This is a genomic window from Rhizobium sp. 01N424, from assembly GCF_056399485.1.
Map to the genome: position 1 here is coordinate 557,389 of NZ_JBFTRK010000002.1, position 111,672 is coordinate 669,060.

114 protein-coding genes, 2 tRNA genes and 1 pseudogene (2 of these 117 cut by a window edge) are annotated in these 111,672 nt (G+C 61.8%); 49 read left to right on the plus strand and 68 right to left on the minus strand.

The window, feature by feature from the left end; genetic code table 11:
- Both AC1DNK_RS08470 and AC1DNK_RS08475 read left to right on the plus strand, forming a co-directional pair.
- Positions 1-1,259, plus strand: partial view of a DEAD/DEAH box helicase gene (locus AC1DNK_RS08470; protein WP_477940450.1) — the 3' portion only. 391 nt of this gene lie to the left of the window's left edge; only the last 1,259 of its 1,650 coding nucleotides appear in the window; its start codon lies beyond the left edge, outside the window; it ends in the stop codon at positions 1,257-1,259.
- A 261-nt stretch (positions 1,260-1,520) separates the two neighbouring features.
- A complete protein-coding gene (locus tag AC1DNK_RS08475) occupies positions 1,521-3,305 on the plus strand; it encodes a B12-binding domain-containing radical SAM protein (RefSeq protein ID WP_477940451.1) in 1,785 nt (594 codons plus the stop codon).
- On the opposite strand, the gene AC1DNK_RS08480 is transcribed toward AC1DNK_RS08475, so the two are convergent.
- Both AC1DNK_RS08480 and iolG read right to left on the minus strand, forming a co-directional pair.
- Complete coding sequence (locus AC1DNK_RS08480) at positions 3,306-4,196, minus strand: DMT family transporter (RefSeq protein WP_310294155.1); 891 nt, start codon at positions 4,194-4,196, stop codon at positions 3,306-3,308.
- A 171-nt stretch (positions 4,197-4,367) separates the two neighbouring features.
- Positions 4,368-5,360 carry an inositol 2-dehydrogenase gene (gene iolG, locus AC1DNK_RS08485; RefSeq protein ID WP_477940454.1) on the minus strand — a complete coding sequence of 331 codons (993 nt, stop codon included), beginning with the start codon at positions 5,358-5,360 and terminating at the stop codon, positions 4,368-4,370.
- 154 nt (positions 5,361-5,514) lie between these two features.
- Between iolG and AC1DNK_RS08490 the strand changes: the two genes are divergently transcribed.
- Entirely contained in the window at positions 5,515-5,760 is a 246-nt protein-coding gene (locus AC1DNK_RS08490; RefSeq protein WP_112516088.1) for an MFS transporter, read from the plus strand.
- Here the strand turns inward: AC1DNK_RS08490 and AC1DNK_RS08495 are convergent, their stop codons facing one another.
- Both AC1DNK_RS08495 and AC1DNK_RS08500 read right to left on the minus strand, forming a co-directional pair.
- Positions 5,761-6,264, minus strand: coding sequence for a hypothetical protein (locus AC1DNK_RS08495; protein ID WP_477940456.1), 504 nt, complete (start codon positions 6,262-6,264; stop codon positions 5,761-5,763).
- 60 nt (positions 6,265-6,324) lie between these two features.
- Positions 6,325-7,329, minus strand: a complete 1,005-nt coding sequence (locus AC1DNK_RS08500; protein WP_477940458.1) for a LysR family transcriptional regulator — start codon at positions 7,327-7,329, stop codon at positions 6,325-6,327.
- A 273-nt stretch (positions 7,330-7,602) separates the two neighbouring features.
- On the opposite strand from AC1DNK_RS08500, the gene chvE reads away from it, so the two are divergent.
- The 8 genes from chvE (at position 7,603) to AC1DNK_RS08540 (ending at position 16,686) form a co-directional block, all read left to right on the plus strand.
- A complete protein-coding gene (chvE, locus tag AC1DNK_RS08505) occupies positions 7,603-8,667 on the plus strand; it encodes a multiple monosaccharide ABC transporter substrate-binding protein (protein ID WP_112390245.1) in 1,065 nt (354 codons plus the stop codon).
- Positions 8,668-8,763: 96 nt separating this feature from the next.
- Positions 8,764-10,302 carry a multiple monosaccharide ABC transporter ATP-binding protein gene (mmsA, locus tag AC1DNK_RS08510; protein ID WP_477940460.1) on the plus strand — a complete coding sequence of 513 codons (1,539 nt, stop codon included), beginning with the start codon at positions 8,764-8,766 and terminating at the stop codon, positions 10,300-10,302.
- A complete protein-coding gene (gene mmsB, locus AC1DNK_RS08515; protein WP_112390243.1) occupies positions 10,299-11,510 on the plus strand; it encodes a multiple monosaccharide ABC transporter permease in 1,212 nt (403 codons plus the stop codon). The genes mmsA and mmsB overlap by 4 nt, the downstream gene beginning before the upstream one ends.
- Positions 11,511-11,629: 119 nt before the next feature.
- Positions 11,630-12,625: an AraD1 family protein gene (gene araD1 / locus AC1DNK_RS08520; RefSeq protein ID WP_477940461.1), complete on the plus strand. Its 996-nt coding sequence runs from the start codon at positions 11,630-11,632 to the stop codon at positions 12,623-12,625.
- Between the two features lie 69 nt (positions 12,626-12,694).
- Positions 12,695-14,128, plus strand: coding sequence for an aldehyde dehydrogenase family protein (locus tag AC1DNK_RS08525; RefSeq protein ID WP_112537981.1), 1,434 nt, complete (start codon positions 12,695-12,697; stop codon positions 14,126-14,128).
- A 60-nt stretch (positions 14,129-14,188) separates the two neighbouring features.
- A complete protein-coding gene (araD, locus tag AC1DNK_RS08530) occupies positions 14,189-15,928 on the plus strand; it encodes an L-arabinonate dehydratase (RefSeq protein ID WP_477940463.1) in 1,740 nt (579 codons plus the stop codon).
- Between the two features lie 111 nt (positions 15,929-16,039).
- The gene (locus AC1DNK_RS08535) at positions 16,040-16,279 is read left to right on the plus strand and encodes a type II toxin-antitoxin system Phd/YefM family antitoxin (protein WP_477940465.1); all 240 of its coding nucleotides are present in this window, start codon (positions 16,040-16,042) and stop codon (positions 16,277-16,279) included.
- Positions 16,276-16,686, plus strand: a complete 411-nt coding sequence (locus tag AC1DNK_RS08540; protein ID WP_477940468.1) for a type II toxin-antitoxin system VapC family toxin — start codon at positions 16,276-16,278, stop codon at positions 16,684-16,686. Before AC1DNK_RS08535 ends, AC1DNK_RS08540 begins: the two co-directional genes overlap by 4 nt.
- Before the next feature lie 15 nt (positions 16,687-16,701).
- Here AC1DNK_RS08540 and AC1DNK_RS08545 read toward each other — a convergent pair whose 3' ends face one another.
- From AC1DNK_RS08545 to AC1DNK_RS08560, 4 genes are all read right to left on the minus strand, one after another.
- Positions 16,702-17,532 carry a transglutaminase family protein gene (locus AC1DNK_RS08545; protein WP_477940469.1) on the minus strand — a complete coding sequence of 277 codons (831 nt, stop codon included), beginning with the start codon at positions 17,530-17,532 and terminating at the stop codon, positions 16,702-16,704.
- A gap of 11 nt (positions 17,533-17,543) precedes the next feature.
- Positions 17,544-18,488, minus strand: coding sequence for an alpha-E domain-containing protein (locus tag AC1DNK_RS08550; protein ID WP_112515558.1), 945 nt, complete (start codon positions 18,486-18,488; stop codon positions 17,544-17,546).
- Positions 18,488-19,897, minus strand: coding sequence for a circularly permuted type 2 ATP-grasp protein (locus AC1DNK_RS08555; protein ID WP_112390234.1), 1,410 nt, complete (start codon positions 19,895-19,897; stop codon positions 18,488-18,490). Before AC1DNK_RS08555 ends, AC1DNK_RS08550 begins: the two co-directional genes overlap by 1 nt.
- Before the next feature lie 255 nt (positions 19,898-20,152).
- The gene (locus AC1DNK_RS08560; RefSeq protein ID WP_112515555.1) at positions 20,153-21,388 is read right to left on the minus strand and encodes an ROK family transcriptional regulator; all 1,236 of its coding nucleotides are present in this window, start codon (positions 21,386-21,388) and stop codon (positions 20,153-20,155) included.
- Positions 21,389-21,614: 226 nt separating this feature from the next.
- On the opposite strand from AC1DNK_RS08560, the gene xylF reads away from it, so the two are divergent.
- The 5 genes from xylF (at position 21,615) to AC1DNK_RS08585 (ending at position 26,686) form a co-directional block, all read left to right on the plus strand.
- Positions 21,615-22,655: a D-xylose ABC transporter substrate-binding protein gene (xylF, locus tag AC1DNK_RS08565; protein WP_112390232.1), complete on the plus strand. Its 1,041-nt coding sequence runs from the start codon at positions 21,615-21,617 to the stop codon at positions 22,653-22,655.
- Between the two features lie 253 nt (positions 22,656-22,908).
- A complete protein-coding gene (locus tag AC1DNK_RS08570) occupies positions 22,909-24,219 on the plus strand; it encodes a sugar ABC transporter permease (protein WP_112390231.1) in 1,311 nt (436 codons plus the stop codon).
- 14 nt (positions 24,220-24,233) lie between these two features.
- Entirely contained in the window at positions 24,234-25,016 is a 783-nt protein-coding gene (locus AC1DNK_RS08575) for an ATP-binding cassette domain-containing protein (RefSeq protein ID WP_112390230.1), read from the plus strand.
- 170 nt (positions 25,017-25,186) lie between these two features.
- Positions 25,187-25,263: transfer RNA gene (locus AC1DNK_RS08580), tRNA-Arg, on the plus strand.
- Positions 25,264-25,375: 112 nt separating this feature from the next.
- Entirely contained in the window at positions 25,376-26,686 is a 1,311-nt protein-coding gene (locus AC1DNK_RS08585) for a hypothetical protein (protein WP_477940471.1), read from the plus strand.
- Between the two features lie 82 nt (positions 26,687-26,768).
- Here the strand turns inward: AC1DNK_RS08585 and AC1DNK_RS08590 are convergent, their stop codons facing one another.
- A complete protein-coding gene (locus AC1DNK_RS08590; RefSeq protein WP_112518557.1) occupies positions 26,769-26,984 on the minus strand; it encodes a DUF6719 family protein in 216 nt (71 codons plus the stop codon).
- Between the two features lie 260 nt (positions 26,985-27,244).
- Between AC1DNK_RS08590 and AC1DNK_RS08595 the strand changes: the two genes are divergently transcribed.
- The gene (locus tag AC1DNK_RS08595) at positions 27,245-28,354 is read left to right on the plus strand and encodes a helix-turn-helix transcriptional regulator (RefSeq protein WP_477940473.1); all 1,110 of its coding nucleotides are present in this window, start codon (positions 27,245-27,247) and stop codon (positions 28,352-28,354) included.
- A gap of 33 nt (positions 28,355-28,387) precedes the next feature.
- On the opposite strand, the gene AC1DNK_RS08600 is transcribed toward AC1DNK_RS08595, so the two are convergent.
- Together AC1DNK_RS08600 and AC1DNK_RS08605 are read right to left on the minus strand one after the other, a co-directional pair.
- Positions 28,388-28,570 (minus strand): hypothetical protein, encoded by a 183-nt coding sequence (locus tag AC1DNK_RS08600; protein ID WP_162702694.1) that lies wholly within the window; start codon positions 28,568-28,570, stop codon positions 28,388-28,390.
- Between the two features lie 103 nt (positions 28,571-28,673).
- On the minus strand, positions 28,674-29,066 hold the full coding sequence (locus tag AC1DNK_RS08605; RefSeq protein ID WP_112518560.1) for a FliM/FliN family flagellar motor switch protein: 393 nt from the start codon (positions 29,064-29,066) through the stop codon (positions 28,674-28,676).
- Between the two features lie 182 nt (positions 29,067-29,248).
- Between AC1DNK_RS08605 and AC1DNK_RS08610 the strand changes: the two genes are divergently transcribed.
- On the plus strand, positions 29,249-29,890 hold the full coding sequence (locus tag AC1DNK_RS08610) for a hypothetical protein (protein WP_477940476.1): 642 nt from the start codon (positions 29,249-29,251) through the stop codon (positions 29,888-29,890).
- 55 nt (positions 29,891-29,945) lie between these two features.
- On the opposite strand, the gene AC1DNK_RS08615 is transcribed toward AC1DNK_RS08610, so the two are convergent.
- From AC1DNK_RS08615 to AC1DNK_RS08640, 6 genes are all read right to left on the minus strand, one after another.
- On the minus strand, positions 29,946-30,155 hold the full coding sequence (locus AC1DNK_RS08615; protein WP_112390223.1) for a hypothetical protein: 210 nt from the start codon (positions 30,153-30,155) through the stop codon (positions 29,946-29,948).
- A 42-nt stretch (positions 30,156-30,197) separates the two neighbouring features.
- Positions 30,198-30,440, minus strand: coding sequence for a 30S ribosomal protein S21 (gene rpsU, locus AC1DNK_RS08620; RefSeq protein WP_112518562.1), 243 nt, complete (start codon positions 30,438-30,440; stop codon positions 30,198-30,200).
- 27 nt (positions 30,441-30,467) lie between these two features.
- On the minus strand, positions 30,468-30,752 hold the full coding sequence (locus tag AC1DNK_RS08625) for a cold-shock protein (RefSeq protein WP_112390221.1): 285 nt from the start codon (positions 30,750-30,752) through the stop codon (positions 30,468-30,470).
- A 110-nt stretch (positions 30,753-30,862) separates the two neighbouring features.
- A complete protein-coding gene (locus AC1DNK_RS08630) occupies positions 30,863-31,072 on the minus strand; it encodes a cold-shock protein (RefSeq protein ID WP_112390220.1) in 210 nt (69 codons plus the stop codon).
- A gap of 352 nt (positions 31,073-31,424) precedes the next feature.
- Positions 31,425-32,201 (minus strand): class I SAM-dependent methyltransferase, encoded by a 777-nt coding sequence (locus AC1DNK_RS08635; protein WP_477940478.1) that lies wholly within the window; start codon positions 32,199-32,201, stop codon positions 31,425-31,427.
- A 10-nt stretch (positions 32,202-32,211) separates the two neighbouring features.
- On the minus strand, positions 32,212-32,346 hold the full coding sequence (locus tag AC1DNK_RS08640) for a hypothetical protein (protein ID WP_477940480.1): 135 nt from the start codon (positions 32,344-32,346) through the stop codon (positions 32,212-32,214).
- 20 nt (positions 32,347-32,366) lie between these two features.
- On the opposite strand from AC1DNK_RS08640, the gene AC1DNK_RS08645 reads away from it, so the two are divergent.
- The 5 genes from AC1DNK_RS08645 to AC1DNK_RS08665 all read left to right on the plus strand — a co-directional run bounded on the left by AC1DNK_RS08645 (position 32,367) and on the right by AC1DNK_RS08665 (position 37,161).
- Entirely contained in the window at positions 32,367-33,260 is an 894-nt protein-coding gene (locus AC1DNK_RS08645) for a LysR substrate-binding domain-containing protein (protein WP_477940481.1), read from the plus strand.
- Between the two features lie 15 nt (positions 33,261-33,275).
- Positions 33,276-33,869: a hypothetical protein gene (locus AC1DNK_RS08650; protein ID WP_112518564.1), complete on the plus strand. Its 594-nt coding sequence runs from the start codon at positions 33,276-33,278 to the stop codon at positions 33,867-33,869.
- Entirely contained in the window at positions 33,862-34,647 is a 786-nt protein-coding gene (locus tag AC1DNK_RS08655; protein ID WP_112518565.1) for a class II aldolase/adducin family protein, read from the plus strand. The genes AC1DNK_RS08650 and AC1DNK_RS08655 overlap by 8 nt, the downstream gene beginning before the upstream one ends.
- A gap of 34 nt (positions 34,648-34,681) precedes the next feature.
- Positions 34,682-35,698, plus strand: coding sequence for an amidohydrolase family protein (locus AC1DNK_RS08660; RefSeq protein ID WP_477940483.1), 1,017 nt, complete (start codon positions 34,682-34,684; stop codon positions 35,696-35,698).
- A 92-nt stretch (positions 35,699-35,790) separates the two neighbouring features.
- Entirely contained in the window at positions 35,791-37,161 is a 1,371-nt protein-coding gene (locus tag AC1DNK_RS08665; RefSeq protein WP_477940920.1) for an MFS transporter, read from the plus strand.
- Between the two features lie 2 nt (positions 37,162-37,163).
- Here AC1DNK_RS08665 and AC1DNK_RS08670 read toward each other — a convergent pair whose 3' ends face one another.
- The gene (locus AC1DNK_RS08670; protein WP_477940485.1) at positions 37,164-38,069 is read right to left on the minus strand and encodes an AraC family transcriptional regulator; all 906 of its coding nucleotides are present in this window, start codon (positions 38,067-38,069) and stop codon (positions 37,164-37,166) included.
- Positions 38,070-38,158: 89 nt separating this feature from the next.
- Between AC1DNK_RS08670 and AC1DNK_RS08675 the strand changes: the two genes are divergently transcribed.
- Positions 38,159-38,983 (plus strand): SDR family oxidoreductase, encoded by an 825-nt coding sequence (locus AC1DNK_RS08675; RefSeq protein WP_477940486.1) that lies wholly within the window; start codon positions 38,159-38,161, stop codon positions 38,981-38,983.
- Between the two features lie 51 nt (positions 38,984-39,034).
- Here AC1DNK_RS08675 and AC1DNK_RS08680 read toward each other — a convergent pair whose 3' ends face one another.
- From AC1DNK_RS08680 to AC1DNK_RS08690, 3 genes are all read right to left on the minus strand, one after another.
- The gene (locus tag AC1DNK_RS08680; protein WP_477940487.1) at positions 39,035-39,463 is read right to left on the minus strand and encodes an SRPBCC family protein; all 429 of its coding nucleotides are present in this window, start codon (positions 39,461-39,463) and stop codon (positions 39,035-39,037) included.
- On the minus strand, positions 39,456-39,791 hold the full coding sequence (locus tag AC1DNK_RS08685; protein ID WP_310294111.1) for an ArsR/SmtB family transcription factor: 336 nt from the start codon (positions 39,789-39,791) through the stop codon (positions 39,456-39,458). The genes AC1DNK_RS08680 and AC1DNK_RS08685 overlap by 8 nt, the downstream gene beginning before the upstream one ends.
- Before the next feature lie 83 nt (positions 39,792-39,874).
- Positions 39,875-40,090, minus strand: a complete 216-nt coding sequence (locus tag AC1DNK_RS08690; protein ID WP_477940489.1) for a DUF1127 domain-containing protein — start codon at positions 40,088-40,090, stop codon at positions 39,875-39,877.
- 94 nt (positions 40,091-40,184) lie between these two features.
- On the opposite strand from AC1DNK_RS08690, the gene AC1DNK_RS08695 reads away from it, so the two are divergent.
- Complete coding sequence (locus AC1DNK_RS08695) at positions 40,185-41,060, plus strand: LysR family transcriptional regulator (protein WP_310294108.1); 876 nt, start codon at positions 40,185-40,187, stop codon at positions 41,058-41,060.
- Positions 41,061-41,066: 6 nt separating this feature from the next.
- Here the strand turns inward: AC1DNK_RS08695 and AC1DNK_RS08700 are convergent, their stop codons facing one another.
- Positions 41,067-41,462 carry a hypothetical protein gene (locus AC1DNK_RS08700; RefSeq protein ID WP_477940491.1) on the minus strand — a complete coding sequence of 132 codons (396 nt, stop codon included), beginning with the start codon at positions 41,460-41,462 and terminating at the stop codon, positions 41,067-41,069.
- Between the two features lie 237 nt (positions 41,463-41,699).
- Between AC1DNK_RS08700 and AC1DNK_RS08705 the strand changes: the two genes are divergently transcribed.
- From AC1DNK_RS08705 to AC1DNK_RS08745, 9 genes and pseudogenes are all read left to right on the plus strand, one after another.
- A complete protein-coding gene (locus AC1DNK_RS08705; RefSeq protein WP_148194284.1) occupies positions 41,700-42,020 on the plus strand; it encodes a hypothetical protein in 321 nt (106 codons plus the stop codon).
- Positions 42,021-42,141: 121 nt separating this feature from the next.
- Positions 42,142-43,448, plus strand: a pseudogene (locus AC1DNK_RS08710) (efflux transporter outer membrane subunit).
- Positions 43,449-43,478: 30 nt separating this feature from the next.
- Complete coding sequence (locus AC1DNK_RS08715) at positions 43,479-44,528, plus strand: LacI family DNA-binding transcriptional regulator (protein WP_477940493.1); 1,050 nt, start codon at positions 43,479-43,481, stop codon at positions 44,526-44,528.
- A complete protein-coding gene (locus AC1DNK_RS08720) occupies positions 44,525-45,544 on the plus strand; it encodes an ABC transporter substrate-binding protein (RefSeq protein ID WP_477940495.1) in 1,020 nt (339 codons plus the stop codon). Before AC1DNK_RS08715 ends, AC1DNK_RS08720 begins: the two co-directional genes overlap by 4 nt.
- A 64-nt stretch (positions 45,545-45,608) precedes the next feature.
- A complete protein-coding gene (locus AC1DNK_RS08725) occupies positions 45,609-46,436 on the plus strand; it encodes an ABC transporter permease (RefSeq protein ID WP_112385400.1) in 828 nt (275 codons plus the stop codon).
- The gene (locus tag AC1DNK_RS08730) at positions 46,433-47,212 is read left to right on the plus strand and encodes an ABC transporter permease (RefSeq protein WP_130281892.1); all 780 of its coding nucleotides are present in this window, start codon (positions 46,433-46,435) and stop codon (positions 47,210-47,212) included. The genes AC1DNK_RS08725 and AC1DNK_RS08730 overlap by 4 nt, the downstream gene beginning before the upstream one ends.
- Entirely contained in the window at positions 47,205-48,227 is a 1,023-nt protein-coding gene (locus AC1DNK_RS08735) for an ABC transporter ATP-binding protein (protein ID WP_477940497.1), read from the plus strand. Before AC1DNK_RS08730 ends, AC1DNK_RS08735 begins: the two co-directional genes overlap by 8 nt.
- A 4-nt stretch (positions 48,228-48,231) precedes the next feature.
- Positions 48,232-49,152: a nucleoside hydrolase gene (locus tag AC1DNK_RS08740; RefSeq protein ID WP_477940922.1), complete on the plus strand. Its 921-nt coding sequence runs from the start codon at positions 48,232-48,234 to the stop codon at positions 49,150-49,152.
- On the plus strand, positions 49,149-50,939 hold the full coding sequence (locus tag AC1DNK_RS08745) for an adenine deaminase (protein ID WP_477940498.1): 1,791 nt from the start codon (positions 49,149-49,151) through the stop codon (positions 50,937-50,939). Before AC1DNK_RS08740 ends, AC1DNK_RS08745 begins: the two co-directional genes overlap by 4 nt.
- A gap of 164 nt (positions 50,940-51,103) precedes the next feature.
- Here AC1DNK_RS08745 and AC1DNK_RS08750 read toward each other — a convergent pair whose 3' ends face one another.
- The 6 genes from AC1DNK_RS08750 to AC1DNK_RS08775 all read right to left on the minus strand — a co-directional run bounded on the left by AC1DNK_RS08750 (position 51,104) and on the right by AC1DNK_RS08775 (position 58,829).
- Complete coding sequence (locus AC1DNK_RS08750; RefSeq protein WP_477940499.1) at positions 51,104-52,273, minus strand: M20 aminoacylase family protein; 1,170 nt, start codon at positions 52,271-52,273, stop codon at positions 51,104-51,106.
- A 93-nt stretch (positions 52,274-52,366) separates the two neighbouring features.
- Positions 52,367-53,872, minus strand: coding sequence for a tripartite tricarboxylate transporter permease (locus tag AC1DNK_RS08755; RefSeq protein WP_477940501.1), 1,506 nt, complete (start codon positions 53,870-53,872; stop codon positions 52,367-52,369).
- A gap of 10 nt (positions 53,873-53,882) precedes the next feature.
- On the minus strand, positions 53,883-54,344 hold the full coding sequence (locus tag AC1DNK_RS08760; protein ID WP_477940503.1) for a tripartite tricarboxylate transporter TctB family protein: 462 nt from the start codon (positions 54,342-54,344) through the stop codon (positions 53,883-53,885).
- Positions 54,345-54,523: 179 nt separating this feature from the next.
- Entirely contained in the window at positions 54,524-55,507 is a 984-nt protein-coding gene (locus tag AC1DNK_RS08765; protein ID WP_477940506.1) for a tripartite tricarboxylate transporter substrate-binding protein, read from the minus strand.
- 200 nt (positions 55,508-55,707) lie between these two features.
- Positions 55,708-57,039, minus strand: coding sequence for a sigma-54-dependent transcriptional regulator (locus AC1DNK_RS08770; protein WP_477940508.1), 1,332 nt, complete (start codon positions 57,037-57,039; stop codon positions 55,708-55,710).
- On the minus strand, positions 57,036-58,829 hold the full coding sequence (locus AC1DNK_RS08775; RefSeq protein WP_477940509.1) for a sensor histidine kinase: 1,794 nt from the start codon (positions 58,827-58,829) through the stop codon (positions 57,036-57,038). Before AC1DNK_RS08775 ends, AC1DNK_RS08770 begins: the two co-directional genes overlap by 4 nt.
- A gap of 212 nt (positions 58,830-59,041) precedes the next feature.
- On the opposite strand from AC1DNK_RS08775, the gene AC1DNK_RS08780 reads away from it, so the two are divergent.
- Positions 59,042-59,704, plus strand: a complete 663-nt coding sequence (locus AC1DNK_RS08780) for a sulfite oxidase-like oxidoreductase (RefSeq protein ID WP_477940512.1) — start codon at positions 59,042-59,044, stop codon at positions 59,702-59,704.
- Here AC1DNK_RS08780 and AC1DNK_RS08785 read toward each other — a convergent pair.
- The 3 genes from AC1DNK_RS08785 to AC1DNK_RS08795 all read right to left on the minus strand — a co-directional run bounded on the left by AC1DNK_RS08785 (position 59,689) and on the right by AC1DNK_RS08795 (position 61,429).
- Positions 59,689-60,300, minus strand: a complete 612-nt coding sequence (locus AC1DNK_RS08785) for a hypothetical protein (protein WP_477940514.1) — start codon at positions 60,298-60,300, stop codon at positions 59,689-59,691. The two genes, AC1DNK_RS08780 and AC1DNK_RS08785, sit on opposite strands and share 16 nt — an antisense overlap.
- A 169-nt stretch (positions 60,301-60,469) precedes the next feature.
- Positions 60,470-61,207 carry a CbtA family protein gene (locus AC1DNK_RS08790; protein WP_477940516.1) on the minus strand — a complete coding sequence of 246 codons (738 nt, stop codon included), beginning with the start codon at positions 61,205-61,207 and terminating at the stop codon, positions 60,470-60,472.
- A gap of 12 nt (positions 61,208-61,219) precedes the next feature.
- The gene (locus tag AC1DNK_RS08795; RefSeq protein ID WP_027508197.1) at positions 61,220-61,429 is read right to left on the minus strand and encodes a CbtB domain-containing protein; all 210 of its coding nucleotides are present in this window, start codon (positions 61,427-61,429) and stop codon (positions 61,220-61,222) included.
- Between the two features lie 206 nt (positions 61,430-61,635).
- Here AC1DNK_RS08795 and AC1DNK_RS08800 point away from each other — a divergent pair, with 206 nt between their 5' ends.
- Entirely contained in the window at positions 61,636-62,193 is a 558-nt protein-coding gene (locus tag AC1DNK_RS08800) for a histidine phosphatase family protein (protein ID WP_477940519.1), read from the plus strand.
- Positions 62,194-62,451: 258 nt separating this feature from the next.
- On the opposite strand, the gene AC1DNK_RS08805 is transcribed toward AC1DNK_RS08800, so the two are convergent.
- The 4 genes from AC1DNK_RS08805 to AC1DNK_RS08820 all read right to left on the minus strand — a co-directional run bounded on the left by AC1DNK_RS08805 (position 62,452) and on the right by AC1DNK_RS08820 (position 65,161).
- Complete coding sequence (locus AC1DNK_RS08805; RefSeq protein WP_112385412.1) at positions 62,452-62,895, minus strand: response regulator; 444 nt, start codon at positions 62,893-62,895, stop codon at positions 62,452-62,454.
- The gene (locus AC1DNK_RS08810) at positions 62,892-64,385 is read right to left on the minus strand and encodes a sensor histidine kinase (RefSeq protein WP_477940521.1); all 1,494 of its coding nucleotides are present in this window, start codon (positions 64,383-64,385) and stop codon (positions 62,892-62,894) included. Before AC1DNK_RS08810 ends, AC1DNK_RS08805 begins: the two co-directional genes overlap by 4 nt.
- A 114-nt stretch (positions 64,386-64,499) precedes the next feature.
- Entirely contained in the window at positions 64,500-64,844 is a 345-nt protein-coding gene (locus AC1DNK_RS08815; protein ID WP_112385413.1) for a hypothetical protein, read from the minus strand.
- Between the two features lie 74 nt (positions 64,845-64,918).
- The gene (locus AC1DNK_RS08820) at positions 64,919-65,161 is read right to left on the minus strand and encodes a DUF6894 family protein (RefSeq protein WP_112385414.1); all 243 of its coding nucleotides are present in this window, start codon (positions 65,159-65,161) and stop codon (positions 64,919-64,921) included.
- Between the two features lie 227 nt (positions 65,162-65,388).
- Here AC1DNK_RS08820 and AC1DNK_RS08825 point away from each other — a divergent pair, with 227 nt between their 5' ends.
- Positions 65,389-66,960 carry a putative bifunctional diguanylate cyclase/phosphodiesterase gene (locus AC1DNK_RS08825; RefSeq protein ID WP_477940523.1) on the plus strand — a complete coding sequence of 524 codons (1,572 nt, stop codon included), beginning with the start codon at positions 65,389-65,391 and terminating at the stop codon, positions 66,958-66,960.
- A 610-nt stretch (positions 66,961-67,570) separates the two neighbouring features.
- Here the strand turns inward: AC1DNK_RS08825 and AC1DNK_RS08830 are convergent.
- The 12 genes from AC1DNK_RS08830 to AC1DNK_RS08885 form a co-directional block, all read right to left on the minus strand.
- Positions 67,571-67,647: transfer RNA gene (locus AC1DNK_RS08830), tRNA-Met, on the minus strand.
- A 131-nt stretch (positions 67,648-67,778) separates the two neighbouring features.
- On the minus strand, positions 67,779-68,978 hold the full coding sequence (mnmA, locus tag AC1DNK_RS08835) for a tRNA 2-thiouridine(34) synthase MnmA (protein ID WP_477940525.1): 1,200 nt from the start codon (positions 68,976-68,978) through the stop codon (positions 67,779-67,781).
- Positions 68,979-69,194: 216 nt separating this feature from the next.
- Positions 69,195-70,322 carry a TDT family transporter gene (locus tag AC1DNK_RS08840; protein WP_477940526.1) on the minus strand — a complete coding sequence of 376 codons (1,128 nt, stop codon included), beginning with the start codon at positions 70,320-70,322 and terminating at the stop codon, positions 69,195-69,197.
- A gap of 182 nt (positions 70,323-70,504) precedes the next feature.
- A complete protein-coding gene (locus tag AC1DNK_RS08845) occupies positions 70,505-72,013 on the minus strand; it encodes an arylsulfatase (RefSeq protein WP_112596443.1) in 1,509 nt (502 codons plus the stop codon).
- A gap of 260 nt (positions 72,014-72,273) precedes the next feature.
- On the minus strand, positions 72,274-72,654 hold the full coding sequence (locus AC1DNK_RS08850; RefSeq protein WP_112517992.1) for a DUF1622 domain-containing protein: 381 nt from the start codon (positions 72,652-72,654) through the stop codon (positions 72,274-72,276).
- Positions 72,655-72,699: 45 nt separating this feature from the next.
- The gene (locus AC1DNK_RS08855) at positions 72,700-73,569 is read right to left on the minus strand and encodes a Na+-dependent transporter (protein ID WP_477940529.1); all 870 of its coding nucleotides are present in this window, start codon (positions 73,567-73,569) and stop codon (positions 72,700-72,702) included.
- 21 nt (positions 73,570-73,590) lie between these two features.
- A complete protein-coding gene (locus tag AC1DNK_RS08860) occupies positions 73,591-74,025 on the minus strand; it encodes a YidH family protein (protein ID WP_477940531.1) in 435 nt (144 codons plus the stop codon).
- Between the two features lie 249 nt (positions 74,026-74,274).
- Positions 74,275-74,622: a response regulator transcription factor gene (locus AC1DNK_RS08865; RefSeq protein WP_477940532.1), complete on the minus strand. Its 348-nt coding sequence runs from the start codon at positions 74,620-74,622 to the stop codon at positions 74,275-74,277.
- Between the two features lie 108 nt (positions 74,623-74,730).
- Positions 74,731-75,345, minus strand: coding sequence for a response regulator transcription factor (locus AC1DNK_RS08870; protein ID WP_112517994.1), 615 nt, complete (start codon positions 75,343-75,345; stop codon positions 74,731-74,733).
- Between the two features lie 13 nt (positions 75,346-75,358).
- Entirely contained in the window at positions 75,359-77,212 is a 1,854-nt protein-coding gene (locus AC1DNK_RS08875) for a sensor histidine kinase (protein ID WP_477940535.1), read from the minus strand.
- 122 nt (positions 77,213-77,334) lie between these two features.
- The gene (locus tag AC1DNK_RS08880; protein ID WP_477940536.1) at positions 77,335-78,315 is read right to left on the minus strand and encodes a formylglycine-generating enzyme family protein; all 981 of its coding nucleotides are present in this window, start codon (positions 78,313-78,315) and stop codon (positions 77,335-77,337) included.
- A 60-nt stretch (positions 78,316-78,375) separates the two neighbouring features.
- Positions 78,376-78,588 carry a hypothetical protein gene (locus tag AC1DNK_RS08885; RefSeq protein ID WP_477940538.1) on the minus strand — a complete coding sequence of 71 codons (213 nt, stop codon included), beginning with the start codon at positions 78,586-78,588 and terminating at the stop codon, positions 78,376-78,378.
- 145 nt (positions 78,589-78,733) lie between these two features.
- Here AC1DNK_RS08885 and AC1DNK_RS08890 point away from each other — a divergent pair, with 145 nt between their 5' ends.
- Entirely contained in the window at positions 78,734-79,633 is a 900-nt protein-coding gene (locus tag AC1DNK_RS08890) for a LysR family transcriptional regulator (protein WP_477940539.1), read from the plus strand.
- 2 nt (positions 79,634-79,635) lie between these two features.
- On the opposite strand, the gene AC1DNK_RS08895 is transcribed toward AC1DNK_RS08890, so the two are convergent.
- The 3 genes from AC1DNK_RS08895 to AC1DNK_RS08905 form a co-directional block, all read right to left on the minus strand.
- Positions 79,636-81,720 (minus strand): putative bifunctional diguanylate cyclase/phosphodiesterase, encoded by a 2,085-nt coding sequence (locus AC1DNK_RS08895; RefSeq protein WP_477940540.1) that lies wholly within the window; start codon positions 81,718-81,720, stop codon positions 79,636-79,638.
- Positions 81,721-81,908: 188 nt separating this feature from the next.
- Positions 81,909-82,331 (minus strand): pyridoxamine 5'-phosphate oxidase family protein, encoded by a 423-nt coding sequence (locus tag AC1DNK_RS08900; protein ID WP_477940541.1) that lies wholly within the window; start codon positions 82,329-82,331, stop codon positions 81,909-81,911.
- A gap of 51 nt (positions 82,332-82,382) precedes the next feature.
- Complete coding sequence (locus tag AC1DNK_RS08905; RefSeq protein ID WP_477940543.1) at positions 82,383-82,805, minus strand: MerR family transcriptional regulator; 423 nt, start codon at positions 82,803-82,805, stop codon at positions 82,383-82,385.
- 70 nt (positions 82,806-82,875) lie between these two features.
- Here AC1DNK_RS08905 and AC1DNK_RS08910 point away from each other — a divergent pair, with 70 nt between their 5' ends.
- Both AC1DNK_RS08910 and AC1DNK_RS08915 read left to right on the plus strand, forming a co-directional pair.
- On the plus strand, positions 82,876-85,101 hold the full coding sequence (locus AC1DNK_RS08910; RefSeq protein WP_477940545.1) for a heavy metal translocating P-type ATPase: 2,226 nt from the start codon (positions 82,876-82,878) through the stop codon (positions 85,099-85,101).
- A gap of 88 nt (positions 85,102-85,189) precedes the next feature.
- Positions 85,190-85,783 (plus strand): YidB family protein, encoded by a 594-nt coding sequence (locus AC1DNK_RS08915; RefSeq protein ID WP_112518003.1) that lies wholly within the window; start codon positions 85,190-85,192, stop codon positions 85,781-85,783.
- Between the two features lie 68 nt (positions 85,784-85,851).
- Here the strand turns inward: AC1DNK_RS08915 and serA are convergent, their stop codons facing one another.
- From serA to ybgC, 15 genes are all read right to left on the minus strand, one after another.
- Entirely contained in the window at positions 85,852-87,447 is a 1,596-nt protein-coding gene (serA, locus tag AC1DNK_RS08920; RefSeq protein ID WP_112385423.1) for a phosphoglycerate dehydrogenase, read from the minus strand.
- An 86-nt stretch (positions 87,448-87,533) separates the two neighbouring features.
- The gene (locus AC1DNK_RS08925; RefSeq protein WP_477940546.1) at positions 87,534-88,715 is read right to left on the minus strand and encodes a phosphoserine transaminase; all 1,182 of its coding nucleotides are present in this window, start codon (positions 88,713-88,715) and stop codon (positions 87,534-87,536) included.
- A 190-nt stretch (positions 88,716-88,905) separates the two neighbouring features.
- Positions 88,906-89,763: an outer membrane protein gene (locus AC1DNK_RS08930; RefSeq protein WP_112385425.1), complete on the minus strand. Its 858-nt coding sequence runs from the start codon at positions 89,761-89,763 to the stop codon at positions 88,906-88,908.
- A gap of 202 nt (positions 89,764-89,965) precedes the next feature.
- The gene (glmM, locus tag AC1DNK_RS08935; protein ID WP_112518006.1) at positions 89,966-91,318 is read right to left on the minus strand and encodes a phosphoglucosamine mutase; all 1,353 of its coding nucleotides are present in this window, start codon (positions 91,316-91,318) and stop codon (positions 89,966-89,968) included.
- Between the two features lie 247 nt (positions 91,319-91,565).
- The gene (ftsH, locus tag AC1DNK_RS08940) at positions 91,566-93,497 is read right to left on the minus strand and encodes an ATP-dependent zinc metalloprotease FtsH (protein ID WP_112385427.1); all 1,932 of its coding nucleotides are present in this window, start codon (positions 93,495-93,497) and stop codon (positions 91,566-91,568) included.
- A gap of 98 nt (positions 93,498-93,595) precedes the next feature.
- The gene (gene tilS / locus AC1DNK_RS08945; RefSeq protein WP_477940548.1) at positions 93,596-94,930 is read right to left on the minus strand and encodes a tRNA lysidine(34) synthetase TilS; all 1,335 of its coding nucleotides are present in this window, start codon (positions 94,928-94,930) and stop codon (positions 93,596-93,598) included.
- A gap of 11 nt (positions 94,931-94,941) precedes the next feature.
- A complete protein-coding gene (gene ybgF, locus AC1DNK_RS08950; RefSeq protein WP_477940549.1) occupies positions 94,942-95,979 on the minus strand; it encodes a tol-pal system protein YbgF in 1,038 nt (345 codons plus the stop codon).
- Between the two features lie 163 nt (positions 95,980-96,142).
- Positions 96,143-96,673, minus strand: a complete 531-nt coding sequence (pal, locus tag AC1DNK_RS08955; RefSeq protein ID WP_112385430.1) for a peptidoglycan-associated lipoprotein Pal — start codon at positions 96,671-96,673, stop codon at positions 96,143-96,145.
- 157 nt (positions 96,674-96,830) lie between these two features.
- Positions 96,831-98,141, minus strand: coding sequence for a Tol-Pal system beta propeller repeat protein TolB (tolB, locus tag AC1DNK_RS08960; protein WP_112385431.1), 1,311 nt, complete (start codon positions 98,139-98,141; stop codon positions 96,831-96,833).
- Positions 98,142-98,162: 21 nt separating this feature from the next.
- Positions 98,163-99,299 carry a hypothetical protein gene (locus AC1DNK_RS08965; protein ID WP_477940551.1) on the minus strand — a complete coding sequence of 379 codons (1,137 nt, stop codon included), beginning with the start codon at positions 99,297-99,299 and terminating at the stop codon, positions 98,163-98,165.
- 8 nt (positions 99,300-99,307) lie between these two features.
- Positions 99,308-99,763, minus strand: a complete 456-nt coding sequence (tolR, locus tag AC1DNK_RS08970) for a protein TolR (protein WP_112385433.1) — start codon at positions 99,761-99,763, stop codon at positions 99,308-99,310.
- A 21-nt stretch (positions 99,764-99,784) separates the two neighbouring features.
- A complete protein-coding gene (gene tolQ, locus AC1DNK_RS08975; protein ID WP_112385434.1) occupies positions 99,785-100,504 on the minus strand; it encodes a protein TolQ in 720 nt (239 codons plus the stop codon).
- Between the two features lie 354 nt (positions 100,505-100,858).
- Complete coding sequence (locus tag AC1DNK_RS08980; protein WP_477940552.1) at positions 100,859-101,293, minus strand: PIN domain-containing protein; 435 nt, start codon at positions 101,291-101,293, stop codon at positions 100,859-100,861.
- Positions 101,290-101,541 (minus strand): type II toxin-antitoxin system Phd/YefM family antitoxin, encoded by a 252-nt coding sequence (locus tag AC1DNK_RS08985; protein WP_477940553.1) that lies wholly within the window; start codon positions 101,539-101,541, stop codon positions 101,290-101,292. The genes AC1DNK_RS08980 and AC1DNK_RS08985 overlap by 4 nt, the downstream gene beginning before the upstream one ends.
- A gap of 58 nt (positions 101,542-101,599) precedes the next feature.
- Entirely contained in the window at positions 101,600-102,052 is a 453-nt protein-coding gene (gene ybgC / locus AC1DNK_RS08990; RefSeq protein ID WP_477940554.1) for a tol-pal system-associated acyl-CoA thioesterase, read from the minus strand.
- A 226-nt stretch (positions 102,053-102,278) separates the two neighbouring features.
- On the opposite strand from ybgC, the gene AC1DNK_RS08995 reads away from it, so the two are divergent.
- The 4 genes from AC1DNK_RS08995 (at position 102,279) to AC1DNK_RS09010 (ending at position 105,634) form a co-directional block, all read left to right on the plus strand.
- Complete coding sequence (locus AC1DNK_RS08995; protein ID WP_477940555.1) at positions 102,279-102,986, plus strand: hypothetical protein; 708 nt, start codon at positions 102,279-102,281, stop codon at positions 102,984-102,986.
- A gap of 67 nt (positions 102,987-103,053) precedes the next feature.
- Positions 103,054-103,647 (plus strand): 5-formyltetrahydrofolate cyclo-ligase, encoded by a 594-nt coding sequence (locus AC1DNK_RS09000; RefSeq protein WP_477940556.1) that lies wholly within the window; start codon positions 103,054-103,056, stop codon positions 103,645-103,647.
- A gap of 3 nt (positions 103,648-103,650) precedes the next feature.
- On the plus strand, positions 103,651-104,475 hold the full coding sequence (locus tag AC1DNK_RS09005) for a TIGR00282 family metallophosphoesterase (RefSeq protein WP_477940557.1): 825 nt from the start codon (positions 103,651-103,653) through the stop codon (positions 104,473-104,475).
- Positions 104,476-104,788: 313 nt separating this feature from the next.
- A complete protein-coding gene (locus AC1DNK_RS09010) occupies positions 104,789-105,634 on the plus strand; it encodes an MBL fold metallo-hydrolase (protein WP_477940559.1) in 846 nt (281 codons plus the stop codon).
- A 164-nt stretch (positions 105,635-105,798) separates the two neighbouring features.
- Here the strand turns inward: AC1DNK_RS09010 and AC1DNK_RS09015 are convergent, their stop codons facing one another.
- Positions 105,799-106,302 (minus strand): pyridoxamine 5'-phosphate oxidase family protein, encoded by a 504-nt coding sequence (locus AC1DNK_RS09015; protein WP_112518098.1) that lies wholly within the window; start codon positions 106,300-106,302, stop codon positions 105,799-105,801.
- A gap of 174 nt (positions 106,303-106,476) precedes the next feature.
- On the opposite strand from AC1DNK_RS09015, the gene AC1DNK_RS09020 reads away from it, so the two are divergent.
- Positions 106,477-107,223, plus strand: coding sequence for a YebC/PmpR family DNA-binding transcriptional regulator (locus AC1DNK_RS09020; protein WP_477940560.1), 747 nt, complete (start codon positions 106,477-106,479; stop codon positions 107,221-107,223).
- Between the two features lie 57 nt (positions 107,224-107,280).
- On the opposite strand, the gene AC1DNK_RS09025 is transcribed toward AC1DNK_RS09020, so the two are convergent.
- Both AC1DNK_RS09025 and AC1DNK_RS09030 read right to left on the minus strand, forming a co-directional pair.
- Positions 107,281-108,084, minus strand: a complete 804-nt coding sequence (locus tag AC1DNK_RS09025; RefSeq protein ID WP_477940561.1) for an anti-sigma factor family protein — start codon at positions 108,082-108,084, stop codon at positions 107,281-107,283.
- Positions 108,081-108,827 (minus strand): sigma-70 family RNA polymerase sigma factor, encoded by a 747-nt coding sequence (locus AC1DNK_RS09030; RefSeq protein WP_477940563.1) that lies wholly within the window; start codon positions 108,825-108,827, stop codon positions 108,081-108,083. Before AC1DNK_RS09030 ends, AC1DNK_RS09025 begins: the two co-directional genes overlap by 4 nt.
- Positions 108,828-109,115: 288 nt before the next feature.
- Between AC1DNK_RS09030 and AC1DNK_RS09035 the strand changes: the two genes are divergently transcribed.
- The 4 genes from AC1DNK_RS09035 to AC1DNK_RS09050 form a co-directional block, all read left to right on the plus strand.
- Positions 109,116-110,090, plus strand: a complete 975-nt coding sequence (locus tag AC1DNK_RS09035) for an MBL fold metallo-hydrolase (RefSeq protein ID WP_477940565.1) — start codon at positions 109,116-109,118, stop codon at positions 110,088-110,090.
- 20 nt (positions 110,091-110,110) lie between these two features.
- On the plus strand, positions 110,111-110,596 hold the full coding sequence (locus tag AC1DNK_RS09040) for a tetratricopeptide repeat protein (protein WP_112538713.1): 486 nt from the start codon (positions 110,111-110,113) through the stop codon (positions 110,594-110,596).
- A gap of 62 nt (positions 110,597-110,658) precedes the next feature.
- On the plus strand, positions 110,659-111,093 hold the full coding sequence (locus tag AC1DNK_RS09045) for a DoxX family protein (protein WP_477940567.1): 435 nt from the start codon (positions 110,659-110,661) through the stop codon (positions 111,091-111,093).
- A gap of 152 nt (positions 111,094-111,245) precedes the next feature.
- Positions 111,246-111,672: the 5' portion of an invasion associated locus B family protein gene (locus AC1DNK_RS09050; protein WP_477940569.1), read on the plus strand. The gene runs 62 nt beyond the window's last position; the window shows 427 of its 489 coding nt (coding positions 1-427); the start codon lies at positions 111,246-111,248; the stop codon falls past the right edge of the window.

Sequence of the window (111,672 nt, forward strand, 5' to 3'; positions counted from 1 at the left end):
CCACCCCCGGCCGCCTGCTCGACCTCGTCAACCGCCGCGCCATCGGCCTGACCGCCGTGCGCTACCTCGTGCTCGACGAAGCCGACCAGATGCTCGACCTGGGCTTCGTGCATGACCTGCGCAAGATCTCCAAGATGGTGCCGAAGAAGCGCCAGACCATGCTGTTTTCGGCCACCATGCCGAAAGCGATTGCCGATCTCGCCGCCGACTTCCTGACCGATCCGGTTACCGTTGAAGTCACGCCTCCGGGCAAGGCTGCCGACAAGGTCGAGCAGTATGTCCACTTCGTCAACGGCAAGAACGACAAGACCGACCTCTTGAAGAAGTCGCTGACGCAGAACCCGGATGGCCGCGCCATCGTCTTCCTGCGCACCAAGCATGGTGCCGAGAAGCTGATGAAGCATCTCGATTCCGTCGGCTACTCGGTCGCCTCGATCCATGGCAACAAGAGTCAGGGCCAGCGCGAGCGCGCCCTCAAGTCCTTCAAGGACGGCGATATCAAGACGTTGATCGCCACCGACGTTGCCGCCCGCGGCATCGACATTCCGGCCGTCAGCCACGTCTACAACTACGACCTGCCTGAAGTTGCCGAAGCCTATGTCCACCGCATCGGCCGTACGGCCCGTGCCGGCCGTGACGGTATCGCGATCGCCTTCTGCGCCCCAGATGAAGCCCGCCTGCTCCGCGACATCGAGAAGCTGATGAACATCAGCATCACCGTTGCCAGCGGCGAAGCGTCGGCCGACATGCGCGCCGCCCCGCGCCGTGCAAACGGCAATGGCAACAACCGCAATCGCGGTGGCGAGCGTCAGGCCCGTGGCGGCGAAGGCCGCAGCGAGCAGCCCCGTGGCGAAAACCGCGGCAACCGTCCGCAGCGTCCGCGCCGCGAAGGTGAAGGCGGTGAGGTTCGTGCAGGTGGCGAGGAGCGCCGCGAGCGCCGTCCCCGTCCCGAGCGCCAGACCCAGCGCAACGAGGACTTCCGCGGCCAGCGCCGTGGCGAAGTCGCTCCGGACCTCGGCCCGGACAACGATCTCGCAACGACGTCGGATTTCCGTCCTGCCGCCAAGAAGCCGCAGCGTCCGCACCATGGCGGTGGCGAAAACCGCCATCATCCGGGCGGCGCCCGCAATGCCCACGGCCGTCCAGCCCGCAAGCATGGCGAAGGCCAGCAGGCCCAGGGCGAGCGCAAGGATGGCTCCGGCGGCATCCGCCGCAAGGGCCCGCGCAACGGCGGTGGCCAGCGCCGCGAACAGGCCTGAGCGTCTGTCCGAATACTGAATTCACGAAGAGGCCGGTATATTCCGGCCTCTTTTTGTTTTAAAACATAGGAGACGGCTTACATCCGGATAAGCGGCCTTGAAGCGCCGTGAACCGGTCACATGTGAAAAACGACATTGCAATCTGCATGCGAGGCGCCGGGATCGTCATCCAAGCAGTATTGTTGGGCGCAGGCTCCGGACAGGAACGTGCGCCGTTAACTGTGTTTATTTTCAAGTCCATTGGATTAAGTGAGATAGCCAGTGTCATTGCCTTCGAGATCGAGCGCGCGCCGCTTCCAGTTCATCCTGATCAAACCGTCGCATTATGACGACGACGGTTACGTGATCCGCTGGTGGCGGGCGATGATCCCCTCCAATTCGCTGGCCGCGCTTTACGGCATCGCCGCCGACTGCGCCGAACGCGAAGTGCTCGGCCCCGGTGTCGGCATCGATATCAAGGTGATCGACGAGACCAACACCCGCGTCAATATTCCGGAACTCCTGTCGCTGCTTGCCCGCAACGGCAATTTCGGCATGGTCGGTCTCATCGGCGTGCAGTCCAACCAGTATCCCCGCGCCCTCGATATCGCCCGCCCCTTCCGGGCTGCCGGCATTCCTGTGTCGATGGGCGGGTTCCATGTCTCCGGCTGTCTGTCGATGCTCGACGGCAAGGCCGTGGAACTCGACGCCTGCCGCGAGATGGGCATCTCGATGTTTGCCGGTGAAGCCGAAGGGCGCCTCGACAAGGTGCTGCAGGACGCAGCCTATGGCCAGCTGGAACCCGTCTACAATTTCATGAACGATCTGCCCGGCATCGGCGGCACGCCCGTGCCCTTCCTGCGCAAGGAAAACATCCAGCACACGCTTGGCCTCTCCAGCAGCTTCGATGCAGGGCGCGGCTGTCCCTATCAGTGTTCCTTCTGCACGATCATCAACGTTCAGGGCCGCAAGTCGCGTTTCCGCTCGGCCGACGATATCGAGAAGCTCGTCCGGATGAACTGGGCGCAGGGCATCCACAAGTTCTTCATCACCGACGACAACTTCGCCCGCAACCGCGATTGGGAAGCGATCTTCGACCGGCTGATCGAACTGAGGGAGAAGGACGGCATTCCGCTCGGCCTGATGATCCAGGTCGATACGCTCTGCCACAAGATCCCGAACTTCATCGAGAAATCGAAGCGCGCCGGCGTCACCCGCGTCTTCATCGGCCTTGAAAACGTCAACCCCGACAATCTGACAGCCGCCAAGAAGAACCAGAACAAGATCACCGAATACCGCAAGATGCTGCTCGCCTGGAAGGCACAGGGCATCATGACGCTGGCCGGCTACATCCTGGGCTTCCCCGCCGATACGCCCGAGAGCATCCGCCGCGACATCCAGATCATCCAGCACGAACTGCCACTCGATGTCATCGAGTTCTTCGTGCTGACACCCCTGCCGGGTTCAGAGGACCATCAGACGCTATGGCGCAAGGGCGTCGAGATGGATAGTGACCTCAACACCTACGACGTCGAGCATGTCTGCACCGCCCATGACAAGATGAGCCGGGAGGAGTGGGAAACCGTCTACCGCGAGGCATGGTCGCTCTATTATTCCCCCGAACATGTAAAGACGCTGCTGCGCCGCGCGGTAGCAACAGGTGTGCCGCTCGTCAGCCTCGTCAAGGTCCTCGTCTCTTTCGCCACCACGGTCCCGCTCGAAAACGTCCACCCGTTGCAGAGCGGGTTGCTGCGCCTGAAGCATCCCTCGGAACTGCGACCCGGCCTGAAACCGGTCCATCCGCTGCTTTTCTGGCCGCGTTTTGCCTGGGAAACTTTCAGCAAGCATATGAAGCTTGCCGGTGTGATCGCAAAGATGAGTTATGCCGCCTTCAAGATCGCAAGGAATCCGGCCTCGAAGACCTACATGGACCAGGCGCTGACGCCGGTCGAGGACAACGAGGAAGAGCGTCTCGAGCTCTTCACAAAGACCTCGGGCGGCACGGCCGCCGTCACCCACGTCCGCAAGATCGCAAAGCTCACCCACGCGGCTCCGGCCGCCGAGTGATCAGGCCTCGATCGTCTGCACGCTCTTTCGATTGGTGAGATAGACACCAGTGACAACAACGACAGTCCCGAGGATGAGCGGCAATGTCAGTGGCTCGCCGAAGGCAATAAAGGCCTCGATCGCCACCGTCGGCGGCATCAAGTAGATCAGTGACGCGGCGCGCGACACCTGACCGCGGCGGATCAGATAGAGCAACAGGCCAATGCCGCCCATCGACAGACCGAAGACAGACCAGGCCAGCGCCGCGAAGGCTTCGGCGGTGCCGTCGAAATGCAGGCTTTCGAAGGCGAGCGCCAGCGGCACTGTGATGATGAGCGCGCCGAGATATTGCAGTGTCGCGATGGTCTTCAGGTCGCCGCTGTGAAGATGCTTCTTCTGATAGATCGTGCCGTAGGTGACCGAGGCCATGCCGATCAGGTTGATCGTCAGCGGCACCGCCGCATGCATAAGATCGGCGGTCGCCGGTTCCAGAATCTTGGGCGACACGGCAATGATGATGCCGAGGAAACCAAGCGCCAGGCCGAGCTTCTGCGCCGGCTGCAGACGCTCACCGATCAGGAAGGGTGCGGCCATCGCCGTCAGCAGCGGCTGCATGGCGGCAATCACGCCAGAGATGCCGGCCGGTACGCCATTCGCGATCGCCCACCATATGGCGGCAAGATAAAAGCCGTGCAGGAAAAATCCGGAATAGATCGCCCGCCAGATGGTCGCGCGGTCGGGCCACTTCGCTTTTAGCACCAGACAGAGCGCCAGAAAGGCGAGCGCCGACAGCGTGTAGCGCATGACAAGAAACGTGAACGGCTCCGAATGCATCGCCGCATATTTCGCCACGACCCAGCCGGTCGACCAGAGAAGCACGAAGATGGCGGGAGCGAAGCGGTCGAGGGTCATGATGCGGCTCGGGGCAAGAGCAAGAATATCCCCGGCTGATAGCCTCCCCGCCCCGCTGCGTCAAAGGCGAAACGTTGATGCTAAATTCAAATCCGGCTGATGCCCATAAACCGAAATGGCCGAGCGATTGCCCGGCCATCTCATGGTCAGCTTCCGGTCAGGAGAAGGCCGTCAGCCGATCTTGATGAGCTTGCCTTCCTTGACCGACTGGACCGCGGCATCGGCAAGCGCCAGCGCTGCGAGACCATCGGCGCCCGAAGGCGCGATCTTGCTGCCCTTTTCGATCGAAGCGATGAAGCTGGCGATCTCGTTGGCATAGGCTTCGGTGTAGCGCGTCATGAAGAAGTCGTGCAGCGGCGGGCGGGTATAGCCGTCGCCATTGGCGACCTCGATGGAAACAGGGCGCTGGTTTTCGGCAGCGACCATGCCCTTCGAACCATGCACTTCGATGCGCTGGTCGTAGCCATAGGTGGCGCGGCGCGAGTTGGAGATCATCGCCTGCTTGCCGGATTTCGTCTGCAACAGAACCGAAACGCTGTCGTAATCGCCTGCTTCGCCGATCGCCTTGTCGACGAGAACGGCAGCCGTTGCGAAGACCGAGACCGGCTCTTCGCCGAGCAGGAAGCGCGCCATGTCGAAGTCATGGATGGTCATGTCGCGGAAGATGCCGCCCGAACGCTTGATGTAGTCGACCGGCGGCGCGCCGGGATCACGCGAGGTGATCGTCACCATCTCGACATCGCCGATGCGGCCATCGTCGATCGTCTTGCGCACTGCCATGAAATGCGGGTCGAAGCGGCGGTTGAAGCCAACCATCAGCTTGCCCTTGTTCTCTTCCACGACCTTCATGCAGGCCCGGACGCGGTCGACATCGAGATCGATCGGCTTTTCGCAGAAGATCGCCTTGCCGGCGCGCGCGAAGCGCTCGATCAGATCGGCATGCGTATCGGTCGGCGTGCAGATGACGACGGCATCGATATCCTTGGCGGCCTCGATCGCCTCGATCGTGCGCACTTCGCAGCCATAGGCCGATGCGATGGCGTCTGCCGCCTGCGGAAATGCATCGGCGACGGCGACGAGCTTGGCATTCGCATCGCCGCTTACGGCCTTGGCATGCACCTTGCCGATACGGCCGGCACCGAGAAGAGCAAATCTGACAGTCATGAGAACCTCCCTGAGAATTCGGAACAAATGGACCGAATTGCAATATTTCTGGAATTTTCATTCCATTTTTGACGCGAGCCGTCAAGCCCGCCACCCTTTCACATTTGTGAAATCCATCCTAAAGACAAGTGATGGAAATATGACCGGGGAACTTATGCAGCTGATTGATCCAACCCATCCCGCCTATCGCAACGTCTGGGTACGTGCGCTCATCGTTGCAGTCTGCCTTGGCTGGGCGGGTGTGGAGTTTTTCGGCGGCGATCCCTTCTGGGGCGTGCTGTCGGGTGCCGCGGGCATCTACGCCTTCTATATGCTGTTCTGGACCTTCAAGCCGCAGCCGCCAGCGGAAGAGAAGACGGAAGCCGCGGAGCCCGTCGCCGAAGACAAGGATCCAGAGTGATCAGCGGCTGAGGCGGCGCACCGCTTCGTCGATCAGAAGATTCGCCAAGGTCATGCGCCGCGTCGCGTTCTCGCGGAACTGCGGCAGGACGCGATCGGGATGATTGGCCTTGGCAAAGTTGCGGCGTTTCTCGCCGAGCGACGAGATGGTATCAGCCGATGAGATCGCAAGCTCCGCCGCAATGTCGGCCGGCGCCGTGCGCACCAGATGTTCGGGCATGACGGGTTCCGGCTCAGGCTCCGGTGCGGGTTCAGGCTCGGGCTCGGCCACAAGCGTTTCCTGCGCCGGTGGTGGCGCTTCGAATTCGAGATTGTCGAAATAGGCCTGGCCGGGCTTCTGCGTCCCCGCTGCCGACACCCCTTCCATCACATCAAAGGCAAGGCCGGTCGCGAAGCCGCGAACGCGATACGCCGCGGGCTGATCGCCAGCCTCGTCGTCGTCCTCGCCCTCTTCCGCCTTCAGGCGCTCCAGAACCGACTGGAACACCGATTGTCCGAACAGCATGTCGCCTTCCCGTTTCGAAGGGGCGCAGTCTCGCGCCCCAACATGGCGCCGGGCTTGCGGCTATGGAGACAGCGCCATCGCTTCCTCGAGGATCAGGTCGTAAAGCAGCCGCGCGCTCGGCGGCAGCGCCCGCTCTCGCGCCGTGATCAGGCTGTAAGGCTTCACGTTGATCTCGAATTCGGTCGGCAGGATGCGCACGTCAGCGGCCTGCGAATTCTGGCTCGCCAGGAACTGCGCGACGTCGATCGCCACCGGCGCGATCGCATCCGTCTTGCAGACGATGGCGCAGGTCAGAAGCAGCGACGAGGTGTTGACGATATTTCCAGGCACCGGAACGCCCGCCCCCAGGAAGATGTCCTCGACCGTCCGGCGCAGCAGCGTGCCCGGTGGCTGGAACACCCAGTCATAGTCGCTGAGGTCGGACAGGCTGCTCGGGCCGCCCTGCAACAGCGGATGGCCGCTGCGCACGATCAGGCAGGCCTTCTCGATGCCGATTTCGCGCACCTCGAAAAGCCGCGGATTGAGATCGTCAGGGATGCGGCTGATGATGAAGTCGTGCCGTGCCGCCAGGAGCTCGCGCGCCAGCACGTTGCTGGTCTCCACCTGGATGTTGACCTCGATCCCCGGGAAGCTCTTTCGCACCTTGTCGATGGCGGGAACGACGAGGCTCATGGCCGGCGCGGTGACCGCGCCGATGAACACCGAACCGCCCTTCCCGCTCTTCAGTTCGGCGATCTCCCGGCCCGCCTCGCGCAGCTCCAGCAGGATCTTGCGTGCACGTCTGGCGAGTGCTTCTCCGAAGGTCGTCAGTACCACGCCGCGTGCCACCCTCTCGTAGAGCGCGGTCTTCAGGATTGATTCCATTTCGGACAGCATCCGCGATGCGGCGGGCTGCGAGATGGCGAGCGTCTCCGCCGCAGCGGAAATCTGGCCGCTATCTTCGATTGCGACGATCATACGCAGGTGATTCAGCTTTAAACCCGCACGCAGAAAGGCATCGTCGGCAAAATTATCGCTGTGGATATCGACGTGATCCAGCGAAAGCGGCTCGGAAACAATCGGCATGGTTGCGGCCTCCCCTCCGCCTTCCATTAAAAGTAATACTTTTTAACGATATACCAAATTTGTTATGCACTTTACCACTTATTCTATTTGACAGTTATAGGATTCCGTACGAGTTTGCCGCCGTGTGCTGGTTGGCACTCAACACGTGTGAGATCGTGGAGGAGACCTACTTCGTTTCTCACCATCTGAAGTAACTATCCGATCTACGGAACCTGCCACAGTTTCGTGGTGGGCGATTTTTCGTCCGCCGATCTATTAACAAGGGAGAGAGAAATGAAATCCATTATCTCATTGATGGCTGCGGCTGCCTTCGGCGTCGCTTCGTTCGTTGTGCCTGCAATGGCAGCTGACAAGGGCCTCGTTGGCATCGCAATGCCGACCAAAGCTTCGGCTCGCTGGATCGACGACGGCAACAACATCGTCAAGCAACTCACGGACGCCGGTTACCAGACCGACCTCCAGTACGCTGACGACGACATTCCGAACCAGCTTTCGCAGATCGAAAACATGGTCACCAAGGGTGCCAAGGTTCTCGTTGTTGCTTCTATCGACGGCACGACCCTTTCGGACGTTCTCCAGAAGGCTCATGACGCCGGCATCAAGGTCATCGCTTATGACCGCCTGATCCGCGACTCCGGCAACGTTGACTACTATGCAACGTTCGACAACTTCCAGGTTGGCGTTCTCCAGGCTGGCACGATCGTCGACAAGCTCGGCCTCAAGGACGGCAAGGGCCCGTTCAACATCGAACTCTTCGGCGGTTCGCCTGATGACAACAACGCCTTCTTCTTCTATGACGGCGCAATGTCGGTTCTTCAGCCTTACATCGACAGCGGCAAGCTCGTCGTAAAGTCCGGCCAGACCGGCATGGACAAGGTTGGCACGCTGCGTTGGGACCCGGCAACGGCCCAGGCTCGCATGGACAACCTGCTCTCGGCTAACTACACCGACGCAAAGGTTGACGCTGTTCTGTCGCCTTACGACGGCCTGTCGATCGGCATCATCTCGTCGCTGAAGGGCGTCGGCTACGGTACGGCTGCACAGCCGCTGCCGGTCGTCACCGGCCAGGACTCGGAAATCCCGTCGATCAAGTCGATCATCGCTGGCGAACAGTATTCCTCGATCTTCAAGGATACCCGCGATCTCGCCAAGGTAACCGTTGCCATGGTTGATGCCGTCATGTCCGGCAAGGAGCCGGAAGTGAACGACACCAAGACCTACGACAACGGCGTCAAGGTCGTTCCGTCCTACCTGCTGAAGCCGGTTGCTGTCACCAAGGAGAACTACAAGGCAGTTCTCGTTGATGGCGGTTATTACAAAGAAGACCAGCTGAAGTAATATTATGAATGGCCGGAACCTGCGCAATTGCGGGTTCCGGTCTTCGATTCTATGATCGCCAGATCATTTTCGGTCGCGGCGTTGGGTTTTAAAGTAATGGACAATTTAATCCTCGAAATGCGGAACATCACCAAGACGTTCCCGGGTGTGAAAGCGCTCGAGAATGTGAACCTCAAGGTTCGCCAAGGTGAAATCCACGCATTGGTGGGCGAAAACGGGGCCGGCAAATCGACCCTGATGAAAGTGCTCTCCGGCGTTTATCCAGCAGGAAGCTATGAAGGCGACATCGTCTACGAAGGCGACGTCCGCAACTTCAAGGTCCTGAAAGATTCCGAAGAAATCGGCATCGTCATCATCCACCAGGAACTTGCCCTGGTACCGCAGCTTTCGATCGGGGAAAACATCTTCCTCGGCAACGAAAACGCCACGAACGGCGTCATCAGCTGGGGCGAAACGTTCAATCGCACCAAGAAATTGCTGGCCAAGGTCGGCCTGGCGGAATCTCCGAATACGCTCGTAACCGACATCGGCGTCGGCAAGCAGCAGCTCGTCGAGATCGCCAAGGCATTGTCGAAGAGCGTCAAGCTGCTCATCCTCGACGAGCCGACGGCATCCCTGAACGAAAGCGATTCCGACGCATTGCTCACCTTGCTGATGGAATTCCGCAAGCAGGGCATCACTTCGATTATCATCTCGCACAAGCTGAACGAGATCCGCAAGGTCGCCGACCAGATCACGGTCCTGCGCGACGGCATGACCGTGAAGACGCTCGACTGTCATGCGGACGAAATCAGCGAAGACATCATCATCAAGAACATGGTGGGCCGCGATCTGGCCGACCGTTATCCGCCGCGCTCTGTGCCGATCGGCGAGACGATCTTCGAGGTCAAGAACTGGAACGCCTTCCATCAGCAGCATCGCGACCGCCAGGTTCTGCACGACATCAACGTCCATGTCCGCAAGGGCGAGGTCGTCGGCATCGCCGGCCTGATGGGTGCCGGCCGTACCGAATTCGCCATGAGCGTGTTCGGCAAGACCTATGGTCACAAGATCACCGGTGACGTCCTCGTCGATGGCAAGAAGGTCGATACGACGACGGTGCGCAAGGCGATCGACGCCGGTCTTGCCTATGTGACCGAAGACCGCAAGCATCTCGGCCTCGTTCTGGGCGAGACGATCGTTCACAACACCACGCTCGCCAATCTGGCGGCGGTGTCGAACGCCACGGTCATCGACAGCGTCAAGGAAACACGGGTCGCGTCGGACTATCGCTCGAAGCTGCGCATTCGTTCTTCCAGTATCTTCCAGGAAGCGGTCAACCTGTCCGGCGGCAACCAGCAGAAGGTGGTTCTGTCGAAATGGCTGTTCTCGGATCCCGATGTTTTGATCCTGGACGAACCAACGCGCGGCATTGATGTTGGCGCTAAATATGAAATCTATACTATCATCAACCAGCTCGCGGCTGACGGCAAAGGCGTTCTGATGATTTCATCGGAAATGCCGGAGCTCCTTGGTACGTGCGACCGCATCTACGTCATGAATGAAGGACGGATCGTTGCGGAACTGCCGAAAGGGGAAGCGAGCCAGGAAACCATCATGCGCGCCATCATGCGTTCAGGAGATAAGAAACAATGACGCCGATCAATCAACCAATCACCGAACAAGGGCGTGTCGTCTCCATCGGCGAATTTGTTCGCGGTAACATCCGCGAGTACGGCATGTTCATCGCGCTCATCGCGATCATGGTGTTCTTCCAGATCTCGACCGGCGGCGTTCTCTTCCGCCCGCTCAACCTGACCAACATCATCCTGCAGAATTCCTTCATCGTCGTCATGGCGCTGGGCATGCTGCTGGTGATCGTTGCCGGCCATATCGATCTTTCGGTTGGCTCCGTCGTCGGTTTCATCGGCGCCATCGCCGCCGTCATGACGGTCGAGTGGCATATGAATTATGTGCTCGCAGCCGTTATTTGTCTGGCCGTGGGTGCGCTGGTTGGCGGCCTGCAGGGCTATTTCGTCGCCTATCACAAGATCCCGTCCTTCATCGTGACGCTTGCGGGCATGCTGGTCTTCCGCGGCCTGACGCTGACCGTGATGACAGGTGCCGGAACCGGCACCAGCATCGGTCCGTTCCCGCCCGCCTTCCAGCTGATCAGCATCGGCTTTTTGCCGAACCTCTTCGACATGGGCGGCATTAATTCGACGTCGCTCATCCTGACCGTCGTCGGCGCCGTTACCCTCGTCTACCTGGCCTGGCGCCAGCGCAAGTCGAACGAGAAGCATGGCAACGACGTCGAGCCGCTCGGCTTCTTCCTTGCACAGAACGGTGTCATCGCTCTCGCCATCCTGGCGCTCGGCTATCAGCTGTCGATCTACAAGGGCTTTCCGAACGTGCTCGTGATCATGCTTGTGCTGATCACTGCTTACGCCTTCATTACCCGCCGCACGACGATCGGCCGCCGCATCTACGCCATGGGCGGCAACGAGAAGGCAACGAAGCTGTCCGGTATCAACACCGAGCGGCTGACGTTCCTCACCTTTGCGAACATGGGCCTGCTTGCCGGTCTCGCCGGTCTCATCGTTGCGCTGCGCCTCAACTCGGCAACGGCAAAGGGCGGTTTCGGCCTGGAGCTTGACGTCATCGCGGCCTGCTTCATCGGCGGTGCATCCGCCCAGGGCGGCGTCGGCAAGGTGACCGGCGCTGTGATCGGTGCTCTCATCATGGGCATCATGAACAACGGCATGTCGATCCACGGCCTCGGCACGGACTCCCAGCAGATGGTCAAGGGCGCAGTCCTTTTGGCCGCCGTCTTCTTCGACGTCTACAACAAGAATAAGGGCTGAGCGCTCCGGCGCCGGCTCCATGCATTCGCATTCGCAGTCATGAAAACGAATAGTTCCGGCTCCCCAGGGAGCCGGACGGGCGGAGCATTATCCGCAGCTACCCAAAGAGGATGAAGACCGTGCTCATTTCGCAGATCAAGGGTTCGAACGGAGAGATCATCGTCGCCGTGCGCGAGCCGGGCGGTGCCGCGAAAGCAGTCAAGAATGCAAGCAGCGTCTATGCGCTGGCGATGGAAGCGGCAAACGTCGGCAAGTCCCTCGTCTCGGTCATCGAGGCGCATGGCTTCGGCGATGCCGTTGATCTGGAGAAGGCGTATGCGGATGGCAGCTTCCTGCCGCCGATCACCCATCCCGACGCCGCCCACCTGCATCTGACCGGCACCGGCCTGACGCATCTGGGCTCGGCCGCAACCCGCGACAGCATGCACAAGAAGACCAGCGAAGCCGCCGAGGAAACCCTCACGGACTCGATGAAGATGTTCAAGATGGGCATCGAGAACGGCAAGCCGAAAGCAGGCGAAAAGGGCGTGCAGCCCGAGTGGTTCTACAAGGGCAACGGCTACGGCGCTGCGGCACCGGGCGCTCCCCTCGTCTCCCCCTCCTTCGCGCTCGATGGCGGCGAAGAGCCCGAAATGGCCGGCATCTACGTCATCTCGGCAGACGGCAGCCCGTTCCGCATCGGCTTTGCGCTGTCGAACGAATTTTCCGACCACGTCACCGAGCGGATCAACTACCTCTACCTCGCCCATTCCAAGCTGCGTCCGGCAAGCTTCGGCCCGGAAATCCGCATCGGCGTTGCCCCTGAGGATATCCGCGGCACCTCGCGCATCAAGCGCGGCGACAAGGTGATCTTCGAAAAGCCGTTCCTGTCGGGTGAAGCGAACATGTCGCACACCTTTGCGAACCTTGAATACCATCACTTCAAATACGGCCTGTTCCGCGTACCGGGCGACGTTCACGTCCACATGTTCGGCACGGCGACGCTGTCCTTTGCCGACGGCATCAAGCCGGAAGCCGGCGACGTCTTCGAAATCGAGGTCGCCGAATTCGGCCTGCCGCTGAGGAACCCGTTGAAAATCGACGCCGAAGAAGAAATCGTCGTCAAGCAGCTCTAATTTCCCATGACCCGGCTGCCGCTACGGCCGGGTCATTTTTCATAAAAGATAAAGGAGGCTCGCGAGCCCATGACCATTTATCAGAACCTGATCGCCGGCGAATGGGTCGGCACCAATGCGACGAAGAACATCAATCCGTCCGACACCAACGAAGTCGTCGGCCTTTACGCTGATGGCTCCGCCGAAGACACCAAGAACGCCATTGCCGCCGCCAAGGCCGCCTTCCCGGCCTGGTCGCGCTCCGGCATCTGGGAACGCCACGTCATCCTGAAGAAGACCGGCGACGAGATCATGGCCCGCAAGGACGAGCTCGGTGCGCTGCTCGCCCGCGAAGAAGGCAAGACCCTTCCGGAAGCCATCGGCGAGACGATCCGCGCCTCGCAGATCTTCGAATTCTTCGCAGGCGAAGTGCTGCGCCTTGCCGGCGAGATCGTTCCCTCGGTGCGTCCGAATATCGGCGTCGAGATCACCCGTGACCCGCTCGGCGTCATCGGCATCATCACGCCCTGGAACTTCCCGATCGCCATCCCGGCCTGGAAGATCGCCCCAGCGCTTTGCTACGGCAACACAATCGTCTTCAAGCCGGCCGAACTCGTTCCGGGCTGCTCCTGGGCGATCGTCGATATCCTGCACCGCGCAGGCCTGCCGAAGGGCGTCCTCAACCTCGTCATGGGCAAGGGCTCGGTCGTCGGTCAGGTCATGCTCGACAGCCCTGATGTTTCCGGCATCACCTTCACCGGCTCCACTGGCACCGGCAAGCGCGTCGCTGCCGCCTCCATCGAGCATAACCGCAAGTTCCAGCTGGAAATGGGCGGCAAGAACCCGATGGTCGTTCTCGACGATGCCGACCTGACGGTTGCCGTCGAAGCGGCTGCCAATTCCGGCTTCTTCTCGACCGGTCAGCGCTGCACCGCCTCGTCGCGCCTGATCGTCACCGAAGGCATCCACGACAAGTTCGTTGCCGCACTGACGGAAAAGCTGAAGACCATCGTCGTCGACAACGCTCTGAAGCCCGGCACCCATATCGGCCCCGTCGTCGATGAGCGCCAGCTGAAGACCGACACCGATTACATCGAGATCGGCAAGAAGGAAGGCGCCAAGCTCGCCTTCGGCGGCGAAACCATCACCCGCGAAACGCCCGGCTTCTATCTGCAGCCGACGCTCTTCACCGAAGCGACCAACCAGATGCGTATCTCACGCGAAGAGATCTTCGGACCTGTCGTCTCCGTCATCCGCGTCAAGGATTACGAAGAAGCACTGGCCACCGCCAACGACACGCCCTTCGGCCTCTCGTCGGGCATCGCCACCACCAGCCTCAAGCATGCGACGCATTTCAAGCGCAATGCCGAAGCCGGCATGGTGATGGTCAACCTGCCGACCGCAGGCGTCGATTTCCACGTCCCGTTCGGCGGCCGCAAGGGCTCTTCCTACGGCCCGCGCGAGCAGGGCAAGTACGCCGCCGAATTCTACACAACCGTCAAGACCAGCTACACGCTGGCCTAAGACATCCATTGGCGTTCCGGGCCGTGCGAGGCGGTCCGGCGCCCTTGAAGGACAGAGACTATGTTCAAGAAAGCGGAATGGCCGCGCAAGCTTCGGTCGCAGGAATGGTACGGCGGCACCAGCCGTGACGTCATCTATCACCGCGGCTGGATGAAGAACCAGGGACATCCCCACGACCTGTTCGACGGACGCCCTGTCATCGGCATCCTCAACACCTGGTCGGACATGACGCCGTGCAACGGCCATCTGCGCGAGCTCGCCGAAAAGGTGAAGGCCGGCGTCTGGGAAGCCGGCGGCTTCCCGATGGAAGTGCCGGTGTTCTCGGCCTCCGAAAACACCTTCCGCCCAACAGCGATGATGTACCGCAACCTTGCCGCTCTCGCGGTCGAGGAAGCGATCCGCGGCCAGCCGATGGATGGCTGCGTGCTGCTCGTCGGCTGCGACAAGACCACGCCGTCGCTGATCATGGGTGCTGCCTCCGTCGACCTGCCGTCGATCGTCGTCACCGGCGGTCCGATGCTGAACGGCTATTTCCGCGGCGAACGCGTCGGCTCCGGCACGCATCTCTGGAAATTCTCCGAAATGGTGAAGGCCGGCGAGATGACGCAGGCCGAGTTCCTCGAGGCAGAAGCCTCGATGAGCCGTTCGTCGGGCACCTGCAACACCATGGGCACCGCCTCGACCATGGCGTCGATGGCCGAAGCCCTCGGCATGGCTCTCTCGGGCAATGCAGCGATCCCCGGCGTCGATAGCCGCCGCAAGGTGATGGCGCAGCTGACCGGCCGCCGCATCGTGCAGATGGTCAAGGACGACCTGAAGCCCTCCGACATCATGACCAAGCAGGCCTTCGAAAACGCCATCCGCACCAACGCGGCCATCGGCGGCTCGACCAATGCCGTCATCCACCTGCTTGCCATGGCCGGCCGCGTCGGCATCGACCTGACACTCGACGACTGGGATCGCTGTGGCCGCGACGTGCCGACGATCGTCAACCTGATGCCGTCGGGCAAATACCTGATGGAAGAGTTCTTCTATGCCGGCGGCCTGCCCGTCGTGCTGAAGCGCCTTGGCGAAGCCGGTCTCCTCCACAAGGATGCGCTGACCGTCTCCGGCGAAAGCATGTGGGATGAGGTCAAGGACGTCGTCAACTGGAACGAAGACGTCATCCTGCCGGCTGAAAAGGCGCTGACGCAGTCCGGCGGCATCGTCGTCGTACGCGGCAACCTGGCGCCGAAGGGCGCCGTGCTGAAGCCATCCGCCGCCTCCCCGCACCTGATGGTCCACCGCGGCCGCGCCGTCGTCTTCGAAGATATCGACGACTACAAGGCGAAGATCAACGACGACAATCTCGACATCGACGAGACCTGCGTCATGGTCATGAAGAACTGTGGTCCGAAGGGCTATCCGGGCATGGCCGAAGTCGGCAACATGGGTCTGCCGCCGAAGGTGCTCAAGAAGGGCATCACCGACATGGTGCGCATCTCCGACGCCCGCATGTCCGGCACCGCCTACGGTACCGTCGTTCTGCACACCTCGCCGGAAGCCGCCGTCGGCGGCCCGCTGGCGGTCGTCAAGAACGGCGACTTCATCGAGCTCGACGTCCCGAACCGCCGCCTGCACCTCGACATTTCCGAAGAGGAACTGGCAAAGCGCCTGGCCGAATGGGAGCCGCAGCACGACCTGCCGACCTCGGGCTACGCCTGGCTGCACCAGCAGCACGTTGAGGGCGCCGACACCGGCGCCGACCTCGACTTCCTCAAGGGATGTCGCGGCAGTGCTGTCGGCAAGGACAGCCACTGAGCGGTGCGAGTATCAAATGCGAAAGGCGGCCTTCGGGCCGCCTTTTTTGTTTTTGTTGAAGACAGGGTTCTTTCTGACTATATTGATAGAAACCTGTACAGGAATATAGTCATGACAAAGACAATCGGTGCGGCGGCCTTCAAGGCGACTTGTCTCAATCTTATCGATACGATGGGAGAGGACGGCGAGGCCGTTGTCATTACCAAGCGCGGCAAGCCCGTCGCTCTGCTGTCGCCATTAAATGATCAAACCCCGGACAGTATTATCGGCGCACTGAAAGGCAGCGTCCAACACTATGACGATCCTTTCTCACCGGCACTCGATGCGAACGATTGGGACGCAGCTCGTTGATATTGCTCGATACGCATATCCTGGTATGGGCAATGAATGATGACGCGCGCCTTGGCGCCCGCTCCCGCGAAGCGCTCGACAAAAGCGCAAAGAGCGGCCGCGTCCTTGTGTCCGCGATCACCCCTTGGGAAATCGCGATGCTGGTCCAGAAAGGCCGCCTCACGCTCAGCAGCGACGTAGCGCAATGGATCGATGAGGCGCTTGCGCTTCCCGCCATCGAGCTCGCTCCGATCCTACCTCAAATCGCCATCGATAGCACCCGCCTGCCCGGCGAGTTTCACGCTGACCCGGCCGACCGTATCATCGTCGCAACCGCCAGATTTCACCGCATTCCGCTGGTCACGGCCGACCAGGCTATACTGGAATATGGCGAGCTCGGGCATGTCGACACGATTTCAGCGGGCTGAATAACGGTCGGCCCGTCAGCTCTGGCTCTGGCTCTGGCTTTGCCCCTGCGCCTTATCTTCCACCTTCACCGTAACCGTCAGCGTCTCGCCCGGCATGCCGATACGCATGCCGGAGACAGGTGCGGCATCGCGGTAGCAGAGGCCGGACGCGGTGCGGACGTAGCGGGCGTCGGGGCAGATCTCGTTTGCCGGATCGAAACCGACCCAGCCGAGGCCTGGGATATGGGCCTCGCCCCAGGCATGCGTTGCCGCCTGCTCGACCTTCTCCTCCATCATCAGATAGCCGGAGACGTAGCGTGCAGGCACTTTGAGCGCGCGGGCGGCCGAAACGAAGATGTGGGCGTGGTCCTGGCAGACGCCGCTCTTTCGCTCCATCGCCTGCTCGGCGGTGGTTTCGCTGTCGCTGGTGCCCGGCTTGTACTCGACGGCCTCGTGGATCGCCGCCATCAGGGCGTGCATGCGGGCCAATTCGTTGTCGCCGCTGACGCCCTTGATCAGCTCCTTGATCAGCTTACCGGGCTTGGTGCGCGGCGTATCGCGCAGAAACAGCCAGAGCGGGCAGAAGCCGGTATGCGGACCGGTGACGCCGTTGCGGTCATCGGTCTCGACCTCGCCTTCGGCAACGATCCGCGTCACCTTCTGCGCACCCTCCAGCGACACCAGATTGACGTGATTGCCGAACTGGTCGTCATACTCGACCTCGGGGGTCGCGCCCTCGACATTGAGCGACCAGTTGACGACCACCTGTCCGAAACCGCTCGGCGGTGTCAGCCGCAGCCGCTGCAACGAGAATTGCGCCGGTTCGTCATAGCGGTATTCGGTGACGTGGCTAATCTTCAGTCTCATCTCTTCACCGCCTAAACATAAAACCGGTAGCCGTTGGTGATCTCGACGCTGAGCGAATTGTTGCGGTTGACGAACTCCTCGAGGAATTCGTGCAGCCCCTGATCGATCACGTCCTTGATCGCCCGCGAATGCAGCGAAGCGCGGATAGCATCCGCGGTATCATGCGCCCTCAGCCGCTCGCCGCCGTAGCTGCGCGAGATATAGCCAAGATTGCTGACGACCTTCTCGTAGCAATAGGCAAGCGACCGCGGCATCTGCCCGTTGAGGATCAGGAAGTCGGCGATATTCGCCGCCCGGTATTCGTCGTCATAGGCCCAGCTGTAGGAGCGGTGCGCCGAGACCGAGCGCAGGATCGATTCCCACTGCACGTTATCGACGGACGACCCCACCTGCGAAACCGACGGCAGCAGCACGTAATATTTCACGTCGAGAATGCGCGCCGTGTTGTCGGCGCGCTCGATGAAGGTGCCGATGCGAGCGAAGTTGTAGAGCTCGTTGCGCAGCATCGAGCCGTGGAACGCCCCGCGGATCAGCCCTGCCCGCCGCTTGATGACATCGATGACTTCAGGCAGCTCCGCCGCCTTCAGCCGCTTAGAAAGCAGCGTTTTCAGCTCGATCCAGCATTCGTTGGTCGCTTCCCAGGTCTCGCGCGTCAGCGCCGTGCGCACCATCCGGGCATTGTTACGGCCGCTGTCGATGCAGGCCATGACGCTCGACGGATTGGAGAGATCGCGCAGCAGGTAATCGATCGCATCGGCGCTCGTCAGCTTCGTATGGCCCTCGTCATAGGCCTCGCGAACGCCCGCGCTTTGCAGCACGCCGTCCCAATTGTCATCACCCGTCCCGCTACGCGTCAGCGACATGCGCAGGCCGGCATCGACGAGACGCGCGATATTTTCGGCGCGCTCGATGTAACGGAACATCCAGTAGAGGCCGTTTGCAGTTCTTCCGAGCATCAGTCCTCCAGTACCCAGGTGTCTTTGGTGCCGCCGCCCTGGCTGGAATTGACCACCAGCGAACCCTGCTTCAGCGCCACGCGGGTCAGCCCGCCCGGAATGATCTGTACCTTGTCGGAAACCAGCACATAGGGACGCAGGTCGACATGGCGCGGTGCAATCCCCTTGTTCACCAGGATCGGTACCGTCGACAGCGACAGCGTCGGCTGCGCAATATAGTTGTTCGGTCGCGCCTTCAGCTTCTCGGCGAAATCCGCGCGCTCCTTCTTCGAAGCGGTCGGACCGACCAGCATGCCGTAGCCACCGGAGCCGTGAACCTCCTTGATGACGAGCTCCTCGATATGTTCGAGCACATATTTCAGGCTCGACGGTTCCGAACAGCGCCAGGTCGGCACGTTCTCGAGGATCGACTTGCGCCCGGTATAGAACTCGACGATCTCCGGCATGTAGGAATAGATCGCCTTGTCGTCGCAGATGCCGGTGCCCGGCGCGTTGGCGATGGTGATGTTGCCGGAGCGGTAGACATCCATGATGCCGGGAATGCCGAGCGCGGAATCGCTGCGGAAAGTCAGCGGATCGAGGAAGTCGTCATCGACGCGGCGGTAGAGAACGTCGATCGCCTCGTAGCCGCGCGTCGTGCGCATCTTCACCTTGCCGTCGATGACGCGCAGGTCCGACCCCTCGACGAGCTCGACGCCCATCGTATCGGCCAGGAACGAGTGCTCGTAATAGGCCGAGTTGTAGATACCGGGCGTCAGCACGGCTACACGCGGCCTGCCCTTGCAGCCGGGAGGCGCCAGCGATGCCAGGCTCTGGCGCAGCAGATAGGGATAGTCCTCGACGCGCTGCACCTTGTTTTCGTGGAACAGCTCCGGGAACATCTGCATCATCGTTTCCCGGTTCTCCAGCATGTAGCTGACACCGGAAGGCGTACGAGCATTGTCCTCGAGCACGTAGAACTGGTCTTCGCCGGTGCGAACGATGTCGGTACCGACGATATGCGTGTAGACGCCGCCCGGCGGCCGGAAGCCGATCATCTCGGGCAGGAAGGTGACGTTGTTCTCGATCAGCTCGCGCGGAATGCGCCCTGCCCGGATAATCTCCTGCTTGTGATAGATATCGTCGAGGAAGGCATTCAGCGCGATGACGCGCTGCTCGATGCCCTGAGCGAGCTTGCGCCACTCTCTTCCTGAGATGATGCGGGGGATGATGTCGAAGGGGATGAGCTTTTCGGAGGAGTCTGCATGTCCGTAGACTGCGAAGGTGATGCCGGTTTTCCGGAAGATGTTTTCCGCATCGCGGGATTTGGCAATCAGATGCGCCCTGTCCTGGGCATTGTACCACTCGAAGTATTTCTCATATGGCTGACGCGGACTTTCGTCCCCGGTAATCATTTCATCAAATGCCAAAGGTGTGGCTCCCCTTTTTTGTTCATTTGAATACAACGCAAATGGCAATGCAAGAACCATGCTCAGTTCGCGGGCAAGATTCGTAAAATCGTCTGAAACCCCGAAAAGCGCCGAAAAACTGGGCATTTAGAGAAGGATGGCGTGATGCTCGAAAGTTTCAATCGCCACTACCGGCACAAAATATAAGCAATTGATGATTTTACGGTCGAGAACCCGATTCAATTCTCGGCAGCAACAGGAAAGGCAAAGGCGGCGCTAGGCGGATCGCTCTAATCCCACCTGGCTGACGCCACCCAGAATATCCTCGTCGAGAAGCGCCAGCGCGCGGCCGAGATGCCCCTCGAAAACCAGGTTCGTCTCGTCGGCAACGACGCGCAGTTCGGGCATGCCCTCCATGCGCACCACATGCGATTGCCCCAGCCCCTCCTCGATGCCCTGCCGCAACAGATCGTAGTAGCGTGTCCCGGGCCCGGTGATCGCCACCGGCATGCGCTCGGTGAGGCTGAGCATCCTTGACAGGCCATTGCCGAGCGCCAGTCCGGCCTGCCGGAAGGCAAAGGCCGACATGCGGTGGCCCTGACGGGCGCGGGCGGCAATCTTGTCGAGCTCGCCGACCGGCACGAATTTGGCGGGAATGGTATCGAGCGGCACTTCGAAGGCGGTGCGCAGGATGGCGTAGAAGCCGGCATGCGCCTCGATACAGCCCTTGGACCCGCAGCGGCAGAGCCCGCCATTCGCCAGATGCAGCATATGGCCGAAATTCGGCGCCGAGATTTCCTGCCCGCCATCGGCTCCGCGCCGGACGATGCCGAGGCCGATGCTGTGGCCGAGGGAGAGAGCCGCGAGCGAACGGAAATCCGCCCCTTTCACATTCTCCTCATGCGCGCCAAGGGCAGCGGCAACCAGCAGCGTCTCGTTGTCGAGGATCACCCGCGCCCGCCACTCCGGCCGCAGCAGCGTCTCGAAATCGATCTGGTCGGTGCCGAAGATAGGCGACCACAGCAGCACCGGCTCGGCGGCATTGACCAGCCCCTTGCTGCTGATCGAGATCAAGAGCACCCGCTCCTGGGCAATCCGCGACCGCTCGAGAATGCGGGCGAGACCTTCCTTGATGGCTTCAGCAAAAACCGCAGCCCCGGCCGGATCATGCGAGCGCCCCTCGCTGAAACGGTCGATCAGCTTGCCGGCGTAATCGACCAGCGAGAACTGTACGGCATCGGATGAAATGATGACGACGATCAGATAGCCGCAGTCGCGCCGCGGCCTGAACAGCACGCGCGGCCGCCCGCGGCCGCTCGCCGCCTGCTGCTCGGAGCGCTCGATGATCTCCGACTTCTCGAGATCGGCGGTGATCGCCGAAACGGTCGCCGAAGACAGCTTGGTGAAGTCGGATATCTCGGTATGCGCGAGCGCGCCGTGGCGGCGCAGGGCAGCGAGAACCAGCCCGCTATTCCTTTGCCGGACCGACTCCGTGCTCGATTTGGTCAGCATAAAGCCGCCCTTCCCCCCGCTTCCGCCCTCGTTTCACAGGCCATCTCCAACAACTTATGCGTGATGGATGATTCTGCCGGTAGTGGCCTGTTGACAGTTGAAAAAATCTCTGACACTTAATTTCTCGACTGTCGAGAAAATAATGCATTGTTGCTCGACAGTGATCCGCGGCGGCTGGAGGAACCACTGGCTGGGGCTGGCCGCTTATCACTCGGGAGGATAATTTATGAAGTCTATTATGAAGCTGATGGCGGGTGCCGCCATCCTCGTTTCCGTACACACGGCTGCCATGGCGGCCGATCTCGTCGTTGGCGTTTCCTGGTCGAACTTCCAGGAAGAACGCTGGAAGACCGACGAAGCAGCCATCAAGAAGGCGCTGGAAGCCAAGGGCGCGAAGTACATTTCCGCTGACGCGCAGTCTTCCGCTGCCAAGCAGCTGACCGACGTCGAATCGCTGATCTCGCAGGGCGCCAACGCCCTCATCGTTCTGGCCCAGGACTCCGACGCAATCGGACCGGCCATCGAAAAGGCTGCTGCCGAAGGCATTCCGGTTGTCGGTTACGACCGCCTGATCGAAAATCCGGCTGCTTTCTACATCACCTTCGACAACAAGGAAGTCGGCCGCCTGCAGGCTGAAGGCGTCTTCAAGGTCAAGCCTGAAGGCAACTACGTCTTCATCAAGGGCTCTTCGTCGGACCCGAACGCGGACTTCCTGTTCGCCGGCCAGATGGAAGTTCTGAAGGCTGCAGTTGACGCCGGCAAGATCAAGAACGTCGGCGAAGCCTATACCGATGGCTGGCTGCCGCAGAACGCACAGCGCAACATGGAACAGTTCCTGACCGCGAACAACAACAAGGTTGACGCCGTTGTTGCTTCGAACGACGGCACTGCCGGTGGCGCCGTTGCCGCTCTCGACGCACAGGGCATGGCTGGCACCGTACCGGTTTCCGGCCAGGACGCCGACAAGGCCGCTCTGAACCGCATCGCGCTCGGCACCCAGACGGTTTCCGTCTGGAAGGATAGCCGCGAACTCGGCAAGCGCGCTGCCGAAATCGCGCTCGACCTCGCTGGCGGCACGACCATGGACAAGATCCAGGGCGTTACCACCTTCGACGGCGGCCCGAAGAAGGTGAAGATGCAGTCGATCTTCCTGAAGCCGCAGGCCATCACCAAGGACAACCTGAACGTCGTCATCGACGCCGGCTGGATCTCCAAGGCTGAAGCTTGCCAGGGCGTCAAGGCCGGCAGCGTCAAGGCCTGCGACTAATCCTCGTAAGCTGATCAACAGACCGGCGCCGCAGCGTTTCCGCTGCGGCGCCGGATGCGGATGGAGCCGTCCTTCGGCCGCCTCCCCGCCTCGCAACGCCCCGCGAACGCTTTAATTCCCTGCCAGAATAACGCCGTCACCGACGCGGCTATTCCGGAAGCATCCCGGTGGTCATTTCGAAGAACAGGGCATCCTCAGGCTGGGCTTTTCGGGCACCCGGCCAGGGCCCAAACAATGGGGGAACGGCAAACCCATGGCAGACATCACGCAATCCTCACCGGGTCATCCGCGCACCGCGGACGCAAACCCCATCACGCGCTTCCTGCGCGCCACCGAGATCGACACGCGCCTGCTCGGCATGGTCGCGGCACTGCTGGTCATCTGGATCGGCTTCCATCTCTATACCGACGGCCTGTTCCTCACCCCCCGCAACCTCTGGAACCTTTCGGTCCAGACGACGGAAATCGCCGTTCTCGCGACCGGCATGGTGCTTGTCATCGTCACCCGCAACATCGACCTGTCGATCGGCTCCATGCTCGGCCTCGTCGCCATGATCATGGGCGTCGTCCAGGCGAAATTCCTGCCGCAATATCTGGGCTTCGACAATTCCTGGACCTGGGTGATCACGCTGGCCGCGGGCCTCATCGCCGGCACGCTGATCGGCCTCTTCCAGGGCGTCATCATCGCCTTCATGGGCGTGCCCTCCTTCATCGTAACGCTCGGCGGCTTCCTCGCCTGGCGCGGCCTTGCCTGGTATGTCACGTCGGGCCAGACGGTCGCCCCCCTCGACACCACTTTCCGCATCATGGGCGGCGGTGCAGAAGGTGCCGTCGGCGCCACCTGGAGCTGGATCATCGGGCTTATCGCCTGCCTGCTGATCGTCATCGGCATCATCGGCTCGCGCCACCAGCGCAAGCGCTTCAACTTCCCGCGCCGCCCGCTCTGGGCGGAGTATTTCCTGGCCGTTCTCGGCTGCGCGCTGGTGCTCGGCGCCATCTGGGTCTCGACCATCTATTACTGGCCTGTTGCCATCGCCAAGAAATATGCCGAAGCCAACGCCATCGCCTGGCCTGAGACCGGCCTGTTCATCTCCTACGGCATCGCCGTGCCGGTGCTGATCGCCGTTCTCGTCGGCATCGTCATGACCTTCATCGCCACCCGCCTGCGCTTCGGCCGCTATGTCTTCGCCATCGGCGGCAACCCTGAAGCGGCCGAACTTGCCGGCATCAAGACCCGCTGGGTCACCGTCAAGATCTTCGCGCTGATGGGCTTCCTCGCAGCCGTTGCCGCGGCGATCTCGACCGCCCGCCTTAACGCGGCGGCGAATTCGCAGGGCACGACCTACGAGCTCTATACCATTGCCGCGGCCGTCATCGGCGGCACGTCGCTTGCAGGCGGCACCGGCACGGTCGCCGGCGCCATGCTCGGCGCGCTCGTCATGCAGTCGCTGCAGTCGGGCATGGGTCTCGCAAATGTGGATACCCCCATCCAGAACGTTGTGGTCGGTGCCGTCCTCGTCGTTGCCGTCTGGCTCGACACGGTCTACCGCTCGCGTGCGAAGTAAGAGGAGTACGACTCATGACTGAACAACGCACTCCCCTTGTGGAACTGAAGAATATCTCGATCTCCTTCGGCGGTATCCACGCCGTCGACAACGCCTCGGTCGATCTCTACCCCGGCGAAGTCGTCGCCCTGCTAGGCCATAACGGCGCCGGCAAGTCGACGCTGATCAAGATCCTTTCAGGCGCCTACAAGCGCGACTCGGGTGATATCCTGATCAATGGAGAACCGGCCGATATCCGCAATCCGCGCGATGCCAAGAAATACGGTATCGAGACGATCTACCAGACGCTTGCCGTCGCCGATAATGTCGATGCCGCAGCCAACCTCTATCTCGGCCGCGAAATCCGCACCAAGTGGGGCACGCTCGACGACGTCGCCATGGAAGCCTCGGCCCGCGAGGTGATGGGACGCCTGAACCCCAACTTCCGCCGCTTCAAGGAGCCGGTGAAAGCGCTTTCGGGCGGCCAGCGGCAATCGGTGGCGATCGCCCGCGCGATCCTCTTCAACGCCCGTATCCTGATCATGGACGAGCCGACGGCAGCGCTCGGCCCCCAGGAAACGGCGCAGGTCGGCGAGCTGATCAAGCAGCTGAAGAAGGAAGGCATCGGCATCTTCCTGATCAGCCACGACATCCACGACGTCTTCGACCTCGCCGACCGCGTCTCGGTGATGAAGAACGGCCAGGTCGTCGGCCACGCCCGCACCGAAGACGTCACCAAGGACGAAGTCCTCGGCATGATCATCCTCGGCAAGGTCCCGCCCAAGGCCATCCCCGGCCCCGGCGCCATGCAGGTCTGAGACATCAACACAACAGAAAGCCCGCCGCGCCAAAGCCCGGCGGGCTTTTCCTTAGAATTCCGGTGACGCCGCCAGCCATTCCGCCGATTTCGCCATTTGGCGATTGAAGAGCACCGAAAGCTAGGCTAAGAACCACCACATCGGACAGGCGATTCAAACCGCCACGGCATGCACCCGTAGCTCAGCTGGATAGAGTGTTGGATTCCGATTCCAAAGGTCACAGGTTCGAATCCTGTCGGGTGCGCCATTTCGCTCAAAACATCTCTGCGGCCTTTCCATTGTCGAGCTTGCCCTCTTCAATGTGACGATGGCGTTTGATTCGCGATATGCGGTTCAGGTGCCGCACACCTGGAGAAGACATGACCTTTCCGTGGACAGCACGAGAATCCGTTTTCTGGCAGCAGGCCGGGCTATTTCTGTTGCTGGTGGTGATGTTGCTGGCACCCATGCTGGTCAACGGGTTTCCTCTGGTGATGGACGACTCCATCGCTTATTCCGGCCAAGGCGTCGGCTGGATCCGCTCGAATACGGCCGCCGTTCTGATTGCCTGGCCATACCGTCTGATTGGGTATTGGGCCTTGCCGCTGTTCAATACGGTCCTTGCCGCGATCGCCTGGCTACTTTTCTGCCGCAGTTTCTCCTTGCCGCACCTATTCGTGCTTGCTTTGCCTCTCTCGCTTTTAAGTCTGCAGCCGCTGTATGCGAGCGCTGTGCTCGTCGACAGCTGGTTCTTTTCTGCCGTCGTGCTGCTGATCGTTGCAATTCGCTGGCAGAGCCCGTTCCTGGCCATGCTTTCGGGCGTCCTGCTCTCCGGTCATGCGAGCGGCTTGCTGCTTGTGATGCCCTTTTCGCTGCTCGCCGCGCTTATGTTTCGCAATGTGCGGCTTCTTGCCATGCCTGCGCTGGCGCTCGCAACGCTGCTGCTCGTCAACACTGGTCTTGAGCGCAGATATTTTCCTGATGTCCCAAGACTCGCGCAGACCTTCCTCGCCTCCCGTTTCTTCTCAATTCACCCGGCGCTGCTCACCCGCCAATGCGAGAGATCAGGTGACAGGGCGCTGTGTGATGCGGCCGATTACGTGGTTCAGCTGAAGGCCGATCCCGCCAACGCGGAACGCCGTGACTTCTTCTGGGATATTGCACGCCAGTTCCCAAACGCGTTTCCGCTCGACCGTTTCGAACGGCAGCACGCACGCGCAATCATAGTCGACGGCCTGACGTACAGGCCAATGGAGACGGCGATCGTCGTTGCCCGCGATTTCCTGAGCTTTTATGCACCGCAGACCGCGCTCGATTTCATTCCAGTCCTCACCGAACCGATGCCAAGCCGATTTTATCAGTCCGCACAGCCACAGGGCTTGTGGCAAAGCGAGGCGGTACGCAATCTCTGCACGGCTTTGCGCTACGCGCTTTACCTGGCAACCGCATCGGCGCTCGTGTGGGCCTGGCGAAGGCTGACGCGTGATGAAACGATCTGGATCATCCTGCTGCTGTCGCTCTGCCTCGGAAACGATCTGCTGTTTGCTGTTATCTCCGGTCCGGCGGACCGTTATCACCACCGTATCCTGCCATTGTTGGGACTGGTCGCCCTAGTCGCAATCGCCGCCATCCAAAGACAACACGGCGTTTCGCAGATGCCCGCCTCATCAAAGCCCGATAATCTTTGGTAATGCTGCATCTGCATCCCGAACATGCGGAGAGATCAGTAACCGAACCTCTCCGCAACACCCCGGCGAAAATGCAGACGGCCCCTTACCCCTTCGGCATTGGCACGCATTCCTTGATGCGCGGATTTCCGGCTGTGGCGCCGGTCACCTGTTTTACCTGTCCGGGCGGGCAGGTGCCGTCATCGACAAGGACTTTCTTTCCGGTCGGTAGCGTTCCCTTTGCGGGCTCTTCCTTCAGGATCGATTGGCATCCGGCCAGTCCGAAAGCGATCAGAACGGCGAGCGAATATCTGAGTTTCATTGTATCCCCTTCCCCTTGATAAATGGGCGCAAGGGAAGCGTCCGGACAGACCCGTCCGTTCGCAAACCCCGCCCGTTTGTGGGTCTACAGCGCCTTCACGTGCAGGGCATGCTCCACCTGGAGTATGGGCGGCGGACCTGGCGCCGTGCGGCCATCCGATGACCGGACGGCCATGTGACCATCTTCTTTTGAAGGGCTGGTCAATCCCGTGCCGATTTGCGACAACCAAGACGTGTTCTTGTGTTTTGCGAGCCTGAGAAATGCCGCAGCCTGCCGATGCCGCTATTCATCTGATCGATATGATTTACGGAAGCCTGTTCGGCGAATGCAGCTGGCAGGGCTTTCTGGATGCCGTCGCCAAGACTTCTCCCGATGGCAAGGCTGCCCTGCACTACCACGATCTTGCCTCGCCGGTTGCCCACGTTCCCTATATTTCAGGCTTCACCAAGGACGAGGTCGATCAGTTCAGCAATCACTTCGCGTCGGTCAATCCGTGGATCCCGCGCATGGGCCTGGTGCCGGTCGGCCGCGGGTTGTGCGGCGAGGATATCTTTGCCCGAAAGAACCTCGTCAAGACCGAATTCTACAACGACTGGCTGAAGCGGCAGGCGGGCTGCGAGACCAGTATCGGCGTCTCCATCATCCGTGAAGAAGCCCGCACCTTCATTCTTTCGACAGCGACCTCCTCCTCCGATCCCGAGCGCAACAGGAAGGCCGCCGAGCGCTACACCCTGCTTGCCCCTCACCTGAAGCGCGCGTTTGATTTCATCCGCAAGCGCGACCTGCTTGCGCCTGACAATCAGGCGCTGCGAACGTTGTTCGACAGCATCGGTGCCGGCCTCATCTACGTGTCGGACAAACGCAAGGTGCGCTGGTCGAACCGCACGGCTGAAAACATCATCGCCGCCGGGTTTCCGTTTCGCGTCGCCGCCGATGGGCGGATCAGCATTCGATGCCAGAAGTCGGCGGCAGCCTTCGAGTGGCTCGCATCCCGCCACGACGGACAGAGGGGGCCCTATACCGCCATCGTCCAGGGCGACGGAAAGGAAGGCAGCTATCGCCTGACCATCGTCAGGCTTCAGTCGAGCGCATTCACGGAATTTCTGGAAGGGCCGACTGTTGCTGTCATTGCCGAGCCGATGGTGGCCGCCCCGTTGAAAGACCGGCAGAGCGCCCTCATGGAAACCTCGAAACTGACGGTGACCGAAATCAAGGTCGCTCTCAGCGTCGCCTCGGGAAACACGCCACGGGAAGTCGCGAAAGCCTATCAGATCAGCTACGAGACGGTCCGGACGCATCTTCGGAATATCTACTCCAAACTCGGCGTCAATTCGCAGGTGGCACTCGCCGCATTGCTGCTGGGGAGTTGAGCGGGCAAGCCCCTTCGGTTCCCCGCCGCCACCTCACCTCGCCCTCCGCCGTCCGGCCTGTTGAAAGGCCGCGGCATGGCTCCTCCGTACAGCTTCGATCTCCGTGAGCGCCGCTTCCACCAGCGATCGCGCAGCACCCAGCTCCGGCTTGTCGCGCAACATTTCGAGCACCGTCTTCAGATGGCTCTCGGTCATTATGCAGGCTCTCATCGTCATGATGTCTTCCTTGCAGTTTCCTTCGTGCCGGATGCCCCCGCGATCCTGACCGGCGCCGTTGCGGGCCTCATGGCCCATGCACTTGCCCCCAATGAAAACGCTCTCAACCTGCGAGACGAACGATCCGCACGCCGACGACATTGTCGTCGGCATCGGCAACGATTTCGCCGTGGCCGATCAGCCGGCCATTGACCAGCAGCTCGACCGGTTCGCCGAAACGGCTATCCAGCCGGAAGCTGTGACCCGGATCGACCCGCATCAACTCAGCAACCGAAACACGCGCCCGCCCGATCACCACCTCGATTTCGACAGGAATGTCGTTGACCTTTTTGCGGAGCTCCGGACGCTGCGCCTCCACAACTTCCGGCGGCACGGCGGAGAACAGCAGATCTGCCTCATGCTGACGCAGGCGTTGCCAGGCAGCTCCGGTTCTGGCCGCGCCGTCACCGGCGCCATCTGGTCCGATCGTCGGCAGGTCATCGGAAATATTAGACATAAAACACCATCTTAAAGAAAATCATCAGAGTCGGCCAAAAGCCGCCCAGCCATTTTAGGGTGCTTGAGCCCTGGCACGGACCGGAAATTCCAATTGCCAGGCGATCAACCTTAACGAAGGGTTACGGTCCACAGCGGCGAGGCGGCGGCCTTGCCGTTTCGATACAGAATACCTGTCCGGGCATGGCCAGCGGCCATCGCCGGCGACCCACCGCGGCCGCGTTCGGGCGAACCGCTGCCCGACTCACCCTGCCCGCGGCCGGCAGCTCTCCGGCAGCAAATCATCAACATCTTTGCATCGGGGCACACGCAATGCGCGTTGCCTTTCCGGCTTTCGGCGGCTACATGGTTAAAAATTCGTTAATGTCTTTTCGCAGTCATTTCATGTTGAATTCGAACACCCACCGCAACTACCTGTCGCGGCTTGCCTTTGCGGGCGATAGCGTCGAGCCTGCCTATCATCGGGTCAATCTGGTTGCCCGGGCGCTCTGCCCGGTCAAGGGCGTGAAGTCCTTCACGGCCCGGCAGGTGCGCATCGTCAGCATCAGCGAGACCGGCGCCATATTGCAGGCGCGCGGCATCGAGCAGCTGACCGCGCACTTCTATCTCTGTCTCGGAACATCGGAAATTTTCATCACCTGCGCGCAGATCCGGCAACAGGAAGGCAGCGTCTTCGTGCGTTTTTCGAAGCCTGAGGAGAGCGTCTTCATCCGCGCCTTGGCAGAGATCACCTTCCCGATGACCACGCTGCAGACGCTGCGTGGTCAATCGGCCCGCGCCATTGAGGCGCGCATTCGCCGGCCAGAAACAACAGCCCGGGGCTGAATGCCCAGACGCGAAAACGCCGCCTGGCGGCGGCGTTCTCAAGATGAGAATGAACTCAGGATTTCTTGCTGGCCGCGCGTGTTTTCTTCGCGGGCGGCTCGGCTACGGGCTGCGCCAAACGCAGCGCCCGCAGTCTCTCGGTCTTCTTCTGCCGCTCGATGAGCTCGCCGGCCATGATCTCTTTGGCCATCGAGGCGGTGTTTTCCGCCTTCGCCTGCGCCGAAAGCTTTTCGGGCTTGAAGAGATTGTCTTTCGTCTTGGTCATGCTTTCCTCCTTCAGGAGTGCCTGTCCCGGTATGACGGTCGGTTAGCGGGCGCGCGCCAGGATCTTCTTCTTGGGAGCCGGCAGGAGGCCTTCGCGCTGAGCCTGCTTGCGGGCAAGCTTGCGGGCGCGGCGGATCGCTTCGCCCTTTTCGCGGGCGCGCTTTTCAGAAGGCTTTTCATAGGCGCTGCGCGCCTTCATTTCGCGAAACACACCCTCGCGCTGCATCTTCTTCTTCAAGACGCGAAGAGCCTGATCGACGTTGTTATCCCGGACGAGTACCTGCAAGACGTCTCCTTAATCGGCCAACGGCCGTTATTTCTTGATGCGGATCGTATTCGAATTGATCCAGCTCGATTTCGGGCTTTCCGTCACCTTGACCTCGGCGGCGGGGCGGCCTGACGATGCCAGAACGTCGATATCGTCCTGGCGGACGCTTCGCTCGCAATTCTCGTTCTGGAATCTGACGCGGTAATGGACGAAGCCCTGTGCTGCCGGCATGACAGACACGACGCGGCCGGCGCCGCCCGGCTGGACGCTTCCAAGAATTCCCGGCTTCAGAACGATGCTATCGCCCGGCCGGTAGTGGCGGTTCGTCATGCCGTTCTCCGTATCAGATGAAAAAACAAAAGGCCGGGACTAATCCCGACCTTCCTCCGTCATCGTCTCAGCGCGCCAGTACATCCGTGGTCGCGCGAGCCGTGACAAATTCATTCAGCCTGCAGGTTGTCCGCCGAGTTCTTGCCGGACTTGCGGTCCTGCACGATGTCGAAACGGATCTTCTGGCCGTCTGCGAGCGAGCGCAGGCCTGCGCGTTCAACTGCAGAAATGTGGACGAAAACGTCTGCGCCGCCGTTGTCAGCCTGGATAAAGCCGAAACCCTTGGTGGCGTTGAACCACTTGACTGTACCTGTATTCATAACGATCTCCTTTCAAAGCAACCGTTGTTTTTTCCGCGATACTTTGCGGACCTAGATCGATTATTTGGAAGGAAATCTGAAGAGGCAAAAGCGCTCTTGAGCGACGTCACAAGCAATGGTCGATGAACCCAATATAGGATCAATTTGAAATTTAGCAACGGGCAACGGCAAGAAACTTCGCCGGTTTTAAAATTTTATCCCGCAGTTTGCTGATTTCGTTGAATTTCGTTTCCGATAAAATCCGAAAGCCGAAAGAAACTTCTATCGGTTTTATCGCCATCGGGCAAGGCAGCCCCTTCGCCGCATCGGCGACGGGCTGCCTGAAAGCTGTGAGCGGTAATCCGCTATCCGTTCACGGCGTCGAAACGATCAGCCGCAGCGATCCCTCGAAGAACGGCTGCGAGCGAAGTTCGCCATAGCGTCTGTCCCAGCTGCCATCGTTCAGATCGCGGCCGAGCTCTTCGGCGAAGCGCTCGCCAACGGAAGCGTCGACGAAGCTCCAGGCCGAGTTGGCAAGCCGTGCGCCGGGATCGAGCAGCCGCTCGGGGCGGCCGTAATAGCCTTCGCCGAAGCCGTCGGTGCAGTGAAGCGGAATCGGCACAGGCTTGATCTCGATCGTCCCGCCCAAGGCGCCGGAGATGGCCGCAAGCGGCGGATAACGGCTGGCCTCGACGGAGATCATTTCAGGGGCGTAGGCCTGCAGCCATGAGCGATGCAGCTCGTCCGGATCGCAACTCAGCACGGCGACCGGCCCGCGCGTCACCCGGCGCATCGCGGCAAGGCCGGCCTTGAGGTCCGACCATTGGTGAACGGAGAAGGTCGTCATGCTGGCATCGAAGCTGTCATCGGCGAAGGGCAGCTTTTCCGCCACCGCATCGATCGCTACCGGCAGATGCGCCGGACGCTGGGCGCGCATCGAGGCCGATGGCTCGACGGCAGTGACGGTGCGATCGATCGGCTCGTAGGAACCGGCGCCGGCGCCGACATTGAGCACCGTCCGGGCATCCCCTAGCGCGCGCCAGATGAAGGCGGCGATATGGGGATCCGGCTGCCGGTACCGGGTGTAATTAGTGCCGATCACACCGTAATTGGCGTCGCCGGCACTTCCGTCTACATGTCTGCTGTTCATGGTTTCCATCCTATGCCAGGCAAAGCTTCGCCCTGCCGAATGCTTGGGCATCCAGCACCTGTTGTGCGCTCAGCGGCTTTTCCTTAGTGTTGCAACTGGAGAAAACATCATATTCTCCGGGATGAAAACCGATAAGCTCGAACACGGATTGTTCCTAAAACGCACATGGCAAGACGTCTGCCCTCCCTCAATGCGCTTCGCGCCTTCGAAGCCGCAGGCCGCCACGGCCGCATGACGCTGGCGGCCGAAGAGCTGAACGTGACGCACAGCGCCATCAGCCGCCAGATCCAGCATCTTGAGGACGTTCTTGGCGTAGCGTTGTTCGAAGGACCGAAGAACAGGATGCGGCTGACGGAGGCTGGCCAGACGCTGCTGCCGGGACTGGTCGCCGCCTTCGATCAGATCGACATGTCGGTGCGCGCCGTTGCCGATACCGGCGATGGCCCGCTCGATGTCTCCTGCCCCGGCACCTTCACGATGCGCTGGCTGATCCCGCGGCTTTATCGCTTCCAGGCCGAACATCCCAGTATCGACGTACGGCTGACGGCCTCGTCCCGGCCGGTCGATTTCGCCCGCGACGGCTTCGACGTGGCGATCCGTGTCGGCACGGCACCCTGGCCCGACGGCGCCGATGTCATCCCGCTCTTTCCGGAACAGACCGGACCGGTGGTCTCTCCGGCCCTGTCGGCACAGATCGGCGGCCTGCCGCAGCTTCACACCAAGACCCGGCTCCGCGCCTGGGGCGACTGGCTGGGCCGCTCGGGTTTGAACATCGAGAGCGGAGCGCGTGTCGAATACGAACACTTCTATTTCATGCTGGAAGCGGCAGGCGCAGGGCTCGGCGTCTGCGTCGCGCCCTGGCCCTATGTCACGGACGACATCCGCGACGCGAGGCTGGCGGCCCCCTTCGGCTTCCTCGACAGCGGCCACGAATATGTGGCGCTGCGCCGCGCGAGACGGAACCGCAAATCCGTCATCTTCTGCGAGTGGTTGCGGGCCGAGGCCGAAGCCTTCGTCTCGACACATCCCGCCCCCAGGCGGGATGTGCCGGGTTCCTAGCCGCTGCCGAGCTTCTTGTCCGGAAACACCTGGTATTCGGAGCTCGACGAGGACGTCGATTTCAAGCTTCCCTCAGGCCTGAAGCTGCACAAGATCGGCGAGGACAAGTCGATCGAGCAGATGCTGGTCGATGGCGAGATCGACGCCCTGCTGCATCCGGATCTGATCGCCCCGATCAAGAAGCGCGACCCGCGCGTCGGCCGCCTTTTCCCCGACTACAAGGCCGAGGAGATCGCCTATTACGAGCGCACCGGCATTTTCCCGATCATGCATGTGATGGGCATCCGCCCGGAGATCGTCGCCCGCCACCCCTGGGTGCCGATCAATCTCTATATCGCCTTCGAGGAGGCCAAGCAGATCGCCATGAAGCGCATGGAAAACCCACGCATCGTGCCGCTCGCCTGGTATCGCGAGGCCTGGGAGGAACAGCAGGCGATCATGGGCGACGATCCCTGGGCCTACGGCCTTGAAGGGCAGAACGCCAGGACGCTGGAAACCGTCATCGGCTACGCCCACCAGCAGGGGCTGATCGACCGCAAGGTGGCCCCCTCGGAGCTCTTCCTCGACATTTCGCAGGGCCGCAAACGCGGCGACAAGCACCGTGTGTAGCGCCTGCGACGGCAGCAGCGCCGCATTCGAACCGGCCTGGTCCGGCAGCGGCATCCGCTGCGACAATTCCTCGGAGAACAAGACGATGCATGAAGACCTGAAGCAGCGGATGATCGAGGCCGGCCGCATTCTGGAAGCCGCCGGTCAGGGCGACTGGACGCGCGGCCACGTCTCGATCCGCGTGCCGGAGCAACCCGACCGCTTCTACATGAAGCCGTCCAAGTTCGGCCTCGAAGAGATCACCCTCGACAACATCATCACCGTCGATCTCGACGGCGAGAAGGTCGATGGCGAGTTCGGCCGCCACAACGAGGTCTATATCCATTCCGAGGTGCTGCGCGCCCGGCCGGATCTGAACGCCGTGGTCCATACCCACGCGCCCTATGCCACCGCCTTCTCGGCGCTCGGCAAGCCGCTGCAGCCGGTCGGCCACCCGGGCTCGATCTTCGCCGAAGGCCTGCCGGTCTTCTCGGAAACCACGGAGCTGATCACCACCGCCGAGCGCGGCAAGGCGGTTGCCGCCTGCCTCGGTGAACACGGCGCCATGCTCCTGCAGAACCACGGCATCGTCACCGCCGCGCCCACCATCGAGCAGGCGATCTATCTGGCGCTGTCGCTGGAGAACGCCTGCATGATGCAGCTGTGGGTCGAGGCTGCCGGAGGCGCCAAGGCGCTCGGCAAGCCCGAGGATATCAAGGCCAAGCGCAAGCACATGTTCCGCGACGAGATGTTCAAGGCGACCTTCGCCTATCTCGTCCGCCGCCTGAAGCGCGGCTGAGGCGGCCAGACATAGACGACTGAGGAGGAGTCCCATGTATTATATCGACGCGTTCAACCATTTCTTCCCGAAGGCGCTCTGGGAGCGCATCCAGAAGCTCGACGGCGCTGGCAAGGATATCGGCCGTCGCATGCAGGGCGTACCCTGCATCTACGATCTCGAAACCCGCTTCCGCGTCATGGACGAGTTTCCTGACTACCGGCAGATCATCTCGCTGGGCATGCCGCCGCTGGAAGCGATGGGCGGCCCGGAGCTCGCCACCGAATTTGCCCGCATTGCCAATGACGGCCAGGCCGAGCTTGTCGAGAAATATCCCGAGCGCTTCGCCGGCTTCGTCGCCGCCCTGCCGATGAACGCCCCCGACGCTGCTGTTCGCGAGGCCGAACGCGCCTTCACCGAACTCGGCGCCAACGGCTTGCAGATCCACACCAACGTCAACGGCGCACCACTCGACGAGGAGCGCTTCTTCGCGATCTTTGAGGTCGCCGCCAAGCACAACAAGCCGGTGCTGCTGCATCCCTCGCGCAATGCCTCGATGACCGACTATGCCACCGAGGACAAGTCGAAATACGAGATCTGGTGGACCTTCGGCTGGCCGTACGAAACCAGTGCCGCCATGGCCCGGCTGGTCTTCTCCGGCTTCATGGACCGCCTGCCGGATCTCAAGGTTCTCGCCCACCACATGGGCGCCATGGTCCCCTATTTCGAGGGACGCGTCGGCCCGGGCTGGGACCAGCTCGGCAAGCGCACCACCGACGAGGACCTGACGCTGGTGCTGAAGCGCCTGAAGAAGCGCCCGCTCGATTATTTCAAAGACTTCTATGCCGACACCGCCGTCTTCGGCTCGAAGGCAGCCACCATCTGTGGGCTGGAATTCTACGGCTCCGACCGCATCCTCTTCGCCTCGGACTCGCCCTTCGATCCCGAAAAGGGTCCGGGCTATATCCGCGACACGCTGAAGATCCTGAATTCGCTCGATCTTCCCAAGGAAGACATGGAAAAGATCTGCTTCCGCAACGCCGAGGCCCTGTTCGGGCTGAAGGGCAGATAACCTGCGAGAAGTTGAACTGGTGCGCGGCCGCAATGCGTCCTATAACGGCCGCGCATCATTGACCGGACATATCCTTGCCCCGCCTTACGCCGATCATTCTCGCCATCGCCCTGTTCATGGAGCGCATGGATTCGACGATCATCGCGACGAGCCTGCCGGCGATCGCCGCCGATATCGGCACCTCGCCGATCGCCCTGAAACTGGCCGTCACCAGCTATCTCGTCGCCCTTGCCGTCTTCATTCCGATCAGCGGCTGGATGGCTGATCGCTTCGGCGCGCTGAACATCTTCCGCATCGCTATCGGCGTCTTCATGATCGGCTCGATCGGCTGCGCCTTCTCCGGCTCGATCGGCGCTTTCGTCTTCTGGCGGCTGGTGCAGGGCGCCGGCGGCTCGATGATGACGCCCGTCAGCCGCCTGCTTCTGGTGCGCGGCACGCCGAAGCATCAGCTGGTCGATGCTCTGGCCTGGCTGACAATCCCCGCCCTTGTCGGTCCGATCCTCGGCCCACCGGTCGGCGGCTTCTTCACCACCTATCTCAGCTGGCACTGGATCTTCTGGATCAACGTGCCGATCGGCATTGCCGGTATCATCCTCGTCACCAAGCTGCTGCCGCCGGTGGAGGCGCGGGAGCCGAAGCCGCTGGATTTCACCGGCTTCTTTCTCTCGGGCATCGGCTTCAGCGCCTTCGTCTTCGGCATCTCGGTCGTCAGCCTCCCGGCGCTGCCGATGTATTACGGCTACACGACGATCGCGATCGGCATACTCATGGGCATTGCCTATCTCTGGCATGCCAAGCGCACCGAGCACCCGCTGCTCGACCCGCGCATGTTCCGCTATCCGATCTTCCGCGCTTCCATCATCGGCGCCTCGAATTTCCGCATGGGGCTCGGCGCCTTGCCCTTCCTGATGCCGCTGATGCTGCAGCTCGGTTTCGGGCTGACGCCCTTCCAGTCGGGTATGGTGACCTTCATCACCGCGGTGGGATCGCTGAGCTCGAAATTCGGCGCCGCCCGCACCTTCGCCCGCTTCGGCTTCCGCCGTATCCTGATCGTCACCACCTTCATCTCCGCCATCCTGCTCGGCATCAACGCGCTCTTCCATCCGGGCACACCGATGTGGCTGATCATGGGCTGTCTGCTAATCGGCGGCATCCTCCGCTCGATGGCCTTCTCCGGCATCAGCGCCATGTCCTTCGGCGATGTCGACGAGGCCCATACCGGCCAGGCGACGGCGATCAACGCGGTCGCCCAGCGCGTCTCGATGGCCATGGGCGTGGCCGTTGCCGGTGCCTCGCTCGACATCACCAGCAGCCTCCACGGCGGCAGCCTGCTGCTCTCGGATTTCCACATCGCCTTCGTGGTCGTCGGCCTGGTATCGGCCTCCAGCGTCATCACCTTCTGGCGCCTGCCGCCCCAGGCCGGCGACGACCTCGTCCGCCGCCGTCCGCGTCACGCCGATTGAGCTCAACGCCCCGCTGACCGGCCGAACTCGCGCGGTGAGCAGCCATTGTGGCGGCGAAACGCGGTACTGAACGCACTGGCCGATTCATAGCCAATCTCGCCAGCCAGCCGCTCAAGACTGATATCGCCGCGGCTCAACGCATCGCGCGCCAGCGCCATCCGCCATTGCGCGAGATAGTCGATCGGCGTCGTGCCAAGCGCCTCGGCAAAGCGGGCGGCAAAGGCCGAGCGCGACATGCCCGCCAGCTTCGCCAGCCCCTCGACGGTCCAGCGCGCACGGACATCGGCATGCATCGCCCGCAAGGCACGGGCGAGCGAGGGATCACGCATCGATCGCAGCATGCCCGATGTCACCGGCCCGGCATCCATGCCGCCGCCCCAGCGCAGCGCCTCGACCAGCATTACCTCCAGCAGCCGCTCGACCACCGGTTCGCGGCCCGGCCGGTCGGCCATACTCTCTTCCATGATCAGCGCGATGATGCGCTTCAGCCGGTCGGCCTCACCCTCATCGGCATGGATATGAATGATCCCGGGGAGCAGCGCCAGCAGCAGCCCTGCATTGACCGGCTCGATCTGGAAGCCGCCGCCGAGCATCCGGAAATCCGCCTCGCCTTCCGCCTCGCCATGCCGCACCGGCTGATCGGTGGGTTCGCGCGGCAGCCGCTCTGCCTCGGCATGACTGAACAGCGAGAACGCCGGCGTCGATGGAATGAGAATGAAATCGCCGGCGGCAAGCCGGATCGGCGCTTCCTCGTCAAACTGAAGAAAGCAGGTCCCCTCGAGCACGATGGCAAATCCGGGCGCCCCGTAGGGACGATAGCACGCGCCCCATCTGCCGCGGCCGGTGATCGGCTTGGAGACGGCCGCATGCGGCCGAAGCAGACCGATAAGGTCACTGAAAGGATCCATGATGGACGATCTACAATGTTTTATGGAGTTCTGATTATAGATCGTCTCTGCGACTTGTCTATGCTCCCTGACAACGAAAGGAGCCCGACATGGCCAAGACGATGATGATCACAGGAAGCTCGACAGGATACGGAAAAGCAGCAGCAGAGTTCTTCCTCGACAAGGGGTGGAACGTGCTGGCGACGATGCGACAGCCGGAGAAGGCGGCCTTCGCGGATAAAACCGGCCGCCTCAAGGTCCTGCCGCTCGATATTACCGGCGACGACAGCATCCGCGCGGCGATCGCCTCCGGCATCGAAGCCTTCGGCACGATAGACGCCTTCGTCAACAATGCCGGGATCGGCCTCGCCTCAGCCTTCGAGGCAACACCCGATGCGGTCACCCGTGAAATCTTCGAAACCAACAGCTTCGGTGTCTTCACCGCCTGCCGGGCGATCATCCCAGTCATGCGCCGCCAAGGTGGCGGAACGATCATCAACGTCACATCCAGCGCCGGGATCGGCCCAATGCCGATGGTCGCCGTCTACTGCGCCAGCAAATGGGCCGTCGAGGGTTTCACGGAATCCCTCGCCTACGAACTCGAACCCTTCGGCATCAACGCGCGCCTCGTCGAGCCCGGCTATGCGCCGACAACGAGCTTCACCACCAATAGCGGCGACCGCATGAACGGCCTGATCCCGGATGACTACGGCGCCTATGCGCAGACCTATTTCCAGAAGATGGCAAACTACCCGACGCCCTACTGCACCGAGCAGGAAGTGGCCGAGGCGATCTTTGCGGCGGCGACGAACGAGGCAAGGCAAGTGCGCTACCTTGCCGGAGCCGATACCAGGATGGTCGCCGATCTCCGCTGGACGACATCAGACGCCCACTACACTGAGACCATGCGCAAGACCTTCAGCCCACAAGGCTGAGAGGATGGAAAGCATGGCCGCCGCATCCGAATGGCACGGCGGCCATGAACATCAGGCGATGATGCCCTGCAGATTATCGAGGATCGCATTCCAGCCGCCGCGGTGGCCGTCGCGGGCCTCTTCGCTGCGGAATTTCACCTGCTTCAGCGTGATTTCGGTCGTGTTCCCATCGACCTCGGCGAGATCGATGGTCACCACGCTGTCGTCGAGCGAATAGGGCGACTCCCAGGTGAAGGCGAGGCGCGCGTGCGGGTCGATCTCCAGATAGGTGCCGGCATGCGGGATCTCGCGCTCGGCGGTCTTCATCACGATCGAGAAGCGGCCGCCTTTCACCGGGTCGTTCGACACCTTCGATATATCGCTGCCACCGGTCGGCGTGCGCATGAACTGCGCCAGGATTTCCGGCGAGAGCCAGGCGTTGAAAACCTTCTGGCGGGGCGCTGCGATCTTGCGGTTGATTGTCAGTTCCAGTTCACTCATGTCCGTCATCCTTTGAAACTAGAATAGCCTCCAGCGCCGACAGGCGCAGGTCCCAGATGGACTTCAGTTGCGCGAACCAGCCCTCAGTCAGCTTTAGTGGTTCGAGCTCCGCGGCCATGAAATGCTCACGGCCGACAGTCCTGCGGGTCACAAGTCCCGCCTCCTCCAAGACCTTGATATGCTTGGAGACGGCATTCAGGGACATGTCGAAATGAGCGGCAAGCGAAGTCACTCTCAGCGCCCCTTCCTGAACAAGAAGCGTAAGGATCTGCCGCCGCGTGGTGTCACCCGCGGCCTTCAGAATACGTGACAGAGCGTCGTCGTCCATTTATTCACCCGTATGGTTGAATATACAAAATTCGAATCGATAGTCAACCATATGGGTGAATGTTTTCGCGCGAGGCAAGAGCGTCAGTCCCAGAACCACGACTTTCGCACCTCGGCGCGGGCGGCCTCGCGGGTCATGCCGATATCGCTAAGCTCACTGGCCGAAAGCTCAAGCAGGTTTCTGCGCGTGCGGCGCTTTTCCAGCCAATGTTTCAACGCCGCTACCAGCCCGCCTGACGCCAGCCTCCATCGCCCCGCGTCTGCCCTGCGTCCGGCGCTCTCTTCAGTCTCGATCGTCATGCCAGTCTCCTGCCGTTTTGAAGGCGCGAGGATGGCTTGGCAGGAGCAGTGAAAGAAGCTTATCATTGTTATGCAATGCATAAGGATTTCTTTGATGATCAATCTCGATCAGCTGGCCGCCTTCGTCAGCGTCGCCGAATTGGGCAGCTTCACGGCGGCAGCTGACCGCGCCGGGGTCACGCAGCCGGCCGTCAGCCTGCAGATCAAGCTGCTGGAACAGCGGTTGGGCGTGCGGCTGATCGAACGTGTGGGACGCCGCGCCCAGCCTTCGGCCGCCGGCGTCGAGTTCCTCGCCCATGCGCGAAAAATCATAGAGCAATGCGATACGGCGCTCGATGCCATGGCGCCCTATAAGGAAGGGGCTGCGGGGCGTGTGAGGATCGGCAGCGGCGGAACCGCCTCGATCCATCTGCTGCCTCGCGCCATCGCCGCCGCCAAGAAGCGCATGCCGGGCCTCGAGATCACCGTGAAGATCGGCAATACCGACGAAATCCTTCGCGATCTGGAATCCAACGCGCTCGACCTCGCCGTCGTCACCCTTCCCGCCGCAGCCCGGTCGCTGGAGGTCGAGATCTTCTACGAGGACGAGCTTCTGGCCGTCGCCCCGCGCGGCAGCGACATGCCGGAAGGCGGCCCCGATGCTGCTTTCCTGCAGCAGAAGGTGATGATGCTTTATGACGGCGGTAATACCCGCCAGGCGACGGACAAATGGTTTGCCGATGCAGGCATCCGGGCCCAGCCGGTCATGGAATTCGGCAGCGTCGAGGCAATAAAGGAACTGGTGGCGGCCGGTCTCGGCTGGTCGGTGCTGCCGTCGCTGGCGCTGCGCCGCGATCGCGCCGGCTATCTCGCAACGTCGCCGGTAAAGCCGCGGCTTGTCCGCCAGCTCGGCATCGTCATGCGCCGCGACAAGCACCTGACCCGCGGCCTGCGCGAAATCGTCAAATGCCTGCGCGACTTCAAGGACTGATGGCGACTATTTCTCGGCTTTGGAGAGAACGAACGGTACGACCGCCGTCAGGATGGCGGCGACCGGTGCGTTGCGCAGCATACGGCCGAACACATAGGTTCCGGCCATCGCGCCCGCGAGCTTCAGCCACGGATAGTCGCCGAGCTGGTCATGGGCGCTTCTGTCGGCCCATTCCAGATTGTTGCGCACCACAGCCGCACTCTGTTCCTTGATCACCGAAAGGCGCGCCCGCAGTGCTTCGAGCTCTGCCTGCAGCCGGTGAAGATCAGCCTCAAGGGCCGCGTCTTCTTCCGGATTGTCCCGGACGAAATCATCGGCCATCGCCTCCGCTTCCATCTCGGCCAGATGCGCCTGAAGGTCCGCTTCGGTTGCGTCTGCTCCGGGCCGTGATCTGTCTGGCATCTGTCTCTCCTGCGTTTGCGGTCTCTACCCACTGCTGCTGAAGACCGAAACTCCCCGACAGGCGAAAAGTTTCGCGAAGATCGGGCGCTCACCGCTTGTCAGCGAAATCCGGCTGTTTTTCTACCCCGCTTGGAACCTGCGGAGGCGCGCGACCTACATCCGGCAGTGGATTCTAATCCTAATTGGCAGGTTGATATGGTGGGGTGCGGCTGACGTTATAGGCTCATGAGGTTTGTGTTGATTTATATCGTAGCGTGCGTAACGGTGAGCCTGGCAACGGGGTTCGTCATCTATCCATTTTTCGCGCCGCCGCTCGACCCGGTAACCAGACTGTCCGCAACCGGCACAGTCAACCTCGCTCCAAAGACGACAGCAAAGACATTCCGCGTCCGCCAAAGCTGCGTGGCGCCGACCGAATGCGCCGCCTACGCATCCTCCGAAAGCCTTGCCGACCTGTTGGCAGCACGCTTCCCGTCGGCCGATATGCATGCCGTTCCTCCACAGCCGCCGCTCGAGCTCGACGGCAGGACCGGGCGTCATGAGGAGAAGGCGCTGTGACGCCGCATTCGGCCGCATCGCGCAAAATCAACCATCCATTAACCATAATTAGGCATCGTCGATATAAACACGGAGAGGGCCGTTGAAGCATCAGACGATAATCGCGCGGGTTGCAGCATGCATGCTGATGTCTTCCGCACTGGCCGGCTGCGTGAGCGGTCCGGATCATGTCCCCCCGGAGATGCCGCTTCCCGCGAAGTTCGGTGAAGGCGGGGTCAAGAGCAATGGTGATGTTGCGACCGCCCAGTGGTGGACGGCCTATCGCGATCAGCGTCTGAATTCGCTGGTGGCCCAGGGCATCGGCCAGAACCTCAACGTTCTGCAGGCGCTGGAGCGCATCAACGCTGCCGAAGCTCAGGTAACGGTCGCCGGTGCCGGCGCACTCCCGAGCCTCGTCGTCGGTGCTTCTCATACGACAAGCGGCCAGCTTGGTTCGCGCCGCCAGTCGGTTGGCGCCACCAACACCACCGCCGGTGAAGCCAATGTCTCCTGGCTGCTCGATCTGTTCGGCGAATACCGCCGTTCGAAGGAAAGCGCGCTGGCCTCGCTGGATTCGGCCTATGCCACCGCCGATGTCGCCAAGCTCACCTTCCTCCAGGAGACGTCGTCCAGGCCGAAGGTCTGGTGCAGTCGACCCAGGCCGAAATCCCCGGTCTCGAAACCAACTTCCGGGTTGCCGCCCATCACATCGCCACCCTGCTCGGCCTGCCGGCCTCCTCGCTGGTCAGCGATCTGCAGAAGGGCTCGCATCAGCCGGTGTTCCGTGGCGGCCTGCAGGCCGGCATTCCGGCTGACCTGATCCGCAACCGTCCCGATATCCGCAAGGCCGAACGGGATCTGGCCGCTGCCACCGCCAATATCGGCGTGGCCGAGGCGCAGCTCTATCCGTCGATCTCGCTGTCGGGCTCGATCTCGCCCTCCTACGTCCGCCCGGTCGGCGGCAATGGCGGCCTGACCACCTGGTCCTTCGGCCCGACGCTGAACCTGCCGATCTTCGACGGCGGCCGCCTGCGCGCCAATGTCGATATCACCAAGTCGGATGCCAAGGCCGCCTATCTCGCCTGGAAGTCTGCGGTGCTGAGCGCCGTCGAGCAGGTCGAGAACGCACTGTCGGCGGTCCGCCGCGATGCACAGACGGTTCAGGCCCTGCGTGCCCAGGTGAAGACCACCCAGGAATCGCTTGAGCTCTCGACCGCCAGCTACAAGGACGGCGCGTCCTCGCTGCTCGACGTTCTCGATGCCCAGCGCAACGTCTCGACGGCCCAGGCAAGCCTGGCCGCCGCCGTCCAGCAGATGGCCAAGGACTACGTCTCGCTCAACGTCGCCGTCGGCGGCGGCTATGCGCCCGATGGCGCAAAGCCGAGGCGGAAAACGCCAGTTACGCTAAGATTCGATTCGACAACGCCACATGCTTCCTGTAGAGCCTGATTAAACGATTAATCAAACACACGGCAAACCATGGCTTCGTCACGCCCGGGACCGAACTTGAGCAGGATAGCAACGTCGCTCGGCGTCTCCGTCGCGACCGTTTCGAACGCGCTTTCGGGCAAGGGCCGTGTTTCCGAACAGCTGGCGGAAAAGATCCGCGAGCATGCCGCTGAGCTTGGTTATATCCCGAGCCAGGCAGGCCGCGCACTACGCACCGGCCGCAGCGGCGTCCTTGGCCTCGTGCTTCCGGATATTGCCAATCCGCTCTTCCCGAAAATCGCCCAGGCGATCGAATTCGCCGCCAAGTCCGCTGATTATGGCGTGCTCATCGCCGACTCGCGCGGTGACGTGACGGCGCAGACCGAGGCGATCAACCGGTTGATCGAGCGCGGCGTCGACGGCATGGTCGTTGTCCCCCGCCGCGCCACCCGCATCTCCGCTTCCAGCTGTCCCGTCGCCGTCATAGACACGGCCTCAACCCCCGGCAACACTGTCGCGGCCGATCACTGGCAGGGCGGCCAGCAGATCGCCGCGCATCTGGCGGGTCTCGGCCACAAGCGCATCCTGATCATCGGCAACAATCCGGAATCGAACGTCCAGAACGATCGCGCCGGCGGCATCCGTTCCGGGCTCGCCAAGGGCATGAGTTCGGAAATGCTCTGGATCGAACGGCTCGAACAGACGGCCGGCGCCGGCTGCCGGCTGGGCCTCGCCAGGAAGGCTGCCGAAGGTTTTACCGCCTTCGCCGCCCTTTCCGACCTGCAAGCCCTTCGGGCACTGACCGAGCTGCAGCAGGAAGGTATCAATGTGCCTGCCGATGTCAGCGTCACCGGCTTTGACGACCTGATCTGGTCACCGGTCGTCACTCCCGCGCTGACCACGGCGCGGATGGACATGGACAGGATCGCCGAGATCGCCATCTCGGCGCTGCTGAAGACCATTCTGGAAAGCGGCACCCGGGAGGGTGTCATCGTCACTGCGGAGACCGATCGCGTACCCATGCAATTGATCGTCCGCCAATCCTCCGGGCCCGCCAGCCCGGCAAAAGAAAACCTGACAGATGGAGAACTCGCGACATGAAATCCCTCATCGCATCGGTAGCGCTCTTGGCGCTCTCCCCGCTGGCGGCAGCCGCGCAGGACCGCACGCTGACCATTTCCGTCTATGCCTTCGCACAGGACGACTTCAAGACGATCGTCTACGATCCCTTCGAAGCGAAATGCGGCTGCAAGCTCGTCGTCGAAACCGGCAATAGCGTCGAGCGCATCGCCAAGATGGAAGCGAACAAGGCGAACCCCGTCATCGACATGGCCGTCGTCTCGATGGCCGACGCGCTCTCGGCCTCCCGCAAGGATCTGATCGACAAGATCGACACCTCCAAGCTCGCGAATTTCGACAAGCTCTATGACGTCGCCAAGGATCCGAACGGCGACGGCATGAGCGTCGGCTACACCTTCTACGCCACCTCGATCGCCTACCGCTCTGACAAGATGAAGATCGAATCCTGGGCCGATCTCCTGAAGCCGGAATATGTCGGCCACGTCGCCTTCCCGAACGTCACCACCAACCAGGGCCCGCCGGCGCTCTTCATGCTCGGCAAGGCAATCGGCAAGGATACGCCGGATCTCCAGGGCGCCATCGCGGCGGTCGGCGAGAAGAAGGACGATATCGTCACCTTCTATGAAAAGTCCTCGCAGCTGGTGCAGCTGATGCAGCAGGAAGAGATCTGGGCCGCCCCGATCGGCCGCTTCTCCTGGGCCGGCTTCACCAAGCTCGACGTGCCCGTTGCCTGGGCTACCCCGAAGGAAGGCCAGACCGGCGGCATGAATGTCATGGTCCTCACCAAGGGCTCGAAGAACCAGGATCTCGCCCTGCAATTCATGGATTTCTGGCTCTCCACCGACATTCAGACCAAGCTTGCCGAAAAGCTCGTCGACAGCCCCGCCAACAAGGAGGTCAAGCTCTCCGAGGCCGCTGCCAACAACCTCACCTATGGCGAAGACACCGCCAAGAGCCTGAAGCTCATCCCCTCTGCCGTAGCTCTCGATAATCGCGATGCCTGGCTGAAGGAATGGAACAGCACGGTCGGCCAGTAAGCCACAAATAACATCCGGTCCCGGCAAGCCCGGGACCGCTTCTTACCCGCCCGAAAGGCTCCCGATGTTTCAGAACCGAGCAGAAGCTTTGGCGCTTGCGCTGCCGGCCGCAATCTTTGCGGCTGTGGTCTTCCTGCTGCCCGTCGCCATTCTGCTCTCCGAAGGTTTTCGCGCTGACGGCGCATGGACACTGTCGGCCTACACCGATTTCTTCTCCGAGCAGCTGAACCGCACCGTCTTTTTGCGCACCTTCCGGCTCGGCCTCGAAGTCACCGCCGTTTCGGCCGTCATCGGCTATGCCGCGGCCTTTGCCATCGTCAACTTGCCGCCCAAGGGCAAGGGCCGGATGATCGGTCTGGTCACCCTGCCGCTGATGATTTCGCCGGTGGCCCGAACCTACGCCTGGATCGTCATCCTCGGCCGCACCGGCATCATCAATCAGGCGATCACCGGTCTCGGCTTCAGCGACGAGCCGCTGCGCCTGCTCTTCACCGAAACCGCGGTCTTCATCGGCCTGCTGCAGCTCTTCCTGCCGCTGATGATTCTGTCGCTGATCAGCGCCCTGGAAAACATGCCGAAGGATGCGATCCCGGCCGCCCGGGTGCTCGGCGCCAACTGGTTCCAGGTGTTCTGGAAGGTCATCCTGCCGCTCACCAAGGAGGGCCTCGTGGTCGGCGGCACGCTCGTCTTCACCGGCTCGCTGACCGCCTATATCACCCCCGCCGTGCTCGGCGGCTCCAAGGTGCTGATGCTCGAGACGCTGCTTTACCAGCAGGTTTCCGTCTCCAACAATTTCGTCTCCGCCAGCGTCATCGCCTTCATGCTGATCGTCATGAGCTTTGCCGCCAACATCCTCTTGAAGCGCCTGGCGACCGCGAGGAACAAGCGATGACCGCACGCCTCTTCCCGCCGATCGTCCTGATCCTGCTGCTGACCTTCCTGATCGGCCCTTTCCTGATCATCATCGCCGCCTCGCTTTCGGCCGGCGACACGCTGGCCTTCCCGCCGCAGGGCCTGTCGCTGAAATGGGTCGCCAAGGTCTTCACCATCGACAGCTTCCGCGAGAGCTTCGGCATGTCGATGTTCCTCGCCGTCTTCGGCACGCTCTCGGCGCTCATCCTCGGCATTCCCGCCGCCTACGCCCTATCGCGCTACAAGCTGCCCTTCGCCGAAACCGTGCGCACCATCGTTTCCCTGCCGATCATCGTGCCCGGCATCATCGTCGGCTTGGCGCTGCTGCGTTATCTTGTCGTGCCCTTCGGCTTCAACATCACGCTGGCGCTGTTCTTTGCCCACACCGCGCTGGTGCTGCCCTATGCCGTCCGTGTCGTCTCGGCGAGCCTCAACAATCTGCGCTCCGATATCGAGGAAGCCGCCGTCCTGCTCGGCTCATCGCGATCCGGCGCTTTCTTCCGGGTGGTCATGCCGAATATCCGCGGCGGCATTCTCGCCGCTTTCATCCTCGGCTTCGTCACCAGCTTCAATCAGGTGCCGGTCTCGCTGTTCCTTTCCGGCCCCGGTGTCCGCACCCTGCCGATCGACATGCTGGGCTACATGGAAACCACCTACGATCCGTCGATCGCGGCGCTCTCCTCGCTGCTCGCCTTCCTGTCCATCGGCATCGTCTTCCTTGCCGAACGCTTCCTGGGATTCTCGCGTTATGTCTGATGCCTATCTTCAACTCGACAAGCTGACGCTGGCCTATGGCGATACGGTCGCGGTGAAGGACCTCGATCTCACGATCGCAAAGGGCGAACTCGTCGCCCTGCTCGGCCCCTCCGGCTGCGGCAAGACGACGACGATGCGCTCGATCGCCGGCCTGCTGACACCCGCCTCCGGCCGCATCAATCTCGATGGCGACGACATCACCCGCGTCTCGGCCAACAAGCGCAATGTTGGCCTCGTCTTCCAGTCCTACGCCCTCTTCCCGCACCTGACGGTCTACGAAAACGTCGCCTTCGGCCTGCGCCTCAAGGGCATATCCGGCCAGGATCTCGACAAGCGCGTCACGTCGGGCATCAAGTCGGTCGGTCTCGCAAGCTTTGCCGCCCGGAAACCAGCCGAACTCTCCGGCGGCCAGCAACAGCGCGTGGCGCTTGCCCGCTCGATGGTGATGGAGCCGAAGGTGCTCTTGCTCGACGAGCCGCTCTCGAACCTCGACGCCCGCCTGCGTCTGGAAATGCGCGCCGAGCTGCAGCGCGTCCAGAAGGAAACCGGCGTGACGATGATCTTCGTCACCCATGATCAGGTGGAGGCGCTGGCCCTTGCCGACCGGATCGTCGTGATGCTGAACGGCGGAATAGAGCAGATCGGCACGCCTGAGGATATCTACAACAAACCGGTCTCGGCCTTCGTCGCCGATTTCGTCGGCTTCGAGAATGTCTTCAAGCTCGAAGGCGGCAAGCTCGTCACGCAAAACGGTCCAGTCGATTTGCCGGTCCCTGCGCCTCAGGCGGCAGGGCTGGCCTGGCGGCCGCGCACGGTCATCCTTGGTTCCGGTCTGTTCCAGGGAACCGTGCGCGGCACCTCCTTTGCCGGGAATACCCGGGAGTACCTGCTCGACACGCCGCTCGGGCCGATCAAGGCGGAGGTCGATGCAAGCCTGCCCGCCCACGCGATCGGCACCGCCCTCTCCTTCGACCTTCCGCTTGCTGCAGCCGCAAGCCTTTCGCGCTTCGGGTGACATGATGGGAATTTGGATCGATACCGACATGGGCTTCGACGACATCGCCGCCATTCTGGTGGTGAAGCAGTCGGGGCTTGTAATTGATGGCGTCTCGCTGGTCTTCGGCAACACGCCGCTGCCACAGGTGAAGGTGAACGCATCAGGCGCCGCACAGGCCTTCGGCTGGACATTCCCGATCCACAGCGGCCGCGCCAATCCAGTGATCGGCAAGATCGAGACGGCCCAGGCTATCCTCGGCGATACCGGCATTCCCACAGCGGGCCGCACCCTGCCGCAAGGCTTGGCGCTGGCCGATAGCGACGCTTTCCTCGCCCTCTGCCGCTGGCTCGAAACGGATGGCCCGCACCGCATCCTGGCGCTTGGCCCGCTGACCAATATCGCAGCAATCGCTCTCGCCCGGCCCGATCTCGCCGCCCGCATCACCGAACTGACCTGGATGGGCGGCGGAGTCACGATTGGCAATCATACGGCATCCGCAGAGTTCAACGCGCTTGCCGATCCGGAAGCGCTGGCGATCGTCATCAGCCACGGCCTGCCGCTGAAGATGGTCGATCTCGACCTCTGCCGCAAAGTGCTGGCAAGGCCCGACGATATCGACCCGATCCGCAACGCCGGCGGCGCCAATGCCGAACTGATCGCCGACATGCTCGCGGGTTACGTCAATATCGGCATCAGCCGCGGTCGCGCCGCGATGGCGATCTACGATCCCTCTGCCGCCGTCGCTTTCGCCGCCCCCGAACTCGTCACCTTCCGCGCCGCCCGCATCGATGTCGAGCTCGCCGGCCAGTTCACCCGTGGCCGCACCGTCGTCGAGACGCGCGCAACCCATGCCGCGCCCAATGCCGAATTTGCTGTCGAGATCGATACCGAGGCAGCACGCAGACTGATCCTCGGCGCGCTCGAAAGCGAGGCCGGCAAATGAGCTTTCCATCACGCAGCGAGCCCGCCGATCTCAACGATCCGCAACTGCGCGCCCGCGCCGTGGCCGCCGCCCGCGGCGATGCGCCCTTCGATATCCTGATAACAGGCGGCAAGCTGCTCGATACCGTCACCGGCCTGATCCGCGAGGCGGATATCGGCCTGACCGGCTCGCTGATATCGAGCGTGCACGCTCCGAAAAGCCGCAGCGATGCCGCCGAAATCATCGACGCATCTGGCACCATCATCACCCCCGGCCTGATCGACACGCATATGCATGTCGAAAGCTCGATGGTGACGCCCGCCGAATATGCCCGTGCCGTGCTGCCGCGCGGCGTCACCACGATCCTCTGGGATCCCCACGAATTCGGCAATGTCCACGGCCTCGACGGCGTGCGCTGGGCGATCGAGGCATCCGCCGGTCTGCCGCTCCGCATGATCCTGCTCGCCCCATCCTGCGTGCCCTCGGCACCCGGCCTGGAGCGCGCCGGGGCTGATTTCGATGCCTCCGTCATCACCGAGATGCTGCGTTCACCTGCGATCGGCGGCGTCGCCGAAGTCATGAACATGCGCGGTGTCATCGACGGCGACCCGCGCATGACCGAGATCGTCAATGCCGGGCTCGCCTCCGGCAAGCTCGTCTGCGGCCATGCCCGCGGGCTCGAAGGCGCCGATCTCAACGCCTTCATGGCCGCAGGCATCACCTCCGACCACGAACTGACCTCCGGCGCCGACCTGTTGCAAAAACTCGCGGCAGGCATGACCATCGAGCTACGCGGTTCGCACGACCATCTGCTCTCCGAATTCGTCGAAGCCCTGAACGCGATCGGCCATCTGCCGCCGACAGTGACGCTCTGCACCGATGACGTCTTCCCCGACGAACTGCTTGACGGCGGCGGCCTCGACGACGTGATCCGCCGCCTGGTGCGCTACGGCATGCGCCCGGAATGGGCGCTCCGCGCCGCCACCTTCAACGCTGCCCAGCGCCTGAAGCGCAGCGATCTCGGCCTAATCGCCGCGGGACGCCGTGCCGATATCGTGCTTTTCGAGGATCTGACCGGCTTCAGGGCGCGCCAGGTCATCGTCGATGGCCGCACCATCGCGCAGGATGGCGCAATGACAGCGGCGCTGAAGCCGCTCGACACCGCGCCACTCACCAATTCCGTCAAACTCCCTCGCCTCAGCGAAGATGACTTCAAGGTCCGCTCCGAGGGGACGCGTGTGCGCGTCGCCACCATCGACCGGCCGCGCTTCACGCAATGGGGCGAGGCCGAAACGTCAGTTGAAAACGGTTTCGTCGTGCCGCCCGCAGGCAGCACCATGATCTCGGTCGCCCACCGCCACGGACTGGCGGACGGCCACCCGCGTACAGGCTTCCTCACCGGCTGGGGCGAATGGCGCGGCGCCTTCTGCACCACCGTTTCGCATGACAGCCACAACCTGACGGTCTTCGGCGGCAACACTGCGGATATGGCGGCGGCGGCGAATGCGGTGATCGCAGCAGGCGGCGGCATGGCCGTTGCGAAGGATGGCGTCATCCTGGCGCTGCTGCCGCTGCCGCTCTCAGGCCTCGTGAGCGAAGCGCCGCTTGCCGAGACGGCGCGGGGCTTTCGCGATATCCGCGAGGCGATGGAAGAGATCGTCACGTGGCAGCCGCCCTACCTCGTCTTCAAGGCCTGCTTCGGGGCGACGCTTGCCTGCAACATCGGTCCGCATCAGACGGATATGGGGATTGCGGATGTGCTGACGGGGACGGCGCTGGAGACGCCAGTAATGGAGATATTGTCGTAGGGATCGCTTAGAGGATGTAGCCCCCTCATCCGACCCTTCGGGCCACCTTCTCCCGAAGCCGCGAACGTCGAAGCTTCTAGATTTGGAGCGAGGCAGAGCCACACGTCCCTTCTCCCTCGGGGAGAAGGTGCCCGAAAGGGCGGATGAGGGGCCACGGGCGCAACCTAAGCCGCCAACTCCCGCTCCACCAGCCTCACCCAATAAGCCGCACCATACCCAAGCGCTCCGTCGTTGAAATCATAAGCCGTATTGTGATGCAGCGCCCCGTCGACAGCCGGGCCGTTCCCGAGCCAGACGTAACACCCCGGCGCATTCTGCCCGAAAAACGCAAAGTCATCACCCGCCGTCGACGGCGGAAAGCTGGTGCGGACCTTTGCCCCGAATACCTCACCCGCGGCACCCAGCGCCCGCGCCGTCACGTCGGCATCGTTGACGACAGGCGGAATGCGCCGTTCGAATTGATAGTCCGCCGCAATGCCGAACATCTGAGCGGTACCCTGCGCCAACCGGCCGATCTCTTCTTCCAGCTGGTCACGCACTTCAGGCGAATAGGCGCGCGCCGTGCCGCCGATCTCGACGATATCAGGAATGACGTTCAGCGCCTTCGGATCACCCGCCTGCAGCGAACAGGCGCTGACGACAGCCGGCTGCAGCGGATCGACGACGCGGCCGACGATGGTCTGCAGCGAGGCGATAAAGGTGCCGGCAGCGGTGATCGGGTCGCGGCCGAGATGCGGCTTGGCGCCATGCGTGCCGGTGCCGCGAAAGCTGACGCGCCAGCTGTCGGAGGAGGCCAACTGCGGCCCCTCGACCACGGCGATCTCGTCGGTGGCGAGGCCGGGCATATTGTGCAGACCGTAGACGGCATCACAGGGGAACAGATCGAACAGCCCCTCCTCGACCATGCGTTTCGCGCCACCCCGGCCCTCCTCGGCCGGCTGGAAGATGAAATGCACGGCGCCGGAAAAGCCCTTGGTTTCCGCCAGATACCGGGCGGCGCCGAGCAGCATCGCCGTATGCCCGTCATGGCCGCAGGCATGCATCTTGCCCGGCACCGTCGATTTGTAGGAGCGATCCGCCATCTCGGGCATCGCCAGCGCATCCATATCTGCCCTGAGGCCAATGGCACGCGTGCCGTTGCCGACCTGCAGCGTGCCGACGACCCCCGTCATCCCCAGTCCGCGATGCACCTTGATGCCGGCCTCTTCCAGCAGTCTCGCAACGATGCCGCTTGTGCGCTCCTCCTCGAAGCCGAGCTCCGGATGGGCGTGCAGGTCGCGGCGAAGCGAGGTGAGAAAAGGCAGATCGTCGATGATCCCTGCGGGAATGGTCATGAGCCGGGATGTCCTTGCATGCGAAAACGGGCGCCAGACCGGCGCCCGCTTCATGGATCCTTTGTTCAACAAAGGAGCGGTGAGTTCAACCCCTCACGTTTCCTCGACGAACACCTCTTCGCGCTTCTTCTTGACGCTCGGCAGGAAGACGATGATCAGCACGGCGAGCGCGATGGCGAGCAGCACGGCGCTGATCGGACGCGTCACGAAGGTCGTCGGATCGCCGCGCGACAGGATCATCGCCCGCCGCAAGTTCTCTTCCAGCAGCGGCCCGAGCACGAAGCCGAGCAGGAGCGGCGCCGGCTCGCAGCGCAGCTTCGCCAGCACGTAGCCGATGAGGCCGAAGAAGGCGACAGCATAGAGGTCGTAGACATTGGCGTTGACGCTGTAGACCCCGATCGAGCAGAAGGCCATGATGACGGGGAAGAGCACATAGTAGGGCACCGTCAGCAGCTTCACCCACAGGCCGATCAGCGGCAGATTGAGGATGACCAGCATCAGGTTGCCGATCCACATCGAGGCGATGATGCCCCAGAACAGCGCCGGCTGTTCGGTCGCGACATTCGGACCGGGGACGATCCCCTGGATGATCATCGCGCCGACCATCAGCGCCATGACCGGGTTGGCCGGGATCCCGAGCGTCAAGAGCGGGATGAACGAGGTCTGAGCGCCCGCATTATTCGCCGACTCGGGACCGGCAACACCGGCCACCGCTCCATGGCCGAATTCTTCCGGGTTCTTCGACGTGCGCTTCTCCACCGTATAGGAGGCGAAGGACGCGAGAATGGCACCGCCGCCGGGCAGGATGCCGAGCGCCGAGCCGATCGCCGTGCCACGAATGACGGGCGCGATCATCTGCTTGAACTCGCTCTTCGACGGCAGCAATCCGGAGACTTTTGCCATCAGCACCGTCCGGGTCTTCTCGCCTTCGAGATTGCGCAGGATTTCGGCGATGCCGAAGACGCCGACCGCGAGCGCCACGAAATTCAGCCCATCGGCATATTCGCGGATGCCAAGGGTGAAGCGCGGCGTCCCGGTATAGATGTCGGTGCCGACGAGCCCGAGCAGCAGCCCGAGCGCCACCATCGCCAGCGCCTTGATGATCGAGCCATGCGCCAGCGCGATCGACGACACCAGGCCGACGATCATCAGCGAGAAATATTCAGGCGCGCCGAATTTCAGCGCGATCTCGGTCAGCGGTGGCGCGAAGATGGCGACGAGGAAGGTCGAGACCGTGCCTGCGAAGAACGAGCCAAGTGCGGCGATCGCAAGTGCCGCCCCCGCCCTGCCCTTACGGGCCATCTGATAGCCGTCGATCGCCGTCACCGCCGAGGATGACTCGCCCGGCATGTTGATCAGGATCGCCGTCGTCGAGCCGCCATACTGCGCGCCGTAATAGATACCGGCAAGCATGATTAGCGAGGAGACCGGCTCCAACTGGAAGGTGATCGGCAGCAGCATGGCGATCGTCGCCGTGGCGCCGATGCCGGGCAGCACGCCGATCAGCGTGCCGAGCAAAACGCCGATCAGGCAGAAGAGCAGATTTGCCGGCGTTGCTGCCGTGGCGAAACCGAGGGCGAGATTGTTGAAAAGTTCCATGTCTCTCTCCTCAGAACCTGGTCCACGGACCGAAGCGCTCGAACGGCAGGCCGAGGCCATAGCTGAACACCGCGACCGAGAAGACCGTGAGGCCCAGCGACAGGATCAGCGCGTAGAAGACATTCATCTTCTCCGACGCGAAGCAGGCGATGAAGGCCGTGAGAAACAGCGAGGGCGCAAAGCCCAGCCCACGAACCGTCAGGCCGAAGATGACAGGTGCCGGCAGAATGAAGAGCATGCCGCGCCAGGCAAACGGGTCGATCGGTTCACCCTCGACGCGGAGCGCCTGGAAGAAGACGATCCCGCCAAGGATGACGAGCACCCCTGAGAGCACCAGCGGAAAATAGCCCGGCCCCATGCGCAACGCCGTGCCGAGTTCCAGCGTGAAGGACTGATAGGCGAAGAATGCGCCGGTCGCGACGAGCAGCGCGCCGCAGATCGCATTGGTGGTGTCGAATCTGACAGATTTCATGGTGTCTCCGTGGGGTTGGAGAGAACTGTGGGTGGAGCCCCTCATCCCCGGCGCAACGCGTTGCGCCTGAAACTGACGGGCACCTTCTCCCCGCCGGGGAGAAGGAAAACCGCGTCCCCTCTCCCCAGCGGGGAGAGGGTTAGGGTGAGGGCCACAAGCTCTGGGCTTGCGACGACCACTCAGTCAGCGTATTCGCCCGCAGCCTCGATCACCGGCTTCCAGCGGGTGATTTCGCTCTCGAGCTTTGCCTTCAGAGCCGCAGGCGTCGCATCGGCATCCGGCGACGGCACGGTGCCGAGTTCGGCGAAGCGCGCGGCGACATTGCTGTCCTTCAGCGCCACCTGCAGTGCCTTCGACAGACGCTCGTTGACGTCAGCAGGCGTGCCCTTCGGCGTGTAGATGCCGTGCCAGATACCGACTTCGAAGCCCGGCAGGCCGCCTTCGACGGCGGTCGGAACATCCTTCAGGACATCGAGACGCTTCGGCGAAGTGACGGCATAGGCCTTGATCGTGCCGCCCTGGATCTGCTTGGTGGTGTTGGTGGTCTGGTCGCACATGATATCGACCTGGCCGCCGAGAAGATCGGTCATCGCAGGACCGGTGCCCTTGTAGGGAACGGTCGTCAGCGGTGTCTGGATGGCACTCATGAACATCATGCCGCAGAGATGCGAGGCCGCACCGATGCCGGCGTTGGCATAGGTGACCTTGTCCTTGTTCGCCTTGACGTATTCGACCAGACCCTTGAGATCGGTCGGCTCGAAATCCTTGCGGGCGACGATCGTCATCGGCACGTCGGTGACGAGGCCGACGTAGTCGAAGGCATTGAGCGTGTCATAGGCAAGCTTGCGGTAGAGCGTCGCCGATGTCGCCATGCCGATATGGTGGAGCAGGATGGTGTAGCCATCAGCATCGGCAGCCGCGACGCGTCCGGCGCCGAGCGTACCGCCGGCGCCGCCGACATTTTCGACGACGATCTGCTGTCCCAAATCCTTCGACATGGATTCGGCAACGAGGCGCGCGACTGTGTCCGTCGGGCCACCGGCCGCGAACGGCACGACCATGGTGATGGTGCGTTCAGGATAGCCCTGCGCCGAAGCGCCGGTTGCAAGAAGAGAGACGGCGGCAGCGGCCGTCATGCCAAGCATGGCCTTGAAGAGTTTCATCGTTTTCCTCCCTGATGAAAACAGGCTGTCCATCGGCGCTTCCCGTGCGCCAGCGGAATGCGGCCATTAACAGGCGGTAAACAAGCCCCGGCAATCGTCAGGCGCCACCGTCAGACAGAGATTTCGCCTGCGTGCGCTGCACCATGGGTCGATTTGGAAACAAAGGTCGAAGACGATGGGTGGAAATCCACCCATTTGGACTATTCGGAAACGAGCATCTTCTTATCGAGCCCATATTTCTGCATCTTTTCGTACAGCGTCTTGCGGGAAATCTGCAGCGACTCATAGACGGGCTTGAGGCTTCCGCCATGCGCGACAAGCGCCGTGGCAATCACCCCGCGCTCGAATTCGGCGACGCGATCAGCAAGCCCGGACACCTCGCCATTCGGCCGCTCGCCGCCATCGAGGCCGAGGACCAAGCGATCCGCTGCGTTGCGCAGTTCGCGCACATTGCCCGGCCAGTCGCGCTGGGCGATATCGGAGATCAGGTCAGGCGAAACCGGCAGATCGTCGCGCCCATAGCGCGCCGCCGCCTCTCGTACCAACTGGAGAAACAGCAGCGGAATATCCGCCCGCCGCTGCGTCAGCGCCGGCACATGCAGGGTCGCGACATTCAGCCGGTAGAAGAGATCGGCGCGGAAGCGGCCGGCGGCGACCTCGGCTTCCAGATCGACCTTGCTGGTTGCGATGAAGCGGACGTCGAGCGGCACGATCTCGTTGGAGCCGAGCCGCGAGATCACCCGCTCCTGCAGCACCCTGAGAAACTTCGCCTGCAGATCGAAGGGCATCGAGCCGATCTCGTCGAGCAGGATCGTCCCGCCGCGGCCATGCTCGAACTTGCCGTAGCGCGGACGCACGGCGCCGGGAAAGGCGCCCGCCTCGTGGCCGAAAAGCTCGCTCTCGATGAGGTTCGCAGGCAAGGCCGCGCAATTGATGGCGATGAAAGGGCGGCTGGCCCGGGCGCTGATATCATGAAGCGCCCGCGCCACCACTTCCTTGCCTGCCCCTGTCTCGCCGACAATAAGCGTATCGGCGTCGCTCGCCCCGATCGCGCGGATGCGATAGCGCAGATCGACCATCACCTGCGTTCGCCCCGGCAGCCGCGATTCGATGTCATCGCGCTTTCCGGCAACGGCCTTCAGCAGCCGGTTTTCGAGGACAAGACTGCGGCGCTCCAGGGCGCGCTTGATGACACCCGCCAGCATCTGCGGCGTGAACGGCTTCTCGATGAAATCATAGGCGCCTTCGCGCATCGCCTTCACCGCCAGCTGCACATCGCCATGGCCGGTAACGAGTATCACAGGCACTTCCGCATCGATCTCGCGGATCCGGTTCATCAGCGTCATGCCGTCGGTGCCGGGCATGCGGATATCGCTGACGACGACGCCGGGGAAACTGTAACCGATCAGCTCGAGCACATGGTCGGCATTCGAAAAGGTCTCGACATTGAAGCCGGAGAGCTCCAGCGCTTGCGCCGTCGAACGGCGCAACTCCTCCTCGTCATCCACGAGCAGGATCTTGGTATCGGTCATTCCGCAGCCTCCGGCATGGCGCCCGCCGCCGATTGCAGTTCGATGCGGAACTCGGCGCCGCCATCGGGGTGATTTTCCACCGTCAGGCTGCCGCCGAAATCCTTGATAATGTTGTAGGAGATGGAAAGACCGAGCCCCAGCCCCTTGCCGACGCCCTTGGTGGTGAAGAACGGATCGAAGATGCGCTCGGCGATCGCCGCCGGCACGCCAGGCCCGAAGTCGCGCACCGTCAGCACCACCTTGCCGGCACCTTCGAAAGCGCTGACCTCGATCCGCCGGTCGTTGAGGCCTTCCACGGCATCCGCCGCATTCGAGATAACGTTGACCAGCACCTGCTGCAGACGCACCGAACCTGCCCGAACGACCGGCGGATGCAGGCCAAGATCGAGCTGCAGATCGGCATCGGCCGCCTTCAGCCGCCAGGCGACGATCTCCAGCGTATCGCGGATCGCCTCGTCGAGCGGCACCGGCCCGAGCTTCTCGTTCGGCTTGCGGGCGAAATTGCGAAGATGCTTGCTGATCGCCGCCATCCGGTCGATCAACCCGCCGATACGGCGGATATTGTCCTGCGCCTCGGTGTTTCGTCCGCGGTCGAGCAGCACGGCGGCGCTATCCGTATAGGTCTTGGCGGCCGCCAGGGGCTGGTTGAATTCGTGCGACAATGCTGCCGACATCTGGCCGAGCCCGGCAAGCTTGCCCGCCTGGATCAGATCGGCCTGCGTCTGCCGCAGCTGCTGCTCCGTCAGGCGCCGCTCGGCGATCTCTTCCTCGATGCGGCTGTTGACCCGGGCGAGATCGGCGGTGCGCTCCTCGACGCGCCGTTCCAGCTGGTTGCGGGCGTCGGCCTGAAGCTGCATGCGTTCATTGAGCCGCATCCGGCGCTGGCGCAGAACGGCAAAGGCGAGACCGGCAATGCAGAGCATCAGGAAACCGGCGACCAGCGCCGTGCGCGCCTGCGCCCGGACGGAGCCGGTGTCGAGCAGAACGTTCACCGTCCAGTCTTCGGCCTGCATATATTGCGAGAGCACCAGATATTCCTTCTGCGCGCCCTCCTCGATCATCGTCATCAGATCATGCTCTGCGAACCGGCTGCGGCCGAGCGGCAGTGCCGTCAGCGCCGCGTTGGCATAGCGCCGGGAGGCCTCGGTCCGCTGCATGCGATCCGCCGTCAGCGGCAGGATGCTGTTGTAGAGCCAGGCCGGCTTGCCGGACATGAAGATGATGCCTTCAGGATCGGAGACGAAGATGCGGTACTCGCCACTTGTCCAGGAAGACTCGATCATGTCGATATCCACCTTGAAGACGATGACGCCGCGGATGTCATCGCCGGCCCTGATCGGTGATCCGAAATAATAACCGCGCTTCAGCGAGGTCGTCCCCAGTGCGTAGAAACGCGACTGCTTTCCGGCAATCGCCTCCTGGAAATACGGGCGATAGCTGAAATTCTCGCCGATGAAGCTTCCCGGCATATCGAAATTGCTGGCCGCGATCGTCTCGCCGTCAGGCTTGATCACATAGATATCGGAGGACTTGAGGAGATGGTTGATCTCCTTGAGATAGAGGTTCGCGGCGTCCCGAAGATCCTTGTCGTCGGGATGTGTGACCAGTTCCTTGATGTCGTCGTGATCAGCAATCAGCGCCGGCAGCGCCTCGTAGCGGTTCAGGTGACCGCTGAGGGCGGAGACGGCCAGCCTCAGCGCCGTACCAGCCTGCGCCGAGGCCTCGCCCATATAGGCGCGCGTCGCCAGCGATCCGCCGTAATAGAAGAAGGCGAAAACGACGAAAGGCACTGAAAACAGCGCAAATATAAGCCTATGCCTCTGAGACAGCGGCGGCTCCTCCCATTTTGCCTCCCTCCCCAGGAAGGCAACCCCGACCGCCCGATTGTACTGACCGGCGCCGCGAATTCCAAGAGGCCAGCGGCATGGCCAAGGCGATCACCCTGCCCTTGACACTCCGGGCCCGGAATTGTCCTATCGGCCGACTGTGATGGGAGACCGCGATGACCGACGAACAGGCGCCTGTTGACAGCAAGCTCACCACGTCCAAGCGCCGCTGGGCAGCGGAAGGCAAGTTCCTGACAGGGCGAATTGCCCGGCCGGATACCGAGCGTTTGCCGCCCGGCCAGCATCTGGTGAAGAACTGGCCCGTGCTCGATCTCGGCGAGCAGCCGGCGATATCGCTGGATGATTGGAAGCTCGAGCTGCGCGGTCTCGTAGAGACACCGCTCGCGCTGACATGGCCTGATTTCCAGTCGATGCAGCAGAGCACCCATGTCAGCGACATCCATTGCGTGACGACCTGGTCGCGCTACGACAACCGCTGGGAAGGCGTTTCGACCCGCGATCTGCTGGATGCGGCCATGCCGAAGGCCGAAGCCGGTTACGTCATGCTGACGAGCTATGACGGCTACACCACCAATCTGCCGCTGGCGGATTTCGCCGCCGAAGACGCGATCCTGGCGACCGCCTGGGAGGGGCAGCCGCTGACGGTTGATCACGGCGGCCCGATGCGGCTGGTCGTGCCGCATCTCTATTTCTGGAAGAGCGCCAAATGGCTGCGCCGCATCGACCTGATGCCGTCAGACAGGGCGGGCTTCTGGGAAATGAACGGCTATCACATGCTCGGCGACCCCTGGCGCGAGCAGCGCTACACCGAAGACTGAACTCGCAGCAGCCTGCGGCCGGCGAACAAGACGCCAATGATCACCGCGAAGAAACCGGTCAGCGATGCCATGCTTGCCGTGTGCAGCGGAATTTCGCTCCAGCGCGGCTTGATGACATCGGCAGTATTGAAAGCCTCGCCGCTGAACCGGCAGGTGATCAGCGACAGACCCCGGCGCACCATGTCGGCATCGGCATCCGAGATGATCGCGTCAGCCTCTCCAGCCTCGCGCGGCATCTCGCGGAGGGAAAGCAGCACCGCCTTCGTCGCCGCCAGATAGGCGTGAGCGCATTCGTTGAACGGGCTCTCCTCGTCGGTGACGCTTCCCGGCATCCGGCCCCAGAGACAGTAGGAATACTGGATCTGCGCATAGTTCAGCACACGGCGGAACGGCTCGTTGGTATCGGTGGCGGTGGACGCCAGCGCGATGATCCGGTCGCGATAGCCGGCCATGACGGCCATTTCACCATGAGAGATTTCGGGAACGGGGATGCCGCTGTGGTTTTCCGACGCGGTGCGGCTATGGGCCACGGCGCCGCCGGCCAGCAGTGCGAGCGCAGCTACAGACATCGCCGAACGAAGAAGCAGCCGTTTCATCGCAGCCCTTACCAATCCCTCATTCCTGTGCTTGTCACAGGAACCCAGTGCGTCCATGTCCATGGACGCGGGAAACTAGAGTCATTCACCGCGCCGACGCGCGGTGGCTGGATTCCTGTGACGAGCACAGGAATGAGGGAGAGTGCGGAACACCTCCCTCACCAACCTCTCACCGAAACGCCGGACGGCCAACCGGGGACCGTGCTTCCAGCCGCTTCTCGGCCAGGATGCCGAAGACCACCGCAATCACCGACCACAGGATCACATGCATGCCGAGCGATGTTGTGCGGAAGCTCCAGAGCACCGCTGCCGAATAATTTTCCGGCACCTCGTTGATCGGCGGCAGCAGATACTGCACGGCGCCGATAAAGACGATATAGGCGATACCGGCGATGATCGAACCGTTCCAGATGCCGAAGCGGGCAGCCAGATTGCGGGCAAATGCCACGGCGGCAACCAGCGCCCCAACCGAGACGACGATCATCAGGAAGAACAGCTCGGTGCGAACGCCAATCGTGTCCGGATTGCCGACAGCCGGCGGATTGGCCGGGTACTTGATGCCGGGAACGAGGATGATGGCGACGAAGGCTGCCAGCGCGATGACGGCAGCGGTGCCGCGGGCGCTGAGCTTGCTGAAGCGGCCATGCACGAAGGCGAAGGCAAGAGCAAAGAGGCCGCCCACGGCGATGCCGTAAGCCATCACGCCGGTGAAGAGGCCGATGCCGGCCTGAGTGGCGCGGCTGACGATTTCGGGTTCGGCGGCTTCGCCGGCAGCCGTGGCTGCGGCTTCCTCGAAGGCGATCGCCTGATCGACCAGCGGTTCACCGAATGTATGGGCGAAGGCAAACACCAGGATGCCAGCAATCGCCCCCGCGATCATCCCACGGAGTAGAAGATTTCCAACCATGTCTGTTGTCCTTTAGTGGCAGGGGAAGCCGAGAAGGTGGCGGCCGTCATGCACGAATTCGTGGACGTAGCCGCCGGAGAACAGCGCCATGGCGCCCTCTTCCGTGCCGACAAAATAGATGGCGATGATCATCAGCAGGCCGCCGAAGATCGCCCATGGCAGGATTTCGCCTACCGGGATTGGCGCCGGTGCTGCAACAGGCGCAAAGGTGGTGTCAGACATGTATTCCTCCTGGAATGACGCGTTCAGTCGAAAGAGCGTTGGCGGCAAGGTCTGACTTCCAGCCTGCTTTCGCATCCTGGTCACAGTGGCGCGACCGCGCCGGATTTCCACCGGCTTCCAAACCCGCAACATGCCCGTTATATCTCTAGGCTGAGAACTGTCAACGAAACTTCATTTGCCATCCACGGCAAGCCGGAGGCTCACCTGTGCATACCCGGCTGACCTGGATCTGCCACGGCCCGACCAGCGCCAACCGCGAAGGCCGCTTCCCTCTGAACGAGCCACTGGAACAGAGCGCCGTTGTGCAAACAGCAGCGTTGACGGAGAGGCTTCGGCACGCCGATCGTAGCGCAAGCAGCCCTGCCCTGGCAGCGTTGCAGACGGCGGAAATCCTGAGCCTTGCCGCCACAGGCGACCCAAGGCTCGCCGATCCAGACTACGGCCGCTGGAAGGGACGCTCGCTTGCCGATCTGCAGGCAAAGGAACCCGACGCCCTGGTTCAATGGATGACGGATCCGCAATCGGCGCCACATGGCGGCGAAAGTCTCGCGAAAGTTCAGTCTCGCGTCACCGGCTGGATGGAGGAACAGCAGAGCCTCGACGGGCACGTGATCGCAATCGCCAATGCTGCGGTGATCCGGACAGCCGTTCTCCATGTGCTGAACGCGCCGCTCGCCTCGTTCTGGCTGACGGATATCGAACCGCTTGCCATCCTGCGCATGAGCCATGACGGCCGCAGCTGGGCGCTGCGCTTCGGCCGCTAAAGCTACAATTCCCAACGCGAAATTTAGATAAGCCTTACGCAAGCAAGTTGCGCGATACCTATTGAACCCGGCTTGCCGGGCGCTAAGTCCTTGCCCCGGGGAGACCAGCCATGACGTATGATTGGAGTGGGGAGCGTACACGGCGCGTGCGTCTTTTGAAGATCGTTACCGCCGTTGTTCTCATAGGCTTTGTCATCAGCATCCCGATGCTGGTGAGCTGAAAGAAGGGCGAGCAGTCAAACTGCTCGCCTTTTCGCGTTATTGCTGCGGAATCTGGATGACCGCGAAGAACAGGCCGAGCTGGCGGATCGCGTGTGCAAAGCCTTCGTAATCGACGGGCTTGGTGATGTAGACATTGGCGCCGAGATCGTAGCAACGCTGAATTTCGCGCTCGTCATCGGTCGTCGTCAGGATCACCACCGGCATGCGCTTGGTGTGCTCGTTGCCCTTGATCTGTTCGAGAATGTCGATGCCCGAGGTGTCAGGCAGATTGAGATCGAGCAGCACCAGCAGATAGCGGTCCCTGCTGACCTCACCGCTGCGATCGGCACCAAGGATGAAATCGAGAGCGCTCTTGCCATTGGTGAAGGGAACGATCTCGTTGTTCACGCCGGCCCGGCGCACGTTCTTCTCGATAAGGCGGGCATGCCCCTCATCGTCTTCGATCATCACGATCGTGACTTCCTGGCCCGTGGCTTTCATGACTCTGTACCCTTTACGATGGTGGTGAGATCCGAAGGCAGGAGCAGTGTGAACGTGCTGCCGGTACCCTCAATCGACTCGACAGTAATGTCGCCGCCCAAATTTCGTGTTAACGAACGCACATATGCGAGGCCGATCCCCTCGCCCGGCTGGTCTTGCTCGCCGGCGCGGCGGAACAGCTCAAAAACGCGCTCGCGGTCGTTCTTTGCAATACCGCGGCCATTATCCTCGACATCGATCTTGATGCGGCCCTTGCCGGCAGGCATTGCCCGGACCGCAATCTTCACCGGGCGGCCAGGATAGCGGTATTTGACCGCATTGTCGAAAAGGTTGCCGACGATCTGATCCAGCGAGAAGCGGTCGGTGATGAGCGCCGGAACGCGAATGTCCATCTCCATCGTCCCGTCGGCAGCAACCACCTGGTGGTGAACGCTCGCAGCCGCAGTCTCCATCGCGGCCTTGAGGTCGACCCTCTCTGGAACCAGTTTGCGGCGCCCGTCGCGGGAAATCTTGAGGATGGCGTTGATCAGCGAATCCATCTTCCGCGTCGACGAACGGATGAAGCTCATCGCCTCCGGAAGGTCTTCCTCCACCGCCAGCCGCGCTTCCTTGATCTCGCTTTCGCTCGGCTTCTTCTCGTCGGCCATCACATAGGCCGTCACTGCAATGAGGCTCGCCTCCAGTTCGCTGAGGAAGCCCATGATATTGACCAGCGGCGCGCGCAGGTCGTGGGTGACGATATAGGCGAAGCGCTGGATCTCCTGGTTCGCCTGCATCAGATCCTCTGTGCGCTCGTTGACGCGCTCCTCGAGGCCGCTGTTCAGCGCTTCCAGTTCCTCACGCGCACGCGACAGATCGCGCACGTGCTGGAAGATAATGAGGATGGCGCCGCCAAGCACAATCACGATCGCCAGCGCACCGCCGACGGTGACCCATTGCAGATCGCTGGCGGCCTCGAGCTGCTCGGCAACGATCACCCGCAAATGCTCGTCGGTCAGTCCAATGAAGCCGATCATAATGCGCCGGGCATCGTCCATATAGACGCGCCCGCTGTCGTTGCTGACGATGGCAAGCGCTTCCTGCTGCCTTCCGCTCTGGGCGAGCGCCACGGTGTTCTCGACCTCCGCCAGCTTGCCGTCGATCGCCTTGTCGAGGTCAGGCAGTTTCCCGGCATATTCCGGGTAGTTGGCAACGGCATCGGCAAGGCGCTTTCGCCGCTCCGGCAGATTTTTCAAGGCCAGATTGAAAGGATCGAGATAGCTCTGCTCGCCGGTCAGCAGAAAGCCGCGCTGGCCGGTTTCGGCATCCTGAAGCGCCGAAAGCAGATCGGCCGAGCCGCTGCGGATCCGGCGCATCTCGGCAACGGTATCGGAATAGACCCGGTTCTCTCTCGTCAACCACAGCGAGGTCCCGACGATGCCCACCAGAAGCAGAACGCCGAGCCCGAGCATGATCAGCGTCGAGCGAACGAAGGAGGTGTTGGATGACATCAGGGATTTCTCTGAAAAGGATTTTCTGAAATACAAGTGACGGAAAAACGCCCTGCGATCAACCCGATGACCGCAGGGCAATGATATCCACCGTGACTATAAATGGGATTTGCGTCAGTGTTTGACGCCGTCGCCCGCTATCGACGGACTGGTCACCGAAACCGGATCGCTTGCCGGAAACGTATCCTCAAGGCCGCGGTCAAGCTGCGCTTCCAGCTCCTGCTCTGCCTTGGAAACGCGCGCACTCTCGCGAACGCGCATATCGCCGCCTTCCTGCGCCTCGGCCGAAGCAAATTCGCCCATCAGCGCTTTCGCCTTGTCGATAGCGTTTTGCCGGTTGAGATCATCGGCTCCCTTCATCTGAACGGAAACGACCTCGCCGCCATCACTGACGAATTCGACAGTGAATCCCGATTTTCCGCCATGGCTGGGAATGACCTGAGTGCCGACGACCTGCATGGACCTATCCTCCTGAGCGTTTCAACTTCAATGTCCAAACGGCAGGAGCGATCGCTTGGTTCCGCCGGCCACCGTCACGATTGGCGCAGGTAGCTGATCGTCAGCTCCAGTTCGAGATTGACGATCGGCATGCGCTGACCGTTCTGCACCTCAATGCTGAGCCGCTCGCCCGGCGCCGACGGCAACCCATCCAGCGCCATTTCCGCCAGCACGCGCTTGGCCTGTTCAACGGCCGAGATCAGATCCGGAAACTCGAAAGCCCGGTCGGCTGGCACAGTGCCGTCATTGTCATGCGTCTTGAAATAGAATGCGGACATTGCTTCCCACTCTGGTTTTGCTCTTTAAAGCGGGAAACAGGCTAAAGGTTTCAATTCGCGTCTAAAAACTTGGGCGGAGCCGGCCAGGCCCGTCGTTTCCGTGCGACCACCGATCCCTTGCGTCGTTCCGCAGCCCAGCGATTGCAGCAAACAATCACTACCCGTTTTCAACGAACATTTCAGACTTCGATGATATTGCTATGTCTTATATGGGGTGAGGAATGACGATGCCGGGGTTCTTTCGTAGCCGTGCCGGAAGGCAATGTTTATCGGTCATGATGCTGGGAACGGTCCTTTGGCTACTCGGCGCCTGGCTGCAATTCGGCGACGGGCTGTCGGCTTTTGTACAGATGTTCGATGATTACGGCGCCGAGAAGCTGGTGCTCGCCTTCGTCATCGCCGGTGCGATGAGCTTCATCTATTCGATCCTGCGTATAGCTGATCTCCGCCAGGAAATGGAGCTTCGTGCCGCCGCCCAGTTCAAGGCCGATTGGACGGCCACCCACGATCACCTGACCAAGCTTCCAAACCGCTACGCCTTCGAGCGCAAGAAACTCACCCGCTCCACGCCGAAGAACCACGAGCATGCGGAGACGGAAGCGCTGAATGTCACCGTGTTTTCCGTCGATCTCGACGGCTTCAAGAAGGTCAACGATCTCGTCGGCCACAAGGGCGGCGACATCCTGTTGATCGAGGTTGCCCGGCGCATCTGTTCGCTCGGCAATGCCGATTGCGTCTACCGCTTCGGCGGCGACGAATTCGTCATCATCGGCGCCGGCATGACCGAGGAGCGCGAGCGGCATTTCGCTCGCGTCCTGATTCAGGCCGTCACCCGGCCAATCAGCATCGACGGCTTTGCCGTCGAGGTGGGCGCCAGTGTCGGCTACGAGCGCTGGATCGAGGGCAGCGAGCCGCTCGAAAACGCCGCGCACCGGGCCGATCTTGCCATGTACGAGGCGAAGTCGCGCGGCCCCAACCATGCCCTTGCCTTCGAAGCCTCGATGCAGGACAAGGTCGCCGAACGCGCGGCCCTCGAAGCCAAGCTGCGCACCGCCATCCAGCAGAAGGCCATCCGGCCCTTCTACCAGCCGCTGATCGACCTGAAGACCGGTGATATCTGCGGCTTCGAGGCGCTAGCCCGCTGGACCGACGATAGCGGCACCAGCATCCCGCCGCCTGTCTTCATCGGCATTGCCGAAGAGACCGGGATGATCACCGAGCTGTTCGAAAACCTGCTGACTCAGGCCTGCGGCGATGCCCTGGCCTGGCATGACCGGATCGTGCTCTCCTTCAACATCTCGCCGGTGCAGATGGAAGACAGATTGCTGGCCTCGCGCGTCCTCAAGGTGTTGGTCGCCTCTGGCCTGCCGCCGGAGCGGCTGGAGATCGAGATCACCGAAAACGCCCTGATCCAGGATCCGGCGGTGGCCGCCGTCATCCTCGACGAACTGCATGCGGCGGGCGTCCAGATCGCCCTTGACGACTTCGGCACCGGCTATTCCAGTCTTGCCCAGCTTGCCCGGTACCGCTTCGACAAGATCAAGATCGACAAGAGCTTCGTTGCCACCTACCAGGACGACGAACGCCAGGAAAAGATCGTCCGCGCCATGCTCGGCCTCGGCCACAGCCTGAACATCAAGACGACGGCCGAGGGCATCGAGGAACACAGCCAGCTCGGCTACCTCACTCGCCTCGGCTGCGATATCGGCCAGGGCTACCTGTTCGGCAAGGCGATGCCTGCCGAGCAGGCCAGCGCGTTTATCGCCGAGCGGATGCAGACGCTGTCTGCTGCGGGATAGCCAGGGGTATCCTGAAAGCCTACGGGCCTGAATCACGTGAGCGATGCAAATCACCACGCTCTTAGGAACCAAACCGCGTAGACCGCGTTGTTTTTCCAGTCTCGTCAACAGAACGTTGGAAGAAGCATGAAGAAAATAATAGTGGCCTGCCTGCTCGCCATCACCTCGATTTCGGCGATCCCGTCGCCAAGCATGGCGGCTCCCACGGAGCGGCAAAGGGAAACGTGGGCAAGAACCCACGGACAGGAGTATCGTCCGTTGCGCCATAGCCGCGATTACCGCGACGACAGACGTTACCGTCCACGTTGCCATACGGAGACCGTTCGCTATTGGCGTCACGGTGATCTCATTCAAAGACGTGAACGGATTTGCCGATGATAGCCTGACAGATCGGTCTTCGGATCAACCTATGCCCGTCGCACACCATTGCGGCGGGCATTTTTGGTCAAAACGTCGAGCGCTTGGGAAATGTCAGGATGAAGACACTGACGGCACAGAACGCATCTGACCAGAATCAAAGCAAGCAGAGCTGCCCAAAAGTCTCATCGCAAAAAAGCGATCAGAGGCTTTCTCAAGCCTCACCTTAGAATGCGTATTCGGTGATGAAAAATGGTAGCGGGGGGCGGAATTGAACCGCCGACCTCAGGGTTATGAATCCTGCGCTCTCACCAACTGAGCTACCCAGCCACACCATCCGGACAAGCCCTTCGCAAAGCGGCGGCCCGTCGGATGAGCGGGTTATTAAGAGCGTCTCGGCTTTGTGTCAAGCACGTGAAGGAGAAAAAGGGAGCGCTGCAGCATGGCTTTTCCCAACAATTTCACGCAGCCACCGGCTGGCTCAGAAGTGCTTTCAGCGAGGCTTCCGCTGCGGGCTCGCGTTCTGAGCGTTCGATGAAGCCGCCGCCGAAAACGCGGGCGTCGTCGCCCGGCGCCGAATAGAGCGCACAGGCCTGGCCCGGCGCGATACCGGCTTCACCGACGGTCAGATCGACATAGATGCCCGATGCGTCGGCACGCAGGATAGCCGGTTCCGGCACGCGGGTGGAGCGTACCTTGGCATAGCAGGCGAAGCCTTCGCCGGCAGCAGCCTGCAGCAGCGGTTCGTCGCCCAGCCAGTTGACGTCGCGCAGATAGACGCGGTGGGTTTCCAGCGCTTCCTTGGGGCCGACGATGACGCGGCGCGAGCGCGCGTCGAGATAGACGACATAGAGCGGGTCGCCGGTGGCGACGCCGATGCCACGGCGCTGGCCGATCGTATAATGCAGGATACCCTCATGACGGCCGAGCACGCGGCCGTCGAGATGGACGATCTCGCCCGCCAGCGCCGCATTCGGCTTCAGCTTGTTGATGACATCAGAATACTTGCCCTGCGGCACGAAACAGATGTCCTGGCTATCGGCCTTCTTGGCGACGACAAGGCCCATCTCTTCGGCGAGCTTGCGCGTTTCCGACTTCGGCAGGCCGCCCAGCGGAAAGCGCAGATAATCGATCTGCTCCTGCGTCGTCGCGAACAGGAAATAGCTCTGGTCGCGATCGGCATCGGCAGGGCGATAGAGTGCCCGGCGTCCCGGCGCGCCGCTTGCGGGGTTGGGCCGCGAACGGATGTAATGGCCGGTGGCCAAGGCATCGGCGCCGAGCTCCTTGGCAGTTTCCAGCAAATCGGCGAACTTGACGGTCTGGTTGCAGGACACGCAGGGGATCGGCGTTTCACCGGCCACATAGCTTTCCATGAACGGGTTGATCACCGTATCGCGGAAGCGCTTTTCATAATCGAGCACGTAATGCGGAATGCCGAGCGTCTCGCAGACCCGGCGCGCATCGTCGATATCCTGACCGGCGCAGCAAGAACCGGCACGGTGAACGGCAGCGCCGTGATCGTAAAGCTGCAGGGTGATGCCGAGAACGTCATAGCCCTGGCGTTTCAGAATCCCGGCCACGACCGAGCTGTCGACGCCGCCCGACATGGCAACGACGACACGGGTGTCTTCCGGCTTCTTGTCAAAATCCAGTGTATTCACGTCCGACTGCCAAATTCTGCGCGAGTTCCGCGATTGATGCGACCGGCATACTTTGCGCTGCAAATACGGCCGGTTTCAATGCCTCCGGCGGGCTCGTCCGCCGGGCTTTCCGTGCCGCTGGATATAGAAAGGATTGGCCGCCCACGCAAGGGGCAGCCGCCACAGCCGGAATTCGGCCGCCGTCCCGACGGGCGAACGGCCTATGCCGCGCAAAATTCAGTTCTCGAGGCAGGGATCGGCAAAGAGAAAACCTTTCAGCGCGCCGGAGAGCGTCTTGCCGACCACGACCAGCCAGATCATCGCAAGCGCCACCACCAGCACGCCGCCGAAACTTGTCAGCAGCGGAAAGTCGAGCAGCTGGCCAAGCCGCAGCGTGGTGACCGCATAGACGCCGATCGGAAAGGTGAAGGCCCACCAGCCGAGATTGAACGGCAGCCCATCGCGCGCATGGCTGACCGTCGTCGCGATGGCGATCGCCAGCCACCAGAGCCCGTAACCCCAGAGCAGAACGGCGCCGAGCAGGCTAGCGCCAGCCATCGCCGTCGCCAGTTCGCCGAGCCCCTTTGCTTCCAGCACGCTGGCGCTATTGGCGGCAAAGAGAGCCAGACCGAAAGCACCGGTGCCGATCGGGCCGAGCGCCAGAAAGCTCGTCGCGCTCATATTGGCAGGCGGCAATTTGTGCAGCGCCATGCGCAGGAAGAGGATCACCAGAATGCCGAGCGCCAGCGGCACGGAGCAGGCCCAGAGGACATAGCTCGCGAAGAGCATGGTGAATTGCGGCGCACCGGACGGCAGGTGCGCCATCAGCATCGCGCCGCTGCCGGCGGTCACCTCGGAGGCGACGATAGGCAACAGCCAGACCGCCGTCATCTGATGGATCGCGTGCTCCTGCCGGGTGAACATGGCAAGCGGGATGGAAAGACCGGCAAGGATCGCCAGCGCCGCATCGAACCACCAGAGCGATTGCGCGATATCGATCGCGAAATCCCCGACCAGCGGCTGCCCGAAGATCACGAAGCCATTGATGATGGTGGCGAGGCCCATCGGAATGCAGCCAAAGAACATCGAAAGCACCGGATGATCGAAGATCCGGCGCGCATCGCCAGGATAGATGATCCACTTCGCCGCGTAGATCAGCGAAAGAGCAATGAAGAGCAGGATGTTCGCCACCCACAGGGTTTCGCCGAGGCTGTAGAGCGCCGGTGCCGATGGAAACTGCGCCAGGCAGACGGCGAACATGCCGGTGCCCATCGTCGCTGCAAACCAGTTGGGCGTGAAATGCCGGACAAGCCGCAGCCCTTCGCTAGGAACATCACCCACACCGGTTTTCATCAAAATGGTCATCGCCGCTCGCCTCATCTTTCGGCGTCACCAATAGACCCTTGAATTAATCGATTCCAACGAATTTTAATTGTCAAACCGTTCGATTCAATCGATGAAACTATGCTAAAACAAATGCCCCGGCCTAGTTAGCCGAGGCACTCTTTCTTCATCTCTCCAGCGCTATCCAGCCTGGCGTCAGAGCTTCAATGCCCACCGCTGGCCGATGCATCCGTCATCTTTTCGAGCACCTGATCCAGGCTGAAGCTCGCAGATTTCTGCCGGGGCGGAAACTCTTTGAACGATGACAGGAATTCCGCCACGCCTGCCTGGGCCGGCACAAGCAGGTAGATGTGCCGGAACATCCAATCGTAGAACGTATTGGAGGTCTGTATCGCGCGTTCGTATGGATCCATCCGCAGATTGAAAATATACGGCGTGCGCAGCACGACGAACGGTTCCAGCCATATTTTGAGCGTCGTCTCGACACGCTGTTCCATGAACATCATTTTCCAGTTGTCGTATCGGAGAGCCGCGACGTCGCCGTCATCGGTGAAGTAGATGAAGCCCTTGCGCGGGCTCTCGGCCTCTTTGCCTGTCAGATAGGGAAGCAGGTTGTGGCCGTCGAGATGGACCTTGAATGTCGTATTGCCGACCTTGTGGCCCTTCTTCAGCTTTTCCTTAATATCCGGCTCGCCGGCTACGGCAAGAATTGTCGGAAACCAGTCCTGGTGGCTGATGATCCCGTTCGACACCGACCCGGCCTTGATATGGCCCGGGAAACGAACCATGCATGGAACGCGATAGGCGCCTTCCCAGCTTGTGTTCTTTTCGGACCGGAACGGCGTCATGCCCGCATCCGGCCAAGTGTTCATGTGCGGACCGTTGTCGGTGCTGTACTGCACGAAGGTATTGTCGGCAATTCCAAGTTTGTCGATGAAGTCGAGCATCTCGCCGATGCACTTGTCGTGATCGATCATCACGTCATGATACTCCGACTGCCAACGTCCGGACTGCCCGCGGCTCTCCGGTTTGACATGCGTCCACGCATGCATGTGTGACGTGTTGAACCAGACGAAGAACGGCTCGCCGGCGTCGTGGGCAGCCTTGATGAATTTCTTGGCGGCCGCCAGGAACTCGTCATCACAGGTCTCCATGCGCTTTTTCGTCAGCGGACCGGTATTCTCGATCTTCTGACCGCCTTTTCCATCCGCCCAGCAATGCAGGACGCCGCGGGGACCATATTTCTTCCGGAACTCGGGGAAGTCCTTCGCGTTCGGGTAATCGACTTCTTCGGGCTCCTCCTCGGCATTGAGGTGGTAGAGGTTGCCAAAGAACTCATCGAAGCCGTGCACCGTCGGCAGATGTTCGTCGCGGTCGCCCAGATGGTTCTTGCCGAATTGCCCGGTCCGGTAGCCGAGCGGCTTGAGGGCTTGAGCAATGGTGATGTCCTCGGCCTTGAGGCCCAGTTCAGCGCCGGGAAGGCCGACCTTAGTCAGGCCGGTCCGCAGACCGCACTGGCCGGTTATGAAGGAGGCACGGCCCGCCGTGCAACTCTGCTCTGCATAGGAGTCCGTAAAGATCATGCCTTCGCTCGCAAGGCGGTCGATATTGGGCGTTTTGTAGCCCATCAGGCCCCTGGTGTAGCAACTGAGGTTCGACTGTCCGATATCGTCTCCCCACATGATTAGAACGTTCGGTTTCTTGGTCGCCATTTCTGAGTTCCTTTTTCCGATGAGGTACAGTCGGTGTGCCGTGCCAATTCTTGATTGGACTGCGCGCAGGGCGTCGCCGAAATGTGCTTGCGGGGGGAAAACTGCTCTGCGAACCGGTGCTCGTCCAGTTGGACCTTGGTCCACCTAAGGCTGCACAAACATCGGCTAAGGGCTGCCGTCGCAGCCATCATGCGGCAACAGGTATCTGCCGCCGGAACGTCTCGATCCGGCGCCGGAAATTCGGCCTCGCTGGCCTCCGGTTATTCCGGGGCGGCGGCTGCCTGCCGCTCGCGCGCGGTTTCCTTCCGCCGCTCGCGGAGCTCGCCCATATCCCGATTGATGAAGAAATTGAGGAACGTCCGGATAACTGCGATTGCCGCGAAGCGCCCGATCTCCTCCCAGCTCGGCGAGATCGACGTTTCGACGATGTCAGCCGCGAGCTGGAAGCTGAGACCGGCAACCAGCCAGCGGCCGAACGTCAGCCAGACCAGACTGCGTTCCTCCTCGGACAGGCGCCCGGCCACGATGATCCTGATCGCCGCAACGAAAGCTTCAAGCGTGCCGTAGACAACGACGACAAGAGCAGCGCCATTGATGAGAACGACAGCGCGCTCGGTGAGGTAGACAAGCCATTCTTCCATTGCCGTCTCCTGCTGAAAAGCGTTTCACGCGGTTCACCACCGATGTCACGGCGGCGTCCATGCCACCCGATCGCGGCTAATGCGCCAGCGCAGATAGGGGATGGAAGCCAGCGCTCCGACGATCAGATGCAAGATGACGACGGCCATGAACGCTGCCTTTTGATCCGGAAAATTCAGCGAGGCGATCGTCAGCGCCATGCCCGGATGGCGGCTGCATGTGGCGAGCGCAAGTGCCGTGCGATTACCAGGATCGGGGCCGCCCAGGATGTGCCCGACAGCAAGCCCGATCAGCGTGAAGCATGCGAGCGCGATCAGCGAACCGTTAACAATCGTCGTCCAGATCGCGCCGGACATCGTGAAGAGGATGGGCAAGGCGCCGAGCACCAGGAGGATCATCGACAGCAGCGACACCGGGCGGACAAATTTCTCGGCGAGATCCGGCATCAGCCGGTGAACGAGGATGCCAAGGGCCAGCGGGACGATCGCCGAAATCAGGATCACAGGCGCGATATCGGATGCCGAAACATGCGTCTCCCGGCCGAAATATTCCCCGATCCATTCGATCGACCAGGGGATGAATACAAGGGAGAGAAGCACTGCCGAAACCAGCAGGCCAACGGCATAGGATCGGGTCGCCCCATGTTTGCGTTCCTTGGTCGGCAAAAGCGGCGGCACCGGCGAGACTGCCAGTGCCAGCAGCACGACTTTCACCGGAAAGGTCAGATCGAAGATGGAAGCGCAAGCGACGACGATGAGTACCATCAGGACGTTCATCGACAGGACGGCGCGCAGCAGAAGCCATGGCCGCCGGAACAGATAGGTAGCATCTTCGAGATTGGCAGCGAGGCCGAGCGCCAGCACGTTGAGGAAGATGCTGGCCGTCAGAACGAGGGGGATGATCTGAGCAAGGGTCACGCTTGCGTTTCCTTTCGACGGTCAGCCAAACGGTCCCGCTCCGAAGGTCATGCCGGCAATCGCCAGCACGCCGGTCATCAGCAGAAGCACGGCGATGATCATGGTGAACGAGACAGGGAAGCGGCTCTCGCCGTGGATGAGGCCATCGGCCACCATGTCGTGCCTCAGGCCCCGCAAACCGGACATGAACTGGAGATGATAGACGATCCCGACGATCAGCATGCCCACCCCGAGCCCAACCAGCGCCAGGCCGAAATTTTTGGGCGAGCCGCTTTCGAGTGTGCCGGCGGCCTTCAGCTTGGCGAAGAACTGGAAGATCGTGAAACCGAAGCCGATCAGCGAAAGCGATGTGCGGATGACCGACATCATCGTCCGGTCGGCGCTCATCCGCGTGCGCTGGAACGACATGCCCGTACGTCGCGATGACAGCTCTGTGGAGGTCTCGGCCTCGTTCATCTTCCATCCCCTGACAACCGTCAGATTGGAGCCTGCCGGCTGGCCGGTGACCGGCGAACTGGCACGGTATCAACTACACCATCGCGAATGACCGCCGTAATTGGCCTTAGGTCCAATAGCGCCGGATGGCGCGTGCAGGCGGCGCTCGCGAAGAATCCGAAATTGCGATAGCAGCAGCGAGATGACGGGACGGGTGAATGCGGCATGAAAGTCTGCCGGAGCAAGGAGGTAGAGTCGCTTGGCAGCGGATCAGTTCAATATCAGCCTGATCGCGCGCGACACCGTCTCGCGCTCAACGGGCTTTACCAGGTAATTTGCGGCCCCGGCTCTCAGACAGCGTTCGCGCATCTTCGGCACATCGCCGCCGGTAATGATGATCGCCGGAACCAGATGTCCGTCCTGCCGCATCCGCAGGACGATATCGATGCCGTTCAGGCCGGGCATGTGCATGTCGATCAACGCACAGGAGAACGTCGTCGTCAGCAGAGCGGTCAGGAAGGTTTCGCCCGCCGAGAATTCGACAGGATCGAAGGACAGGGAGGCAATCATCCGGCGCAAGGCGCGGCGCACGACCTCGTCGTCGTCCACGATAGCCACTCTGAGTTTTGCGCTCTCCATGACGCTGTCTTACAGCATGCGCCTGCTATCAGGAATTGGCCTTCAGTCCAATACCAATCAGCTCGCGCAGGCCGAAGAGACTTCGCGTCAATGGTGTGCTGCCGCCGACATCCGCACGAGATCGGCAACCGTGCGGACGCCCATCTTTTCCATCATGCGGCCGCGATGAACTTTGATCGTCTTCTCGACCGTGCCGAGCTCTGCGGCAATCTGCTTGTTCAAACGCCCGGCAACGACACAGGTGAGGACCTCGCGCTCGCGGGCGGTCAGCGAGGCGATCCGCTGTTCGATCTGCCGCCGCTCCTCCCCGGCTTGCCGCGCGCCGGCATCGCGCTCGATTGCCGTGGCGACGGCCGCCATCAGCGACGCCGCATTCACCGGCTTGGTCAGGAAATCGATCGCGCCCGCCTTCATCGCCCGGACCGTGGCGGGGATATCCGCCTGCCCGGTCAGGAAGATGATGGGCCGCTCCACGCTTTCCGCCAGAAGAAGCTCCTGCACCGCCAACCCGTCCATGCCGGGCAGGCCGAGATCGACGATCGCGCATCCCGGGACCTCTGGATCGTGCTGCTTGAGAAACGCTTCGGCGCTGGTATGCGCCTCGACGTGATGCCCGAACGCGCCCAAAAGACGCTTCAGGGCCTTAAGGACCGCTTCGTCGTCATCGATCAGAAAGACGGTCACTGCTGCGGTATCGCTCATCGTGCTTTCCCCTCTATGCAGACGGCAGGACGAGTACCGCCCGCGCGCCCTTTTCGAAGTTCTCATCGAACTGCAGGGTCCCCCCGTGGGCCTGTACGATCGATCTGCAGATAGCCAGCCCGAGCCCGAGGCTCGACTTCTTGGTGCTGACAAAAGGCTTGAAGATCTCGCCATGACGGCCGGAGGCAATGCCTATACCGTGATCTGTCACGGTCAACTCGCACGTGCCATCATCGCGCTTCTTGGTCTGAATTGCAATCTCACGCTGCGCTGGCGGCAGATGCGCCATCGCGTCCGTGGCATTGAGAAAAAGGTTGAGCAGAACCTGTTGAAGCTGCGGCAAGTTCCCGCAAATCGGCACATCCGGCATATCCTGCAGCAAGTCGACCTGGGTTTGACGCGCAAGCAGTTCGCTGCGCGCCAGTGCCAGCGTGGTCGTCACCGCGTAGTTCAAGTCCATTCGCTCCAGGGTCGTTTCGCCCCTGATCATCAACCGTCGCAGCTGGGTGATAACGGTTGCCGCGCGCCGGTTGTCCAAGACGATGTCGTTCAGAATGTCGCGAAGCTCGCCGATATCGATCGGCTCATTCTCCAGAAGACGGGCACCGGACTCCGCATTGGAGAGGATCGACGTCAGGGGTTGATTGAGTTCATGAGCAAGCGCGCCCGACAATTCGCCGAGCTGCGAGGTCCGGGAAAGATATGCGAGCTCCAGCCGTTCCAGATTGAGCTCTGCCTGAAGCCGAAGCTGGCGCCGCCGCTGGAGGAAGAGCGCGGCGATGGTGGCAGCCTGGAGAAGGATCACCGCGAGCATCGTCAGGATTTCGACCTGATACTTTTCCCAGGGCGACATCTCGTAATTGAGGATCTGGGCATCGCCGGGTATCAGCTTCGGATCGATCCCCCAGTGCTTGATCCGTTCCCAGTCGACCAGCGGTCCGTCCTTGACAAGATGTGTTTGCGGTCCGGACATGTCGCCGGCAACGAGCCTGGCTGCGGTCGCTCCCATTTCCTTACCGATATCCTCGAATGTCCCGACATATCCCGCCACAACACCCGCGCCGAAATGGGAGCTGTAGACGCTGTATGCGGGAGCCTTGGAAACCGAGGCTATCGCCTGTGTCGCATCGCGGGGATAGAACTTGCGGCCATCGGCATCCTCGAAAATGTTCAGGACCATCAGGATGGCGTCTCGGGGGAGACTGCCAGCGGTAGCCTTGAAGCCATCGATCGTCAGACCGCTTCGGTAATTGACGGGTACCCCTTTGTAGCTGTCGGTCAGCGTCTCCCTGGCCGTCGCCTGCCAGTTCTTGTCGAAGCCGGACGAGCCGGTCATGACGACGATCTCCTTGGCATCGGGCTGAAGTGTCAGCGCAAGATCTATGGTCTTGCGGACGTCGAAATGGCTGACCACGCCTTTCACATCCACAGGCAACGTCCGGGTTCGGAGCGACACGTCGCTGACGGCACCAAATACGATGGGCGCATTGTTGCCGATGGTGGCGCGATGGTCGAGTGCGAACTGCAGCGCGCCCGGCCCGCCGGCGATCACCACATCAAACTTCGTCGCTGCGTATTTGCTTGCAAGATAGTCCGCGATGCGAGTGATGTTTGCCGGGTCGGGGAACCGGTCCGTATCAAGATACTCACTATAGACCTCGATGCCGATCGGCATGTTGGCGAGCATACTTTCCCGCAATCCGGCGGCAACCTGGACGACGGCAGGAAGTGTAGCCTGGTTCTCGTAGAGGATGAGGATACGCTTGACGGGCGCCGGCGCCTGCTCAGCCAGGGAAGGGCCGGTAAAATGGAAGCCGAAAAGCAGGATAGCCGCGGCAACCTGCCGCGAACGAAATCTTGCAAACATCGTTTGAGGGCCGTCGAAGACCAGTGATCCCACCATGCAAGGACCATTGCATCAGCATCCGGGGCCACAAGTACGTTACGGTAAATGTTAGCGTAAACATCGCCGTAAGCGTGCCTGCTATCTCAGCCGTTCTGCCCCGTCCGCCGCACGCAACGGAAGCCGACATGGCTGGTCGTTGTATCGATCTCCTGCGCGTGGCGAGCGGCCGGCCTGTAACGGCGGCAGTAGCTCGGTGCGCAGAGATGAGAGCCGCCCTTGAGAACGCGTCGGGGAATATGCAGCTCTGCCTGACGGGGATCGATGCTGCCGCCGGCATCCGTGCCCCGCGGGTTTCTGGGAATGCAGCACGGCTTGGCGGCTGGCTGTGGATGCTGTGTCGTCCAGAAATCGACCGTCCATTCCCATACATTTCCAATCATGTCGTAGATCCCGTAGCCGTTGGCGGGATAGGTCTTGATCGGCGACGTCCGGGCGAACCCGTCCTCTTCGAGGTTCTCGTGGGGGAACATGCCTTGCCAGGTATTGGCCATGTGAACGCCACCGGGCGCGAGTTCATCGCCCCAGGCGAATTCCGCACCGTCGAGCCCGCCGCGCGCGGCCAGTTCCCATTCCGCCTCCGTCGGCAACTCCTTGCCAGCCCAGCGTGCGAATGCCAGTGCGTCGCTATAGGCGATATGAACCACCGGATGATCGAGAATCGTGCCGATGCTGCTTTTGCGGCCGAGGGGATGGCGCCAGTTTGCTCCGAACGTGAACACCCACCATTGCCTGATGTCCCGGCTCTGAACCGGGTGATCGGGCGGCGTAAAGACCAGCGACCCCGCCCTGAGGTTGGCCGGATCGGCGCCCGGATAATCTTCGGCGAGTGGCCGTTTCTCGGCAAATGTAATGTGCCCTGTCGAATTGACGAAAGTCAGGAACTGCCGGTTGGTGACGGGAGCCTCGTCGAGCCAAAAGCCATCGACCGTCACCGGATGCGCTGGAGCCTCTTCGGGATAGTGGTTATCGGAACCCATGACGTAGGTCGAACCGGGCACGAAGACCATGCCGGCGGGAGCGCCTTCCTGTGCTGGCTGGACGATATCTGCCGACCTTACATTCATGGTTCGCCTCGCGCTTCGCCGGTGAATTCGAATACCTGCGTGTGCCGACTCTGCCACGTTTCAAAGTGCGCTTCTATTGGACCCAAGGCCAACTGCCATACGGACAGCCGATGCCGGTTCCGGCAGGATGCCGATTGATCCCGGCCTTTCGACGATCGTCGATGGCAGCAGTCCCGCGTTGACCATCTCCATCAGGTTCTCGTCCTCAAGATTGTCGTCAATCGGCTTGATGACAATCTCGGGATTGCCCTCCCGGTGGAACTTTTTATTCATGGCGATCAGATGCTCGTAGTACCGCTGCCGGCGTTTCGCGCATTGGAAGGATCAGCCTGACGGCGGCGATCGCTAGAAAATCCCTGTCTACCGTGATAGTCGGACTGCAGGCACCCTACCTCTGCGCATCGGCACAAGGATTGACATGACCCTTGATCAGCTTCGAATTTTCGCGGCGGTAGCGTCCGTCGAGCACATCACCAGGGGCGCCGAGAAACTCAACCTCAGCCAATCGGCCGTCAGCGCAGCCATAAAAGCCCTCGAGACCCGTTACGACATCGAGCTCTTCGATCGAGTTGGACGATCGATCGTGCTGAACCAGGCCGGGCGAAACTTTCTGCCGGAAGCATTGAAGGTGCTGGCAAGTGCGGCGGCGGCTGAAGCCGCGCTCATCGACCTCGGCAACCTTCAAGTTGGCGACCTGTCGATCATGGCAAGCAACACCATCGTTTCACACTGGCTGCCCAAGCGCCTGGCGGCCTTCCGGCGGCAATATCCGGGCATCAAGCTCCGCACGAGCATGGGCAACACCAGTGAAGTGACCGCTGCCGTGAAGGCGGGCGTTGCGGAGATCGGACTCATCGAATGGCCGACCGACGACCCCGATGTTGCGGCGATGCAGCTGGACGAGGATGAAATGGTAGTGATCGTCTCGCCGGATCATCCATGGGCCTCGAGAACCCGTCCTATCGACAATCTGAGTGAAACGTCCTGGGTGCTGAGGGAGTTGGGCTCCGGAACCAGATTCGCCTTCAAGAGCCTTCTGGAACTTCACGCTACACCGGCAGCATCCATCGACGTGGTGATGGAGCTACCCGACAACTCGGCCGTGGTAGGCGCGGTCGAGCAGGGATTAGGAGCCACGTTGATATCGAAAAGTGCCGCCGAAACCTCGATACTGTCGGGACGCGCGGTACAGACAACTATAGCGCCCCTTCCACGACCCTACTTCCTGATCCGCAACCCTGATCGCTATAACTCGAACGCGGCGAAAGCTTTTGAGAAGATCGCCCTGGATAGAGCTAAGACGCCTTCGACGCGATGATCTCAACGGTAGCGGGCGCGCCTTAACGGCACATCGCCTTCGATCATCCGCTCGGCGTCGGCCTGCGGCATCGGCTTGCCGAGCAGATAACCCTGCACTTCCGCAAAGCCTTCCCGCCGTAGCCTCTGCAGCTGCTCTTCCGTCTCTATCCCTTCGGCAAGCGTTACCGCATTGAACCCCGAGCCGATGCCGGCAACGGCGCGGATGATTGCCAGATTGCCGGGGTCGCTCTCCATGCCGGCGACGAAACTGCGGTCGAGCTTGATCTTGTCGAAGGGAAAGGCCCTCAGATAGCTGAAAGACGAATAGCCCGTGCCGAAATCGTCAATGGCGATGCGCAGGCCGAGCTCCTTCAGGGCTCGAAGCAGCGGCAGGCTCTGTTCGACATCGGCGAGGAAAACGGACTCGGTGATTTCGATCTCCAGCCGCTGCGCCTGCAATCCGCTGTCGCCGAGCGCCGAAACGACGGTCGCGAGCAGCGTGTTGTGGCGGAACTGGCAGACCGAAAGATTGACGGCGATCTTCAGATGTTCGGGCCAGCCGGCGGCAACGCGGCAGGCTTCGCGCAGCACCCATTCGCCGATCGGCACGATCAGCCCGGTTTCTTCTGCGAGCGGAATGAATTCCATCGGCGCCACAAGCCCGCGGCTCGGGTGATGCCAGCGGATCAGTGCTTCGAAACCGGCGAGTTCGCCGCTCGCCGCCTGCACGATCGGCTGGTAGTGAAGCTCGAACTGCCCCTTCTCGACGGCGTCGCGCAATTCGGCGATGAGCTGATGGCGCCGCTCCACTTCGAGGCGCATCTCCGTTTCGTAGAAGCGGTAGGTAGACCGGCCGCTTTCCTTGGCGGCGTAAAGCGCCAGATCGGCATGCCGCATCAGCACGTCGGCATCGCCGGCATGATCCGGCGCCAAGGCGACGCCGATGCTGCAGGTCACATGCTCGTTGCTGCCGTCGAGATCGAAGGGCGCGCTGAGCACGGCGAGCAGCTGCTCGGCAAAGCGCCCAGTCCGGCCGCAATCGCCGGATTTCAGCACGATCGCAAACTCGTCGCCGCCTAGGCGCGCCACGAGATCCCCCTCCTCCAGCAGCATCTTCAGCCGCCGCGCCACCTGGCAGAGCAGCGCATCGCCGGCCGCGTGGCCCTTGCTGTCATTGATCAGCTTGAAGTGATCGACATCGAGGTAAAGCAGCGCGATCGGCGTCTGCGCGGTCGCTGCCGCGGCATGGCTCTCGATATGATCGGCAAAAGCCGCGCGGTTCGGCAGCCCGGTGAGGGCATCGTGCATGGCAAGATGCGCAAGGCGCGCTTCGAAGGCGCGCTCCTCGGTCACGTCCTGCGAGATGCCGAGAAGATAGCGGCGCTGACGGCCCTCAGATGCTGGAAGCGCACGCTTCACCGTCTTCAGCAGACGGTGGCCGCCACCCTTCTTGGCAATGACTTCCTCGAAGGTGATCGTGATGTCTTCTTCCAGCACCCGCTTGTCCTGCTCGCGGAAAAACCGGGTCTTGTCGCGAAACACCACGCGATCGGTCTTGCCGACGATCTCGCGGCCGGGCATTTCGGCAATCGTGGCGCTCTGGCGGTTGAACAGCACATAGCGCCCGTCGTCTTCCATATCCTTGACGAAGACACCGACCGGCAGATTATCGACGATGCTGTCGAGCAGTGAGCGGGCATCTGTGACCTGCCGTCTGGCGGCGTTGACCTCGGTTCGGTCCTGAACGATGGCAAGGATGGCATTGCCGCCGTCGAAGCGCACTTCGCGCCCGTATGTCAGCACTTCGAAGGGCTCGCCGCTGGCCTTCAGATGCGTCCAGCGCTCAGCCCGCTCGATATCGGTCCGGCCCTGAACGGCGCTGACCATCCGCTCGCGCTCGGTCGCGGGCCGGATATCGAGCACCGTCATCCGCGCGAAGGCCTCGGCGGAATAGCCGTAGAGATCATGGGCCGCATCGTTGACGATCAGGAACCGCAGGGTGACGGGATCGTAGACCCACATCGGCGACGGATGGGTCTCGAACAGCGAACGGAAGTCATCGTTCGGGGCGTGGAAATCATCTGGATTCGTCGTGGTGGAGGCCATAAATCTTATCGGACATTGAAACGGAACTCGGCCTTTATAAATGAAAAAGCTAAATAAAATCAGAATCATAGCGCGCCTAAACTTTAGGCGAAAGCCCGCGGATTAGGCATCGTCGTTCTGTAGAGTCTCGGCAAGTGCTTCCCGTCAGCGCGCCGGTGACTATTCTTTTGCCACCGGCGCCGCATGGCCTAGTTCTTCAGTTTGACCTCGCCGTCCTCTTCGCCACTCCAGTAATGGATGCGATCGGCATGGACCTTGATCATCGCTACGCCCTTGGTGTCGATACCATCCTTGAACCAGTCGTCGAGGTCCTTGGTCCAGTGTTCCTCAAAGGCCTTCTTGTCGCGCACGACCTCGGCATTGCCCTCGACGGCGATCGAGAAGAACTGCTTCCCCTGGAATGTCAGCGAGACCTTCGGGTTACGCTCGATATCGGAGACCATGCGCGAATCCGACCATGTGAAATAGTAGGAGTCGCCATCGTAATCGACCTCCTGGTTGTTGCTCATCGGCCGGCCGGCGATCGCGCCGCCGTCGGTATGGGTCGATAGCATCGCGACATCGATATCGCGCATCTTCTTGGAAATATCCGCAAGGCTCATCTTCGTCATGACTGGCTCCTCCATTGTCCAGTCGAAGAAACGGCCACGGCGGTTTTAAGTTCAATGATGATCGTGCATGCACTGGCCGTGATCGGCCAGGATCTCGATGACCCGGCACTGATCGACGCGCCCGTGGCAGCAGCCCTCCACCATGGTCTCCAGCTCCGCCTTCAGCGCCGTCAGGCTGCGGATACGCTGCTCGACCTCGATGAGACGGGCCTTGGCGATGGCATCGGCGGATGCGCAGGATTGATGCGGATCGTCCTGCAGCGTCAGCAGCGCCCGGATGGCATCGACCTCGAAACCGAGCTCGCGCGCGTGCCGCACGATGGCCAGCCGCCGGATATCCGACACTTCATACGAGCGCTGGTTGCCCTCGCTACGGCTTGGGGCAGCCAGCAATCCGATGCTTTCGTAATAGCGGATCGTCGGCACCTTGACGCCACTCTGACGCGCGGCATCTCCAATGGTGATTTTTTTCATGATCGCCTCTTGCACCTCTAGTGACTAGAGGATGTAGGAAGAAAACCGGTAGAAGACAAGGAACCGGATCATGGCCGAAACATCCCAGGCAAAATACCGCGTCGGCGGCATGGACTGCGCCTCCTGCGCGGCAAAGATCGACACGGCGGTGCGCCGCGTGCCTGGCGTCGAGGATGTCTCTGTCTCCGTGACTGCCGGTACGATGACGGTGCGCCACGATGGCAGCAGCGATCTCGGCACCATCGAGAAACGCGTCACCGGCCTTGGCTATTCCGTCGTGCCGATGGCGGCGGGCGGCAAAGATGCGAGGCGCGAAAAGGCCGCTGTCCACCACGACCATTCCGGACATGACCACAATCACGAGCATGATCATGCCGGACATTCGCATGATGAGCCCGAAATCCCCGGCCTGCATGGTCATGATCACACGCCATCCAGCGGCCCCTGGTGGAAAAGCAGCAAGGGAAGGCTCACCATCCTGTCTGGCGCGGCTTTCGTCATAGCCTATGCGGCGGGTCACCTTGTCCCGGCGATCGCGCCTTACGCATTCATGGTCGCGATGCTGATCGGTCTTGTACCCATCGCAAGGCGGGCGGTGATGGCGGCGCTGGCCGGCACGCCGTTTTCGATCGAGATGCTGATGACCATCGCCGCCGTCGGCGCCGTCGTCATCAATGCGGCGGAAGAAGCCGCAGCCGTCGTCTTCCTCTTCCTTGTCGGCGAGTTGCTGGAAGGCGTTGCGGCGGGCAGAGCCCGGGCAAGCATCCAGTCGCTGACCGCGCTCGTGCCGAAAAGCGCGTTGCTTGAGGAAAACGGCGCAACCCGCGAAGTCCCGGCCGAGACGCTTGCCGTCGGCGCCATCATTCTGGTGCGCCCCGGCGACCGGATCTCGGCCGACGGCATCATCGTCTCCGGAGAAAGCGCAATCGACGAAGCGCCCGTTACAGGCGAGAGCGTTCCAGTTCGCAAGACGCCTGACGATACCGTCTTTGCCGGAACGGTGAATGGCGATGGCGCATTGCGCATCCGCGTCACCGCGGCATCGGCCGACAACACCATTGCCCGCGTCGTCAAGCTCGTCGAGGAAGCGCAGGAATCGAAGGCGCCAACCGAGCGTTTCATCGACCGCTTCTCGCGCTACTATACGCCCGGTGTCGTCGCAGTTGCCGCACTGGTCGCCATCCTGCCGCCTCTTGTCGCAGGCGGCGCCTGGGATGAATGGATCTACAAGGGGCTGGCGATCCTGCTGATCGGCTGCCCATGCGCGCTGGTGATCTCGACGCCCGCCGCCATCGCCGCCTCGCTCTCGGCAGGTGCGCGCCGCGGGCTGCTGTTGAAGGGTGGTGCCGTGCTGGAAGGCCTCGGCAAGATCAACGCCGTGGCGCTGGACAAGACCGGCACGCTGACCGAAGGCAAACCGAAGGTTACCGACATCGTCTCCTTCGGCACGTTGACCCAGGCGCAGATCCTGTCGCGCGCTGCCGTGCTCGAGCGCAATTCGAGCCACCCTCTGGCATTGGCAATCCTCAACAGGGCGACGGCCGAAAAGCTGCCGGTCCCGCCTGCCCTTGAAGCCTCGGCTATTGCAGGCAAGGGAATGAGCGGCCGTGCCGGTGGTGAGAAGCTCGACCTCTTTTCCCCTGCCGCCGTGCGCGAGCGGCTGACCGACCAGCAGGGCGAAGCGATCCAGACACTGAACGACGACGGCAAGACCGTCTCGATCCTTCTCGTCAATGATACGATTGCCGGTCTGGTTGCCATGCGCGACGAAGCGCGAGACGACGCGCGGGCCGGCCTCGACGGTCTCAAGGCCCGCGGCGTCAAGATCGTCATGCTGACGGGCGACAATGCCCGCACCGCCCAGGCGATCGGCAAGCAGCTCGGTATCGATGTGCGCGCCGAACTGATGCCTGAAGACAAGCAGCGCATCGTCGGCGAATTGAAGCGCGAGGGCTTCACTGTTGCCAAGGTCGGTGACGGCATCAACGACGCCCCGGCGCTTGCCGCCGCCGATATCGGCATCGCGATGGGTGGCGGAACCGATGTCGCGCTCGAAACCGCGGATGCGGCGATCCTTCACGGGCGCGTCGGCGATGTCGCGGAGATGATCGCACTGTCGCAGCGGACGATGCGCAACATCTTCCAGAACATCACCATCGCGCTCGGTCTCAAGGCGGTTTTCCTGGTCACGACGATCATTGGCGTCACCGGTTTGTGGCCTGCAATCCTGGCCGATACCGGCGCAACGGTGCTCGTGACGATGAACGCGCTTCGCCTGCTCAAGCCGCGCGGATGAAAGCAGCGGCGCTGCGGAACATTTTGCCGTCTCGTGCATTGAGGCATCCGGGCGGATTGCGCCCTGGCGATTTCAGCGGGAGGACACCATGGATCGCAGGAATCTTACGGCATTGCTGGGCATATTGGCCGTTGCGGGCTACCAGAACCGCGACAAGATTGCAGCCACGCTTCGCGAACTGACCGGCGGCGCGCAGCCGCAAGCCTCAGGCAACCAGCCTGGCGGAGCCGCGCCGCAAGCGGATGGTGGAGGCCTGGGCGGTCTCCTTGGTGGCATTCTCGGCGGCGGGCAAGATGGCGGCGGCGCGACACAAACCGGCGGCCTCGGCGGTTTGGGTGGCCTTCTCGGCGGCCTTGCCGGTGCAGGCGGCCTTGGCGACCTGCTGAAAGGCGGCTCGGCCGGCGGCATATTGAGCGGCGGCCTTGGCGGCCTGCTCGATCACTTCCAGCAGAACGGCTTCGGCGATACGGCGAATTCCTGGGTTTCCTCTGGCGAGAACAAGCCGATCGACAACGGCCAGCTCTCCCAGGCCCTCGGCCCCGATATTCTCGACGAGCTCGCCAAGGCGACCGGCCTCGACAAGGACGACCTTCTCGCCCGCCTCTCCAAGACCCTGCCGCAGGCGGTCGACGGGTTGACGCCGCAAGGCCGCGTGCCCGACGCAGGCAGCATCAGCGCCTGATCGCTGCACACGGAAAAGCCCGGCGCAGTTTCCCGCGCCGGGCTTTTCTTGTCTTCCTGGGAGGAAAATCAATCGACGGCGAAGACCAGCGGCTTGGCCTGGCGGATCGCTGCATTGGCGGTCAGCTTGGCAAGAACTTCGTCGTTCAGCGGCCCATCGACATAGAGCAGCGCGATCGCATCGCCGCCCTGCTTGTCACGGCCGAGCTGGAAGTTGGCGATATTGACGCCGGCCGAGCCGAGCGTCGTGCCGATGAAGCCGATCATGCCGGGGACGTCGGTGTTGGTGATATAGACCATGTGCGAGCCGACATCGGCGTCAAGGTTGATACCCTTGATCTGGATGAAGCGCGGCTTGCCGTCCGAGAACACCGTACCGGCGATCGAACGCGTCATGGTGTCGGTCTTGACCGTCAGCTTGATGTAGCCGTCGTAGACACCGGTCTTGTCGCGCTTGACCTCGGAGAGGACGATGCCCTTTTCCTTGATCATAACAGGCGCCGAAACCATGTTGACGTCCGCCACCTGGCTGCGGATCAGACCGGCGAGCGTTGCCGAGGTCAGCGCACGGGTGTTCATGCCGGCGGTGACGCCGTCATAGAGGATCTCGATTTCCTTGATCGGCTCGTCGGTGACCTGACCGACGAAGGCGCCGAGAACATCAGCCAGCTTGATGAACGGCTTCAGAAGCGGTGCTTCCTCGGCGGTGATCGACGGCATGTTGATGGCGTTGGAAACCGCACCCTTGACGAGGTAATCCGACATCTGCTCGGCAACCTGCAGAGCAACGTTTTCCTGGGCTTCCGTGGTCGATGCGCCCAGATGCGGCGTGCAGACAACGTTCGGCAGGCCGAAGAGCGGGCTTTCCTTGGCAGGTTCGACTTCGAAAACGTCGAAGCCAGCGCCGGCGACATGGCCGGACTTGATAGCTTCCGCCAGTGCAGCTTCATCGACCAGACCACCGCGGGCGCAGTTGATGATACGAACGCCGGGCTTGGTCTTGGCAAGGTTGTCCTTGCCGAGAATGCCGCGGGTCTTGTCGGTCATCGGCACATGCAGGGTGATGAAGTCGGCCTGGGCGAGCAGCTCGTCGAGCTCGACCTTGGTAACGCCCATTTCCTGGGCGCGTTCGGCCGACAGGAAGGGGTCGTAAGCCAAGACATGCATGCCGAGGCCGATCGCCTTCTTGCAGACGATGCCGCCGATATTGCCGGCGCCGATGACGCCGAGCGTCTTGCCGGTGATTTCGACACCCATGAACTTCGACTTTTCCCATTTGCCGGCTTGCGTCGAGGCATCGGCCTGCGGCAGCTGGCGGGCAACGGCAAACATCAGCGCAATGGCGTGTTCGGCCGTGGTGATCGAGTTGCCGAAAGGCGTGTTCATGACGATGATGCCGCGGCGCGAGGCAGCCGGAATATCGACATTGTCGACGCCGATACCGGCGCGGCCGATGACCTTGAGATTGGTCGCCGAAGCGATCAGCTTCTCGGTGGCTTTGGTGGCCGAGCGGATGGCGAGACCATCATAGTTGCCGATGATCTCGGCGAGCTTGTCCTTGTCCTTGCCGAGCTGCGGCTGGAAATCGACTTCGACGCCGCGGTCGCGGAAAATCTGGACGGCGGTTTCCGACAGTTCGTCGGATACGAGAACGCGAGGTGCCATTGTGGGCTTCCTTCAAAAGTGTTCAGCGATGGATGAAATCAGGGATGCTGGGCTCCGCCATTCCGGCGGAGCCTTATGCGATCAACTCAGGCAGCAGCCTGGGAAAGCGTGACCTTCTGCGTTTCGAACGCCCAGGAGAGCCACGGCATCAGCTTCTGCATGTCGGAAGCTTCGATGGTGGCACCGGCCCAGATGCGCAGGCCCGACGGGGCGTCGCGGTAAGCGCCGATGTCATAGGCAACGCCTTCCTTCTCGAGGAGAGCGACGAGACCCTTGGCGAAATTTGCCTGGCCATCGGCATCGAGAGCGGTGACATCCTTGTCGACGATCTTCAGGCAGATGGAGGTGTTGGAAGCCGTTTCGGCCTTGACCGCGAGGTTGGCGATCCAGTCATTGGCGGCGATGAAGTCGGCGATGACCTTGGTATTGGCATCGGCGCGCGCCATCAGCGCCTTCAGGCCACCGAGCTTCTGGGCCCAGAGCAGCGCATCGATATAGTCCTCGACGCAAAGCATCGACGGCGTGTTGATGGTTTCGCCGGTGAAGATGCCCTCGATCAGCTTGCCGCCCGAGGTCATGCGGAAGATCTTCGGCAGCGGCCAGGCCGGTGCATAGGTCGTCAGGCGTTCGACAGCGCGCGGCGACAGGATGATGACGCCATGTGCGCCCTCGCCGCCGAGAACCTTCTGCCAGGAGAAGGTCACGACATCGAGCTTGGCGAAGTCCATGTCCTGCGCAAAGGCAGAGGACGTCGCGTCGCAGATCGTCAGGCCCTTGCGGTCAGCCGGGATGAAATCGGCATTGGGAACGCGGACACCCGAGGTGGTGCCGTTCCAGGTGAAGACGACGTCGCGGTCGAAATCGATGGTCGAGAGGTCAGGCAGCTCGCCGTAATCGGCTTCGATCTTGCGGACGTCGTTCAGCTTCAGCTGCTTGACGACATCGGTGACCCAACCGGCGCCAAAGCTTTCCCAGGCGACCATGTCGACGCCGCGCTCGCCGAGCAGCGACCAGAGCGCCATTTCGACGGCGCCGGTATCGGAGGCAGGAACGATGCCGATGCGGTAATCCGCCGGCACTTCCAGAATTTCACGGGTGAGATCGATCGCCTGCTTCAGCTTCGTCTTCCCGACTTTCGCGCGGTGCGAACGGCCAAGCGGCGCGTCGGAGAGAGCTTCGAGCGACCAACCGGGGCGCTTCGAGCAAGGACCAGAAGAAAAATGAGTGTTATTCGGACGGACGTCCGGCTTTGCGGTGGCAGCGGCCATATGTATACCCTTCCAGGTAATTAGCCTCTCGTTGGGGAGAGGTGTCCCGCCGCCGTAGATACAGACCTCGCCCGTCATGGTCAACGAAGAAGTGTCGCACACTGAGGATTTTTTGACGCAGGTACGACGCGAGGCCTCAAACGCAAAAAGCCGCCCGAAGGCGGCTTTCGCAAGATCCATAGAAATCGGATTACTTGTAGACAGGCTGCTGCAGCGGAATTTCCGGCTGCGGCTCGTAGGCAACGGGCTGCTCGCAACCGCCGAAGAGGTAGCGTGCACCGGCGCGGACCTCGTGGACGTTGAAGCCCTTGTCGCGGCCCGGGCCGCCGTTTTCAGCGTAACCGAACATGTTGCCGCCATCGACATGCAGGAAGCGGTAACCGACATCAGCCTTGACGTTGCAAGTGACGTCGATCGATGCACCGGCCATGAGAGCGTAGCTGAAGCGCCAGTCGCCCTTGCCGTTATGCGTGACGGTATCGTCGCAACCAAAACCGCTGCCGCTGGTGTCGCAAGACGTGTTGCGCAGATCTTTCCACTTAACGTAGGAGCCACCGATACCGGCACCGACATAAGGCGTGAAGACGCCGTAGGTGCCAAGATCCACATAGGCATTCGCCATCAGCGTCCATGCCGTCAAGGAAGACAGATCGGTCGAAGAGCAGGTGACCTGGCAGGCACCGAAGGCAGAACCGCCGCCGGTCGTCGAGCCGTGGAAGTCGCTCTTGCCGAGATAGTCGAGCGTCAAGTCGGTACGCAGGTAGCTGTTGACCTGATAACCAACACCGCCGCCAACGGTGAAGCTGTCCCGCAGGTCCGAGGTAGTGAAGTCCACTTCGTCAGCGGAGCTTCCGCCCTGATAGAACTTGGCACCGCGCAGATCGTTGAAGCCATAACCGACATCGCCGCGCAGGTACCAGCCGGTCGCTTCGGTAACAGTCACCTCAGGCGGCATTTCCGGAACCGGCTCGACCGGAGCGAGATCGGCCGCCAGTGCATTCGAGGTCATAAGCAGTGCGGCGAAGATGCCGGCCAAGCCTTTTTTCATGATCCACTCCAAAGAAGTTACATTGGCCGAGCGCGAGCCTGCCAATCTGATACGCTTTGTCTGGATAATGAACGGGAAACGTTAAAACCCGCTTAACTACGAATATTTACCGTGTTTGTTCATAGAGCGGACACCATAATTCTTGCGGCAATAAAAAACCGGCGCTTGTGGCGCCGGTTCAATGCAAGACATCGGGCGGATCTTACGCCGCGCTGCGGACGTTCGAGATCGTTCCGATCAGGTCGTTGACAATGCGCTCGATCTGGGCGCGGTCGTCGCCCTCGGCCATGACGCGGATCAGCGGCTCGGTGCCCGACGGGCGAATAACGAGGCGGCCGTTCTTCGACAGCTCGGCTTCGGCATCGGCAATCGCCTTCTGCACCTGGATATCTTCAAGCGGCTTGCCGCCGGAGATACGCACATTGCGCAGCAGCTGCGGCACGGGCTCGAAGCGGCGGCAAATTTCGCTGACGGTCTTGCCGGTCCGCTTGACGGCAGCCAGGATCTGCAGCGCCGCCACGAGGCCATCACCGGTCGTGCCGTAGTCGGACATGACGATATGGCCGGATTGTTCGCCGCCGACGTTGAAATTGTTCTGGCGCATATGTTCGACCACATAGCGGTCGCCGACCTTGGTGCGTGCCAGCGTCATGCCCTTGTCCTCAAGGAAGCGTTCCAGGCCGAGGTTCGACATCACGGTTGCGACAATGCCATTGCCGCGCAGCTGCTGGCTTTCGGCCCAGCTCTCGGCAATCACAGCCATGAGCTGGTCGCCATCGACGACGGCACCGTTCTCATCGACGATGATCACACGGTCTGCGTCTCCATCGAGCGCGATGCCGATATCGGCCCGGACTTCATCGACCTTCTTCTGCAGGGCAACCGGGCTGGTCGAGCCGCAATTTAGGTTGATGTTGGTGCCATTCGGCTCGTTGCCGATGGTGACAACCTCGGCCCCGAGCTCCCAGAGAGCGGCGGGCGCAACCTTGTATGCAGCGCCATTGGCGCAGTCGATGGCGATCCTCAGGCCCTGAAGCGTCACGTCGCGCGGCAGTGTGCGCTTGGCATGCTCGATATAGCGGTCATGGACGCCATCGACGCGCTTGGCGCGGCCGATATCGTCGGACTTGGCGAGCTGACTGGACAGGTCTCTTTCAAGAAGGTCCTCGATCTGCTGCTCGATATCATCGGAAAGCTTGTAACCATCCGGGCCAAAAAGCTTGATGCCGTTGTCTTCGTAAGGATTGTGCGACGCCGAGATCATCACGCCAATATCCGCGCGCAGCGAGCGCGTCAGCATGGCGACAGCAGGTGTCGGGATCGGGCCGAGAACGAAGGCATCGACGCCGGCAGCAGTAAAACCCGCAACCATCGCGTTTTCGAGCATATAGCCGGACAGGCGTGTGTCCTTGCCGATGACCACGCGGTGGCGGTGATTGCCGCGGCGGAAGATGGTACCGACCGCGATGCCGACCCGCATCGCCAGATCCGGCGTCATCGGGAAAATGTTCGACTGGCCGCGAATGCCGTCCGTGCCGAAGTAACGTCTCTTCATATGTACCCCTATGCTTCCGGCGCGCCAAGCAGACGGCGCCATGTGCCAAGCAAATCCTGGCCGCAAGAACGAATCAATTCGTTCGATGTCTCTAACGCGGCCTGCTCATAATAGCGGCATGCCACAAAACGCAGGCGCCATCACGTCAATTACCGCGAAAACCGATTATATCGCGTTACCGATACGAGAAGGCCGGATTTCCTGGGGAAACCCGGCCTCTCTTAAGCTTAGGCTTTCGTACTTTCGGTCAATGCGGCTGCGGCTCGAGGCCACCTTCCGTTTCATCGCCCTTCGATGCCGGGCGTGCGCCCGCCTTCGGAACAGCCGAACCGCGGCTCGGCGGTGAATCGTCGCCGAGATCGCGCGCCGGCTTTTCGCCGCGGATCAGGGCCTTGATCTCTTCACCGGTCAGCGTTTCGTACTCGAGCAGACCTTCAGCAATCGCAACGAACTCGTTGTGATTGTCCGTCAGGATCTGACGTGCCTCGGCATAGGCTTCCTCGATCAGGCGGCGCACTTCGCTGTCGATCTTCTGGGCCGTCGATTCCGAGACGTTCTTCGACTGCGAAACAGAATGGCCGAGGAAGACCTCCTGCTGGTTTTCGCCATAGGCGACCTGGCCAAGCACGTCGGAGAAGCCCCACTGGGTGACCATGGCGCGGGCAAGCTTTGTGGCCTGCTCGATGTCGGAGGACGCACCCGAGGTGATGTTCTCCTTGCCGAAGGTCAGCTCTTCCGCGATACGGCCGCCCATCATGATCGTCAGGCGCGACACCATCCACTTGTAGCTCATCGAGTAGCGGTCGCCCTCGGGGAGCTGCATGACCATGCCGAGAGCACGGCCGCGCGGAATGATCGTTGCCTTGTGCAACGGATCGGCCACGGCAACCTTGAGCGCGGTGATGGCGTGACCGGCCTCATGATAGGCGGTCAGCTTCTTCTCGGCTTCGGTCATGGCGGACGAGCGGCGCTCGGCACCCATCATGATCTTGTCCTTGGCGTCTTCGAACTCCGCCATGGTGACGACGCGCTTGTTGCGGCGTGCGGCCATCAGGGCAGCTTCGTTGACGAGGTTCATCAGATCGGCACCGGAGAAACCGGGCGTACCGCGGGCCAGAACCTTGAGATCGACGTTCGGTGCCAGCGGCACGTTACGGGCGTGAACCTTGAGGATACGCTCGCGTCCGACGATATCGGGGTTGGGAACCACGACCTGGCGGTCGAAACGGCCCGGACGCAGAAGTGCGGGGTCGAGAACGTCAGGACGGTTGGTCGCTGCGATCAGGATGATGCCTTCGTTGGCTTCGAAGCCGTCCATCTCGACGAGGAGCTGGTTCAGCGTCTGCTCGCGTTCATCGTTACCGCCGCCGAGACCGGCGCCACGATGGCGGCCGACGGCGTCGATTTCGTCGATGAAGATGATGCAGGGCGCGTTCTTCTTGGCCTGTTCGAACATGTCACGGACGCGACTTGCGCCGACACCGACGAACATTTCGACGAAGTCGGAACCCGAGATCGTGAAGAACGGAACGTTGGCTTCGCCGGCAACCGAGCGCGCCAGCAGCGTCTTACCGGTACCCGGAGGACCGACGAGCAGCACGCCGCGCGGGATCTTGCCGCCGAGACGCTGGAACTTCTGCGGATCGCGCAGGAATTCGACGATTTCTTCGAGGTCCTGCTTGGCTTCATCGACACCGGCGACGTCTTCAAACGTCACGCGGCCATGCGCTTCGGTGAGGAGCTTGGCCTTGGATTTGCCGAAGCCCATCGCGCCGCGCGAACCGCCCTGCATCTGCCGCATGAAGAACAGCCAGACGCCGAGGATCAGCAGCATCGGCAACAGCGTGCCGAGATAGCTCAGGAAGCCTGAAGAACCGTCGGTCTCCGGGCGGGCCGAAACCAGGACGTTCTTCTGCTGCAGGCGATCGAGCAGGTTGTCGTCGATCACAGGAGAATAGGTCTGGAAGGTGGTGCCGTTTTCAACATAGCTGCCCGAGACACGGTTGCCCGTGACCACGACTTCCTTCACACGGCCCGCATCAACCTCACGCAGGAACTGCGAGTAAGGGATTTCGCGCGAGCTGGTCTGTGCCGGCGTCGTCTGGAACATGCTGAAAAGAGCGATCAGCAGCAGAGCTATGATCGCCCACAAGGCGAAATTACGTAAGTTAGGGTTCATCGAACTCCCCAGCACTGGAACAGCCGCCTCATGGCGGCCGTCTTATTTGAACTCTAACATAGGGTTGCGCCGTGTCATTGCCAAGGCGATCCGGTCCGTCAGATGGTTTTTCCGTCAATAAGACCTAAAGGTGGCCTTGGATAGGGGCGTGTTCCAAAAGCCGCCGCGAGGCGTTGGGCGAACTTGAAGTCGAATCGTGTCAAAAAGCGGTCGAATGGCGCAAAATACGGGATGACCTCCATGTCCCCGGAAAATGCTCCGGACACGATTGCGTCATCTCCCGCAAACACGGCCGGAGCCGCAGCCATTGCGCGCTTGAGGGCTGATCGCGGTAGGCGATCGTCAACGTCATTTTGCGCTGGCATGGCACCCTGCTTTTCGACACGGATTTCCGAGCCGGAATGGTTGGCGATCACAAACCGCCCGTCCCATATGGCGGAGGCGCCCTGCGCAAGCGCGAGTGGCAAGATGCCGCGGTCTTCGCGCGTCAGGTAAAGACCATCCCGCCGTCTGTCGAAGACCACGCGGCCAGCGGTCACCCTCCCCGGCTCGCCAGTTCCGAGAAATGCCAGCACCCGTTCGAGCGACGAAGACGAGAGCGGAAACGCCTGTCCGCCGAAAACCGCTGCCAGACGCCCGAGCCCGTAGCAGAAGGCCGGATCGCGAACATCGATCCCTTGTGGCGAAACGCGCCCGAGGCCGGGGTCGGCGAGAGAGAAATGCCGGTCGAGCCAGTCTGCAGCACTTTCCGCAAGCGCCGCTCTCGTTTCCATGGAAGGCATGTCGAGGCGGTCGGCGCTTTGCACAGCGAGGGCTGCGCGCATTCGAACGCGCTCATATTTCATGTCCTCGTTGCTCGGATCATCGGACCAGCCGATATGGCTGGCGGTGAGCAGCGCGCGAATGCCGCTACGGCTGCAGGCCAGCAGCGGCCGGGCGATCCAGATGCTGCGATCGAACAGCATGGCGTCGGCAATCCCGGTCTCGGCTGCGGACGTGGCGCCACGGCCGGCGCGCATCGCCAGCGTTTCGATCTGATCGTCGAGCGTGTGGGCGGTGACAACAAGATTTGCGCCGAATTCCCGGGCGGCACCGGCGAGCAACTGATAGCGGGCCTCGCGCGCAGCGGTCATGATGCCGGTCTTCGGCTTCGGACCTGTCCAGCGGCAGATCAGGTGATCTATGGAAAGCGAATGGCAGAGAGCAGCGGCAGCGCGCGCTTCATCCGCAGAGCCAGCACGCAGATCGTGATCGACGGTGGCGGCGCAGAGCGAGAATTTCGATTGGAATTTGATGGCTTCATTGAGCGCGACGAGAAGGCCGGTGGAATCGCTGCCCCCTGAAATCGCGACGAGAATGCGCGTGGGTTCGGCAAGCGATCGGAGAAAGCGGCTGACCGCAGCCTCGGGCGGCAGGATGGCTTCCGGAGACAAACCGGAAACCCTTAGCAGGCGAGACGCTTCTGTTCGCTCGCGACCTTGCTTATGACGGCGCGCGATGCCTTCGGATAGCGCTTCGAGACTTCCTTGAGCGTGGCGCAGGCCGTATCGGTGTTGTCGAGCGCTGCCAGCGACATGCCGAGCTTAAGCAGCATTTCCGGCGCCTTCTCAGACGAGCCGTATTTCTGATGCGCGTTCAGGAAGGTCTTGGCTGCTTCATTGAACTTGCCCTGCGAATAGAGGGCTTCGCCCAGCCAGAAATTCGCATCCGCCGCCCGGGCGCTGCCCGGATACTGGGCGATGTACTGGGTGAATTCCTGCTCCGCCGTGCCGTAGTCGCCTGAGAGAACATGGCCGTAGGCAGCTTTGTACTGGTCGGCCTCGCTGCCGAGCGATGCCGTCTGCTGCGGCGAAGCGCCGGAGCCCGGAGGTGGCAGCGGCGCGGAGCCGACCTCGGCGCCCGGATTGACCGTGCCGCCGATCGGATTGCCGTTCTGGTCGAAGTCCATCGAACCCAGCTGCTGCGGCGGCTGGCCGAGACCGCTGTTCGACGGCACGTCGTTGGAGGGAGCCGTTTCGGCTCCCTGCGGTGCTTCGATAATGGTCGCAACATCATCGCCGCCCTGCCCTTGAGAACCGGCCTGCGCCTGGTTCGTCGATGCGGGGGGAACGTCGGCTTCGCTCTTTTTGGTGCCCTTGGTGGTGCCGCCGGTCGAACCGCCGCCAGCGCCGCCGCCGCCCTTTTCAAGCTGCTGGAAACGGAACTCGTTGTCTTCCTGCGTCTTGCGCAGCGATTCCTGCATCTGCAGGATCTGATAGCTCATCTCTTCGATGCGGCCGTTCAGCTGGCGCAGCTGATCTTCCAGCTGCTGGACCCGCATTTCCGTGCCGCTGCTCTGCACGTTGACGACGGGAGGCTGCGCCTGCGTCTGCACCGGCTTGCCGCCAAGGTTCAGACCGAGAAACGAGGCGGAATACGCCGCTCGCTCGGTCCCCGTCACAGCCGCGAGGCAGAGCACCCCTGCCACGACATATTTCTTCATAGGTATCGTCCTGTCCCAGTGATTCTTCGCGCCCCGATGGCACGAACAGGAGATTTTGCCAATTGCTTTCAAAAAGCAACGGAGTCTGGCCAAAGTGTGTTCAAAAAGAAAAGGCGGCCCGCGAACGGACCGCCTTTCCAAAATGTAATGCGATTTCCGCAGATTACATGCCTGCGCCACCGAGAACGGTCACGGCGCGGCGGTTCTGCGACCAGCAGGAAATATCGTCGCAGACAGCAACCGGACGTTCCTTGCCGTAGGAGATCGTCTTCAGGCGCTGAGCCGGAACGCCGCGCGAAGCGAGGTAGTCCTTGGTGGCAGCCGCACGGCGGGCACCGAGAGCCAGGTTGTATTCGCGCGTGCCGCGTTCGTCGGCGTGGCCTTCGACGGTGATCGCGTAGTTCGGGTAGCGGGCAAGCCACTGTGCCTGACGGTCGAGCGTCTGGGCAGCGTCCGCGCGGATCGACGTGGAGTCGGTGTCGAAGAAGATGCGGTCGCCGACGTTGACGGTGAAGTCCTGAGCCGAACCCGGCGTTGCTGCACCGGCGCCAAGGCCGAGATCGCCAGCGCTGTTGGCCATGTTCTTCTTGTTGGCGCAGCCTGCGAGAGCGAGGCCAGCGACGAGCGCGATCATGACGGGGTTGCGGGCGAGGCTCTGCATGCGGCTCATTGCCGGGGTATGAATTCGGCTCATGGCCGGGTCTCCTTGCGACTTCATCAGGGTTGCCGGACTGTAACCGTACGAGGTTAATCGGCGCTCAAGAAGTATGGTTAATGATTTACTGATTTGTCCCTACATTGCCCATTTTCAGGACTTTGCGGCGACATGAAGGCGTATTCCGGGCCGTCCACTACTCCAGCAGCGGCGACCATGCCGGGTCGGAAGCGTAGTTCGGAGTCTTGATGAGCTGTTCGTTGTAGCCCGTCAGGTCGATCGAGTAGAGCTGCGGACCACCGGCACCGGCGGCCTGGCGGAAGAACATCAGCACGCGGCCGTTCGGAGCCCAGGTCGGGCCTTCGTTATGGAAACCCGTCGTCAGGATGCGCTCGCCAGAGCCGTCAGGCTTCATCACGCCGATCGAGAACTTGCCGCCCGACTGCTTGGTGAAGGCGATCAGATCGCCACGCGGAGACCAGACCGGCGTCGAATAGTTGCCGTCGCCGAAGGAGATACGCGTCTGGCCGGAGCCATCGGCATTCATCACATAAATCTGCTGGTGGCCGCCACGGTCGCTTTCGAAGACGATGCGGCCGCCATCCGGTGCATAGGACGGCGACGTGTCGATCGCCGCCGTCGAAGTCAGGCGCGTCGTGGTGCGCGAACGCAGGTCCATCGTGTAGATATTGGCGTTGCCTTCCTGCTGAAGGCTCATCACCACCTTCTGGCCGTCAGGCGAGAAGCGCGGCGAGAAGGTCATGCCGGGGAAGTTGCCGACCACTTCGCGCTGTCCGGTTTCCAGCTGCAGCAGATAGACGCGCGGCTGCTGGTTGGCGAAGGACATGTAGGTGACTTCCTGGCGGTTCGGCGAGAAGCGCGGCGTCAGAACCAGGTCGCTGCCGTCGGTCAGGGTGCGAACGTTGAAGCCGTCCTGGTCCATGATGGCGAGCTGGCGCTTGCGCTGCTGCTTGGTGCCGGATTCCGAAACGAAGACGACGCGGGTGTCGAAATAGCCCTCTTCGCCGGTGATCTGCTTGTAGATCGCGTCAGCGATGATGTGGGCCACGCGGCGCCAGTTTTCCGGCTGCGTGTAGAACTGCTGACCGGTCATCTGCTGGCCGGCAAACGTATCCCAGAGACGGAACTCGGCGCGCAGACGGCCATCGGCCTCCTGCGTCACACGGCCGGTCACCAGCGCCTGTGCATTGATGACCTTCCAGTCCTCGAAGCGCGGAGCGGCATCGGGATTGGAGATCTTCTCGATGAAGGCGTTCTTGTTGACGGGCGCGAAGAGACCCGAGCGCTGCAGGTCGGCGGCGATCACCTGAGAAACCTGCGCGCCCATGTCGCCCTGCAAGAAGTCGGTGACGGCGATCGGCAGCGGCTGAACGTTACCCTTGTTGATGTTGATTTCGACGAGCGCGTTCGCGGGCGTCGTAAAGGCGCCGACGGTGACGAGACCCGCCACCATCATCAAGGCGCGGAGAAGGGAAGACTTTCTCATATGACAGAGGCCTTTCAGCATTTAAATCCCTAGATCGCTGGGATCGAAGTTCACGACGACTTCGTTCCAGGCATCGTATTTATCTTTTGGAAGCGTGGAGAACGGCGCGGACTTCATGATCGCGCGATAGGCACCGCCGGCAAGCGCGCGGCGGGTCGAATCGTTGTCGCCGCCGGTCGCTTCGACTTCGGGCTGGCCGATGATGTTGCCATCTTCGTCGAGCTTCATGTGCACCTTGATGCGCACGTCGCCCATGCCTTCCATGCCCGGAATGACATTCCAGTTGCCGGCGATTGCGCTCTTCAGCGCATCCATCTCACTCATCGACAGCTTCGAAGCACCCTGCGTCGCCTTTTTGGTGCCGAGCGAGGCCTCCTGTGTCGAGCGCTTGGTGCCACCGGCCGAGGGGTCGGTCTTGTTCAGGAGCGCAGAAATATCGTCGGCGTTGAAGTCGCTCTTCATCGACGATGCGGACTTTGCCACGTCGCGCTTCTGATCGTCTTTCTTGTTGTCGGTCGGCTTTTCAGCGGTCTTCGGCTGGTCCTGAGGCTTTTCCGGCGGCTTCTCGGCCTGCTTTTCCTCAGGCGGCTTCACCTGTGGCTTGGCAACCGGGGTCGGGACCTTGTCCGGCAGCGCTTCGGCATCGGGCTTCGGCGCTTCTTCGGGCTTTGCTTCCTCGACCGGCTTTTCCTCCGGCTTCGGCGGGGTCGGCGCGACGTCAGGCTTGGTCTGCGGAATGGAAGCGACTTCCTTCGGCTGCTCGACCTCGGTCTCTTCCTTGTTGATTTCCTTCACTTCGTTCGGGATAGGATCGATCTTCTGCGCCGGCTTCTCGCTCGAATTGGCAGCCGCCGCATCCGTATTGCTCGGCTTGGCGTTCGGCACCGGCGGTGTCTTGAGATCAACCTTGTTGTCGCCGACATTCTCGCCCTGGTCGGGGGTCGGCGGCCGCGTCGTCGGCTTCGGCGCCGACGTTTCCTTCATCGGCGCCTTCTTGTCACCCTGCTGCATCTGGGTGATCGATTCGACCGGCACCAGATCGACTGGCATCGCTTCGAAATCATCAACCTTGAAATGCTCGGGCGAGCCAATGGTCACCAGCGCTGCAGCGAGCACCAGTCCATGCAGAACAGCAGATGTGACGACGCTGGTCTTCATCTTGCTTTCTACTGGTCCTTCTTCTGCTGCGTGACGAGGCCGATATTCTTGAAGCCCGCACCCTGGATGCGCGCCATGACATCAGCGATCACGCCGTAAGGCGCCGTCGCGTCGCCGCGCACGAAGATACGTTCGTTGTAACCCGTCGTCGCAATCGCCTCGAGCTTCGCGGCAATCTCTTCAGCCGGGATCGTGGTTTCCTGCAAGTACACCTGACCGTCGTTCTTGACGGATATGGTGATCGGCTGGGTCTCGGAATTCAGCGCCTTGGCCTGCGTTTCCGGCAGGTCGATCGGCACGCCGACCGTCATCATCGGTGCAGCGACCATGAAGATGATCAGCAACACCAGCATGACGTCGACAAGCGGCGTCACGTTGATTTCGGAAATTACATTCTTGTTCCGGCCACCGCGGCGGCGGCGTCCGCCACCGCTCCCGGAATTACCTCCAACAGCCATACCCATGGTCGTACTCCCGCCGTTCCGTTACTGCGCGGCCTGACGCGGCTGCAGCTTTTCATCGATCTGGCGCGAAAGGATTGCGGAGAATTCATCCGCGAAGCCTTCCATGCGAGCCGAAAGCTTGCCGGCATCGGCGGAGAACTTGTTATAGGCGATAACCGCCGGAATAGCGGCGACGAGGCCGATAGCCGTCGCAAGAAGCGCTTCGGCGATACCCGGCGCCACAACCGCGAGGTTGGTCGACTTCGAGCCGGCGATCGCCTGGAACGAGGTCATGATACCGACAACCGTACCGAAGAGACCGATGAACGGACCGGCCGAACCGATCGTCGCAAGCGAGCCCAGGCGGGACGAAAGTGTTTCAGATTCACGCGACAGCGTCACGTCCATGGCACGGTCGATACGCATCTGCAGACCGATCGGCGAGCGCGCACCGCGCTCGAAGGACTTCTTCCATTCGCGCATCGCCGCAACGAAGATCGCCGCGAGGCCGGTGTTGTTGCGCTCGGAGAGCGTCCTGTAGAGTTCTTCCAGCGACTGGCCTGACCAGAACACCTGTTCGAACTTGTCGAACTGGCGCCGCGCACGGCCATAGGCCAGATACTTGTCGATGACGATCGCCCACGTCCAGACGGAGGCCGCGAGAAGCCCGAGCATGACGAGCTTGACGACGATGCCTGCCTGCATGAACAGCGACCAGAGGCTGACGTCGGCCGTTGCTGCTGCCAATCCTGCTTGTTCCATTGATCCAAAATCCCCGAATCCAAACGCCCGGTGCTTGACCGGGCGGCACAAAAGTGATCTCGCAAGAAATGTCTGGCGACCGCCGCCCTAAGCCCTGGTCAAGCTTGAAGCTTTTCTTCCGCCTTCCTTGCCGTCAAATTTGGTCAAAGGAAGGCGTGCACCGCACAAACTCTGACATTCAGAGTAAGACACCATTATGGTTAACACATCGTTAGTGTCAGAGTGCGACTGAAAGCTTTAATTCAGCTGGGTTTTTCTAGCCGGTGAGCTGGTCCGGCGGCGGAGCACCGCGCATTTCCTGCAGCGCGGCAATTCCTTCACATGAAAGTCATGTTTTTGCAAGAGCCGGTTTGCCTATCCCGGTGGCAACTGAACAGCCACGCCCAGATGCTCAAAATGCCTGATATTCAGCGTCACTACGGTCAACTCTCTGGCGCGGGCGGAAGCAGCGATTAGAATATCGGCAAAGCCGGGGCTTATTCCCCTTCCCGCCGCCTCGTCACTCAAATCACCGGCAGAAAGTGCATCCCCAGTGTCAACGGCGAGAATTCGATCGCCGAATTCGACGATGAGACCCTGCAGCCATTGCTCGAGAACGGCTGCTTTCGACGCGCTCCCTTTCCTGGCAAGCTTGCGGATGCCCCCGCGAATTTCAGCGATGGTGATCGAGGATATGAAAAGACCACTTTCTCCGTTGGCGATCATCCAATTCTTCAATACGTCAGGTACTGAAGGCCTTCCCGGCGCGAACATCGATATCACATTGGTATCGATGAGATATCCGCTCAAAACTCAATGTCTCTCATTGGCGATGGATCGCGTTCGAAAACCACACCACCCGGAAAGGACATGAGATATTCGCCGAAGTTCCGCTTCGGCTTCAGCAACTGCCTCTTGGCTTCCTCCGCCGCCTCGATGGACACGATCACCGCAACCGGTTTGCCATGCCGGGTGATGGTGACGAATTCTCCGTCCATCGCCTCGTCGACAAGAGCCGAAAAGGTCGCTTTGGCATCGCGCAGAGTTACTGTTGTCATTTAGGTGACTGCCAATTGTGACTACTGGTGACTACAATAATCCCGCCGCCGGTGCTTTTCAAGCGTCAGCCGCAATCAGCATCTGCTTCGCCAAGCCCTCCGGCAGGCGGCGCGGCCGGCCCTTGGCGTTGATGACTGCGATGATGACCTTTGCCGAGATCAGCGGCGTTTCGCCGCGGCGGATTTCCTGCGACAGAATCATCTTGGCGCCGCCCGCCCTTTCGGTCCGCGTCACGATTGTCAGGATATCGTCCATCCGAGCCGGGCTCTTGAAGTCAATCTCCATGCGGTGGACGACGAAAACCAGTCCCTCCTCGTCGGCGGTGATGAGCTCGCGCTGTTCGACACCGAGGCAACGCAGGTAATCGGTGCGTCCGCGCTCAAGGAAATGCAGGTAGCGGGCGTGATAGACGAGGCCGGAGAAATCGGTGTCTTCATAATAGACGCGCTGGACCAGCTTGTGGCCCTCGTCCGTCAGCTTGCCCGAAATCGAAAAACTCTCATCCACCATAGCCGTCTCCAGATGGGCATGCCTGCCAAGTCGTTATCGTTCTCCGTCTCCCCCGATAGTGGATGAGCAAGCCGGAGGCAATGCGGCGAGGATTGCAAAGAGGGCTGCATCCGCCGGCCGGCTCGCTGCATCACTGCGAGACACAAAAGACGCTCGCCCGGCGTTTGCTGCCAAGGCCCGCGCAAGCCTGAAGTTGCAGAAACCATCCCTGACGATATCGGGGGATATGATGCAGGTCGCACAGTCGAATGCGCTGAACATACTGCGCAGCACACCACAACAGTCGATTGCGGCCTCCGCAACACCGAGCAGCGACCCGCAGGTGCGCCTGGCCGAGCGCGCCGATCAGGCCCTCGCCACCCTGCAGCAGGACAAGAAATCGTCGTCCGATATCGCCAAGGAACGCGCCGCGCGCAAACTTGCGGAACTGCAGCAGCAGGTGGAGATGCTGAAGAGCGGCGGGCTCTCGCCCGAAGCCACGGCGCGGCTCGCCGCACAGCTGTCACAGAAGATTGCCTCGGCCGCCGCACAATTTGCCTCTTCCATCGCTGGCGCGGGCGTCACGCCAGGTGCTGTTGCGGCTGCTTCCGCCGAAGCGGGCACCGCCGGAACAACGGCCGGTTCTGCTTCCGCAGCTTCCGCCTTGGGCGAAACACCCGCCGATCCGGCCGCCGGAGAAACCGAGCCTGTCGATACCGCGCAGGCACGCAAGGCCTACCAGGACACGGCCGCCGATGGCGAGCAGCAGGCATCAGGCGTGTCGAACGAAGACCGCCTATCGCTGGAAAAGCTGCAGTCGCTTCTGCGCGAGGTCCGTCAAATCCTTGAAAAGGCGATGGATGAAGTGAGAAACGGCAAGACCGGCGGCGACTACACGCAGGCCATGCCGCTTCCAACCGGTTCGTCGGGCATTCCCTCGAGCATCGTCATCTAGCCGATCGGCAAAGCGAACGCCGCTTTCACGCATTGCATTGGCCTGTCAGCGGTTTATGGTTTGCGGCATGCTGACCGATTTCAAGCAACTCAAGGCGGATCTGCGAACCGAACGGCTCGCCCTTCGCGATGCGATCGCCCCAGAAGCGCGCATCGACATGGCCCTTGCCATGGCCGACCACGCAGGCGACGCCGTCGCCTTCGATCCCGGCGCCGTCATTTCAGGCTTCCTGCCGATCCGCTCGGAGGCCGATCTGCGGCCGCTGATGGCGCGGTTTCAGGCCCGCGGTGCCCGCCTTTGCGTGCCCGCCATTCTCGACAAGCAGACGATCGTGTTTCGCGAGCTGGTGCGCGGCGCGCCATTGATCCCGACCGGCTTCGGCACATCGGGCCCAGGGCCGGATGCGCCGGTTCTCGACCCCGACATCATGCTGGTACCGCTCTCGGCCTTCGACGCCCGTGGCCACCGGATCGGCTATGGCGCCGGCTATTATGACCGTGCCATTAGCCTTTTGCGGCAAAAAGGCCGCAAACCGAAGCTCATCGGCATTGCATTCGACTGCCAGGAAGTGGCACATGTGCCCGACGAGCCGCATGACATAAGCCTGGATGCCATCCTGACAGAAAGCGGCCTTCGCTTTTTTGCCTCGTGGATTGGATAGTGAATGCGACTGCTTTTTCTGGGTGACATGGTCGGCAAGACGGGACGCACCGCGGTTTGGGATCGCCTGCCCGGACTGGTCTCCGACCTGAAACTCGACTTCGTCATCGTCAACGGCGAAAACGCTGCCGGCGGCTTCGGCATCACCGAAGACATCTTCCTCGAGACGATCAACGCCGGCGCCGATGTCGTGACGACAGGCAATCACGTCTGGGACCAGAAGGACGCCGTCGCCTTTGCCGGCCGCCACGACCAGTTCCTGCGCCCGGCCAATTATCCGCAGGGCACGCCCGGCCGCGGCTCCGGTCTGTTCTATGCCCGCAACGGCGCCCGCGTGCTGGTCGCCAACATCATGGGCCGCGTCTTCATGCATCCGGAGCTGGACGACCCCTTCAAGTCGGCCGAGGCGATCCTCGCCGCTGCACCTCTGAAGGAGCAGGCCGACGCCATCATCTTCGACTTCCATGCCGAGGCGACCAGCGAGAAGCAGTGCTTCGGCCATTTCGTCGACGGCCGCGCCAGCTTCGTCGTCGGCACCCACACGCATGTGCCGACCGCCGACCACCAGATCCTGAACGGCGGCACCGCCTATATGTCGGACGCCGGAATGTGTGGCGACTATGATAGCTCGCTCGGCATGGACAAGGAGGAGCCACTCAACCGGTTCATCTCCAAGATGCCGAAGGGGCGGATGGAGGCGGCGACCGGGCCTGCGACGATCTGCGGCGTCGGCGTCGAGATTTCGGATTCGACGGGACTGGCCGAGAAGATTGCACCGCTGCGGCTGGGGCCGAGACTGGCGGAGACGATTCCGGAGTTCTGGCGGTAACATTTGACGTTCGCGGGTGGCGGCCCCCTCTGCCCTGCCGGGCATCTCCCCCACAGATGGGGAGATCACAAGTGGCAAGCTCCCCGCTTTGAAATGAAGGCTGCGGCTCGTAGGACGATCTTGGTGGGGCGAGCGGGTGCGCCAAGCCAATCTCCCACCCGTGGGGGAGATGCCGGGCAGGGCAGAGGGGGGCCGGCACCCACCGACGGAAATGCAGACAACCCCCAACACGCATTTGTGAGCACCCCGCATCTGGACCCCTGCGGCGCCTTGCCGCATCCTCCCGGCTTCGTGAAAGCGCCGGAGGGGTGGCATGAAGCCGCAATTGCTTGTCCTCGCTATCGCATGCGTTGTTTCCCTCGCCCTGCCACAGGCCGCGAGCACCCAGGAGCAGCGCAGGAACGTCAGCCAGTGCCAGGCAATTGCCCAAGGCATTCCGAAGGCGCAGTTCGCCAGCTTCTCGACCACCGCACCCGTCATCCCCGCGGTATCGGAAGGCGAGGACGTCACCTTCACCTTTCTCGGCCACTCCACCTTCGAGATCGACACGCCCGGCGGCATCGTCATCGCCACCGACTATAACGGCATCTACCAGCCCTCGGTGACGCCTGACGTCGTGACCATGAACAAGGCGCACCAGACGCATTACACGCTCACTCCGGATCCGGCGATCAAGCACGTGCTGCACGGCTGGAGCGATATCCCCGGCGAAAAGGCCAAGGTCGATCTCGTCGTCGGCGACGCCTATATCCGCAACGTCACGACGGACATCCGCTTCAGCTACGGCCTCGGCGGATCGCAGCAGGATGGCAACTCGATCTTCATCTTCGAGATCGCCGGCCTCTGCATCGGCCACCTCGGGCACCTGCACTACGAACTGACGGATGCGCATTACACGGAGATCGGCCGCCTCGACGTGGTGATGGTGCCCGTCGATGGCGGGCTGACGATGGGACCGGACAGCATGAGCCGGGTGATCAAGCGCCTGCGCGCCTCCATCGTCCTGCCGATGCACCGCCGCGGACCGCCGGTGGAGCGCTTCCTGTCGATGATCGGCAAGGAATTCGATATCCAGATGGCGCAGGACAACACGTTGACGGTATCGCTGCGGACGCTGCCGAGAAAGCCGCAGATCTATGTGATGCGGGACGTGCAGTAGCGCGTGCTTGGCGCCTGTAGCCCCCTCACCCTACCCTCTCCCCAAGGGGAAAGGGAAGTTGGCGCTGCGGCTCAGGTTTTCCCTTCTCCCCTCGGGGGAGAAGGTGCCCGAAGGTCGGATGAGGGGGCCACGCGGAACAACTTCAAGATGGCTAATATCCAACCTCAAGCAAATTGCAGATGCCGCTTTATCCCCACATCCGGCATCTTGTCATCGTCGAGATTGGCCTTGGCGATCTCCCAGCCGAATTTCAGCTTGCTGCCGGTCGAGACCCAGATTTCGGCATCATCGACATGCATGGCGAGCATCGTCAGCTTCGGGTCCTTCTTGCCGTTCTCATACCAGGCGGCGACCACCGAGTTCCAGTATTCCTCGATCTTCGACGGATCGGGTTTAAGCTCGATCTTGCCCGCCAGGCAGGCGTGATAGTCGTGATCCTTGCCGACGACACAGAAATGCGCGCGTGTTCCCGGTTTCACGGCACGAACGATATCCGCGTCCGATTTGGTGTAGAACCAGATGGTATTGGTCTTCGGATCGGCATGCGGCGCCATGGGCTGCATATGCATGTCGGCACCGTCGACGCCGAGCATGCCGGCATGAATACCGTTCACCTGATCCCAGAGCTGCTGCGCCGGATGTTCGCGGGCTTCGCTGAAGCTTGCCATGGCCATTCCCTTCCGTTTTCAGTTTCCGGTTCAAAACGTCAGGTCTGCCGCCTTTGTTCCCCCGCGCTGCACAAGCCAACCGCCTGCGTGAAAAGGCGCTTTCCGCTTGAATACGGCCCGTTTCGCTCTTATAAGGCGGCCCATTCCGAATAATGAGACGTGAACAGGGGTGCCATGGCTGGCCATTCACAGTTTAAAAACATCATGCATCGCAAGGGCCGTCAGGACGCCGTGCGATCGAAAATGTTCTCCAAGCTCGCGCGCGAAATCACTGTCGCCGCCAAGGCCGGTCTGCCCGACCCATCGATGAACGCGAGCCTGCGCCTGGCCATCCAGAACGCCAAGGCCCAGTCCATGCCGAAGGACAATATCGACCGCGCCATCAAGAAGGCGGCCGGCAGCGACGGCGAAAACTACGAGCAGATCCGCTACGAAGGCTATGGCCCGGGCGGCACCGCCGTCATCGTCGAGGCGCTAACCGACAACCGCAACCGTACCGCCTCGAATGTGCGCTCGATCTTCACCAAGGCCGGGGGTGCACTCGGCGAAACCGGCTCGGTATCCTTCTCCTTCGATCACGTCGGAGAAATCACCTACAAGCTCGCATCAGGCGACGCCGACAAGATGATGGAAGCCGCGATCGAAGCCGGTGCCGACGATGTCGAGACCGACGAGGAAGGCCACTACATCACCTGCGCTTTTGAAGCTCTCGGCGAAGTCGCCAAGGCGCTCGAAGCGACGCTCGGCGAAGCCGAAACCGTCAAGGCAGTCTGGCGCGCCCAGAACAACGTGCCGGTGGACGAGGAAAAGGCTCAATCGCTGCTGAAGATGATCGACAACCTCGAAGACGATGACGACGTCCAGAACGTCTATTCGAACTTCGAAGTCTCCGAAGAAGTGATGGCCAAGCTTTCGGCCTGATCGCCTCTTCCGGAACTGTTTTCAAAGGCGGGCTTGATGCCCGCCTTTTTCGTTGGATCAGGGTGCCGCCGCCCGGAGGAAGCTGTCGCGGAAGGCGGCGAGATCGCCAGCACTGACATCGGAGACCGCCCAGAAGACCAGTCCATCGGACGACCAGTCCGTCATGTTGTAGCCGTCATGCTCCCGCGTCGCTTGCCCGCCTTTCGCCTGGGGCCAAATGAACAGGTTGATGACATGGCCGTTGCGCCGGTAGACGAGCGCTGCCACCACCCGACCGCCGATATAATCGACCCGGCCGCCGACCAGCGGGAAACCATCCTTGGCGAGATCGTTGACCGGCGGTGAGAAATCGATGCGGCCGTTGAACCAGGGCTTTACCGTATGCTGGTTCGAGGTCTGCACATCGACGAGGTGATCGGCGAGCATCGAATGGACATGGCTCGCCAGCAGCTGGTCCTCGATGCCGAGATCCGGCACCGGCGCGTTGACGAACAGCATTGCGCTCGCCGCCAGCGCCGCCAGTGACGGCACGAAGCTCCAGTCGCGAATGAAACGAAAGAAACGGTCCCACCGCGAAGCAGGCTTCTGGCGCGGCTGAAGAGCGGATGAGGAGATGGCCTGCTCGCGCGACAGCGCGGCGAGAACCTGCGACCGGACCTCGTCCGGAAGCTTGAAGCGCACGCCGTCCTGTCCGATCCGTTGCCGCACCCCGCGCACCCTTTCGATCTCCGCCCGGCAATCCGGGCACCCCGCCAGATGACTTTCCAGCTCGGCCGCGCGCACCAGATCCAGCTCGCCGTCGATGAAGGCATGCACCACCGGCCCCCACTGGTCGCAGCCCTGCTTCGGCGCCTCGCTCATGCCCGCACCCCGCCATTCTCGAACGCATCCCAGGCCTCGCCAAATTCGCGCCGCGCCCGGGCGATGCGCGACATCACGGTACCTATAGGCACATCGATGACCTCGGCGATCTGTTTGTAGGAAAGCTCCTCGAGTTCGCGCAGCACCAGAATTTCCCGCATCGCCTCCGGAAGCAGGCCGATGACATGGCGCACGCGCGACGTCTCGCTTTCGCGGATCATCGCTGTCTCCGCCGTATCGTCATCCGATGCGATCTCATGCACCGGACTGTCGCCTCCGGCATCGGCATCCAGCGGCGTTTCGAAACGTGCCTTCCGCCGTCCCTGCTGCTGCCAGGCGAGATGACAGTTGCGGACGATGGCAAAAATCCACGCCCTTGAATCGCCGCCGCGATAGGTCTCGAAACTGCGATAGGCGCGCAGGAAGGCGTCCTGGACGATATCCTGCGCCGCGTCCTGATCGCGGCTGAGAAAGCGCGCGAAATTGTAGGCGGCATCCATGTGCGGAAGGATGTTCTGCTGGAAACGCAATGTGTGATCGGGCTGCGTGGAGGCGGCAGCGGTCTGCCGTCCGCCCCTCGCCTGTGCCATTTCCATATAACCGACGAGGACCGACGCTGCCTCGGCGAGAAAACAGCTTGCGAGCTGAGAAAACGATCGCGAGCGGCGGCGCCAGCGCAGCAGAGCCGCGGCCAGCTGATCGTCGAACGATGTGGGGAAAGCAAGACAGGCTTCGGTCATCACACCCTCTGCGGCTGCGGCGCAGCCGACTCTAGTCCTCGGGACGCCTTCAGCGCAATGCGACCCTTTATTGCCTAGATCGCCGAGCACCCGGTTTTATTCCCTGCCGATTGAGTTTTTTTGGCCGCTTGGCACGATGAAAAAATTAGCCGTTCATTCTCAATGGCTTGCATGAAAAATTGCGGTAGGCTCGGAATAAGCAGCAGGCCTCTCCGGTCTAGTTCTTCAGCGGCGGCGTCGAACCCATCCCGTCTCCGCTGAGACACAGGACAAGCCAGAGGAGGCATCCCAATGTTTGAAATGTCACGCCGTACACTGCTTGGTTCGGCCGCCGCGGCAGCCGCATTCGGCCTCGCATCGAAACTCGAATTCGTGCCCCCGGCCTTCGCCGCATCGCCGGACGAACCGGCAACCGGCTTCTACCGCTACAATGTCGGCGATATCGAAGTGACGGCCATCTATGACGGCATCTGGCGCAAGCCGCACGATCCCGCCTTCATCAAGAACGCCACGGTCGACGAGACCAAGGATGCGCTCGCCAAGGCGCATCTGCCGACCGATTTCATGCCGATCCCGCTGACGGTGGTCGTCCTGAAGGTCGGCGGACAGCTGATCATGATGGATGCCGGCTCCGGCGTGGGCCAGTGGCAGGCCAATGCCACTAACCTGCCCGGCAACATGGCGGCCGCCGGCATCGACTACCGCAAGATCGACACGGTCATGATCTCGCATTTCCACCCTGACCACGTCTGGGGCCTGATGGAAAAGGGCACCAATGCGCCTGTCTTCCCGAATGCCGAACTTATCGTTCATTCGGCCGAATACAACTGGTGGACCGATCCCGGCCGCCTCTCGAAACTCGCGGAGGGACGCAAGCCTGCCGGAAAGCGCATCGCCGAAGTCTTCCCGAAATGGAAGAACTGGAAGCTGGTCGAGGACGGTGCGCAGGTGGCGCCCGGCATCGAGCTGATTTCGGCGCCAGGCCATACGCCGGGTCATTCGACCTATCTGGTCAACTCCGGAAAAAGCCAGCTGCTGGTTTCGGCCGACATCATGTACGTCCCGGCGCTGCTGGCGCCGCACCCGGAATGGCAGGGCAGCTACGATCAGGACGGACCTCTTGCCATCACCAGCCGCCGCAAGCTGATCGATCGAGTCATATCGGACAAGATCGCCATCTGCGGCTCGCACTTCCCCTTCCCCGGCTCCGGCAGCTTCGTCAAGGACGGAAATGCCTATGCCTTCACGCCTACCAGCCAGGCCTGACGCCTGAGGAGACTATCGTCATGAAAAGATCATTCACCCGCTACGCCGTTCTCGGCGTCATCAGCTTCTGCGCGTTGTCGGCAGGCGGCTCGGCCATCTCGGCATTGACGGCGATGCCCGCCTTTGCCGTCGACAACATGGAAACCGGCGACGGTCCGGACCTCACTTCCGTCCGCGCCAAGATCGCTGCCAAGGACTATCAGGGCGCACTCGAGGAATTGCGCGGCCTCGCCGAGGATAACCAGCAGGCCGATGTCTACAACCTGCTCGGCTACACGCTGCGCATGACCGGCGACTACGACACGTCGCTGACTTACTACACCAAGGCTCTCGAATTGCAGCCCGATCACAAGGCGGCGCACGAATATCTTGGCGAGCTCTATCTGCAGACCGGCAAGCCCGACAAGGCGAACGAGCAGCTCGCTTCGCTGAAGCAGCTGTGCCCCGCAGGCTGCGAGGAGCTGGAAGACCTACAAGAGGCGATCGCCGCACGGGGCGGCAACTGACGGTGATTGCCCCGGGGCGGGCGGCAGATGCCGCTCGCCCTGCTCACCCATTGGAGATGATCATGGAACATTCCGCTATCCGATCCGCCGGCAGCAATGCAGCACTTCTCGCCGGACGTCTGCTGCTCTCGGCCATCTTCCTGCATGAAGGCGCAACGTTGGCGCTGAACTTCAACGCCACGGCAGCGGCCTTCGAAAGGCTGGGTCTCGAACTGCCGGTCGCTATCGGCGTCATCCTGCTACAGCTTGCGGCCGGCTTCTCGGTCGCGGCAGGCATGGCCACACGGCTGGGCGCTGTTGCACTCGGCATCTTCTGCCTGATGACGGCCCTGCTCTTCCACACCGATTTCACCAGCCAGAACGAACTGCTGCATTTCGAGAAGGACTTTGCGATCGCCGGCGGCATGTTTGTGCTCGCGATCTCGGGCGCCGGATCGCTGTCTGTCGATGCGGTCCTGAAGCGCATCTTCCCAGCGCCGGTGGCTGCCTTCTTCTGACATCCGCGATGATCTGGATCAAAGCGGTTCACAGCTCCGTGAGCCGCAGCCTGATTTTAAGAAAGCGGTAACGCTGCAACCCTTCAATGCCCCTGCCTCCAGCCGGTCTGTCTCAGGCCAGCGTCTCTCACACCATCGGCGGGGAAAATGCCATGAAGAAACTTGCTCTCACTCTCTCCATTTCGCTGCTTTGCGCCTTCGCCGCGCAAGCACAGCCCACAATGGTCAAGCGCTTCAACGATTGGGGCGTCTATTCCTACAAGGCCGATGGCCAGACGGTCTGCTATCTGCTGACCATACCGACCGCCCAGACGCCTGCAAATGTCGATCACGGCAAGAACTTCTTCATGGTCGGCCCCGGCGCTTCGGCGAAATACGAACCACAGGCACGAATGGGCTACGAGTTGAAGCAGGGATCGCGCGTGAAGGTGCGCATCGGCGACCAAACATTCTGGATGTTCACCCGCGAGAACGCCGCCTGGATGCAGTATGAGGAGCGTGAACCGGAAATGATCCGCGCCATGCGCGGCGGCAGCGAGATGGTGATCGAGGCGACCTCCAGCCGGGGGACGGATACCA

Coding starts and splice junctions, on each gene's coding strand:
- AC1DNK_RS08480 (WP_310294155.1), bottom strand. CDS start 4,196: ATGACCCTCGACCGCTTCGCTCCCGCCATCTTCGTGCTTCTCTGGTCG.
- iolG (WP_477940454.1), bottom strand. CDS start 5,360: ATGACTGTCAGATTTGCTCTTCTCGGTGCCGGCCGTATCGGCAAGGTG.
- AC1DNK_RS08490 (WP_112516088.1), top strand. CDS start 5,515: ATGCAGCTGATTGATCCAACCCATCCCGCCTATCGCAACGTCTGGGTA.
- AC1DNK_RS08495 (WP_477940456.1), bottom strand. CDS start 6,264: ATGCTGTTCGGACAATCGGTGTTCCAGTCGGTTCTGGAGCGCCTGAAG.
- AC1DNK_RS08500 (WP_477940458.1), bottom strand. CDS start 7,329: ATGCCGATTGTTTCCGAGCCGCTTTCGCTGGATCACGTCGATATCCAC.
- chvE (WP_112390245.1), top strand. CDS start 7,603: ATGAAATCCATTATCTCATTGATGGCTGCGGCTGCCTTCGGCGTCGCT.
- mmsA (WP_477940460.1), top strand. CDS start 8,764: ATGGACAATTTAATCCTCGAAATGCGGAACATCACCAAGACGTTCCCG.
- mmsB (WP_112390243.1), top strand. CDS start 10,299: ATGACGCCGATCAATCAACCAATCACCGAACAAGGGCGTGTCGTCTCC.
- AC1DNK_RS08525 (WP_112537981.1), top strand. CDS start 12,695: ATGACCATTTATCAGAACCTGATCGCCGGCGAATGGGTCGGCACCAAT.
- araD (WP_477940463.1), top strand. CDS start 14,189: ATGTTCAAGAAAGCGGAATGGCCGCGCAAGCTTCGGTCGCAGGAATGG.
- AC1DNK_RS08535 (WP_477940465.1), top strand. CDS start 16,040: ATGACAAAGACAATCGGTGCGGCGGCCTTCAAGGCGACTTGTCTCAAT.
- AC1DNK_RS08545 (WP_477940469.1), bottom strand. CDS start 17,532: ATGAGACTGAAGATTAGCCACGTCACCGAATACCGCTATGACGAACCG.
- AC1DNK_RS08550 (WP_112515558.1), bottom strand. CDS start 18,488: ATGCTCGGAAGAACTGCAAACGGCCTCTACTGGATGTTCCGTTACATC.
- AC1DNK_RS08560 (WP_112515555.1), bottom strand. CDS start 21,388: ATGCTGACCAAATCGAGCACGGAGTCGGTCCGGCAAAGGAATAGCGGG.
- xylF (WP_112390232.1), top strand. CDS start 21,615: ATGAAGTCTATTATGAAGCTGATGGCGGGTGCCGCCATCCTCGTTTCC.
- AC1DNK_RS08570 (WP_112390231.1), top strand. CDS start 22,909: ATGGCAGACATCACGCAATCCTCACCGGGTCATCCGCGCACCGCGGAC.
- AC1DNK_RS08575 (WP_112390230.1), top strand. CDS start 24,234: ATGACTGAACAACGCACTCCCCTTGTGGAACTGAAGAATATCTCGATC.
- AC1DNK_RS08585 (WP_477940471.1), top strand. CDS start 25,376: ATGACCTTTCCGTGGACAGCACGAGAATCCGTTTTCTGGCAGCAGGCC.
- AC1DNK_RS08590 (WP_112518557.1), bottom strand. CDS start 26,984: ATGAAACTCAGATATTCGCTCGCCGTTCTGATCGCTTTCGGACTGGCC.
- AC1DNK_RS08595 (WP_477940473.1), top strand. CDS start 27,245: ATGCCGCAGCCTGCCGATGCCGCTATTCATCTGATCGATATGATTTAC.
- AC1DNK_RS08600 (WP_162702694.1), bottom strand. CDS start 28,570: ATGACGATGAGAGCCTGCATAATGACCGAGAGCCATCTGAAGACGGTG.
- AC1DNK_RS08605 (WP_112518560.1), bottom strand. CDS start 29,066: ATGTCTAATATTTCCGATGACCTGCCGACGATCGGACCAGATGGCGCC.
- AC1DNK_RS08610 (WP_477940476.1), top strand. CDS start 29,249: ATGGCCAGCGGCCATCGCCGGCGACCCACCGCGGCCGCGTTCGGGCGA.
- AC1DNK_RS08615 (WP_112390223.1), bottom strand. CDS start 30,155: ATGACCAAGACGAAAGACAATCTCTTCAAGCCCGAAAAGCTTTCGGCG.
- AC1DNK_RS08625 (WP_112390221.1), bottom strand. CDS start 30,752: ATGACGAACCGCCACTACCGGCCGGGCGATAGCATCGTTCTGAAGCCG.
- AC1DNK_RS08630 (WP_112390220.1), bottom strand. CDS start 31,072: ATGAATACAGGTACAGTCAAGTGGTTCAACGCCACCAAGGGTTTCGGC.
- AC1DNK_RS08635 (WP_477940478.1), bottom strand. CDS start 32,201: ATGAACAGCAGACATGTAGACGGAAGTGCCGGCGACGCCAATTACGGT.
- AC1DNK_RS08645 (WP_477940481.1), top strand. CDS start 32,367: ATGGCAAGACGTCTGCCCTCCCTCAATGCGCTTCGCGCCTTCGAAGCC.
- AC1DNK_RS08660 (WP_477940483.1), top strand. CDS start 34,682: ATGTATTATATCGACGCGTTCAACCATTTCTTCCCGAAGGCGCTCTGG.
- AC1DNK_RS08670 (WP_477940485.1), bottom strand. CDS start 38,069: ATGGATCCTTTCAGTGACCTTATCGGTCTGCTTCGGCCGCATGCGGCC.
- AC1DNK_RS08675 (WP_477940486.1), top strand. CDS start 38,159: ATGGCCAAGACGATGATGATCACAGGAAGCTCGACAGGATACGGAAAA.
- AC1DNK_RS08680 (WP_477940487.1), bottom strand. CDS start 39,463: ATGAGTGAACTGGAACTGACAATCAACCGCAAGATCGCAGCGCCCCGC.
- AC1DNK_RS08685 (WP_310294111.1), bottom strand. CDS start 39,791: ATGGACGACGACGCTCTGTCACGTATTCTGAAGGCCGCGGGTGACACC.
- AC1DNK_RS08690 (WP_477940489.1), bottom strand. CDS start 40,090: ATGACGATCGAGACTGAAGAGAGCGCCGGACGCAGGGCAGACGCGGGG.
- AC1DNK_RS08695 (WP_310294108.1), top strand. CDS start 40,185: ATGATCAATCTCGATCAGCTGGCCGCCTTCGTCAGCGTCGCCGAATTG.
- AC1DNK_RS08700 (WP_477940491.1), bottom strand. CDS start 41,462: ATGCCAGACAGATCACGGCCCGGAGCAGACGCAACCGAAGCGGACCTT.
- AC1DNK_RS08715 (WP_477940493.1), top strand. CDS start 43,479: ATGGCTTCGTCACGCCCGGGACCGAACTTGAGCAGGATAGCAACGTCG.
- AC1DNK_RS08720 (WP_477940495.1), top strand. CDS start 44,525: ATGAAATCCCTCATCGCATCGGTAGCGCTCTTGGCGCTCTCCCCGCTG.
- AC1DNK_RS08725 (WP_112385400.1), top strand. CDS start 45,609: ATGTTTCAGAACCGAGCAGAAGCTTTGGCGCTTGCGCTGCCGGCCGCA.
- AC1DNK_RS08730 (WP_130281892.1), top strand. CDS start 46,433: ATGACCGCACGCCTCTTCCCGCCGATCGTCCTGATCCTGCTGCTGACC.
- AC1DNK_RS08735 (WP_477940497.1), top strand. CDS start 47,205: ATGTCTGATGCCTATCTTCAACTCGACAAGCTGACGCTGGCCTATGGC.
- AC1DNK_RS08740 (WP_477940922.1), top strand. CDS start 48,232: ATGGGAATTTGGATCGATACCGACATGGGCTTCGACGACATCGCCGCC.
- AC1DNK_RS08745 (WP_477940498.1), top strand. CDS start 49,149: ATGAGCTTTCCATCACGCAGCGAGCCCGCCGATCTCAACGATCCGCAA.
- AC1DNK_RS08750 (WP_477940499.1), bottom strand. CDS start 52,273: ATGACCATTCCCGCAGGGATCATCGACGATCTGCCTTTTCTCACCTCG.
- AC1DNK_RS08755 (WP_477940501.1), bottom strand. CDS start 53,872: ATGGAACTTTTCAACAATCTCGCCCTCGGTTTCGCCACGGCAGCAACG.
- AC1DNK_RS08760 (WP_477940503.1), bottom strand. CDS start 54,344: ATGAAATCTGTCAGATTCGACACCACCAATGCGATCTGCGGCGCGCTG.
- AC1DNK_RS08765 (WP_477940506.1), bottom strand. CDS start 55,507: ATGAAACTCTTCAAGGCCATGCTTGGCATGACGGCCGCTGCCGCCGTC.
- AC1DNK_RS08770 (WP_477940508.1), bottom strand. CDS start 57,039: ATGACCGATACCAAGATCCTGCTCGTGGATGACGAGGAGGAGTTGCGC.
- AC1DNK_RS08780 (WP_477940512.1), top strand. CDS start 59,042: ATGACCGACGAACAGGCGCCTGTTGACAGCAAGCTCACCACGTCCAAG.
- AC1DNK_RS08785 (WP_477940514.1), bottom strand. CDS start 60,300: ATGAAACGGCTGCTTCTTCGTTCGGCGATGTCTGTAGCTGCGCTCGCA.
- AC1DNK_RS08790 (WP_477940516.1), bottom strand. CDS start 61,207: ATGGTTGGAAATCTTCTACTCCGTGGGATGATCGCGGGGGCGATTGCT.
- AC1DNK_RS08795 (WP_027508197.1), bottom strand. CDS start 61,429: ATGTCTGACACCACCTTTGCGCCTGTTGCAGCACCGGCGCCAATCCCG.
- AC1DNK_RS08805 (WP_112385412.1), bottom strand. CDS start 62,895: ATGAAAGCCACGGGCCAGGAAGTCACGATCGTGATGATCGAAGACGAT.
- AC1DNK_RS08810 (WP_477940521.1), bottom strand. CDS start 64,385: ATGTCATCCAACACCTCCTTCGTTCGCTCGACGCTGATCATGCTCGGG.
- AC1DNK_RS08815 (WP_112385413.1), bottom strand. CDS start 64,844: ATGCAGGTCGTCGGCACTCAGGTCATTCCCAGCCATGGCGGAAAATCG.
- AC1DNK_RS08820 (WP_112385414.1), bottom strand. CDS start 65,161: ATGTCCGCATTCTATTTCAAGACGCATGACAATGACGGCACTGTGCCA.
- AC1DNK_RS08825 (WP_477940523.1), top strand. CDS start 65,389: ATGCCGGGGTTCTTTCGTAGCCGTGCCGGAAGGCAATGTTTATCGGTC.
- AC1DNK_RS08840 (WP_477940526.1), bottom strand. CDS start 70,322: ATGACCATTTTGATGAAAACCGGTGTGGGTGATGTTCCTAGCGAAGGG.
- AC1DNK_RS08845 (WP_112596443.1), bottom strand. CDS start 72,013: ATGGCGACCAAGAAACCGAACGTTCTAATCATGTGGGGAGACGATATC.
- AC1DNK_RS08850 (WP_112517992.1), bottom strand. CDS start 72,654: ATGGAAGAATGGCTTGTCTACCTCACCGAGCGCGCTGTCGTTCTCATC.
- AC1DNK_RS08860 (WP_477940531.1), bottom strand. CDS start 74,025: ATGAACGAGGCCGAGACCTCCACAGAGCTGTCATCGCGACGTACGGGC.
- AC1DNK_RS08870 (WP_112517994.1), bottom strand. CDS start 75,345: ATGAGCGATACCGCAGCAGTGACCGTCTTTCTGATCGATGACGACGAA.
- AC1DNK_RS08875 (WP_477940535.1), bottom strand. CDS start 77,212: ATGTTTGCAAGATTTCGTTCGCGGCAGGTTGCCGCGGCTATCCTGCTT.
- AC1DNK_RS08880 (WP_477940536.1), bottom strand. CDS start 78,315: ATGAATGTAAGGTCGGCAGATATCGTCCAGCCAGCACAGGAAGGCGCT.
- AC1DNK_RS08885 (WP_477940538.1), bottom strand. CDS start 78,588: ATGAATAAAAAGTTCCACCGGGAGGGCAATCCCGAGATTGTCATCAAG.
- AC1DNK_RS08890 (WP_477940539.1), top strand. CDS start 78,734: ATGACCCTTGATCAGCTTCGAATTTTCGCGGCGGTAGCGTCCGTCGAG.
- AC1DNK_RS08895 (WP_477940540.1), bottom strand. CDS start 81,720: ATGGCCTCCACCACGACGAATCCAGATGATTTCCACGCCCCGAACGAT.
- AC1DNK_RS08900 (WP_477940541.1), bottom strand. CDS start 82,331: ATGACGAAGATGAGCCTTGCGGATATTTCCAAGAAGATGCGCGATATC.
- AC1DNK_RS08905 (WP_477940543.1), bottom strand. CDS start 82,805: ATGAAAAAAATCACCATTGGAGATGCCGCGCGTCAGAGTGGCGTCAAG.
- AC1DNK_RS08910 (WP_477940545.1), top strand. CDS start 82,876: ATGGCCGAAACATCCCAGGCAAAATACCGCGTCGGCGGCATGGACTGC.
- AC1DNK_RS08915 (WP_112518003.1), top strand. CDS start 85,190: ATGGATCGCAGGAATCTTACGGCATTGCTGGGCATATTGGCCGTTGCG.
- serA (WP_112385423.1), bottom strand. CDS start 87,447: ATGGCACCTCGCGTTCTCGTATCCGACGAACTGTCGGAAACCGCCGTC.
- AC1DNK_RS08925 (WP_477940546.1), bottom strand. CDS start 88,715: ATGGCCGCTGCCACCGCAAAGCCGGACGTCCGTCCGAATAACACTCAT.
- AC1DNK_RS08930 (WP_112385425.1), bottom strand. CDS start 89,763: ATGAAAAAAGGCTTGGCCGGCATCTTCGCCGCACTGCTTATGACCTCG.
- glmM (WP_112518006.1), bottom strand. CDS start 91,318: ATGAAGAGACGTTACTTCGGCACGGACGGCATTCGCGGCCAGTCGAAC.
- ftsH (WP_112385427.1), bottom strand. CDS start 93,497: ATGAACCCTAACTTACGTAATTTCGCCTTGTGGGCGATCATAGCTCTG.
- ybgF (WP_477940549.1), bottom strand. CDS start 95,979: ATGAAGAAATATGTCGTGGCAGGGGTGCTCTGCCTCGCGGCTGTGACG.
- pal (WP_112385430.1), bottom strand. CDS start 96,673: ATGAGCCGAATTCATACCCCGGCAATGAGCCGCATGCAGAGCCTCGCC.
- tolB (WP_112385431.1), bottom strand. CDS start 98,141: ATGAGAAAGTCTTCCCTTCTCCGCGCCTTGATGATGGTGGCGGGTCTC.
- AC1DNK_RS08965 (WP_477940551.1), bottom strand. CDS start 99,299: ATGAAGACCAGCGTCGTCACATCTGCTGTTCTGCATGGACTGGTGCTC.
- tolR (WP_112385433.1), bottom strand. CDS start 99,763: ATGGGTATGGCTGTTGGAGGTAATTCCGGGAGCGGTGGCGGACGCCGC.
- tolQ (WP_112385434.1), bottom strand. CDS start 100,504: ATGGAACAAGCAGGATTGGCAGCAGCAACGGCCGACGTCAGCCTCTGG.
- AC1DNK_RS08985 (WP_477940553.1), bottom strand. CDS start 101,541: ATGACAACAGTAACTCTGCGCGATGCCAAAGCGACCTTTTCGGCTCTT.
- ybgC (WP_477940554.1), bottom strand. CDS start 102,052: ATGGTGGATGAGAGTTTTTCGATTTCGGGCAAGCTGACGGACGAGGGC.
- AC1DNK_RS08995 (WP_477940555.1), top strand. CDS start 102,279: ATGATGCAGGTCGCACAGTCGAATGCGCTGAACATACTGCGCAGCACA.
- AC1DNK_RS09000 (WP_477940556.1), top strand. CDS start 103,054: ATGCTGACCGATTTCAAGCAACTCAAGGCGGATCTGCGAACCGAACGG.
- AC1DNK_RS09005 (WP_477940557.1), top strand. CDS start 103,651: ATGCGACTGCTTTTTCTGGGTGACATGGTCGGCAAGACGGGACGCACC.
- AC1DNK_RS09010 (WP_477940559.1), top strand. CDS start 104,789: ATGAAGCCGCAATTGCTTGTCCTCGCTATCGCATGCGTTGTTTCCCTC.
- AC1DNK_RS09015 (WP_112518098.1), bottom strand. CDS start 106,302: ATGGCAAGCTTCAGCGAAGCCCGCGAACATCCGGCGCAGCAGCTCTGG.
- AC1DNK_RS09020 (WP_477940560.1), top strand. CDS start 106,477: ATGGCTGGCCATTCACAGTTTAAAAACATCATGCATCGCAAGGGCCGT.
- AC1DNK_RS09025 (WP_477940561.1), bottom strand. CDS start 108,084: ATGAGCGAGGCGCCGAAGCAGGGCTGCGACCAGTGGGGGCCGGTGGTG.
- AC1DNK_RS09035 (WP_477940565.1), top strand. CDS start 109,116: ATGTTTGAAATGTCACGCCGTACACTGCTTGGTTCGGCCGCCGCGGCA.
- AC1DNK_RS09040 (WP_112538713.1), top strand. CDS start 110,111: ATGAAAAGATCATTCACCCGCTACGCCGTTCTCGGCGTCATCAGCTTC.
- AC1DNK_RS09045 (WP_477940567.1), top strand. CDS start 110,659: ATGGAACATTCCGCTATCCGATCCGCCGGCAGCAATGCAGCACTTCTC.